We start from the raw sequence: 115,343 nt of genomic DNA on the forward strand, positions 1-115,343 counted from the left end.
AACAAAAAATACAAGTAGATCTCAAAGGTGCAGACTACAATGAAACTTTAGTTTGGAAAAATAATGAAGGTATCGATGTTAAACCTTTTTACCATGCTGATGAGATGGATCCTACTCAAGATTTTTCATCAAAAAATTCAATTCCCGAATGGAAAATAAGTCAATTCATAGTCGTTACCCAAGCTCACGAAGCTAACCTTAAAGCCCTAGATGCGATTAATCGTGGTGCTGAAAATATTATTTTTCAAGTTCATTCTGAAGATATTTCTATTACAGACCTACTTAAAGACATTGACCTAAAAAACAATAGCATTGATATAATGTGCGGCTTTCTTTCGGAAGACTTCGTAAATAAAGTACATCACTTCAGTCAAAATATTCCTGCAGCATCAAATATAACCATCCACACAGACATAATAGGTCAGTTAACCTCAACTGGCAATTGGTTTTACAATCTTAAAGAGGATCATACAACCTTTAAAGCTATCGTAACATCGACCAAGCAATTAAGTATAAACGTAGATGTATATCAAAATGCAGGTGCCACTATTGTACAACAATTGGCATATAGCTTAGCACATGCTAACGAATACTTAAATCATTTAGACTCCCTAACATCTAAAGCTTTTAAATCCTCTCTTAAGGTTACATTTTGTATCGCAACAAGCTCAAATTATTTCTTTGAAATAGCAAAACTTAGAGCCTTAAGACAATTATGGTCAACCCTTGCTTCTGAATATGGGTTTAACACCGAATGCAGAATCATAGCTTCGCCAAGCAAACGAAATAAAACCATTTACGATTACAACGTTAACCTACTTAGAACCACAACAGAATGTATGAGTGCTATTCTAGGAGGCGCGAATATTGTTTACAATCTTCCTTACGATTCGTTATTTCATAATCCCAACGAATTTGGAGATCGTATTGCCAGAAACCAACTTTTAGTTTTAAAAAACGAAAGCTATTTTGACAAAGTCAATAATGCCGCAGATGGTGCTTATTATATAGAAAATTTAACCCAACAATTTGCAGAAAAAGCACTTAAACTTTTTAAAGATATTGAAGCTCAAGGCGGATTTTTAAAACAACTAAAAGACGGAACAATTCAAAGAAAAATTAAAGAAAGTGCAGCGCAACAACAAGCTGATTTTGAGTCTGAAAAACGTGTGCTTTTAGGTACAAATAAATATCCAAATAGTGCAGAAAAAATGAAAAACGACCTAGAAATCAGTCCATTTTTAGAAATAAAAAAACGCAAAACACTTATTGAACCTATCATTAAGAAAAGATTATCTGAAAATTTGGAAATCAACAGATTAAACAACGAATAATATATGGTATTGAAAAAATCAATAGCACTAAAACTAAGCCTAATTTTGTTGCTTTTTACGTCTTGCTATGAAGTTGCAAAAGAAATTAAAGACTGGACGCAAAACAACGCATCAGACCACATCATTAGCACACAACACCTTTTAGAAAAGGACGGCATAAAAATAGGACTTCCAGATAGTTTTGAGCGTTACAATTTTGCAGATTACGAATTACTATTAGACTCATTGGTATTAGATAATAACAACTTAAAAATTGAACATGCTAGATTAAAAAACATGAGAGCCATGGAAGGCAACCATTACGTATTTTTTGACCATTCAACATATTCAACCTACACCATTAATAGCATACCTTATACACCAATCTCAAGACAGGATGCTAAATTTTTACTAGGTCTAATTAGACAAAACCAAGATTACATTGCAAGCACAACTGATCTTACCTACACAAAAATAACCGCAAAACACAACACTACTGGCAACACTCAAATCTTTAAAGCCATATACAAAATAGAAAACACCAATCTCAACCATCACGCTTTTCAACATGTTTACTTTGTTTCATCTAACAACAAAACGGTTCTCATAAATCTATCAACAAGCTTTAACGTAGATTTTGATCCTTATTTAGAAAAAATGATACTATAATGAGCCGAAAAAATCTTCAACATTTAGAACTAGGATCAACACCGAACAATCAAAATTCTAGAACAGAAAGCGATTTTTTAACAGCAGAAGACATCGTTGTAAAATCGTTATACTCAAAAGATGACATTAAAAATATCGAACACCTTGATTTCGTTGCTGGCATAGCGCCATATTTACGTGGCCCATACTCAACAATGTATGTGCGTAGACCATGGACCATTAGGCAATATGCTGGCTTTTCTACAGCAGAAGAAAGCAATGCTTTTTATAGACGTAATCTCGCTGCAGGACAAAAAGGCTTATCAGTAGCATTCGATTTAGCAACACACAGAGGCTATGACTCTGACCACGAACGCGTAGTTGGCGATGTTGGCAAGGCTGGTGTTGCGATAGATTCTGTGGAAGACATGAAAATTCTATTTGACCAAATTCCACTAGATAAAATGTCCGTTTCTATGACCATGAATGGTGCCGTTTTACCAATCATGGCCTTCTATATTGTAGCCGCAGAAGAACAAGGTGTAAAACCAGAACAACTCTCAGGAACCATACAAAATGACATCCTAAAGGAGTTTATGGTAAGAAACACTTACATCTATCCTCCTACACCATCGATGAAGATCATTTCGGACATCTTTGAATTCACTAGCAAAAACATGCCTAAATTTAATAGTATTAGTATTTCAGGCTACCATATGCAAGAAGCAGGAGCTACTTGCGACATTGAATTGGCATATACGTTAGCGGACGGTTTAGAATATATTAGAAAAGGTCTAGCGGCTGGTATGGATATTGACACTTTTGCACCACGACTTTCATTCTTTTGGGCCATAGGCATGAATCATTTCATGGAAATTGCCAAAATGAGAGCAGCGCGTATGCTTTGGGCCAAATTAGTAAAACAGTTTAACCCAAAAAACCAAAAATCCTTAGCACTCAGAACACATTGCCAAACCTCTGGCTGGAGCCTAACCGAACAAGACCCTTTTAACAATGTCGCCAGAACATGTATTGAAGCCTCTGCCGCAGCTTTTGGAGGCACACAAAGTTTGCACACTAACGCACTAGACGAAGCCATTGCCTTACCTACAGATTTTTCTGCACGTATCGCCAGAAACACACAAATCTATCTGCAAGAAGAAACATACATTACTAAAACCGTAGATCCTTGGGCTGGCAGTTACTACGTAGAAAAACTAACCGACGATATTGCTAATAAAGCTTGGGAACTTATTCAAGAGGTTGAAGGCTTAGGCGGAATGACAAAAGCTATTGAAGCTGGCATACCCAAATTACGTATTGAAGAGGCTGCAGCACGAAAACAAGCACGTATTGATTCCGGTCAAGACATTATTGTTGGCGTTAACAAATACCAACTAGAACAGGAAGACCCAATATCAACATTAGAAGTTGACAACCAAAGTGTGCGTTTGCAGCAAATTGAGAGGTTAAACACTATAAAAGCAACGAGAGATGCTGAAGCTGTTGCTTTAGCGCTTTCAAAATTAACTAATGCAGCAAAGACAAATGAAGAAAATTTATTAGCTTTAGCTGTAGATGCAGCAAGAAAACGTGCTACTTTAGGAGAAATTAGTGATGCTTTAGAAGCTGAATTCGGACGACATAAGGCACAAATAAAATCATTTTCAGGCGTGTATAGTAAAGAAATTAAAGACGACATTTCTTTTGCAAAAGCAAAGGAGTTAGCAGATCAATTTGCACAGCAAGACGGCAGACGCCCAAGAATAATGATTGCAAAAATGGGACAAGACGGTCATGACCGTGGCGCCAAAGTAGTTGCAACAGGCTATGCAGATGTAGGCTTTGATGTAGATATAGGACCACTGTTTCAAACACCTAAAGAAGCCGCAAAGCAAGCTGTTGAAAATGACGTTCACATATTAGGTGTATCTTCCTTAGCAGCAGGACATAAAACGCTTGTACCTCAAGTTATAGAAGAACTAAAAAAATATGGTCGCGATGACATCATGGTTATTGTTGGTGGCGTTATCCCAAAGCAAGATTATCAATATTTATTTGACGCTGGTGCTGTAGCTGTTTTTGGTCCAGGAACAAAAATTAGTGATGCCGCAATTCAGATTTTAGAGATATTGATAGATGACTAAATTCACGAGAAAGCGTAAAATCAAAATCCTTAAAAATGTCTTTTTATTTGTTTCAATATTAAGCCTTTTCCTTATTCACTTCTTTATCCCTAGATTAATTACAGAAATTAGAAATCCTATTGTTGGACTCATCAAAAGAAATAAAAATATAGATTTTAACATCGCCTCCAAAGCGAAAAATAACATTTCAAGAAAAGAATTTACAATCTCATCTTTTGATAGTGTGAAATTATCGGCAAGACTAACTTACTCAAAACTAGACGCTACCAAAGGCACTATTATTTTATTACATGGCATTAGATCCAGTAAGGACACATTTTTTGACTTAAGCACTTTCTTAGCAGAAAATGGCTACAATTCTGTTGCATTAGACGCTAGAGCACACGGAAAAAGCGAAGGTCAGTTTTGCACATTTGGTGTAAATGAAAAAGTAGACGTTAAATATGTGGTAGACTATTTAATAAATGAAGAACACCTTAACAATATTGGTATTTGGGGACAATCTCTAGGTGGAGCAATTGGCTTACAATCTATGGGTTTTGATAAGCGCATTAGCTTCGGAATCATTGAAAGTACATTTTCAGATTTTAGAACAATAGTCAATGATTATTTTAAACTTCATGTCGGCTTTAATTTTACTCCCTTTACAAATTACCTAGTTAACAGAGCAGGCCAAATTGCAGAATTCAACCCTAATGATGCCAATCCTAGTCAATTTTGTTCAAATATTACCCAGCCAATTCTTATCGTTCATGGCAATAAAGATGAACGCATTAAAATAGATTACGGCAAAGAGAATTTTAACAACATTAAAAGTTTAAACAAAACGTTTATTGAAATAGACACAGCAAACCACAGTAATGTTTGGCACGTTGGAGGCGATTCGTATTTTAACAACGTTTTACTTTTCCTAGACCAACAAAAACCCATAAATTAACACCATTACCAACCGATACACGGTCAACGGCAAAAGCAATCATTAAACCACTTCAAAACTTAACGAGTGCTGTGTAAATTATTTAAATCAATGTTAACAACTTCAATTTTATAAACCCGTAAATAATCGTAATTTTAAGCCCTTATAATAAACCAAATCATTTGATGGGTAAAATCATTGCAATAGCGAACCAAAAAGGAGGTGTTGGAAAAACAACAACTTCTGTAAATCTAGCAGCTTCGTTAGGAGTATTAGAAAAAAAAGTATTACTTATTGATGCAGATCCTCAGGCCAACGCAAGTTCTGGGCTAGGTATAGATGTTGATGCTGTAGAAATAGGCTCCTATCAATTAATTGAGCACTCTGCTAAAGCAAAGGATGCCATAGTCGCTTCAAACGCACCTAACGTCGATGTCATTCCTGCACATATTGATCTCGTTGCCATTGAAATAGAATTAGTAGATAAGGAGTCTCGAGAGTATATGCTTAAAAATGCAATAAATGACCTAAAATCTGACTATGATTACATCTTAATTGACTGCGCACCTTCATTAGGCTTGTTAACACTAAATGCATTAACGGCTGCAGATTCTGTAATTATTCCTATTCAATGTGAATATTTTGCCCTTGAAGGTTTAGGAAAACTGTTAAATACTATTAAAAGTGTACAAAAAATACACAATGAAGCGTTAGACATAGAAGGCATGCTTTTAACCATGTTTGATTCGCGTTTAAGATTATCTAACCAAGTGGTTGAAGAAGTACAGAAACACTTTAGTGATATGGTTTTTGAAACCATTATTCAAAGAAATGTGCGTTTAGGTGAAGCTCCAAGTTATGGCGAGAGTATCATAAATTACGATGTGAGTAGTAAAGGCGCAGCAAATTATCTGAGTTTAGCAAAAGAGCTCATTAAGAAAAACGATATATAATGGCGAAAGCAACTAAAAAACAAGCTTTAGGCAGAGGGCTTTCTGCTCTATTGAAGGATCCTGAAAACGAAATCAACTCGGCAGAAGACAAAAATGCAGATAAGGTTGTAGGCAATATCGTAGAACTAGAATTAGAAAGTATTGAAATGAACCCATTTCAACCTAGAACTAATTTTAATGAAGAATCTTTAAGAGAATTGGCCTCGTCTATTCGAGAACTTGGTGTTATACAACCAATTACGGTTAGAAAATTAGCCTTTAACAAATACCAATTAGTCTCTGGTGAAAGACGTTTTAGAGCTTCAAAATTAATAGGCTTAGAATCTATTCCTGCCTATATAAGAATTGCTAACGACCAGGAGTCTTTAGAAATGGCTTTGGTAGAAAATATTCAAAGACAAGATTTAGATGCCATTGAGATTGCCTTGTCTTACCAACGATTAATAGACGAAATTAATCTTACTCAAGAGCAAATGAGCGAACGCGTTGGTAAAAAACGGTCTACCATAGCTAACTATTTACGTTTACTAAAATTAGACCCAATTATACAAACAGGCATAAGAGATGGCTTTATTAGTATGGGTCACGGAAGAGCTATGGTAAACATAGAAAACCAAATAGACCAATTAGAGGTTTATGAAAAAATAATTAGTAATAAATTATCCGTAAGAGCAACAGAGCAACTTATTAAAAACTTAGGTTCTCAACCGACTGACCTAGAAACCAAAACACCTAAAATTGAAGTACCAAAACATATCAAAAAAGGCGTAAAAGAATTTTCTGAATATTTTGGTCATAAAATAGACGTTAAGGTTGCAAAAAACGGCAGTGGCAAAATCACAATTCCTTTTCATTCTGAAGAAGACTTTAATCGCATTAAAAAACTAGTAAAACGTGATAACAAATAAAGTTTTATTTACCGTTCTATTAGGCCTATTTTCAATGCTATCTTCTTTTTCACAGATAGCAATTGACAGTACTAGTATTGCCACTGAAGACAAACTAATTATCACTAATGACTCTTTGGTAAAAAAAGAGATTGATCCCTTACGACCAGCAAAAGCGGCATTTTTATCTGCAGTATTACCAGGATTAGGACAAGCATACAATAAAAAATATTGGAAAATACCGATCGTTTGGGGCGCAATAACTGGAGGCATTTTAGTCTATGACTTTAACAGCACACAACTAGATCGCTATAGAAATGCTTACAAGAGACGTTTAGCAGGCTTTAAAGATGATGAATTTTATGGTGATGGCGATACACCCAACATTTCTTCGGATGCCTTAGTGCGTGCGCAAACACAAGCAAGACGAAATAAAGACCTTTCTCTATTGGTTACAATAGGGTTTTATGCGTTAAATATATTAGATGCTAATATAGACGCACACCTATTACAGTTTAATGTTGATGACAACCTTAGCTTAAGTCCACATTACCAATACAACAAACTCGAAAACACTGCGGATTTAGGCTTAACACTTAATTTTAATTTTTAGTATGAAAATAGCACTACTCGGTTATGGTAGAATGGGCAAAAGCATTGAAGCTATTGCTGTAAATCGCGGTCATAGCATTGCTTTAAAGATTTCTGATAAAGACGATGATTATGATTTTAAAAATGCAGATGTCGCTATAGACTTTAGCATTCCTTCCGTTGCTGTGTTTAATATTAAGAAAGCTCTAGATGCAGGAATTCCTGTAATTTCGGGAACAACAGGTTGGCTAGAACACTATGATGACGTTATAGCATATTGTAACGACAAGGATGGCACATTTCTTTATGCATCTAACTTTAGTTTAGGCGTCAATATCTTTTTTGAAATAAACAGAAGATTAAGTGAATTAATGTCTGGCTTTGATGAGTATTCAACAGAAATGGTAGAAATTCATCATACTCAAAAACTCGATGCGCCAAGTGGTACAGCCATTACATTAGCAGAGGACGTCATACAACATACTAAGTATACCAACTGGACTATTGACCAACCAAAGTCTAACGAAATATTCATCGACGCTAAAAGAATAAAAGACGTTCCAGGCACGCATGAAGTTACCTATAATTCTCAAATCGATTCTATAAGTATTAAACATACAGCTCATAGCAGACAAGGTTTTGCCATGGGAGCCGTAATTGCTGCAGAATGGATTAAAGACAAAAAAGGCGTCTACACCATGAAAGATGTGTTAAACATTGGTTAATTTGCCAAAGTTTTGAAACAAATTGAAATAATTTTCAACCTATATAGATTAAATATTGCATTATGAGCTGGACACAGTGGTTTATCTTTTTACTCGTTATACAAATCATTCATGGATTAGGCACATGGAAATTATATATTAAAGCTGGCCGTAAAGCTTGGGAAGCCTTTGTCCCTATTTACAATGCTGTGATATTATTAAAAATAATTTCGCGTCCTTGGTGGTGGGTTATATTAATGTTTTTACCAATTGTAAACTTAATTATGATACCTGCTGTTTGGGTAGAAACTGCACGTGCTTTTGGTAAAGACACCAAAATAGATGCGCTTTTGTGTATTGTAACATTAGGGTTCTATCTCTATTATTTAAATTATGCGACAGATGTCAACTATATTGAAAACAGAAAATTAACACCAAAAACATCTGCTGGTGAATGGATAACATCTATTTTATTTGCCATTGTAGCGGCAACAATAGTGCATACCTATTTCTTTCAACCCTTTGTAATCCCATCATCGTCTTTAGAAAAATCATTACTAGTTGGCGATTTTCTTATTGTAAGTAAATTGCATTATGGCCCAAGAGTACCAATGACAACTGTAGGTGCTCCAATGGTACATGATACCATTCCAAAATTAAATACAAAATCGTATTTGTTTGATGATAATTTTGAAGACCGAAACACATCGTGGAAAAACAAACTACAGTTACCGTACTTTAGACTACCTGGTTTTGAAAGCATAGAACGTAATGATATTGTAGTATTTAACCAACCGGCTGACACATTATTGAGAATGGATAAATTTGATCCAGACCGTAACTATTACAAACCAATCGATAAAAAAACCAATTTAGTAAAACGTTGTGTTGGTGTTGCTGGTGATACATTAGAAATAAGAGATGGTTATGTTTTTATCAATGGCGAACAAAATAAATTACCACCTAGAGCACATATTCAGTTTTCTTATGATATTGTTTTTAAAAGACAGTTACAGCCCTTTAGAATAATAGAAATATTAAAAAAATACGATATTACAGATGGTCTAGGTTATGGAACCGTTGAAGGCTCTTACAGAATTCCTGCTGCTACAGCAGAGGCTATCTCTAAACTAAAATCGCATCCTGAAGTTGCTTCTATAACGGCCATTAAAACACCTGCTGGTGTAGATGGCGAAATTTTCCCAAGAGATCCTAATTACAAATGGAATGTAGATAACTTTGGGCCAATGTGGATTCCTAAAGCTGGAGCTACAGTTCAACTTCATACGGACAACATAGCTATTTATAAACGTGCCATTTCAGAATATGAAGGCCATAGTGTTGTTACTAGAGGGAATCAAATTTTTATTGACGATCAACCAGCAACCTCTTATACTTTTAAACAAGATTATTATTGGATGATGGGTGACAACAGACACAATTCTATTGATAGTAGATATTGGGGATTTGTGCCTTATAACCATGTATTTGGAAAGCCTGTATTTATCTGGATGAGTATTGACGGCATCAATGAAGGCATTAAGAATTGGAGACCACGTTGGGATCGTATATTCACTACCGTAAGTGGCAGTGGTGAACGCACCTCTTACCTCATACCTTTTATCGTTTTAGTTCTAGGTATTACGTTTTTCAATAAATGGCGTAAAAAGAAAAAGGAAAAGGAAAGCTAAATTTTGAATCGTTTAATACATCCAACCTATTTCCCAAATATTGCGCACGCTTCGGCAATTGTAAATTCAGACCTTATTTATTTTGAAGTCTGTGACAATTACCAAAAGCAATCCTACAGAAATCGTATGGAAATTTATGGCGCTAACGGTAAATTAGCGTTAACAGTACCAGTGCGCTATTCTCAAAAGAATAGAAAATTATATAAAGATGTAAAAATTGCAAACGAAGAGCAATGGCAAGTGCTTCATTTAAAATCCTTACAATCCGCTTACCGCATGTCTCCTTTTTTTGAATTTTATATTGATGACTTAAGGCCTCTTTTTGAGAAGAAATTTGATTTCATTTTAGATTTTAATTTAGAATGTTTTGCATTGCTTCAAAATTGTTTTCAAACAAATATTAGACCAATACATACCACAACTTTTAATAAGGCACCAGAAGAAATTTGTGATTTTAGACACTTGGTTAAACGGAATATTGAGATTAAAAACCTACAACCCTATACGCAAGTATTTACAGAAAAACATGGGTATATTTCTAATCTCAGTGTTTTAGATCTCTTATTTAATGAAGGGCCAAACGCAGAGATGTATCTCAAAAAACAAAATATAGTCATTAACAACTAAAATATGCTTCAACCCATAATTCATTATGGTATACATTTCGGCTTACCATTAGTCATAGCACTATTATTTTTCAAAGCATTTTGGCTAAAAGCCTATTGCATCATGATTTTAGGCATATTAATAGATTTAGATCATTTATTGGCCGACCCTATTTTTGCTCCAAACCGTTGTAGTATCAATTTTCATCCACTCCACTCCTATTATGCTATAGTAGTTTATTTAATATTGCTAATCCCTAAAAAAACACGACTTTTAGGCTTAGGATTAACTATTCATATTATTGCAGATATTACCGATTGCTGCCTAATGTAGTTTTAATGTTGCTTTGATTGGATAATGATCCGAAAGCTTTACGTCAAAGGTTTTAAAACCATTAACCGTGAAATCTTCTTCACACAATATAAAATCAATTCGCATAGGGAAAAATTTAAAATCATAAGTTCTACCAAAACCATTACCCGCTTCTTCAAACGTATCTTTTAAATCATCTCCTTTTATCTTTCTATAAATATAAGAATAAGCTGTATTATTAAAATCCCCTGTTACAATAGTTTTATAATGTGATTTGGCCTTATGCGCTAAAAACAAATCTACTTGATCTTGTTGCGCCTTAAATGTAGAACCTACTTGCTTAAATAAATGCCCTGAGGTTTCATTTTTTAAATGCTCAACATCTGTAGCAATACCTGAAGATTGTAAATGTAAGGTATACACTCTAATGGTATCTTTTTGCTTTACTATATCAACAAAAATCGCATTATTATACGTATCAGGAAACTCTAAAGAACCCGAATTAATTATAGGGTATTTTGAAAAAATTGATTGTCCTCCTTTTATACCCGAAGTATACGTAGCATTAAAACTATAGTAACCATCTAATTTTATAGCATTTCCTCTTCGGTATTCTTGAAAACACATAATATCTGGATCCTCTTTAGTGACCAATTTAATGACCTCTTCTTTTATTGTTTTACTCGGCAACCAACCGTACTTATTTAATAATCTTACATTAAAGGACATCACAGTAAAGTTGTCGGGATCTGAAACTGCTGCTGATGCCGAAAACTTATACATTGAACTAATATAATTCCAACCTAACAGTAAGATAACTAGCGATAACAACATTTGTTTTTTTACGCGTAACAGCCAAAATATAAAGAATAGCACATTAAGAATAATCAGTAAAGGCACACCTAAACTTAAAACGGAAAGCGTAGCAAAGCGCTTTGGAGGTATATAGGGTAAAACGTATGAGATAAGCAATAGAAATGCCACCAATGAATTGATGAGAAACAAAATCTTACTACCAAATTTTAATCCTTTCACTATTGTTTTATTTACCAGCTTTAAACAAAAACGCCTTCTCTTCCTTCGTTAAACTTTCGTAACCACTTTTACTAATTTTATCTAGTATTAAATCTATTTTCTTTTGATTATTAAACGAATTAAACTCTTCTTTAGTCTTGCCAGCGTATTCCTTTTTATTCGTTTTACGATGTACCGTTTTTAGATTAGATTTTGGTTTAAACAAACTCATAAAACTATCCATAGAGCGTTCAAAACCTAAGCCAATATCTGTACCTTTCAGTAATTTAGTAGCATAGATATATCCTAACAAATAGCCACCAAAATGTGCTACATAACCACCTTGATTAAGACCAGACAGCATTCTGAATAAATCCAATCCTACAATAACCATTGCAATATGTTTCCATTTTACATTGAAAGCATTAAATAATCTTATTTCAGTATTGGGTATGTACACTGCTACAAATAGTAACAACGCACTAACACCTGCAGATGCACCAACTAAGACATCATTTTTACCTATAAAATTTAATGGAATAAGGTTGGCAACAGCCAAATAGGCCAAACCACCACAAATAATTCCTAAAAAGTAAATATTAAGAATCATTTTTGATCGAAAAAGATTGGTAGTCACTCTACTTAAATAAAAAAGAAATAACATATTAAATACCAAATGGAAAGGGCCACTATGCAAAAAACCATATGTAATTAAAGACCATGGCTGAAATACATAATCCATGATACCAGATGGTAATTCAAAATAATTGAATAGGTCTATGCGCAACACAGATTGAAGCACCAAACCAACTAAAAACACGATAACATTAATGGCAATAATTTTACCAAAAACATCTAAGTTTTTATATCTATATTTTAAATTTTCAACTGTACTCATCTTAATTCCAACGGTATGTATCTTTTTCCTTTTTTTTCCAATACCACATAACTATAAAACCTAAAACCGCACCTCCAACATGAGCCATATAGGCTGTATTACTAGGACTAAAGAAGGATTGCCCTGTAAATGCAGAAATGATATCTAAAATAATTATTCCAGGTATAAAATACTTTGCCTTTATGGGTATTGGTAAAAAAATCATCATTAATTCTGCATTAGGATTCATCATACCAAAGGCAACCATTATACCCATAATACAGCCAGATGCACCAACCATAGCACTTAAGTTGAGCACATTTAAATCAAATAATGCACTAAATTGAGGTCCAGAAATTGACGTATTGAAATGGGCTTCATTTAATAGAGGAATCATTTTTTCTTGCAAGATTTCTCCTTTAATCATATCGCCATCAATGGCATTAATGTTCATTATATTATGCAACAATTCATTACTTATATTTAAATCTGCTAAGGGTTGCATTGCAGTATAAAAATCGAAATAATAATAGCCTAGCTGAAACATCAACGCTCCAAAACCTGCCGAAAAGTATAAAAACAAAAACTTTGTAGTACCTAAGCGTTGCTCCACAGGTGTTCCAAACATCCATAATGCAAACATATTAAAAAGTAAATGCGCAGGACTTCCATGCATAAACATGTGTGTCACCACTTGCCAAGGCTTAAACAAATCGTTGGTTGGGAAATACATCGTAAACAATTCATCAAACAAATGACCATCGCCAAGCGTTAGTTTACCAACAAACATCACGACGTTTATAATAATTAAATGCTTTACTGCATCTGTAATATTAAATCTCATACCTTACATAAATTTTTTCTCTATATCATCTACAGCCATTGTAATAAACGTTGGTCTATTGGTTGGTGATACATTGGGTTCCTTACAGGCAAATAAACTATTTACCATATGTTCTTGCTCTGTGCTATTTAACGACTGACCATTTTTTATTGCCAAACTCTTAGCCATTGATTTTGCTAATAAATCTGAAGTGCTAAAATTTGTATCTGGCACATCGTTTTCCACATCACTTATTAACTGTTCTAAAATAATAGAAACCTCACTTTCAGGTACACCTACAGGCACACCTGTTATTTTTACTTCTTTTTTATTTAACTCCGAAAACACAAAACCAGTATGCTCCAAATTTGCTTTTAAGTCTTCAATTATTTTAACTTCATTTGGTGTAAAATGTAATTGTAATGGAAATAACAATTGTTGACTTGTTGCTTCTTGAATCGTAATGTGCTTTAAGAAATTTTCATACAAGATACGTTGATGTGCTCTATTCTGGTCTATAATTAACATTCCAGATTTTATAGTGCTTACAATATATTTTTGTTGAAGTTGAAATGTAGTCTTAGTCGTTTCTATGGTTGAATCACTAAAAATAGACTCATTTTTAGAGTCACTCTCAAAAGTCACTTCACTAAAATCAGAGTGCGTATTATTCCCTTTAGACTCTAAACCTACATATAAGCTTTCCCACGATGCTGCTGGTGCCGATTTAAATCCTTCAGCATTATATGATCGTTTCACTGGGTGTTCTGGAGAATCATCAGAAAACGGATTAAAGCTTCTATCAACTTCTATTGAAGGCGCAGCAGCCGACTTATTTTTAAAATCATAAGGTGTATCAAAACCATTTTGTTGTTCAAAATCTAAGATTGGCGCAATGTTAAATTGCCCTAAACTATGTTTCACTGCAGAACGTAAAATAGCGTACAGCGTGTGTTCATCATCAAACTTAATCTCTGTTTTTGTAGGATGAATATTAATATCAATAGATTTAGGATCTACAGTGAGATTCAAAAAATAACTAGGATGATAACCATCTTTTAACAATCCTTCAAATGCCGATTTAATGGCATGATTAAGATATGGGCTCTTAATAAAGCGTTGATTCACAAAAAAATACTGCTCAGACTTCGTTTTCTTAGAATATTCTGGTTTGCCCACAAATCCTGAAATTTTTAGCACTTCTGTTTCTTCTTCAACAGGCACCAATTTTTCATTTGTTTTTGTGCCAAAGATATGAACGACGCGCTGTCTATAATTTCCTTGCGGCACATTAAACAAATCGCTTCCGTTGTGGTAAAAAGAAAATGCAATATTTGGATGCGCCAAAGCCACACGATGAAATTCATCTGTAATATGACGTAATTCCACAGTATCTGATTTTAAAAAATTCCGTCTTGCCGGAATATTAAAAAATAAATGTTTTACAGCTACCGAAGTTCCTGTAGGTGTCACAGAAACGTCTTGGGATTTTACTTCACTACCTTCTATAACGAGCACAGTGCCTAAATCATTATCTTCTTGCTTTGTTTTTAATTCTACATGAGCAATGGCAGCAATACTCGCAAGCGCTTCTCCTCTAAAGCCTTTGGTACTGAGTTGAAATAAATCTTCAGCAGCTCTAATTTTAGATGTGGCATGGCGCTCAAAGCTTAATCGCGCATCTGTAACACTCATGCCTTTTCCATTATCTATAACTTGTACCAAGGTTTTACCAGCATCCTTAACAATGAGTTTTATTTCTGTTGCGTTGGCATCAATTGCGTTTTCTAATAGTTCTTTAACTACTGAAGCAGGACGTTGCACCACTTCACCAGCTGCAATTTGATTCGCAACATGGTCTGGTAAAAGTTGAATAATATCTGACATTAGCTATTTGGGCGGAATATAGATAAATCAAAACCGATTATAAATAAAAACAACAACACTAAAACGGCAATAATGATAAGAACACGTTTATTAACACTTGTATCTTGATTATGCTTATAATCATCAATAGCTGCATTAAGTTTACCTTTTATTCCTTTTGCAGGATTTACCGTTGTTCTCTGATCATCAAATTTGTGTTTAAGCTCAAATGGACTGCCTTCACCTTTATAATAACGTGGCTTATAATTATACTTACGGTTTTTTTTCAATTTCAATAATCCCATAATTCTCTTATTTTATATATCCTTCTAGAATATAAAGTAATATAAAAACTAGTATTAAGATTGAAACTAAAACTGGCAACGACGCAAACACATTTCTTTTGCGTTTACTCTTGCCATTAGCTTCACTCCACTTAGTTTCAAAGTCGACTTTCGACTGATCAATATTGGAATCCTGAAGTCGAGATTTATAAGTAAATCGTTTATTTTTTCTTTGATTAAACAAATGACTTGTAAATTAAACTTGATTAATCTCAAAAGTACTGAAAATACAAGGAAAAATGCCTTAAGGATTCTTTAAAATTATTAACAAAAAGAATGCCAGAGTTGGGAAGCGTTTGCAGTTTGCGGTTTGCGGTTTGCGGTTTGCGGTTTGCGGTTTGCGGTTTGCTAAAAACTATTGAAACAAGATTGGAGCGAAATAACTTTAATCTTCTTTGTTATAAAACATATTTCAACAAATACTATACTGTGAACTAATTACAAGTCTTGTTTAACGTTTCACTACTGACTGAGACTGTAGACTGTAGACTGAAAACTGAGACTGAAAACTGAAGACTGAAGACTACAAAGATTGCTTACGTAAATCTGCCATTTTTATCGCAGCTATAGCAGCTTCGGTACCTTTGTTACCATGTTTTCCGCCAGAGCGATCTATAGATTGTTGCATAGTATTATCTGTAAGTACACAGAAAATAACAGGTATATCACCTTTAAGATTTAAGTCTTTTATACCTTGAGTAACACCTTCACAAACAAAATCAAAATGTTTGGTTTCGCCTTGTATAACGCAACCAATGACAATAATAGCATCTAACATTCCTGAATCTGCATAAATACTTTTGCTCATTCTTGCCGCACCATAAGTGAGCTCAAAAGTTCCAGGTACATTCCAACGCACAATATTTTCCTTTAATGCGCCACAATCTATTAAGGCATCAAAAGCGCCTTGCCAAAGACCTTCCGTAATGTTATCATTCCATTCTGAAACAACAATCCCAAACCGAAAATCTTTCGCGTTTGGGATTGTAGCTTTATCGTAATTCGATAAATTATGATTTGCAGTTGCCATAAACTATAAGCTTGCTTCTACTTTTCCTATTAATATATCTGCATCTTTTACTTCATTAGACGTAGAAAACTCAGTTTGGATACGTGTTAAATAGCCTAAAGCCTTACTATTATCGCCTAATTCTATTGCAACCTTAGCCGCTTTTAGTAAATATAAAGGTGTTGTAAAATCATTAACATTAGCTTTAAAAGCATTTTCGTAATATTCTAAAGCCTTATCTGATTGATTTAATTGCACAAAGGCATCACCAATTCCACCCTTAGCAATTGGGTTTAACATTTTGTCATTACCAGAAAAATTATCTAAATGCGTGATTGCATTTTGGTAATCTTTTAAATTTAAATACGCCATACCAGCGTAATAGTTCGCTAAATTAGCCGCAGGTGTTCCGCTATAATTGCTAATAATATCTAGCATTCCATATTTACCTTCACCACCATCTAAAGCCATTCTATATAAAGAATCTGAAGAAACACCATTAACAGCGTCGTTAAAATATTTCTTCGCAGTGTACATTTCGTTCATTGCTTCTTTTTGCTTAGGCTCAGCAACAAAATTATTGTATGCCATATAACCTAAAACAATTAATGCTATCGCAGCGACGATACCAATAATATACTTTTGGTTTTTTACAGCCCATTCTTCTGCTTTGGAAGCTCCTTCATCTAAAGAATTAAATACCTCAGCTGTTGTTGATTCTTCTTCAACAATTTCTACCTGTTCTTTTTTAGTTTTTGGTTTGTAGCCTCTTTTATTATACGTTGCCATAAATTGTCATTTTGTGCGTGCGCAAAAATAAAATTTTTATTGGGATTTAAAAGCCTATTTATTTGTTATTTTTGAATAATTAATTTTAAGACCTAAAAGCTTTTCTACATCAGTAAAATCAAGGAAATCGTTCGTTTTTCATGAATCTAAACACACTTACGTTAACTAATTATAAAAATTTTGAATTTCAGGTTTTCGATTTTGACGTCAAAATCAACTGTTTTGTTGGTGCAAATGGCATCGGAAAAACAAATGCCTTAGACGCTATTTACCATTTAGCTTTTGGTAAAAGTTACTTTAATCCTATTGCGATTCAGAATATAAATCATAATGCCGATTATTTTGTAGTCGATGGACGATTAACAAAAAACGAACGTGATGAAAAAATAATTGTGTCTCTTAAGCGCGGACAAAAAAAGATAATAAAACGAAATAATAAAGCTTACGATAAATTTAGTGAGCATATCGGTTTTATACCATTGGTTATAATTTCTCCAGCAGATCGCGATTTAATTATAGAGGGCAGCGATACCAGACGCAAATTTATAGATAGTGTTATTTCCCAAAGTGATAAAAGCTATTTAGCCCAACTAATTAATTATAACAAAGTATTGTCTCAGCGTAATGCGCTTTTAAAATATTTTGCCCTAAACAACACATTTAATGCAGATACGCTAGCCGTATATAATGACCAATTAAGTGCGTATGGTAGTGAAATTTTTAAAAAACGAGATGCCTTTTTACAAACCTTTATACCAATTTTTAAATCGCGCTACGAAGTCATTAGTCAAAGTAAGGAAGCTATAGATCTTAAGTATAAAAGTGATTTGTTTAATGCAGATCTTATAGATTTACTTAAACAAAACATCAATAAAGACAAAGCTTTACAATACACAAGTGTTGGTACACACAAGGATGATTTAGTATTTTTAATTGATGATTTTCCGATTAAAAAATTTGGAAGTCAAGGGCAACAAAAATCGTTTTTAATTGCTTTAAAACTCGCCCAATTTGATTTTATAAAACAACAAAGTGGTGTAGCGCCTATTTTACTTTTAGATGATATTTTTGATAAACTCGATGAAAACAGAGTCGCCCAAATTATTAGATTAGTAGATGATGAACATTTTGGACAAATCTTTATAAGTGATACACATGCAGAACGTACTGAAGAGGTTATAAAACAAACCCATCAATCTTATAAAATGTTTAAGTTATGATAGAAAAAAACAGATTTAAAAGTACAATTGCTGATTGTTTTGGTACGTTAAACCTTCTAATGAATTTCAAATCTATTTTTTTTACCCTTCTAAGTGTATTCGTGTTGAGTTGCTCTAAAAACCCTGAACGTTTTATAGAACACATTGAAGGCTATTGGGAAATCCAAGAAGTTACCTTAGCAGATGGCAGCAAAAAAGAATACAAATTCAATGAAACCATTGATTATCTATCTATCAATGACAGCTTAAAAGGGTTTAGAAAAAAACTAAAACCAGGAATTAACGATACTTATTTTACCTCAAGTGATGCCGAACAAATAGCTTTAAAGATTGAAGACAATAAGGTAATCATTCACTATTCTACACCTTACGCCAATTGGAGTGAAACCGTTTTAAACGCAGACAACAAACAATTACGCATCCTCAATGAAGACGACAATATCTATTTATATAAACGCTATGAATCCATAAAATTAGAGCTACAAGACTAGAGGCTCTCTACAACTTAAACATTTTATTTTCAAAGTATTAGAACCAGTTCATTCATTTACTTAATAATTAAGTAACTTTACACTATGGCAAAACGAAATAACGATAACCAACCAATACAAGATATTCTAAAAGAATTTGTACAGACTAACAACTTACAGTCTGGCTTAGATAAAGTAGATGTGCGTGAAGCTTGGGCAAATCTTATGGGTAATGGCGTAAACAACTACACAACCGCAATAGAACTTAAGCATGAAACGCTTTACGTACAATTAAGTTCTAGTGTGTTGCGCGAAGAATTAAGCTATGGCACTGACAAAATTATAAAAATGCTCAATGAGTCACTTAATAAAGAGATTGTTAAAAAATTAGTGCTTCGCTAAATTTAACTTTTATAAACTCTAAGCCTTAAATCATTATGCTGAGAATAGGGTTAAAAATTATTATTCTACTACTAGCTTCCTTATAGCTTTAGAATTAACACCTTCAAATTCTAATACATATATCCCTGTTTTTAAATTGAGATGCATTTCTGTAGAACCAAATTGAAGCGCCTTTGTTGTAATTAACTTGCCTTCAATACTATAAACACGCATGAATTGATAACTCGTATTATTTTCTAAATTTAAATTACCATTGCTAGGATTAGGATAAAGTTTCAACATATCGAAAGCAAAATCATCTACACTTAAAAACGCACAATTAACGGGATCAAACGTCACTAATCCAAGAGACACATCATCGTTAGCATGCACAATTACAGCTTCGGCATCTGCAAGGGTGTTTGGCGCATTAGTTTCATCCCAGCAGTTATGCATAGCCATTATCGGATGACTTGTATTGTTATAAAGCGCATATGTTACACCTCCATTTCCGTTATTATCAAATACATTTTGCCCAGTATTATCTACATTGTCACCTAAATTAATAGACGCCTCTCCTATTACTGTAATGCCCCATAAATTTCTTCGGATTTCATTGCCACTTGCTATAACTTCTAATCCAGCCGACGATGTATTTAACGAAATGCCACTTCCTCCTTGCAAAGGAATGCCTTGCGTATCATTATCTTCAATAACATTATTTCTAATATAAGCCAAGGCATTATTACCAAGAATGGTTAGGCCATAACGATTATCTGTTATAGTATTATCATCTATAATGGCATTGATAGCGCCTCCTACAAAATTAGAAACGGCAATACCTCCTACCATATTTAAATTTCGATCACCTATTATAGTATTCTGAATTATTTGCAGCGGCTCTGTAGCTAAGGTCGTACCAATATTAATTTGTGGTCTATTAGAATTTTCTTGATTATTACCTTCAATATAATTATTAAAAATATATGCAGATACCATATTGGTAGCTCCAGAACTAATGGCTGGCGTATCATTAAAGGTTATTGAATTATTCGTTATTTGAGCCATTCCTCTAGACAGCGAAATCACAGCACCAGTAGATACACCAGAAACATTATTCCTTATTATACAATTATTTATAGTAAAGGTTTCAGTAAGAACACGTAATCCGCCACCATATTCAATAGTCGCATTTTGAATATCGATCACAGAAAATTCTTCAAATCTAAAGCCTTCATAAGGTGCATTTGAATCTATAGCAGTGAATGTAAAACTCGGAGCAGTTACCGTCATGCTTCCAAAAATGGTAATTCTAACATCTGCACCGATCTCTAGAGTCGCTTCCGTATCCATACTAAAAACATCAGATGCAGAAATAGTGAGATCATCAGTTAACGTATAAGTTGTGCCAGAAACAGAAATTGTAGCCGGACTAGCCGTCACAAGGTCATCTAGAGTATACGTTAAACCTGTATCTGGAGTAATGTAAGCTTGGGCAAAAAGGCCAACAACATTACCAATTACGAATAATATAAAAAGTAATTTTTGTTTCATAAGTTTTGGATTGGTTAAACACCAATTTAACGTAATTATTTAAGATAAGAAAGTCAGATGCTTAATTTTCGAATTTATCTTTATTCGCCTTCACAAACCGTTTCGCTTTCTTGTTTTCCGGATAAATCTCAAGTGTTTTTTTGAAATTTATATAAGCCTCACGATCATTTCCGTTTAACATATAAGCTTCACCTAAACTATCATAAACATTAGCACTATTAGGATGAAGTGCTGCATTGATTTTTAGAATTTCAATGGCTTTAGGATACTGATGTTTTCTAATATAACCATAACCCATACTATTAAAATCCCATTCGTCAATAAAATGGCTTGTAGAATCTTTTGCTTTTATTTTTAGATACCCTTCTAGTGCTTTGTCATAATTTCCTTCTTTAAGATAAAGACTTGGTGTTTTATAACCCTTTGGCACTTTAAGATAATCGTACGTTGTATTGGCTGGGTCATCCTCAGATATAACAGATAAATACCGTGCTTTTGTTTTTGGGTGTTGTACAAACTTAAATTTCTTATACATATCTGCCACAAAAAATTCATTTTGAGATAAAACAACAGGCTCTATTTTACCACCTCGCCAATTTAGAAAAAGCTTATCATTTTCATAATATACCTTTATTAAATCATCTTCATTATAAAGGTAACCACCTGAAGTTTCACTTTTGAATGTTTCAGGATATTCTACGTTTCCAGAACAACAGATAAATAACACGGCTAAAATTGACAAAAATAAAAATGATTTCGTTTTCATAAAGATTGGTTTGGTTCATTTTTGAGCAAAAAAAAGTCTCACTATAAGTGAGACGATTTTATATAAATTTTGTTACGTTAAAACGATGGTTTTATCCTTTAACGTCCATAAGTTCTACATCAAAAACTAAAGTGGCATTTGGTGGAATTACACCTCCAGCACCTGCAGCACCATAACCTAAATCACTAGGAATTACTAAGCGCGCTTTATCGCCTACGTTTAATAAGCAAATACCTTCATCCCAACCAGGAATTACTTGACCAATACCGACTTGAAAATCTAATGGCGAATTTCTCTTGTAAGATGAATCAAAAACAGTTCCATCGGCTAATTGTCCTTTATAGTGAACAGAAACCATATTTCCTTTTTCCGCTTTTTTACCGTCTCCTTTTTGAATTACCTTGTAGCGTAAACCAGATTGAGTTTCATCAAACCCAGCTGCTAATTTATCTAACTCGGCCTTTGCTGCTTCGCGCTCTGCCGCAATACGTTTTTCACGAGAACCTTCAAAAGTTCTAAACGCTTCTATTGCATTAAATTTTTCTGCCGCAGCACCTTGCTTTACTATCTCTATACTTTCTATGGTATCACCTTGGGCTATTGTATCTACGACATCTTGCCCTTCAACAACATTACCAAAAACAGTATGTTTACCATCTAACCAATCTGTAGCGACATGTGTTATATAAAACTGACTACCATTAGTTCCAGGACCAGAGTTAGCCATGGCTAAAACACCAGGACCAGAATGTCTTAAATCTGGATGAAACTCATCATCAAATTTGTAACCAGGATTACCTGTACCAGTACCTTGAGGACATCCTCCTTGAATCATAAAATCTGGAATGACTCTATGAAATTTTAAGCCATCATAATATGGATTTCCTTGTGGTTTAGCCGAATTTTCTAAATTTCCTTCTGCTAATGCCACAAAATTTCCAACTGTTCCAGGAGTTTTCTCAAACTCTAAATTAACTAAAATTGAACCTTTTGTAGTGTTGAATTTTGCGTATAAACCGTCTTGCATTGTGTTTTCTTTTATTTGAAGTTGCAAAGATAGTCAATGATTTATGAATTCCGAATTTAGACCAAAGATTTGCGAATATGATAAAAGATGACTGAAGACTGAAGACCGAAGAGTCAAGACACTAGATAAGACTGAAGACCGAAGACTGAAGACTAGCAACTGGCAACAAGCAACTAGCAACCAACAATAAAATTTGACATTTACCGTAATAAGTTTAGTTTTGAGAAAAAATAGCACTTATGGCATTCTCGTTATCTAAAATATTTGGCAATTCATCATCACAATCTAAAACTAAAGACAGCGTTGAAGCTATAATAAGAGAAGTTGAAAACCAACCTTATGGTGTCGCAGAACATAATGTGCTTTTTGCAGGTTTAAATGAGTTAGGTGGTTACTACTTTTTTCAAACTGTAATTGTTGGTCAGCTTAATGTGAAATGTAAAACAGGTGCAAAACTTACGTTTAGTGGAGATAATTTTGAATTACAATTAGATTCTGACATGCCAGAGTTTGAATCTGATCGCTCGCGTTTAAAAGGCAGAAACATTACAAAAATAGATTTTCAAGTAGAAGAAAGTGACGTCAAAAAACTAGAAAATGCAAGCCTCAATAGTGTACAGATCGCAGTTAAAAAGCATAATTTATTATTTAAAAAAGTAGAGGTAGTAGACACAACTGATGAGGAAGAATAAAAAACAATCCGATTACTTTTAGAATACTAAATTTCTAAATTCAATCGGACTGATCTGTGTTTTATCTACAATTAAGGCTTAATTTGCTACTTCACTCATAAATTTAATTCGGTATAAACGTAATTCTTCATCATCATAATCACCATCAAATTCTTCTATAGCATCGTCTATTTTATCACTTTCCGATTCCATAAAATACTCATGAATCTCTTCTTGTTGATCTTCATCTAAAATATCATCTATCCAATAATTAATATTTAGCTTGGTACCAGAAAACACAATAGATTCCATTTCTTTTATAAACTGTGGCATCTCCATTCCTTTTGATGATGCAATATCACTTAATGGCAATTTTCTATCTACATTTTGAATAATGTATAATTTTAAAGCAGAATTTGTACCTGTTGATTTAACAACCAAATCATCTGGTCGCATGATGTCATTTTCCTCTACGTAATCTGCAATAAGTCCAATAAAATCATTTCCATATTTTTTAGCCTTGCTCTTCCCTACACCATGTACATTAGATAACTCTTCTATGGTTATAGGATATTTTAAAGCCATATCTTCTAAAGAAGGATCTTGAAAAATTACAAATGGTGGTACACCTAATTTTTTAGCATTTCGTTTACGCAAATCCTTAAGCATTTTCATAAGCTTTTCATCTGCGGTAACACCTCCTCCTTTTGCATTAGACACAATATTATCATTGGTTTCTTCATCAAAAACATGATCCTCTGCCATTAAAAAGGATTGCGGCTTAGAGATAAAAGACGCACCTGCCTCACTTAATCTTAAAACACCATACGTTTCTATATCTTTCTTTAAATATCCTGCGACTAAGACTTGACGAATTAAGGCCATCCAAAATCTTTTATCCTTGTCTTTACCAATACCAAAGAAATCTTGTGTATCCGTTTTATGCGAGGTAATTAAGGCATTGGCATTACCAACAAGAACCTGAACCAAATCTTTAGATTTATATTTTTCATTGGTTTTTTGTACGGTTTCTAAGAGTACTTTAACTTCATCTTTAGCTTCAACTTGCTTTTTTGGATGACGAACATTGTCATCCATATCACCACCTTCACCTGTTTCATTGTCAAATTCTTCGCCAAAATAATGAAGTATAAATTTCCTTCTAGACACCGACGTTTCTGCAAAAGCAACCACTTCTTGTAACAATGCATGACCAATTTCTTGCTCTGCTACGGGTTTTCCTGCCATAAATTTTTCAAGCTTTTCTATATCTTTATAAGCATAGTATGCTAAACAATGGCCTTCACCTCCATCTCTACCTGCTCTACCTGTTTCTTGGTAATAACTTTCTATACTTTTTGGAATATCATGATGAATGACAAAACGAACATCTGGTTTGTCAATTCCCATCCCAAAAGCAATTGTTGCGACCACTACGTCTGTATCTTCCATTAAGAACATATCTTGATGTTTCACACGTGTCTTTGCATCTAAACCTGCGTGATACGGAACTGCTTTTATACCATTTACCTGAAGGACTTGTGACAGTTCTTCAACGCGTTTTCTACTTAAACAATATACGATACCAGATTTACCTTCATTTTGTTTAACAAAACGAATTATATCTGCATCCACGTTTTTTGTTTTAGGCCTTACTTCGTAATATAAGTTAGGTCTATTAAAAGAGGCCTTAAAAGTTACTGCATTTGGCATTCCTAAACTTTTCAAAATATCTTCTTGAACTTTAGGTGTTGCTGTTGCTGTAAGACCAACAATAGGAATATCATCTCCTATTCGTTTTATAATAGTTTTTAAATTTCTATATTCTGGTCTAAAATCGTGTCCCCATTCACTAATACAATGGGCTTCATCTACCGCCATAAATGAAATCTTAACTGTTCTAAGAAAATCTACATATTCTTCTTTTGTTAAAGATTCTGGCGCTACATATAGCAATTTTGTGATCCCATTAGTAATATCGTCTTTAACGCGCTTTACTTCTGTTTTGTTCAATGAAGAGTTTAAAACATGAGCCACACCTTCGTGCTCAGAGACAGCTCTAATTGCATCGACCTGGTTTTTCATCAGCGCAATAAGTGGAGAAACAACAATAGCTGTTCCGTCTTTTATTAATGCTGGCAATTGGTAACATAACGATTTACCACCACCAGTTGGCATAATAACAAAAGTGTTATTGCCGGCTACGACGTTTTTAATAACTTCTTCTTGAAGACCTTTGAATCCCGAAAACCCAAAGTACTTTTTTAGTGCGGAGTGTAAGTCAATTTCTGCAATACTCATTAATCCTTATTGGTATTTTATATACATTTGCAACAACTTTAAAGATAACAAATTCTTTAGATCTAGAAAACTCTATAAAAAATAAGTTTTGAACACGAAGCAATCTATCTTAAAAACTGCAAAGGCAACGATACAATTAGAAAGTAAAGCTATAAATAATTTATCAGAATTACTAACCGACGATTTTGCCAACGCTGTAGAGTTAATCTACCACTCTAAAGGAAGAGTGATTATCACTGGTATAGGCAAAAGCGCGATTATTGCTAACAAAATTGTTGCAACTCTAAATTCTACAGGTACTCCAGCGGTTTTTATGCATGCTGCAGATGCTATACATGGCGATTTAGGTTTAATTCTAAAGGATGATGTTGTTATTTGTATCTCAAAAAGTGGCAATACTCCCGAAATAAAAGTTTTAGTGCCTTTAATTAAGAATGCAAAAAATAAAATGATTGCCATTACAGGCAATAAGGATTCCTTTTTAGGGCAACAGGCAGATTTTATTTTAAATACTTTTGTTGCTCAAGAAGCTTGCCCAAACAATCTTGCACCAACAACCAGTACTACTGCTCAGTTAGTTATAGGAGATGCCTTAGCGGTTTGCTTACTAGAGCTACGTGGCTTTTCTAGTAAAGATTTTGCCAAATATCATCCTGGTGGCGCGTTAGGGAAACGTTTGTATTTAAGAGTAAATGATTTATCCTCTCAAAATCAAAAACCTTCGGTGCACTTGGAGGCTTCATTAAAAGAAGTTATTGTAGAAATCACTGAAAAAATGCTCGGTGTTACTGCGGTTGTAGAAAACGAAAAAATTGTTGGTATTATTACTGACGGTGATTTAAGACGTATGCTCAGTAAAAGTGATGATATTTCTGGCTTAAAGGCAAAAGATATTATGAGCAACAATCCTAGATTAATAAACGATGACGCTATGGCTATTGATGCTAAAGAGGCCATGGAAGCGTTTAACATTACGCAATTATTAGTGGAGCAAAACGGTCACTATGTTGGCGTTGTTCATTTACATGATTTAATAAAAGAAGGCATTATATAATGGCGAAAAAGCAAGTAGATGAGATGTCTTTTTTAGACCATCTCGAAGAATTACGATGGCATTTGGTAAAAGCTGTAGCAAGTATTGTTATTGCAGCAACTTTAGCATTTATTTTTAAAGATTTCATTGTTGGCATTATAATGGCTCCAAAGCATATGGATTTTCCAACGTATGTTGCCCTTTGTGAAATGTCTACATATTTTGGTATGGACATGTCCTTTTGTGCTAAAGAATTACCATTTCAAATTGAAGTAAGATCTGTTGGTGGTCAGTTCTCAGCGCACATATGGACTTCTATCTATGCTGGTCTCGTCATTGCTTTTCCGTACGTGATATACCAACTATGGTCGTTTATAAGTCCTGGCCTACAAGATAATGAACGTAGAAGTTCAAGAGGATTTATTCTCATTGCCTCCATGTTATTCTTTTTAGGTGTAGCTTTTGGTTATTATGTGATTACACCATTATCTCTTAACTTTTTAACCAATTACGAATTTGCCGAGGAAGTTTCTAATGCCTTCGATTTAAGCTCTTATAACTCAATTGTAAGATCGTCTTCGTTGGCGGCAGGTTTTGTTTTTGAACTCCCAATTGTTATTTACTTCTTAACAAAAGTTGGTTTAGTTACACCGCACGTTTTAAGAAAATACAGAAAGTATGCTTTAATTGTAGTTTTAATTCTGTCAGCGATTATCACACCTCCAGATATTGCTAGCCAAGTTATTGTAGCTATTCCCATTTTAGTATTATATCAGGTAAGTATCTATATTTCTGCTATCGTTATTAGAAATCAGAAAAGAAAAACAAAAAGAGCATAATGCTTTAATGGTGCATCACGATTGTCTTTTGGTTAAACTTATTATAAATGCAACCTAAAGTCAACGCGTTACATATGAATTTATTAATTTTAACGTTCTAACACACACTATGAAGTTACGAGCAGAACATTTAATGAAGTCCTACAGCGGACGAAAAGTCGTAAAAGACGTTTCTCTAGAAGTTAACCAAGGGGAAATTGTGGGTTTACTCGGTCCAAATGGAGCCGGAAAAACAACGTCTTTCTATATGATTGTTGGTATCATTAAACCCAATGGTGGTCATATCTTTTTAGACGATACCAACATTACTAAATACCCAATGTATAAGCGTGCTCAAAACGGTATTGGCTACCTGGCTCAAGAGGCTTCTGTGTTTAGAAAACTTAGTATTGAAGATAATATTTTAAGTGTTTTACAGCTTACCAAATTAAGTAAGAAACAGCAACACGACAAAATGGAATCACTAATTGAAGAGTTTGGTTTAGGCCATATTAGAACCAATAGAGGCGATTTACTTTCTGGTGGTGAAAGACGACGAACAGAAATAGCGCGTGCTTTAGCAACAGACCCAAGTTTTATTCTTTTAGATGAACCTTTTGCTGGAGTAGATCCTGTAGCGGTAGAAGATATTCAGCGTATTATTGCCAAACTTACCAAGAAAAATATCGGTATTCTAATTACCGACCATAATGTACAAGAAACATTAGCTATCACAGATAGAACCTACTTAATGTTTGAAGGCAAAATTCTTAAAGCTGGTAAACCTGAAGAATTGGCTAGTGATGAAATGGTTAGAAAAGTTTATTTAGGACAAAATTTTGAGCTACGTAAAACCAAATTAGAGTTTTAAGTTACGTATCACTCTGTTTTATTTTTTGGATGACTAACAAAACACCATAAACAAATACAGATTGTATTACTAAGTTAATGCCCCAATAAATTAATACCATCAACAAATTTTCTGAAACAAAAAATGGTAGCTTACTATTTATTAGACTTAAAGGCAAACTACATACCGAGACAAGTATAGAAGTTATTGAGGTTAAATCGCTTTCTGCTTTGGACAATAGGATATCTACTACACCTATGACTAACTGAATAGCCATCAACGTAAAGAATATATATATAAAATACTTAAGCTTATACTTTTCCATATAACTAATTAGTTTTATTGTTTTGCTCTGTTAGCTCTTGCCCCTTCGCTTTCATTAATTTCTTTTGATATCGCCCTTGTACAACATCTACAATTACTAACACTACAATCACAAAATAAAATGTGGTTTTACTCATTGGAACTATCTCATTTCCAAAAATCTTTAAGTGAGCTAAATGACCACCTTCAGTGATTAACATTATGCCTACTATAAATAAAATAAACAACCCTAACACTTCATACATTCTATTTTTTGCTAAAAACGTAGAGATTCTATCAGCTAAAAACAACATTAATAAGCCACTCGCTACAATAGCTATAGCCATAACAATAAACGCCGTTGTAGAATTTTCAATTTCACTGGTAAGTCCAATTGCTGCTAAAATAGAATCGAATGAAAATACTAAATTCATAATTACAATACTAACAATCACAGCATTTGCCGACTTAGATCGCTTATCACTACCGCCTTCTATATCATGACTTAAATCTGATATAGAAATCATATGCCAAATTTCTTTAATAGCGGTATAAATGATAAATCCACCACCTACTAACACTATAATACTATGACCATTAAATGCATATTCTAAAACATTTTCAAAATGGCCTGTTAACCAAGAAAAAGGTTCTTGAAAAAATCCAATGACCTTAACTAAGACAAAAAGCAATACAATTCTTAACACTATGGCGATAAGTATACCTATCTTTCTAACGCGTTTTTGTTCTGAAACTGGTGCTTTTTTAGATTCTAAAGAAATGTAAAGTAAATTGTCAAAACCTAAAACTGCTTGAAGCATTACAAGCATTAAAAGTGTAAAAAGTATTTCTGCCATAAATTATAATGTATTGAAAGTAAAGGTACTTGGTTATTTGTTTTTAATAAATATTTTTTCTACTAACTAACGACAAAATTAGATACAATGCAATAATTAATGGAATTGCAGCAAATTGAACCACAATTAATAACACAACACTTAGTATTAAAAACATATAACGAACAGCATTGTCTTTAAAACTCCAATTCTTAAATTTTAAAGCAAACAATTTTATGTTAGAATTTAGTAAATAACAACTCAATAAGGTTAATGCAATTAAGAACCATTTATTTATAATAATAGCATTTATGACATCGCTATTTTGATATTCTAAAATTAATGGTAAGGACAAAATCATTAAAGTGTTCGCAGGCACAGGTAAGCCTTTAAAATAAGTTTGTTGATCTTCATCCAAATTAAATTTAGCCAATCTATAAGCCGATGCTAATGCAATTAACAAACCAAATAATGGTAAAATTGGAATCTCTAACAGCTTTAATTCAAAACCAGAAGACCAATTGTTTTCATTGCCATTAAAATTATATGCATCTGTTGTTAATGCAATAAGTTTAAACATAATAATACTTGGAACAACACCACTGGTTACCAAATCGGCAAGAGAATCTAACTGAATACCTAAAGGACTTTGCACATTTAATTTACGAGCTAAAAGTCCGTCGAAAAAATCAAAAAATATCCCCAAAAACACAAATACAGCCGCAGCAACAAAGTTTCCATAGACCGCAAATATTACCGCAATACAACCCGAAAACAAATTCAGCAAGGTTACAATATTAGGTATATGACGTTTAAGACTCATAATTTTTAATTTTTGTAAAAATATAAAAGTATTTCAGTGAAAACTTAATTTTTTTGAATTTGAATAAAAAGAAAACAATAACAATGGCTATTTACTGTTAAATAGATAGAAAAATAATATGCATCTTTGTAAAAAAATATTGCTGTTGAAAAATTACATCGTAATTATCTTAACATTTGCTACGCTTTTAGTTTCGTCTCAAACCACAAGAAAATATTCAAATGAATTTATGAATATTGGTGTGGATGCTGCGGCTTTAGGGATGAGCAATGCCGTTGTCTCGCAGACTGCAGACGTTAACTCTGGATATTGGAATCCTGCAGGATTAGTACATCTTGAAGACCACCAACTAGCCCTAATGCACTCTAGCTATTTTGCTAATATTGCCAACTACAACTACATTGGTTATGGCATGTCTTTAGATGATAAAAGCGCTATAGGTATATCGTTGATAAGATTTGGTGTCGATGATATATTAGATACAACTCAATTAATAGACGACCAAGGAAATATTAATTATGACAGAATAAGTACATTTTCTACCGCAGATTACGGCCTTACGTTCTCTTACGCCAGAAAATTACCGTTAGATGGTTTAAATTATGGTATTAATGCCAAAATTATTAGAAGAATTATTGGAGACTTTGCCTCGTCTTGGGGATTTGGTTTAGATGCTGGTATACAGTTCGAAGGTCAAAATGATTGGAAATTTGGTATCATGGCTAGAGATATTACAACCACATTTAATGCTTGGTCTATTGATGAAGAAAAATTTGAACAAATCAGTGGTGCCATTGACGGCGAAAATCAAGATTTACCAGAAACGACAGAAATCACAATTCCAAAATTAGAAATTGGTGTATCTAAAAAATGGGTATTTCATTATGATTATGCCTTATTGGCTGCGGCTAATTTAAATGTACGCTTTGAGCAAAATAATGACATATTCTCAACCTCTTTTGCGAGTATTAATCCGGCTTTAGGATTTGAATTTGGCTATACAGATTTGGTTTTTTTAAGAGGTGGTGTTGGTAATTTTCAAAATGAAATTCAAATAGATAATTCTGAACAAATTTCGTTTCAACCTAATTTTGGTGTTGGCTTTAAATACAGAGGTATTCAAATTGATTATGCATTTACTGATATTGGCGACCAAAGTGCTGCCCTATATTCTAATGTATTTTCTTTAAAAATAGATTTTGATGTCTTTAGATAGTATACGATCAATTCACATGAAATTAAAACTAGCCATAACGTTTACGTTCCTTTCTATTGCATGTTGTTTTGCCCAAATGGCTCAACTTTCATCCAATTCTGAAATATCAGTATTAACAATTGGTCCTGGTGAATCATTAAACGACGCCTTTGGTCACAATGCTTTTAGAATTAAAGACAACAACTTAGGTATAGATGCTGTATATGGTTATGGGCAATATGACTTTGACGCACCTAATTTTTATTTAAAATTTGCACAGGGCAAATTAAACTATCTTATCAGTAGACATAATTTTGCAGATATCTATTACCACTATACCAACTACAATCGCACTATAGAGGAACTTGTTTTAAATTTAACTCTAGATGAAAAACAACGTCTATTTGATGTTTTAGAACATAATTACCAACCAGAAAACAGAGGCTATTTGTATGATTTCTTTTTTGATAATTGTGCTACAAAAATTAGAGATGTGACGTTAAAAGCAACACAGAGAACAGTAGATTTTAAGACACCTACAGATTTTAAACCAAAAACTTTTAGATCTCTTATTCACGATCATGTAGGCTTAAATACTTGGGGAAGTTTTGGAATAGACATCGCTTTAGGATCAGTTATTGACCACACAGCCTCTGTTAATGAACATATGTTTTTACCCTTTTATATTAATGCGTTTTTTGAAACGGCCACACTAAATGGCACAGAAAAATTAGTTAAAACATCTAAAACGGTTTATCAGAAAAAACAGACGAGTTCCTCAATTTTAAATTTTATTTTTAGCCCTATACTAATTTTAGGTATACTAGGCTTAGGTATATTATGGCTAACGTATAGAGATTATAAAACCCAATCTAGAACGGTTTGGTTAGATGTCGCTTTGTTTAATATAACAGGTCTTGTAGGTATTGTTTTATTGCTATTATGGTTTGCAACAGACCATTCTGCTACAGCATATAATTATAATTTACTTTGGGCAATGCCGCTAAACATCTTAGTCCTAGGGCAACTATTTAGACCTGTGCTAAAAAACTGGTTTAAGCGCTATATAAAGTTCTTAATAATTATGTTAGTGCTTATGACCTTTCATTGGATTAGTGGTGTACAAGTTTTTGCAGTTGGCATCATACCGTTAATTATAGCGCTTTTTGTACGCTATATATTTCTAGTGAAGCACAGTACACACCACTAATTACTGACCTCTATAATACAGAATTGTACTCAGCGTTTTTATGGCAATACTGAAGTCTAAAAAGACACTTCTGTGTTTTATATAGTATAGATCATATTGCAATTTTGTAAGGCTTTCATCTACTGTTGCACCATATCTTGTACTGACTTGAGCCCAACCTGTTAATCCAGGTTTTATAATATGTCTTGTTTCATAAAAAGGAATAATCCTAGCAAGCTCTTGAACAAAAAAGGGACGCTCTGGCCTTGGTCCTATAACACTCATATCGCCTTTTAAGACATTAAAAAACTGCGGAATTTCATCTAATCGAGAGCGCCTTAAAAACATTCCAAAAGCCGTTATTCTTGAATCGTTTTTAATAGCCCATTTCATACCATCCTTTTCTGCATTGACCACCATCGTTCTCAATTTAATGATTTGAAAAGGTTTACCATTACGACCAACTCTTTCTTGTGTGTAAAACAATGGCCCTTTATTTCCTATTAAATTTCCTATTAAAATAATCGGTAAAATGAGGACACCAATTAACAACCCAATAGTAGAAAATACAATATCAAATCCGCGTTGAAAAAATATATATAATTTATTCTCGTTACTTCTGCTAAATGGAAAATGTTTATAAAAATCCTTACCAACAAACTGTACTGGTACTTTTTGTAGCAACTCTTCGTAAACTTGGGTGTAATCTCTAATCTTAAAACCGCGCTCTAGCAAGTGCATTAAATCGTGATAAACCTCTGCTATAATAGCATCTGAGTTAAAATTAGCGACTAAAATTTCTGAAATTTTCTCCTTTTCAATAACATTCAAAAAATCTTTTGAATCAAATTCTTTTCGGCCTTTAAATTTTACAGATTCAATTGATGAGGCTTCACTATTGATAAATCCAATTATTTTATAATTTGGATCTTTAGTATCAAGCGCATTGATGAGTCCATCTATATTTGAAATCTCTCCTACTAATAAAACACGTTTATAAAATCGTGGTGTTTCTATTAAGTTAATATATAAAAACCGCCATATCAGCAAAGAAACTATTAAAGTTAAATACAGATAAACGATTTGCATTCTTTCCATGGGTAGAAACGGAGAAAGCACTGGTGTTAACAAATAAAACAAAACAACTATTGAGGCTGTAATCACAACATTTTGAAACGTAGTCTCTATTTTACTCGCTTTTTTTAAATCGTAAAGTTCAAAAATTGTTGCAAATATTGATACGTAAACACCCAACAATATTAAAGCGACACTATTTTCTTTACTCACCTCTATGTATACAAAATCGAAATTTAAACTTAGGCAGTAGACGCCTAAATATACCATAACCAAATCAATAATTCTCAAAAGAACCTTGCGTTCGGAAACTTCGAAATGTATACCTTTTTTTTTAGACATTATGAGGGATAAATAAGCGTTAAAGATAGTAAGTTCATACGATTTCTAGAATTTATTTACGATAAAACAGCATCCCATTGTGGTTTTATAGTTTTCCATGAAAAACTTTCTACTTTTTGCCTGGCATTTAATACTAATTGTGCTCTTAACGCTGTGTCCGTTTTTATTTTTAAAATTGCATTAACAAAAGCCTCAACATCATTTGGCAAAACTAATAATCCATCGGTTTTATCTGATATTAAAAACGGAAGCCCTCCAACATTAGTAGATACAACAGGCATGCCAAGCGCCATAGCTTCAATAACACTCATAGGCGTATTGTCTACATTGGTTGTATTAATAAATATATTAAAATCTTTAGAGCGTGAAATCCATTCTTGCTTAGTGAGTTTTCCCGTAAACTCAACATTTAAATTAAGGTCAAACACACGTTGTTTAATAGCCGCTAAAGAACCATCTGCGTCTGGACCTACCATACATAATTTGGCTTCAGGCTCTGTTTTTTTTAATTCAGACAATATGCTAATGGCCAGAGTTGGATTATAAATCTCGGAAAACGAACGCACCCATAACAATTTTGGATATTCTATAGTATTGCAATTAAAAGGGTATGCCTCTATTTTAATGGCATTGGGTACATAGATAATATCATGAAAACCAAAGGCTTCAAATTCATTTTTTAAATACAATGATGGCGCAACATTATGCTTTGCATAGTTAAAAATAAGACCACTTAATTTAGGGTTTCTTTTTAAGCGCGACGGTAAATTGCCACCATGCAAAATTGGGATATATGCAATCTTTAAAACTCTACATAATTGACTAACGAGTAAAGCATAGTAAAAATTATGTGTACTATAGGTATCTATAAGTACCACATCAATTGTGTTTTTTAATTTTAATACACGAGACAGCATATCTAATAGTCGTAATATCTTATTATTTTTAGACGACGCATAGAATACTGTATAACCTTCACTTTCTAACAAAGGCCCTAATGTTTGGATACTAGAAATATTAGATTTTTTGCTCTTTAAGTTGTTTCCTATGTATAGGACGTTTTTCATTTTTCACATTTAATAAAGCCAAACCATATATAAAAGCTGGCATTGCAAGTCTCATAGACATATGGTTAATTGTTAAAAACCAAAATGCCATTAACGCATAAAAGTAATAATTCCCTCTATTTCTTCCACGCATTTCGAGCGGTTTAAAAATAAGAATTAATAAAATTATGACTCCAAAAATACCATGTTCTGCTAGCGTTCTACTAAACTCACTATGAGAGGTTACACCTTGACCTTCTAGCTCAATTCTTTCGTCTTTAGCTCTACTAGATCCTATACCAAAAAATGGGCTAGAGATAAACCCTTCGAGCTCACCTTCAAACAATTCACTTCGACCTGTTGTTAAACTTTCTTTTTCACGACCCAAATGATCTTTGTTAGCATATCGTAAACCCACAAGTCCTCCCGTTTGCGAAACACTAGCAAACCATGTTATTACAAGACTTATGCAGAGTAAACCAAAAATTGATATTATTTCATTTTTCTTGCTTATTTTAGATTGTCTATAATAATAAAAAAGATAAATGCCTATTGCTGCAATAGCTGTAATCACTCCACCACGGCTCATTGTTGTAATTGCTCTTAGAGAAATTAAACCAAGTATGGAAGCATTTAATAGTTTTAGCGGTATGGTCGGAGATTTAGTGAACAATCTAATGGTCATTAAAAACATGCCTAAGCCTAAGATTGCAGATACTTGATTTGCACCCCAACCACCTGCAGCTGCTCTATTTGAAGCTGTACTCGAAATGATTTCTTTTAGATTAGGTGTGTAAAAATAAATATAAGCTGCATGCGCTATGATGGGCAGCAACATAAACAACATTATTTGCGATATTTGGTTAAAACTAATACGCTTATCATAACAGAATAACGCGACCAAACCAAGACATACTGGTCCACTTAACACAAAGGCTATATTGGTTCTAAAATTGGCATCAAAGCTCAAGGTGGTGGATGCTACAAAAATAGACGGAATTAAAAACATCAGATAAATAAAATAAGGATAACCCTTACCTGAAATACCTTTATAAAACATACCAATAAGCACAAACAGAATGACTAAATATTTACCTGCTTCATAAGAAATAGCGCCTTTTGTTGTTCTCATCAAAACCTCAGCACCAACAAAATAGGCACAGGCCTTCAAAATCTCAAAGGTTCTTCTTTTGTCCGAAGCTGTTATTATTTTGTATAAAAAATAAAATAGGGCAATAAAAAAATAAGGTTTTGATAAACTCTCATTTAAATATAGTACGATACCTAATACAGCATGAAAAGCAATGGCACTTATATACGTAATATTAGTTTTCAAATGGAATAAATAGTATTTATAAATTTCTATGGCAAGATACCATAAAATGATAACTTTTATTTTACGAAGTTACCCTTTACGCTTCATTAAAAATAACCTTATAATCATCTAATGGAAAACGGTAATGATAGCTTTTCCTAAGCACATACACTATAAAATGAATTAAAAAAATAGGTAAAAACGGTTTTGTATATTTTAAAAACCTGTCATAGGTTTTATTTGAATAATTACATATTAAAAATGGAATAGTATCTGGATTTAAATAATTACGCTGAATACTTTTAACCTTTAACTTTTTCTTAGCGTTAAAGGTCTCATATCTAATTTCTTTATTTTCTCGAATCAATTGAAATAATTCAACAACAGACAATGGTGTGTCACTATCTGTTTTATAAAAAACCAAGCTGTTAGAAACATCAATGAGAATCCATTTATTTAATTCTTTACTAAAAATCTCGTTAAAAGAATGACCTCCAAAATCAGTATTAAAAGGGGCTCTCGTTGTGCCCCATTCTCTTACTTTAATGGAATTAATTACGCAAAAATTATTAAAAACTTGTGCCATATCACTGCAAACACCACCTTTCCCGGCAAGCATTATTTCTAATGCTTTATCAGAAGGCTCACTTAATCCAGGTCCTCCCTTTATATTGTTATGTAACCAAGTACTTAATTCTTTTACTCGGCCTAAATCGGATTGTGGTGTACTGTGTTTAAAGATGGTATTGTTAACTTCTATATAATATTTAGATATATCTTCCTTTTTATTTGTGACATTATAAGTACAGCTACTGATATCATCAACACTTACATTTTTTGAAAGTAATTTAAAACGGGTAGTATATAAAAATGGATGACGCTTTAGCATCCAAAACATTTTCTTTAATATCATTTAGAATTACTCTTTTTTAACGGTCGATAAATGTAATTAAATTTTATGTACATCTTATAAAAAAACTTATTTTAACCAAATTATTATCAACCACTTACACAACACTAATTATTTTTTTAAATTGACAAAATTTCGCTTTTTATTCTATGATTATAATAAGAATACGTAAACTTATAAATATTTGAATCGTTTGAGGCTATCATTCTCGAAAAAATTACATCGGAAAGATGTAACATTTTTTGAATTTTCACTTTTAAACCTGTTTCTGTTATTTCAGACAGTAAAAATCCATTTTTATCATCTATAACGTAATTTGATATCGAAGAAACATCTGAAACAATTGGCAAACAACCATAATTCATTGCTTCCGAAATGACTTTAGGAAAGCCCTCTGATGCCGAGGGTAAAATAATAGCATGCGATACGTTATAAATATGATGAACATCCTCTCGAGATAAATAGCCATGAAAAATAAAATTAAGCTTGCTATCTACAGTCTGTTGACGATAATACTCGTGTAATTTACCATCACCGACAATATGAATAGATCCTATTCTATTTTGATCAGATATATCTAAAGCCTTAAATGCATGTATTAAAATCCCAATGCCTTTTTCTTCTTCTAATCGACCAATAAAACAAAAATCTACGGCCTCAGAATTAAACTGTTTCTTTTTGATAACGTCGTGACCTTCGGTCAACTCATCTTGGGTTAAACAAGGGTTTTCAAACGTTAAACAATGGCTTGGTTGGTCATTCCACTTACCATTTATGGTTACCTTTTGTTTTTGTTTTTTTAATAACCAACGTTGAAAACTATAAGCCAAAGGTGCATTTTCTTGTTTCCAGTTACCTGCATATTTATACCAACCTTTATGGTTACTAAAAAGCACCAAATACGGTATCACAAAAACACCAATTCCTGTTGGTGCTCTAAATTGAAAATAATCTGATGTACGTAATGCCTTCTTTATGATTCCAATTATCTTAGGGGCCTTCCAAATAATATCTAATTTAGAACGTAAATTGGTACCACCTACAGCTGGTAATGGTACAAATGTAATTTTGTTTGACGCATAAGGCAAAGCACTTGATGGCGCAGAAACAGTATGAAGCATCCCTACATGTATAATAGCTTCAAATATTTCTAACAAATGATTTATTTCTGTGACTGTTGGTCCTAGTCCAACGATTGTACCATCAGGTTTTTTATAATGTTCGGTATGCGATATAATGGTTAACGTACTCATGACAATAATGCGATATATCGTTCAATTACAATGGCCCAATCATGTTGGTTTGCCCATGCTACAGCACCTTTTGAAAACATGTCTTTAGCATTAATTATAGCATCTGTAGCTTCTTTAAATGCCAATGAATCATCAGAATTAATTAAAACACCTGATACACCAGTTTGTACCGCATCTTCAATCCCACAATTTAAAGCTCCAATCGCTGGTACACCAATAGCATTTGCCTCTAAGATTGCTATTCCAAAACCTTCAACATCTCCTGTTTTACTTTCACTACTTAACATAACAAAAATATCGGTGTGCTTCAAAGCTTGCTTAAGCTGTTGCTCCTCTAACGCACCATGAAACGTAATATGTGACTGTACATTTAAATCTGCTGCAACAGTCCTAAAGTGATCCGCTTCAGAAGGAATACCTATACAGTGATAGTGTAACTCTGGATAATATTTTAAAAGTTCTGGCAAGTGTTTTATAACATTTAATTGCCCTTTTCTAGAACTCACTCGGCCTACTGTAGTTATCACAGGATTCCCTTTTAATTCCAACTCACTATGCCCACTATTTTGCCATTCCGAACAATTAATTCCATTAGGAATCACAACAATAGCTTTTTTTAAATGCTGTACTAAATGTTTCGTATAGTTTGAAACCGCAACAATTGTATCCATCCTTTTTAAAGCAATATTGACTGATTTTTTTAGCAATATTGGTTTAAAATTAACTTCTGTACCATGAATAACAGCTAAGGTTTTTGCTTTCTTAAATAGGCTGATAAAAGCTACATTCCATAGTGAAAACTTCCCAGTTGCGATAACATGACTAGAATTTGAAAAATTTTTATAGGTTTTAATAATTCTATTGAGATACATTTTTAATCTAAAACGGTCGCGCTGTATTCTAATAACAGAAAATGGTAAAGTTAAATCGAATTCCGTCTCCTCATTGCCTTGTAAAGAGCGTTCATCTGCTATTACCTTTACTTTAAAACCTTTTTGGTTCAAAGCCAATGCCAATTGATATGCATGATTTCCAATACCGCCTGGTTGTGGCGGAAACTCTGATGTCACTATAAGGATTTGTTTATTATCTATTGGCATAATAATGGTTCTATTATTGGACCTTCATGTATTTTTTTAGTCGCCAATCTCCAAGATTTCAATACCTGATAGAAAACAATGGGTAAGATTAATAATGTAAGACAGACACCAACAACCAACAATGGCTTGTTTTTTTTAAATTGATAAGGAAAAATTGATAAAGGAACCGTTCGTAACAAAGCTAAACGTGTGGCTTTATGACCAAAGTACTGTCTAAAAAAATAAACCACACTCGGAATTGGTCTTGGCGCAAAAAAGTGAGACGGTCTAAAAGCATCCCAACTTCCCATTTCTCTAAGTCCACCTGTCCCAGCTTTAACATCAATACAAGATGCCAACGGATTAGACACACTTTTAATACCTTCTAAGTAAACACGCATTCCAAATTCGCCATCACCCATTCGTTGTTTTTCAAATTGTCTATCAAATAAGCCAACGTCACTAAATACCTGTTTATATAACATGGCATTTCCTGTGGCAAACTGAGACGCTAACGCAAAAAATGAACGTTCTGTTGGAATCGTTTTGCCTTCAGGATAAAAAACACCTGCAGATACCTGAGCTTCAAAAAAATCTAAACATTTTAAATGCATACGTATCCAATTTGGTTGTATTCTTACATCATCTTCAGATAAGGCTATGAATTTTCCTGTTGCATTTTTAATGGCTGTATTTCTAGCTAGCCATAAGGCTTTCTCTTCTTGCCTAATAAGTTGTATATCTAATTTAAAATTGTCATAAAAAGCAGCATCAAAAGGATCGGACTGATCAACGATGACCACTTCAAAATTAGAATAATCTTGTTGTTCTAAATCTTGTAATACATCCTTTAAAAAATGATATCTATTTAAGGTTGGGATTACAACACTTACTTTTTCGTTTTGCTGAATTAATTTAGATTGAAAAGATGACCAATCTAAATACTTAATAGGCTGCTTACCTACTAATTGACGCTGAGTGCTACGGGTTTTAAACCAAGCTCTTATTTCTATAAACGGATTGTGAAATGATAACAAACGAATGATTAACACATACAAGACCCAAGCACTATTGAAATATTTACGAATAAAATGATAATTATCTTTTACTGAAATAGTTTCAAATTTGCTATAAGTCTCTGCATCACCAATGTATCCGTTTTGAATCGCTTGCCATGATAAATCATAATTTTGAGCCGCTTTAGACTGGTAATTTTGATCTACATTTAATTGGTTTAATAGTGTTTCTGACAAATATTCTACCCTAGGAAATATAGAAGTGTTTGTATTTAAAAACTTCTGAAAATAATGTGTGGGTTGTAAATATTTTAAAAAACTAAATAACATTAAATAGATTTTGGAAGTTCAGCTTTTTGCTCAACCCCTTTTAGATATTCTGGATACTCTTTTTCCTTTGGCAACAGTAATAAATGGCATTTTCCTCTGTTCTTAATTTCTTCGGCATTCTGTAACAAATCGCCTGTTTTTAAATACCAAGCTCTATAATTCATTTCATTACACCAATCAATCATTTTTTGGCCAGCCGCTTCCATTCCTAGATTTTCCACATTATGCATTTCAATAAAGAAAGTACATTTTGATGCATTCGTCATTTTCTTAGCACCTCGCATGACTAAAGTTTCTGCGCCTTCTACATCAATTTTCACTAAATCTGGTTGTGTATTATAATATTCTGACAAATAATCTAAAGTCACGGTTTTTACATCCATAAACGAATTCATAGACGCGGCCGTTTCTGCATGCGAAGCATACATACTACCAGCTGCACCAGAACCAATAGTATAAAACTGTATGGTTTGATCTACAGAATCGCTTACAAAAGCAGACATAAAGTTTGCTCTATTAGCCATTCCATTCTGGATTAAGTTTGTCGCAGCTTGCTGCAACGCTTCAGGATTTGGATCTACCAAAAGAAATTGTTTATTAGGATTCTGAATTAAACCTAATAATGCGGTATAACCTATGTTACAACCAATATCAAAAATATTAGAATGATGTTTTGTTAAATAAAACCACCATGCATCATCTTGATCTACATGTTTTCTCACTGTGCCTGGAAGTACATTTAGAGAAACATCACATATTTTTGCACTTAGAAACTTAGTTTTCGGCGGATTGATTGCGTAATACAATCTTTTAAGTGCTTTTTTTATTTGCATTTTAACGTGTTCTTTTATCAATTTATTTATAACCTATTGCTACCAAATGTGCTGTTTCTTGAGACGTGTTTTCTACGCCTTTAGACTGAAACCTATTCACTATATTAGCATATATAGATTGTAATGTGCTCAATGGTCTACTGAGTTTAAAACTTTTTAATCCCATTACTCTGTATTTCCCTGTTTTTACCGCATAATGCACATCGACAGTATCAAAATACTTTTCTAACAAAGTCTGAAGTTCTAATCTTGTATAATGCCTAACGTGATCTGGATTTTTATCTGGCCCTTCGTTTTTAATGTAATCACCATTTGGTGTTGTAAAATAAGCCCAACCGCCTTTTGCGATGACCTTCTCTATATTTTTCACAAAAATATCATCTGCTTCGACATGTTCTATAACTTCTATACAAACAACCGCATCGTATGAACCATCTGCTAATGTAGATTTCGTCATATCTTCTATAACAACATCCTTAATATTACTGCGCTTTTTCTGAATATTGGATAGAATCTCAGATGTAAATCCTAAATTTAATTCTGCTCGTGCACCTTCTTCTTGCGGTACATCTAATAAGGTTACTTCTGCTGGTAAATTAATGGTATAAGGCGATTTACGACCACCAACATCTAATAGCGATGCTTTTTTAGACTTAAATTTTGTAGATTTTAATAATCCCTTGATATCGTTGCGAACAGTTACTAAATGAGTTGTCATAATAGGAAATGTCAACCAACGCATTAATTCATAATTTGTCATTTTTAGGTCTAGGTGTTTTCTGTTTTTCAAATTATTATACAATAATAGATATTATGTATTAAATAATCATGGAGTTATAATAAAACCTGTTAACTAAGATTTAAACAATTGAAATTTTGACTCAATTTTGATAAAAACGAACAAATTCGTCTTGTTGCTTTTCTAAATTAAATTCATTTTTCACGCGCTCTATTGCAGTAGTTCTAATGTTTTTCTTAATATCTTCGGGTAGATTTATGATTTCAATTATTTTTTCGGCTAATAATATAGGTTGTCTTTTAGGAACCACCCAACCTGTAATTTTATCTAGAATATTTTCACTTAAGCCTTCTGCATTAGAAACAACACAAAGTAAACCTAGGGCTTGCGCTTCTAACACAGCATTACAAAAGCCTTCTTGTATGCTGTATTGAATATAAATTGAAGATTGCTCTAAAGTCGCTTTCACTTCCTCTTGTGGTAATTTACCAGTAAATGTTATGTTTTCTAATACACCTAACTGATATGCAGCAAAAGTGATTCTTTCTTGCTCACTTCCGGCACCAATAATTGTGTATTGAAAATCAATACCTTTTTGTTTTAAGTAGGCTAAGGCTTCTAATGTGTATATAAATCCTTTTTTCCAATGTTGTCTCGCAACAGTGACTAGTTGTAGTTGCTTAGAATTAGAAGGCGATTTTTCTGATTGAAAAAGCTTAGTATCGATAGCTGGTGTGATGACTTGTATTTGATTGCTATTAATAGCATAGGCCATGAGATCGTGTTTCATTTCATTAGACAATACATGATACCTTATCGCTTTCTTAAACAATACTTTATAACAGTTTTTATGTTTTAATGGCGATAAGTACAAATCAAACCCTCTAAAACTTACTGCCATTTTTGCATGCATTGCGTTGGCCACATTTTCTCTATTCACGGCAAGCATTCCGAATCCAAAATGCAACCAATCCACGTTTTCGGCAAGTATGAATTGATTTAATACGAGTTGTTTAATGTTGTTTGTGAAAGTAACCTTGTCTTTTTTATTTAGACGAAACAATCTTAAACTTCTGGCAGGATGTATAAAGGCAGATTTGACCAGCGCCTTAAAACTATGCCACAAACTCAAATAGCTAACACTGCTATAATTGTTGGCGGCAACAATTTTACATGAAAAATCAGCATCTCCTTTTTTAAAATAATCAACAAATAAAATAACCTCAAACCCATGCTTTTGTAAACCTTTAATTTTATTTCTAAAAAAGGTTTCGGAATATTTTGGTACTGTAGAAAGTACAAGTCCTATGGTTTTATGTTTTTTAGCCTTTTGTTTCATACTAAAGGTCTTGGTAAAATTGAAGCATACCTGAGATCATTTGCTTTTCATTATGTTGCTTTTTCACTGTATGCAAAGCACAAGTACAAATCTTTTCTATTTGATTCGTAGACAAGGTACTAATCTCTAATATTTTTTTCGCTAGATTTTTAGCATCTCTAATAGGCACAACAAACCCATTAACACCATCATCAATTACCTCTAACATGCCGCCACAATCTGTTGTTAATACCAGAGTCTTTAAATACATCGCTTCTAAAACAACATTGGCAATGCCTTCATTTAAACTTGGTAGCACTAATAAATCTGATGATTGCATAATCTCCTTTACGTCATTAAATGGTTGTTTTCCTAACAGCGCCACCTCATTCTGTAATCCTAAATCTTTTATCTGGTAGGCCAATTCAATGTTTCCGTGAGCACCAACAATTGTATATTGAAATTTAAAACCACTATCTTTCAGTAGTTTACAAGCATCTAATGCGTAGGTATATCCTTTTATCCAATGCGGTCTGCCGACAGAGATTATTTTAAAAACGTCTTCCTTATTTTTTATTGGCGTTGCAGGTTCTATTTCAAATCCGCTATAAATAACCTTAATTTTTGAGTCTTTAGCTCCATATTTTTGCGCTTCCAATGCCATCGCTTTAGAAACGGCATGAAAAGCATCTACTTTAGGAAATTCTCTTCGATACATTGCAGCTAGTGCTTTATCGGCAATTGGCGAATGGTTTATTTGAGTGCCTCTTAGACTTAAAACAACTTTAACACCAAATTCTTGCAACCATATCCAATCTTCAATTCCTTTTGCCCATTGTAGATGAAAAATATCTGGTTGACACCAAAGTACTGGGTAAAATTTAACCTTATCTAACCGTGTCTTTCGGTTTTTAGATTTAAGAATAGCATCTAATTTCTTTTTGTCCTTCCCCTTAAAAAAAAATAACAAAATGCTATATTTCACTAATTGAATAAATTTTGAAAGCTTTGAGTTTCTATAACCTACAATCTTAACATTGTTGTTATAAGGTAACTTTTGTTGTTCTGCTCCAAAAAGATAAATTTCACATTGGTTAGAAATAGACAATCCTGTGATTAACCGTTCTATAAATGTAGACGACGGAATAACACCAGAATATATTGCTATTTTAAGTTTGTGATTCATTTACTGCTGAAAAATTTAAATGTCCATTTTAGCATTTTGTATTTGGTTATAAAAAAAACGCCATAAGTTTAAATCTTCTTTCCATAAGTTACGATTACTTTTTTGAATGGCCTCAAAGGTCTCTTTGTCTAATGATTGATGAAAAGCATTGATCTTTTCATCTATTCGATTTATTTCAGACGGTTCCACCCAAACCACATGTGCTTTCCAATTGATACTATTAGATAATGGCAGTAGACCATCTGTATTTATATAAACCGGAATTCTTCCCATGGCTAAGGTTTCATAAAAACGAACAGAAAAATTACCAGCACCTCGATAACAAATTATATAGTCTGAATTCGTCATGTTTTCAAAATACTCCTCTGCAACTTTTGTGGTACCTCTACCACGTTTTACACCACCTCCATATTGGTCTCTGATAATAAAATTAGTTGTAATACCTGATTTAGCATTGAGTTTATCTAAAATTTTAAATCTATTGTAGGAGGTTGATTGTATTTTTTGCGGACTCTTTTTAGCTAATCCTAAATAGTATTTCGTGTTATTATATATAATTCTAAGGTGCTCTTTAATTCTGTTGTCAATAGATTTTATGGCTTGGCCACAAAACCCTACGGTTGGAATCTCTGTATAGGGTCTTAATGCAATATCTTTTGAATTGTAATAACGTTCTAATGGATCTCTATGAAAAACAGGCAAGCCAAAATGCGTGTTAGGCAACTTACTTTTATAACCACTGCATCTATACACACACACATTTGGAAAATCAGGGATTTTAACACCAAAATCACCTGAAATAAAGATAAAGACAATTTTTTGAACACGTTCTATAAACTCTTGTGCTATATTTTCCTTGTTTTCATTCACATAATAATCCCATGACATTGGTAAAACAGCAACATCTGCATCATTGACATCTTGAACAATAGAAACAGGTTGATGAGATAAACCAAACACCTCTAAACCTGGATTTTTTACGATTGTATCAGACTTAAGAAAAACCTTTAACAGCGGAAATAATGCAGAACGATGTTTAGGATTAGAATCGTAAAGTGGTTTTGGATAGTACAGTTTCATTTAATGCTTTGCAGTGAATTATGCTCTTTGGTATAACTGCGTTTCAAATATATCTAATATTTCATTAACCCTTGCCCTATCTACCTCAGTGATTTTAGCTTTCGTTTGATTTTGCTTTGAGATTAATTCACTTTTAGGATGTGTTTTACTTGAAGGTCTTCTGTAGTGGGATTCTAAATTGCTAATTGGTTCAATGTCAAAAGATTCACATAGGTAATAATACACATCAATATCAGACACCAAATCTTCATATTTTACAACTGCTGCTTTGTTTTTATAACCGTTGAACACTTCTAAAGGCACCACATTTTCTATACACCAACGCAAACAGAGTTTTTCTATATTGGTAAGTTTAGTATATGTGCTTATATCGTAATTAAATTTCTCTTTAATTAATTGCACTAATTTTTCTTGTGCTGTAAAGATGGACAAATCATATAACCATGGAAAATTAGAACGCTTTTGCGATAAAATCACATCATAAGGATTTCTGATAATATGAATTACAGGTACATTGAAAGCACTATTTATGTATTGTGCGGCAAGATTAGCACGTACAAATTTGATGACATACTTTTTAGGAATAAAAGGCCATAGATGTAATTTGTATTTACGATTGCTATTTTGCGCAATCCAATCACAATCGACACGGTTTTTTAAAACTTGACTTATATAGCGATGGGTTTCACTAGTATTAGTGTTTGACGTTAACCATTGATCACATAATAAATAACCTTTCTTTGTTCGGGTTTCATGCTCTGGTTCAAAAAGCATACGATATCTATGCTGTTGCGCCATGGTTTCACTCAACCAACTTGTCCCACTCCTGGCCGTACCCACTACAATGATATGTTTATTGAATTTTGGCATTAGGACTTTGTTATTAGTTTTGTATACAATTCTTCATGTGCCTCAATAAATTTATGCATCGCAAATTCCTTAACACAATACACTCTTAACTGTTTGCCTAAATTATGTCGTTCGGAAACACTTAACTTCTGATTATGACGTATTTTTTCTGCTAAAACCTTAAAATCTCCTGCCGGAAACAATAAACCTTCAAAAGCCTTTAAAACAAAATTGATGCCTGTAATATTAGATCCTAAAATTGGTATTCCCATACTCATAGCTTCCACCAAGGCCATTGGCATACCTTCTTTTCTACCTTGATCTAAAGTAGGAATGACATATAAATCTGAATTTGCTATATATGGACGTACATCTAATTGTTTTCCTAGAAAAATCACTTGATCTTCAACCTTTAATTCTTCACAAAGTGCTTTAATTGAAGCTCCATAGTCATTAGCATTATCACCTAAAACGCTCAATCGAATGCTCTGATCTTTTAAGTGTGCTATCGCTCTAATTAAAACTTCAATTCCTTTTACAGGCACAAGGTTAGCGACCGTTATGATTTCAAAAAAACGCGATTCTTTTTTTTCAAAATTTGCCGCATTATAATAATCCGTATCAATACCTAATGGAATTAATTTTTGTGATTTTTTATTGGGAAAATACTGTGTCATTTCATCGTTGATGGTGACAATAAAATTGGCTAAATAGCTTTTTATTTTCCAATGTTTATTAAATCCCATTGCCTTTTTAGTGTAAATCCATTTTTTACCTACTAAGCGTGCTGCAAGGGCTTCCGTCCAATCATTACTCCATTGCCATGAGTGAACAATATCAAAATGATGCGCTTTGTAAAATTTTGAAATAGGTCTTAACCTTTTTAAAAGTGAAACATAAGGTCTATAATTTGTTTTTGTATCGAAAATATAAATAGGATGTCCTAGAGCTTCTACTGTTTTAAAAAAACCTCCTCTATTATGTGTGCATGCAATAGCAACATCAAACTTTGACGTATCTAAGCCTTTAACTAAATCATACACCACCTTTCCACTACCAGCTGTATCAAAGTTAGGAATGGTATATAATATTTTTATTTTTGATGTCGTACTCATATCATTTTGTGCGCGCCACACATTTTAAAACTATTCATTATTGAAATGCTTGTCCCATAAGCTCAAGGTTAAGAACATACTCACTGCATGTGCATGGTAAACCTTATCTTTCGTCTTAAAATCATTAAAAACTTCAGAAATTATATCTTTTGGAATAAAACTATTTTTAAAAAGATAATCTCTTAGCATCGCCTCATTAGATTCACCGATAAACTGTAATTCCCAATTACGTTGTACCAATGGTTTACCTATGAAATCCTTAGACATTCTATTAAGTTTAGAATACACTCTATAAGGCAAATTAAATGGTGTTTTGTTATACTGATACGTATTTAAATTAAACGGTTTTTGTTGATGCCATACGATTTTAGCCAACTCTGGAGCTCTTCTTTTTATATACGCAATTTGAATCGCTCTTTGAGCCAAATAAGATTCCGGAATTTGGCAAATAAACTTACACATTTCGTCATCATAATACGGCAAAGTTATTGGTTTTACTTCGCTAAATATGTTTAAATTGATACTTGTCCAGCGTGGTGCCCAATAGGTACTTTTAAAAGCTCTAATACTAGCGTTAGCACTGCTTTCAATATGAATATTTTTATACAGCTTATAAATTCTTGCTGTAAAGTAATCTTTAAATTTACCATCTAAGTTAAAATGCTTCCATAATTTTTCAGCAAGCGCTATACCTGAAGGTTTAACTATCTTTTTTAGAAGTATGTCTACTTGGTCATTACGTCCTAAATTATCAGAAACACCCATATCATCAAACAATACGTCGCCCCAATGCCCTAAACTAAAAACGTCTCCCATAGTTTTATAGGCATCAATAATAGCCATTTGCCTTGGGTGCGAAAACTCAGAATAACATTCACTTATTTTCGCTAAATCATCAATCTTAGACCAAAGATAATTGGGTTGAATGGTAAATGCTTTAAAGTCGAAATTACAAGTTTTGGCTATAGATTTTCCTATTTTCGCTTCAGGATAGCCACCTTTAAATGCATAACAATAAGACGATACATTTTTATTTAGCTTATGAAGTGTAACAGCTTGTGTTCTGCTATCTAAACCACCAGATAATGGTAAAATCACTCGCTGATCGCCTACTTGTCTATCTATAATTTTCTCAAATAATGCTCCGAAATTTTCTACAGCGTCAGAAAAAGATAACGATTCATCGGGCTTGTAGTGCCATTTAAAATGCTGGCTACTAGACACTAAATTACCATCGCTATCTAATATATTTTTTGTTCCTGGCCTAAGTACTTTTTTATGCTTCCAAAAGGTATCATCATCTAAAAAAAAACCTGTAGCCACGTACACACAAATAGCCTCTAGATCTATGACCTTAGGTTCATTTTTTAGCGTCGCAAACTTTTGCTTTACAGGAATAATAGATGTATTAATTTCTGGCATAATTTACAATGACTGTTTTACAGATTTAAGAATTGTTTGTGGGTACGTAACCTCTGTAATAGCCTTAACCTTTCTTTTGATGAAAGAGAAGTAACGTAAATGTTGTAATGTCTTCAGCTTGGCTTCTGTAATTAAAATATTATCCTCAAAATACCTTTGTAAAAATAAATCATCAAATTGAGGATCGTTAACCATATCTCGCCAAAGTGTCTTTAATGATCCTATTTTATTTCCACTCAAAAATGTATTTGGATGTGCTTTAAAATTCTGATATTTCTTTATAAAATCTTGATAATCATACAAATGATAATGAAGCAAATAACCGCCTTTTTCGCTTTTTAAAGCTGTTTTATCTATCGTTTGGTAGCGATGCACATTTTTAGGGATTGTATTAGAGTCAACTCTAATCGCCAATTTTCCCATATCATGACCTAACCAATGTGGATGAGAAAGGGACTGCTTATTATAAGGATTATAAAATTTAAAATAAATACGATTAAAATGACTTTTAAAATTCTTTTGAATTTTGAACTTTACTTCTTCTAACATCACCTTATTATAAGCCATTTTTCTGGCTAACACTTCTATTGTCTTAAACTGAATTACATCATAAGCCTTATAAGCTTCAAAAAAATGAGATAAGTTAATGGGTTTTATATAATCCGTTAAAAACAATTCATCAGCATCTAATGAAATTAACCAATCGATTCCTAAAGCTTGGCACTTCATTTGTGCATCGTAAGTATTTAAACATTGCCTTGCGGTGTGAATGACATCTCTATTATCACAAAGATGCTTTAAGTAACCTAAATGACTATATTTCTCCGCAGAAATAGACGCATTCGTCTCTACGCCTTCGATGTCTTTAATCCGTTGTTGACCATTATCTGTTGTGCCATCAAAATACACATACACTTTCTCTATACCAATGGCCAAATGGTAAAGCAAGTTTTGTCGAAGCAAACGTGCTTCGTTCTTTACTGTAATAACTAAAGCAACTCTCATTTACTACGTTTTAAGTTTAGCTTATAGGTTATGTACATTTTTAAATAATTGGTATTTAATTTTTCCTTTCTAGACATTCTATATCGTGCTCTATTAAAAAAACGCGTAACATAAGTATTGTATAATTCATTACTAAGATCGCTCGTTTGTTTAACGTGTTTTATGAATTTTAGATGCTCTAAAAAGTAATTTTTATAATACGTTTTACTTCTATTACTCAATGTTGAAACACTATCTCCAGATTTTCTAAAATACGAAATTGTTGAATCATTTTTAGTTATAGAATAATTTAAAAATGCTTCATGATAAAACACTCTGTCTCCTATAATATTATAGCCGGTAAACGTTTTTGCAAATTTACACAAATGCGATTTAAAAATTACGGCACTGACATTTAATATTGGACAATAGAGCACTTCCTGAAGATTCAATATTTCATTTTGGTTATTCCTAAAGACTGGATGGTTGACCTCATCAAAAACACCTTTCTCGTTAAAGTTTAACGTTTTTGCAACCACAACATCGCTTGAATATAATTGTATAGCTTCTAGCTGTTTTTCAATAAAATTTAGCTCTGCTTTATCGTCGCTTTCAGCAATCCAAATGAAATCGCCTTTTGCTAAGTTAAATCCCTTTTGCCATTGCTTAAACGGCGATCCTGTATTTTTAGAATTAACTATAAAATGTGATACTCTGGGATGATTTTTATAAGCTTCTAAAAGCTCTAAACTGTTATCTGTAGAGCAATCATCTAATATAATCACTTCTATATTCGAATACGTTTGATTAAATATACTGTCTAAACGCTCTTGCAAAAATGATGCATGATTGTAATTGGGAAGTATGATTGATACTAAGGGATTCACTTTATCAGAGTTTTCTATAGCTATACAATATTTAGTTGTGGCTAATTATTTTATAAATTTAAGTTTTATCTTTTTCAGAGCCGTTTTTAATGGGAAATGATAAAATAAAAAGAGCATATTCTTCCTATAACTATAACGGTATTTTTGTTTGTACTTATATGATAAATTTGTAATATCTTCCTTAAAATACTTTTCAATAAGTTGTAATCTTCTTCTATTATAAAACAAAGAGTAATGCTTAAATTTCTTTTTGGCTACCTTTTTTTTGGCTTCAAAAAAACCGTCTTCCAAATTTAAATCTCTTTCTAATTCCTTAAATTCAAATAATAAATTTTCAAAATGAAGAATTTTATCATATTCTATCAATTTTCCATTTAATTTCAGATAGTCTGTTTGTGAATTAAGATGATCTCCTCTGTAATATCTATCCTTTAGAGTCAATCGCTTTTTAAATCCGCCTTCCCGTTTTATAAATTGAAAAAAACTCCCATAACCTTTAATTTGCTTTAGCATCCAAAGGTAATCAGAATACAATCTGTCCCAAGGATTTCTAATTATTATAAACTTATAATAACTATTCCATATCTCATCATTTAAATATCCTAAATCAAATAATTGCTGAGGTGTTGCATGCTGAAGAAAGAGCTTATCTTTATCACTCCAACCATACAAATGCTCATAATCTGCAACATTAACGCGCTGATTTAGTAATCCAAATGCATTCTCTACACTTGTGCCAGCACATTTAGATATATGAATATAGATTATCTTATGTTCATGGTTAATCATTAAAGGTCAATATTTTAATTTTTTATTTTAAATACTGTTTTTAATTTCAAAACTATTCTCTTCTTATAGGATTGAAAGTAATATTTTATTATCCTCAATCTATTATCTATATAGAAAAACATTGCGTTTTTATAAAACAACTTATTAAAGAAGTACAATATGGCTCCAAAATTATGTGCTTTTAAAGTTGCCTTTCTACTTGGACCAGTGAAATGAATAAAATCTACATTGGTGTTTACTTTGTCTTTTACTGTGTTAAGGGTTAACATTTGGTGTTGTGCTTCCTTTGCCTTGCCATAAATTCCACTATTTACACCTACTACATTTAATTTATTTTCAATACACAACAGGTTTACAACAAAATTAAAAAATCCTTGATCTCCAAATTTAAAGCGTGTTTGCTTAGAAAACCCTGTATTTAGCTCAGACCTATATGTTTTTAAATTATGTTTTAACTGTTCTATAAAATAGGAATTCATAATAAAATGTCCTGAAGAAAAGTACCACATATGGTCCAAATGAAACGTTAAGTTTTCAAAAGTACTTGGATTATAGGCGAAGTTGTTAAATAGCTTTGCTAGCTTTTCATCTTTATAGTTGATTGCTTTGCCTTGTAGAATATAAAAATCTCCTGTTAAGTCATTTAGTTTTAATTTAAAGTCACTACTCGTAATAATAGAATCTGCATCCATGTGCAAATAATAATCATACTTATGACCCATTTTAGACAAAAAGCATATGTTTATTTTAGTGAGTAAACCTGTTAACTTAAAATCATGGAACTGATTTATTTCTTTGGTAGAGATAACGGTTACTTGCTTCTTATTTTGAATAGATGTTATATTAAAATCGCCATCTTTTATGACTATGACATCGTTTTCAATGCCGTAATGCTCTATACTAGCAATTAAAGCCTTACAATAATGAATATGACTTTTTGCTAATGAAATTACTATTGCTAACGATTTTTTTTCCATGACCATTACTTATACACGTGTTTAACAGCCCATTTTTGCCAAGCATAAATATGCCAAATTCCCCAAGCCGAAAACAATCCCTTTTCATAATAATCTTTAACGGCTCCTTTGATTCGATTTTCATCTAAAAATTCTGCGCCATAAAAAGGTATCTCAAACACATGATATAGGACATCTTCCTTTAATTGGTTTTTTAACCAATCATCTAAAGGTACCATAAAACCCATTTTGGTTTTATTTATCAATGTTTTTGGCACATACTGACCTAAACAATCTTTGAGTGTTTTTTTAAGAATTTTATGTTTTGGTAAACTTGATGCTGTTTTCCACGAAAAGTCAATACTCTCTTTGTCTAAAAAAGGAACACGCACTTCTAAGCTATTTGCCATACTAGAGCGATCCACTTTTATGAGTACACGTTGTAAATGAGCATAAAACTCGTTGTGTTTTAAACTATGAAGTAACGTTTGTTTATTCGTAACCTCTTTAAAATTGTACAACGCTTTAATTTCTGTAGAATAATCAACACCAGGAAACATTTCATCTAAAATATTAGGAAATATATGTAAATGCTTTGCCATTTGCCAATCACCTATAGTTTGGTAATAAAAAGGTGCAGACACTTTACTTATTTTGGTTTTATTCAATAAACGCACCAATGGTTTCCTAAGTCCGAATGGTAGTTTATACAAATAGTAATGGGCCATAAATTGTCTAAATCTTGGATAACCCATAAATAATTCGTCTCCTCCATCACCAGACAACATTACTTTATAATTTTTGGCGGCATGCTGCGTGAGGAGAAAAGTGGGTAAGGACGAATAATCTCCAAAAGGCTCTGAACATTTCTCAAAATAGGCATCAATACTTTCTAATATTTCCGATGCTTTTATCTCAAAAATATCTTGCTTTAGGTCTAGTGCTTCTGCATAAGATGTCGCTATTTCGCTTTCGTTTAAAGTTTCATCATCTACCTTTAACGTTATTGCTTCAACATCATTTTTATTGGATTTAGCATGTGCTGAAATTAATGGGCTATCTACACCTCCACTTAAAAATGTGGCAATTGGCACATCACTTATTAATTGACGTTTTACAACGTTTCCTAATAATTCATTATATGATGTTGCAGTTTGATTATCTTCAATCTTCTGATTACCAGCAACATTATCAAAACTTATAAGCTGCTGTTTTTTGATGGTTTTATCTTTTTTAATTACAATCCATTCTCCAGGATTTACCTGAAATATGGATTGATAAACCGTATTTGGTGCTTGCATATAACCAAACCCAAAATACTCCTTCATAATGGAAGGCCTTAGTTGTAAATTAGACTTTAACCAAGGGTGTTTATAAACTTGATCAAACTGAGAAGCTACAGCAACACCTTTATCAGTTACACCATAAAACAAAGGTTTTATTCCTGAAAAATCTCGAGTGAGATTAAATGTATTTTTTTCAGTATCTACAATGGCAATAGCAAACATACCGTTTAATAGGGTTATGGTTTTTTTAATACCAATTACATCTAATAAATGTATAATCACTTCTGTATCCGAAGAAGACTGTAAATTTTTTAGTTGATACGTTTCCGCTAACGATTTATAATTATAAATTTCTCCATTAAAAACAACATGATAACGACCAGATGGACTTTGTTTGGGTTGATTGCCATTTGGAGAAAGATCTAAAATAGATAAGCGATTAAACCCTAATTGAAAATTTTGACCACGCTTAATCTCAGTGGCATCTGGTCCACGATGTTTAGATAAAGCTAAAATATCTGAGAATGCAGAAGTTGATAATAAATCACTTTCTTGAAAACTAAATTCACCTATAAATCCACACATTGTTATTTGCTCATTAAGGATTGATATAAATGACTTAATTTTTCGACCTCATTTTGTATGGAGAACGTAACCTGACTGTGTTTTACCGCAGCAGAAGAAAACGATCTATAAAGATCTGAATCATTCCATAAAGTCTCTATATAATCTGCTGCTTTTTCAATGGCATAGGGTTTAACACAGTAACCCGTTTTATTATGAATAACAACTTCTGGAAGTCCATCACTATCTGAAACTATGGCAGGCAAACCATAGGTCTGTGCTTCAATGATTGACATGCCTAAAGATTCTGAATGGCTGAGCTGTACATAAAAATCTGCCTCATTTAATTTTTGTTTTAAAGCTTTATTTTCAATACTTCCGTAATACTGTACGGCTTCTGATAATTGATATTTATCTATTAAATAAGGTACTTGGTAAGCATCTGGACCATTACCGTAAATACTGTAATTTACCCTAAGCCCTTTGTCTTTTAGTAACTTCACAACGCGTAAATTACCTTCTATATTTTTCTCCCAACACATTCTAAACGCTGAAATGAGTTGAATGCTTTCTGTATTTGGTAGTCGTTCTGAGGTCTTAAAAGCATTGCCATAAGAAATAGGAATAACATGAATCTTATCTAGAGGTATTCCCCATTTTTGCATATAGTTCTTTTGATGCTCAGACATGGTAATAAAAGCATCTACATACTGACCATATGTTTCATAAAAATTTACCCAGTTTTTATCAATCCATGGCTTCATGTAGGTATCTGCGCCTCTAAGGGTAATAACTATTTTGGGTCTTTGAGCTTTTGGTATGGCGAGTAATCGTTTAACTTTTTTGTGCAAATACGAGTGCTGTAAGTGCACTATATCAACTTTGTTTTTAAGATATTTATTCTCGATATAATTTAGTTTAACCGCACCTTTATTAGACAAAGACAACGCTTTTTCTTTAATCTTTCTCTTATAATATCCAGGAATAACATTTACATCATCTGCCTTTGCATGCTCCTTAAAAACATCTATTTGCATATCAAAATCGTCTTTCTTTTTTAAAGATTCCATCACAGGCGGAATGTACGGCTGATATATATCGCCATAGGCTTCAAAAAGTTGAATGATTTTAATTTTTTTCATGCTTTATTTTACAGTTATGAAAGCCAGTTATATAATTTTAATTTAAATGGGATTACGATATCTTTTACTTCCCATAAGCACATGGTCTTATCTGCATATTTCTGTCCTTTCATTGTATATTTTTCATCAATAACGTAGATTGGTTTTTTAAAATAAAACGGAAACAATTCAAAGTTTAATTTTCGCCATTGCCCTGTAATGATATCTCTATTACTATCACAATTATAAAATGATGTGGTTAACAGATACTTACTTTCACTTTTTTTAATATTAACCAATGCCTTATAAATTTCTTTAAATGATAAATGCACTAGACAATCTCTACAAAAAATAACGTCAACTTTTGGTAAAGAATCTTTTGTTAAATCTAATACTGAAAAATTAATTGATGCATTGCCATGATTAAAATTATTCTCAGCAATTAAATTCTCTACAATATCGCCTCCTATATATTTAATGTTTTGCAAATTAGTGTGTTGCATCCAATTAAAATCGCCACAAGGTATATCTAGCATCGATTTAATATTCTGCTTTGCTAAAAAAAGCTGTAATTCACTAATTAACGGTTGGGTTACTGCTAATTCTGAACCATCTCCAGAAACACTTTCTTCACTTCTCCAATAGTTACTCTCATTAATTAAGGTAAACGTTTCCTTAATAGGCTTGTTCTTAAAGGCATTTTTCTGTCTTTTTAATTTAATAAATTCAACAAACCGATTTGGTAGTATTTCTTTTAAAGCTTTTTTCATTAAAGTTTAATTATAATCTTTTTTTGAATCTAATTTACTTCTTAAAATAAACTAATGATTTTGTTAACAGTTTAATTTCATTGTAAAAAGATAATTTAAAATTAAAACGTCTCTTAACTTTTAAATAATTTAAAAAAATAATTGGTTTAAAATTTTCTCTATAAGAGAAGTAGTCATTAATAATAATATGTTCTAGATAGTTTAAATACTTATTAAAACCAACAGAATTAAAAAATCTTATACTGTTTGCTTTGATTAATTTCTGCTTTGTTTTCGTTACAAAGGTATTAATCTCATTAAACTCCAAAATCTCTTTTTCTAACTTAATAGAAAGAAGTATTTTCTCTAACAAATGTTGTTCTTTTTCGTCTAAATTAGGTTTTAAATAATTTAACAGCAAAAATTTTGTTTTAACACCTCCTATTTGCTGCGATACTTTCCTTTTTTTTGAAATTTGATCTTCATGTATTCTGTATTCTAATAAGACCTCTGTTAAATTATGTAATTCACCATACTGCAATAACCTTACCCATAAATTATAGTCTTGAGCAGTCTCTAATGTAGTGTTATACGCTATTTTATTATCATGAAATACGCTTCTTCGCATCATTACTGTTGGATGACCAAAACAGCTACCATATAATAATTCTACCTTTATATCATCATGCGAACTTGGCAAATTTTTAATAATATCTGTATCTAAAATTTTATAATTAGTGCCACAGACTATAACATTTGGGTTAGCATCCAAATACGTTATTTGCTTTTCAAAACGTTTTGGCAAACTAATATCATCACCATCCATTCTAGCGATATATTTGCCTTGAGCTATTGTTAAACCGTAATTTAAATTATGAGTAATCCCATAGTTATTTTGTTGTTTAATTACCTTAATTCTGGCGTCTGAATACGTATTGATAATCTTTAGCGTATCATCTGTAGAGGCATCATCTATAATAATAAATTCAAAATCTTTAAAGGTTTGCATTAAAACGCTATCAATTGCAGCACTAACATATTTAGCACAATTGTATACAGGTAACAATACCGTTAATTTTGGACTTTGTTTTATATCTGAATCCATTCTTTTGGTATTAAATCAGTAGTGTTTCTACTTTGGTCTGCAAACCATTGTTTTGGGGCAACAACCTTTTTTTCTGAATTTGAATTTAACCAAGCTGCCCACCAACTAAAGGAACTATTTGCTATAATATTATGATTACACTTACTCATTAGCAGCATATCTTTCCAACTATGACTACCTGTATTATGATTAACAAAAATTTTAGGGTTTGATAAATGAGAAAAAGTCTTTTTTACCCAATCGCTATCGTCAGAAAAGAAAACTAATGTGGAATTAGCGTTATCTTTTGTTAATACATTGATAGATGCCATGTAGTATTCTATATCACAAAGTCCATGTGTGTTATTAATATTTAAATCCGTCACATAATCTCCACGTCTTACATGAATAGAAATAGTATTAGCCTCCTCTATACTTGATAGTAAACTAGTGTTTTTCGCATCTAAATCATCTGTAGAAAAGTGAAATAATTTTTTTACAAATTCTTCATAACCTAGGAAATATTTATAACTCTGAAAATACCCATTTACATAAACAGGTGCTTTTAATTTATAATCCTCATCCTGATACAACCTTGAACCTTCATTGTGTTTCTTCGGATAGTTAAAACCTAGTTTTCTTTTTATTTTATTATAAAAAGACAATTCGGTAAATGAATTTATCTCATTTAAAGTCGCAATTTGATATCTGTTTTTGAATACTGTCAGTTCAAATTCTCGCTGAGTTACACCAACCATATCCTTACTTAAGCTAAAAAATTGAGTATCTATTTTTAAGGGTAAATTACACTTTTTGGCAAGTATACTTGCATATGCATACTGAAACATTTGATTCCCTAAACCTCCTTTTAATCTAATTAAAATCATATTTTTCTTGCCAACACATGAAATCCAAAACACAATAATTCTGCGGAATTTTCATCTTTTTCAGACAGCTCTTGCAACGTTTTTTTTAAATTGTTGATGGTTTTTAATTGGCTAGAGTTAAGCGTCACGTTACTAAACCTCTTTGAGACATAAGATAATCTATTTACCTCTTGAGCAAGAAACTCAAAATAATTTCCATTTGCTTCCATCTCTACGATTTCAAAACCATGTGCTTTCAATTCTGTTTCATAAAAAAAACGATTAAATCCAGAATAGAAATGATAAGGAGCAAAATGAGTTAGACTACAAAATGGCGCTGTAAGTATAAGAAAACCATCTTTTTTTAAAAGTCTTGAAAATTCTTTAACGGCTTCTCTTGGGTTAATAATATGCTCAAAAACCTCTGTACACATTATAGCGTCAAACGAATTATTCTCTCTAGGAATTGATGCAATGTCTGAAATAATATCTAATTTCCCGTAATCCCACTTTTCTCTATGTAGTCCATCTTCTAATGTTTCAGGTTTATATTCTGCAAAATCTTGACACACATAGTCTAAATGAGAGCAAAATCCTCGGTATTGTTGTTCTCCTGCACCTGCATCTAATATTTTTCCACCTTCAGGAATTTTTTTTAGAACACCCTCAAGCCATTCTTTTCTATTTCTTACATTGTGCTTACCTACAGTCAATTTTGAATGCGACTTGTTCTGGAAAATACTTCGTATTTTATTTTTTATATTCATTTCAGAATTTAATAATTTCACTTATTTCTCCATAATTCTTCTCTAACAAAAATGGTATTGATATATGTATCTGCATAAACCATATAGCCTTTACTAACAATATATTCGATCAATGCCGAGTTTTTTATGCCATTTCCATTTGTAGAAAAAGAGATACTTTCAACACAAATAACTATAGGAAAGTTGCTTTCATAGTCAATAGATTTAATTATTAAATCATCTATACCTTCCGCATCTAAATTTAAAAATTGAGGAAATTTTCCGTTGACGTATTCTACTAAGACACTATTAACAGTTTTAACCTGAATTTTTTTTACTTCTTTTATTGAATAATTTCCTTCCGTTTGATAGCTTTCTGCTTCTTTTTTAGAAAATGTATTCAACGTTGGTGACGATATTACGTAAAAATCTAATTCTGCATTGGTATCGCCAATTCCTAAGTTAACATTAATATCCTCTTTTCTATATTCTAAAAAAGATTTAAATAAATCTGGATCTGGTTCAATATTTACACCTCTACTCCCTGTTTTATATAGCAAAGCTGTATTACTTAATTTAAAGGGATGATGCGCGCCAATATCTATATACGTTGGTGCTTTTATTCCCAATCTATCAAATATAAATTTCACTATAACATCCTCTCCTGTCTGTGAATAAGACTCTTGCTTAAAATCAGTAAAAGTTGAATCAGTAAACACTTTTTTCAACTTTCTTTTTATTTTCAATAACAACATATTTATTTTTAGATTCTATACTTAAGTTTTATAAACATTCATTTTCATCTGATTTGAAAACACACCATTGCCATTTGTTAAAACAGTTTTATCTTGCTTATACACAACTTCAGATATTGTAATATAAACATTCTCATCTAGATATTGTATGGAATGAAATCCTTTAGAAATGCCGATTTTCAATTTATACTGACCATGATTAAACACCACAGAATCCTCTACAAATTCAGCAATATATTCACCAGGTGTTAAATTATTTGATGGCGTCCATGATGTTCTAATAGGTGCGTTCAACATATCTGTCATACCCAAGCCAATAATCAAATTATTAATTTCTTGACAAACCGTAAAATGAATTTTAACTTTCCATGGTTTACCAATAGGAATTTCATTCATTAAATTATCATTTAGATCTACAATAGTTAATTTTGTAGCATAGGCTTGAATGTTATTGTTTTTCGGAATATCAAAATTAAAAACGGCATCATTACCTATATTTTGCTTTAAATAGGTATTAATAACATGCTCCGTTTTCCCCTTCTCTACAAACCTTCCATTATGTAATAAAATTGTTTCATCACATAGACTCTGTATAACTCCCATATTGTGACTCACAAAAAGTACAGTACGACCGTCTCCTTTACTAATGTCTTGCATTTTGCCAATAGCCTTTTTCTGAAATTCTGCATCTCCAACAGCAAGCACCTCATCTATAACTAAAATATCTGGCTCCAAAAAAGCCGCAACAGCAAAGGCTAAACGTACACGCATCCCAGAACTATAGCGTTTTACAGGCGTATCTACATAGCGCTCACAGCCCGAAAATTCAATAATCTCGGCCTCTTTTGTTCTAATTTCGGCTTTGGTCATTCCCAAAATAGCACCATTCAAATAAATATTTTCACGGCCAGTTAATTCTGGATGAAACCCTGTACCAACTTCTAAAAGTGATGCTATTCGGCCTTTTGTTTTTATTACTCCAGTCGTAGGAATCGTAACCTTTGATAAAATTTTAAGTAAAGTACTTTTACCTGCTCCATTTTTACCAATGATGCCAAGAACTTCGCCTTTTCTTACTTCAAAGTTAATATCTTGTAAGGCCCAGACATAATCACTATCGGCTTTTGTACTTCGGTCATTTTCTGAACCCACCTTTAAATAAGGATCTTCTTTACCTCTAATTCCTGCCCACCATCGATTAATGTCATGACTTATTGTACCAGTACCAACCACACCAAGTCTATATTGTTTGCTTATATTTTCAGCTTTAAGAATGATACTCATATGGCTTTTTAATCAAATTTAAATAACAAGAATTTATACTGTATCGATAAATGTTTTTTCGGTTCGGTTAAAGATAATGATTCCTAATAAAAACACGATTATAGTTACGATTACCGTGTAAATAATCCCAAACCAACTAAACGTGCCTGTACCAAGAAGCATATATCTTGCTGTTTCAATTATATACGCCAAAGGGTTATACTCCACTATCCATGAAACTTTAGGCATTTCCTCTTTTATAAGAGCCAATGGATACATTACGGCAGAAACGTACATTAGTAATTGCACTCCAAAACTTACTAAAAATTTTAAATCACGATATTTCGTAACAAGACTAGAAATAATCATTCCTAATCCAAGACCCATCATACCCATTAAGACAACTAATACTGGAAAAAATATCACAGTACTATCAAGGTTTATCGCTGCTCCACTAAATTTATAAAACACATAAAATGTTATAAAAATGAATAACTGAATACCAAATTTTAGTAAATTAGAAATAATAATAGATAAGGGAACAATAACACGAGGGAAATATACTTTTCCGAAAATAGCCGAATTAGTTGTAAAAGTATCACTCGTAGACGTTAAACAGGTATTAAAATAATTCCAAATTGAAACACCTGCTAAATTAAATAGAAACGGTGGCACTGTACCTGTTTCTATATTGGCCACTTTATTAAATATTAAAGTAAATGTAAGTGCGGTGAATAAGGGTTGAATTAAATACCAAAGTGGTCCTAATATGGTTTGTTTATAAACGGTAACGACATCTCTTTTTACAAAGAGCACCAACAGATCTCTGTAATTCCAAATTTCTTGAAAATTAAAGTCAATTAATTTTCGTTTAGATGAAATTGTATACAACCAATCGTCATCTTCTAGCTTACTCAATTTGCATCATATTTTTAGTTAGGTAAAGATAATAATTCTAAAGAAATACGGAAAAATTATGACAACCGATGCTAGCTAAAACGTAGGATTAATTTTTTACCAAAATTATCAGAGAGGATTAGCAATCCTATACCACAAAAAAAAGGGATCATTGAGCACTATTGACAAGTGTACAATCATCCCATTATAAAATTTATTTAGAATAGACTAAGAATCGAAACTATCCCAAGTTATCTTAAGTCCTTCTCTTACTGTATATTTTGGTTTATATCCTAAAAGGTTTTCTGCTTTTGAGATATTTGCTAAGGAATCCCTAACATCACCTTGTCTAGTAGGTCCGTAAATTGCTTTTAAATCTGAGTCTGCAGCAATCCTTAACGATTCCCACAAATAGTTAATAGTAATACGTTCACCACAAGCCACATTAAACACTTCGTTCTTAGCGTCTTTTGATGCAAAAAATCCTTTTACATTGGCTTGTACTACATTATCAATAAATGTAAAATCTCTTGTTTGCTCACCATCGCCATTGATCTTTGAAGGCACATTGTCCTTTAGAGCTTGCATAAACAAAGGGATTACAGCTGCATATGCACCACTTGGACTCTGTTTTGGCCCAAACACATTGAAATATCTTAAACCAATAACATCAGTATCATACGTCGTCCCAAAAACATCTGCATATAATTCATTTACATACTTTGTTACAGCGTAAGGCGACAAAGGCTTACCAATAGTATCTTCCACTTTTGGTAAAGATTTACTATCTCCATAAGTAGAACTTGATGCCGCATAAACCATGCGTTTTACCGTTGGACTATCTTTTAAAGCAATCATCATGTTTAAAAATCCTGAAATATTAACTTCGTTCGTCGTTGCAGGATCGTTTATAGAACGTGGTACAGAGCCTAATGCTGCTTGATGAGAGACATAATCAATGCCTTCCATGGCTTTTTTACAGGTTTCTAAATCTCTAATATCGCCTTCCATTAACTCAAATGAAGGATTATCCATAAATTCTGCTAAATTTTCGCGATGACCATTAGAAAAGTTATCTAATACTCTTACTTTTTTAGCATTGTATTTTAATAAGTATTCTGTTAGGTTTGAGCCTATGAAGCCTCCACCTCCAGTTATTAAAAAACTTAATTGAGATAGGTCTGTTGTGTGATGTGGATTTGAGTACATTTTTTTATAATCTTGCGTCTACAGTGTCTATTGGAAGTAACGATTTTACATCAAAAATAACACCTGTATCTGATTTTAATTTATCTAATTTTAATTCTAAAAACTCTTTATGAGACACGGCTAATATGATTGAATCATACGCAGTACCTAATTTATCAAAGTCGGTAATTAAGTCTAAGTTATATTCATGTTTTACTTCTTCTGCTGAAGCCCAAGGATCATAAACATCAACATTAACGTGATACGTTTGAAGTTCTTCAATAATATCAATAACTCTAGAGTTTCTTATATCTGGACAGTTTTCTTTAAACGTGATGCCTAAAACAAGTGCTTTTGACCCTTTAATGGTTGCTCCTTTTTTAATCATCATTTTTACAGTTTCTGTAGCAACGTAGCCACCCATACTGTCATTCATTTTACGACCAGCTAATATAATTTCAGGATTATATCCTGTTTCAATTGCTTTTTGAGCTAAGTAATATGGATCTACACCTATACAATGTCCACCAACTAATCCTGGTGAAAACTTTAAAAAGTTCCATTTTGTACCTGCCGCTTCTAAAACTGCCTTAGTATCTATATCTAATAACCTGAAGATCTTAGACAATTCATTTACAAAGGCAATATTGATATCTCTTTGAGAATTCTCAATAACTTTTGCAGCTTCTGCAACTTTAATACTTGGCGCTAAATGCGTTCCTGCAACGATAACTTTTTTATAAAGCTCATCAACTTTAACGGCAACTTCTGGTGTAGAACCAGAGGTTACTTTTAATATCTTGGTTACGGTATGTTCTTTATCACCTGGATTGATTCTTTCTGGAGAATAGCCAGCATAAAAATCTTTATTATATACTAATCCAGACGTTTTCTCTAATACCGGAATACAAATATCTTCTGTTGCACCAGGATACACTGTAGATTCATAAACTACTATATCACCTTCATTCAACACTTTACCCACGGTTTCACTCGCTTTTATTAACGGTGTAAACACAGGTTTATTCAATGCATCAGTTGGTGTTGGCACCGTAATAATATAATAGTTTGTAATCCCTAATGCGTCTAAGTCATCAGTTATATATAAGCCTTTATCAGCATTCAAATCTGTTGTTAAAACAGATTTTAAGTTATCGTTTTCAACTTCTAAAGTTTTATCGATACCATTATTTAATTCGCTGATTCGCTGTTTATTAATATCGAAACCAACTACAAAGAATTTTTTGGCAAACTCTACGGCAAGGGGTAAACCGACGTAACCTAATCCAATGATTGCAATTTTGTCTTCTGAATGTGTCATTTGTTTAAAGTAGATTTTAAAATGAGTGTCAAATCTAAGTAAAAACTGTAATTCTCAACATACTTTTTATTGATTTTCACTTTATCTACCCAAATAATCGTTCTATTGTACTGATTAGGATTGTTTTGACGTTCTAATACGCGTTCTTCATTTTTATATTTAAGTGTTGCGGGTCCAGTAATTCCTGGTTTAACTATTAAAATTTTTCGGTCATCGCCTTTTAATTGATCTGCAAATCCCTCTAAATCAGGTCGTGGCCCAACCAAACTCATATCACCTATTAACACATTATACAGTTGAGGAAGTTCATTTAATTTAGACGCACGTAAAAATTTTCCAAACGCTGTCGCATAATCATTTAGGTGTCCCAATTGGTGATCGCCATCCTTTAGAGTTCTTATTTTATATATTTTAAATGGCTTGCCATGTTGACCTATACGATACTGACTATAAATTCCGTAGCGCTTCGTATCTATTGTAGCTATACAAACAAGAATAACTATAGGCACCAATACTATAGGTAAGAACAGCAACACAACCAAAACATCAAATCCGCGTTTGATTTTAAGTTGTTTTTTTGTGATCAAAATTTAAATGGAATTGAATTATATTTTTTTAAGAAAATTCTTAATTCTTTTAAAGATCGAATACTTATCTTTTTCATGATATGCATTGCCATATACACCGTAACCATAACCGTAACCGTAACCATAGCCATAACCATAGTTATAATTGCTCTTATGCTTATAAAAGTTCAATACAAAACTAACATTTTTAAGTTCGCCAGTTCTATATTTGGCATTAACTAACTGCAACATGCCTTTCTTAGTATAATCTAAACGCACCATAAAAATGGAGGCATCTGCATATTGCACTAATTCTAATGCATCTGTTACTAATCCTAAAGGCGGTGTGTCTAACACAATCATATCATACTCTTGCTTGAGCTGATTTATTAGGTCCTTCAACTTATTACTCATTAACAATTCTGAAGGGTTTGGAGGAATAGGACCAGACGGAATTAAATCTAAATTCTCTATATGTGTATGTGTAATGACCTGCTCTAACTCATCATCACCAATTAAATAATTTACAATACCTTTTTCATTGGTAATATTAAAATCACCAAATATTTTGGGCTTTCTTAAATCTAATCCCAACAAAATGGTCTTTTTTCCTGAAAGCGCATAGACCGTAGCAATATTAATTGACGTAAAAGTTTTCCCTTCACCACTAACAGAAGAGGTAATCATTAAGGTATTCGCTTTGCCTTCTGTGTCCTTATTATTTTTAAAAATAAATTGTAAGCTCGATCTTATCGCTCTAAAGGATTCTGCAACTGCAGATTTTGGTTTCTCGTAAGCTATTAAGTTATTTTTGTATCTGTATTTCCCTATTAAACCTAAGATTGGGATTTTAGACATTCTTGTAACTTCATCAGATCCATGTATGGTATTATCTAATAAATAAACAACAAATATCAGTAGCATAGGAAAAAAGAAACCAAGCATTAAACCCATCATATAGTTCAATGACTTATTTGGACCTATTAATCCGCCTCCAATATCTTTAGCTTCATCGATAACTGATAAATCAGAAATGTTTGCTGCCTTTACAATTGCTGCCTCACTGCGTTTTACCATATAGATATTATACGCTTCCTGGCTTATGTCTAACTTTCTTTGAATTTTTAGAAATTGCTGCTCATCTTCTGGTAAGCCACTCAACTTAGACTCTAAATTTGCAATATTTTTATTTAGGGTAGAAATCTGAATTGATGTAATTTTCTTTGTAGCATCAACCGTTTCTAATAGTACATTTTTTTCTGAATTAATACGCCTATCTATTTCTTTAAAAAGCCCTGAACCTTCTTTAGTTGTGTATTCTAAATTTTGGCGTTCCGCAGCTAAAGCCACTATTTTTGAAACGCTATTCAGTATATTTCCTTCATCGATCCCAACACTTGTTGGCGCTGCAATATTGGTATAATCCGTCTTTGTATTTAAATACACCTCAAGGTTATTTAAATAATTTAGTTTAGATTCTTCCTCTTGTTTCGTTAATTCTAACTCTCGTAATTGATCTGAAATTTGGGTTATTTCTTCGCTTATATTAAAAACTTTATTTTCATTCCTAAAGGTATTCATCTCATCGGTAATATCTTTGAGATTCATATTAACTGCAGCCAAACTACTATCAATGAATTTTATAGTATTGGTTGCATATAAGTTCTTTCGCTCTAGTTCGGTTTTACTCAAAATCGCAGAGGTAGCATTAAGATAATCTACAATCTTATCCTTATTATTACCAGATAATTGCAATCTTAAAATTGAAGGTGATGTTGCCGAAAATGTTCCGATAATTATCTTTGATTTGTATGAATTTACAACACCATCAAAACTGCTAAACTTTATAAAATATTCCGATCCTGGCGCAATATCATAACCCGATTTAAAGACGAGTTGCCCATTTAAAAAAGGTAAGGCTACAGTATCACCATTTTTAAAGGATTTTGTAAAGATACCTTCAGGCATTTTTACGCGAGTTACTTTTTTGGTGTTATATTGTTGCGCGTTAGCACTTGTTCCTTCATACTCGGTAAAAACTTCATATTCATTTTTATTTAAAAAACGAATTCCTATAGGATAGCCTAATACTTGGTTTTTAGTCTTATCTAATTTAAAATCAAATGGTGCATTTTTGTATATATCAATTTTACGATACTTCCCTTCCACCAAAAAATCCATGTAATACTCTAGAGAATCTACGACTTTCTCATTATGACTTCTGGTTTTTATAGCAGTCATTATTTTCCCTACTTTACCAGACACTCCGCCCCAATTAAATGAAATACTTGTGTTTGCTGTAAAAAAGGGATTCTGATCGTTATCGACAGAAATTAGTGAATCTAATTTATAAACGTTTTGTTTTCTTACATTTATAAAATAGGCTATTAACAAGGCTGCACCTACACATAGCAATACAAATTTCCAGAGATTTAATACTTTAAATAAATAACCTCTAAAGTCAAAACTTATACTATGTGATTCTACATCGTCTATATCGTCGTAATTTCTCATAACATTTTAAAGTCTTGAATATAGTAAAATCCCAGTTGTAAGAAGTGAAAGAATAGATGCTATTGCAGAAATACTGGATATTGCTGTCTCGCCTGTTCCTATTGACTTTTGTTTTAATGGCTTCACGTAAATGATATCATTGGGCTGAATATAATAATACGGAGACTGCATTACCTTTAAGTCCGTTAAATCTAAATGATGAATTTGTTGGCCTTGCGGATACTGCCTTATGATCAATACATCTTTTTTGTTTCCGGTAATAGGGATTTCTCCAACATTCGCAATGGCCTCAAAAATATTAACACGCTCTGTAAATAACACTTTACTACCTGGTGCGCCTACTTCGCCATTTGCTGTATATCTTAAGCCTGCCAATTTAACCGTAACAAATATGTTAGCGGTTTCTTTAAATTGCTCTTCTAATAATTGTTGCTCAATTTTTTTTTCAATTTCTTCCGTTGTAAACCCTAAAACATTAATATAACCTAAGGTAGGCACTCTTATATTTCCATGAACATCTACAGTAAATCCATCAAAATAAGCACGTTCTGCACTTCCTGCATTTAAATTGTCCTCGCCTGTTGGATTTAGAATTGACACCGTTTCTTGGTCTAATGCTTTAACACGTATATTTAATATATCATTAACCTGAATACGATACGGCTTTTGAATTTCACTTAAATTATATGGAATAGAATCGTTTGTTGAATCCGCTTTGTTTTGTAAGTAAATTGTGTCCTTGTGCGGAATACAAGAGGAAACAAGAATACAACTCAGTATAATAATTAAAAGCTTAATACGCTTCATAAGTACAATGGATCTTTAAAGACAAATATAATGTATCAATAGTAATAACAAAACAATTACTTTTGTTTTTGGTTTTATTCCTTTTAAAAACAATAAACTTGAATTATCTTAACGTAGAAAACATATCAAAGTCCTTTGGAGAGCTAGTACTCTTTAAGGATTTATCTTTTAGTATTCATAAAGATCAAAAAATTGCATTTGTCGCTAAAAACGGAAGCGGAAAAACTTCCATACTTAATATTTTAGCCGGCAAAGATGCACCAGACAATGGGCAAATTGTAGTTAGAAAAGGGCTTAGATTGGCCTTCCTAGACCAAGAACCCGATTTAGACCCAAATCTTACACTAGACGAAACCATATTTGCTTCAGACATTCCTATTCTTAAAGTTATTGAAGCTTATGAACATGCCCTTAAAAATCCAGAAGACACAGATGCTTATCAAAAAGCATTTGAAGCCATGGATAGAAACAATGCATGGGAATTTGAAACCCAATACCAACAAACGCTCTCTCAACTTAAACTAGATGATTTAACGCTTAAGGTTAAAACCCTCTCTGGTGGCCAAAAAAAACGATTAGCATTAGCCCAAGCGCTTTTAAGCAAACCTGATATTTTAATATTAGATGAGCCAACCAATCATCTCGATTTAGAAATGATAGAATGGTTAGAGGATTACTTCGCTAAAACGCAACAAACCCTTTTTATGGTAACGCACGATCGTTATTTTTTAGAACGCGTTTGTAACGAAATTATAGAATTAGACCAAGGTCAACTATACACCTATAAAGGCAATTACTCCTATTATTTAGAAAAGAGAGAAGCCCGAATTGAAAATGAAGCCACCGAAGTTGGTAAAGCCAAACAACTCTTTAAAAAAGAGCTCGAATGGATGCGTCGCCAACCTAAAGCACGTACCACAAAATCTAAAAGTAGAATAGACGATTTTTCTGAAATTAAGTCTAAAGCACACCAACGTCGTAACGACCACCAAGTGCAATTAGAAATACATATGGAACGTCTAGGAAGTAAAATTATAGAGTTCCATAAGGTATCTAAATCATTTAAAGACAAAACCATTTTAGATGGTTTTGAATACACCTTTAAAAAAGGCGAACGCATTGGTATCATAGGTAAAAATGGCACCGGAAAATCTACGTTCTTAAATCTCCTTACGCAAAGCATGCAGCCAGATAGTGGCAAGGTGGTTATTGGAGAAACGGTTAAGATTGGCTACTATACACAAGGCGGCATTACAGCTAAACCCAACCAAAAAGTCATAGACGTTATTAAAGAATTTGGCGATTTTATTCCACTAGCAAAAGGCAGACAAATTAGCGCTCAGCAATTGTTAGAACGTTTTTTATTCGATAGAAAAAAGCAATGGGACTTTGTAGAAAAACTAAGTGGTGGCGAACAAAAACGTTTGTATTTATGTACTGTTTTAATTCAGAATCCTAATGTTTTAATCTTAGATGAACCTACTAATGATTTAGATATTGTAACCTTAAATGTTCTCGAAGATTTCTTAATGGATTTTCCTGGTGTACTTTTAGTTGTGTCTCACGACCGTTACTTTATGGACAAAATTGTAGACCATATGTTTGTCTTTAGAGGTCAAGGTGTTGTTGATGATTTCCCTGGCAATTATTCAGATTTTAGAGCTTATGATAGTAGTCAACCAAAGCAAATAGAAAACGTAGAAAAAACAGATAACACCAAAGCTTTAAAGAAAAACGAAGCCAATAAACTAGATTATAACGAACAAAAGGAATACAAAAATTTAGAATCTAAAATTAGGTCGTTAGAATTAGATAAAACAGCATTAGAAGCTAAATTCAATAATCCAGATTTATCTCAAGACGACATAAAAAAGCTATCAGATCAATTACAAGTAATTATAGATACCATTGAAGAAAAAGAAATGCGTTGGTTTGAATTGTCTGAAAAATTAGAAGGATAAAAAAAGACGCTCGCAAAAGCGCTATTTCGCAAAGAAAAAACTAATCTTATACTTTCACTTTGCGCCTTTGCGTCTCGCGAGAACATAAATATGTACCAAATAAAATCCTACATAAAATTCTTAACTAAGGCCACCAACCAACATGGTGTCCACTCCCCTTTTATCTATAATTTTGTTACCAAATGTCTTTATGACAACACAAAACATCCTGAATACAACGCGTTAACAACTTATCGTGAGGCTTTAAAAGCATCAAAAGTCGAATTAGAAATAACCGATTTAGGTGCTGGTTCAAAAGTACTCGATTCAAAAAAACGAAAAGTGAGTGCTATGGTTAAGGCTTCAAGTAGCTCAAAAAAGGAGTCTCAATTAATGTTCAGAATAGCGAAATATTTCAAGTTTAAAACTATTTTAGAATTAGGCACGTCTTTGGGTATGGGAACATATTCCATGTCGTTAGCCAACAAAACCGCTCAAATTACTACTATTGAAGGCTGCACCAACACATCAGCTTTTGCACAATCTGAAATCAAAAAACAAAACATTAAAAATGTTGAATTTATAACAGGAAGTTTTACCGATACCATTCCAAACTTAACAACAGAAAAGTTTGACTGCATCTTCTTTGATGGCCATCACAACAAAGACGCAACCATTCAGTATTTCGAAGCCTTATTACCCAAAATTCACAACGATACCGTATTTATTTTTGATGATATTTATTGGTCTAAAGGCATGACAGAAGCTTGGTCATTTATTAAGCATCATAACACCGTTAAAGTGACTATAGATTGCTTCCATATAGGCTTTGTATTTTTTAGAAGAGAACAAGTTAAAGAACATTTTAAAATTAGATTGTAACATACGTTATACTTTAACGTCTTATAATAAAATTGATGCAAAACTAGTATCTTGCAACAACAGCTAAGCAACTAAGACCTTAATTATGAGTGACAACGTCATTGAAATTAGAAATATCATAAGAGATTTTAAATTAGGACAAGAAATTGTTCATGTATTAAAAGGTATAGATTTAGATATAAAACGTGGCGAATATGTGGCTATTATGGGACCATCTGGTTCTGGTAAATCTACATTAATGAACTTATTAGGTTGCTTAGACACACCTACAGCTGGTTCTTACAAGTTAAATGGAAACGATGTGAGCCAAATGTCTGATGACGAACTTGCAGATATTAGAAACACAGAAATAGGTTTTGTGTTTCAAACCTTTAACCTTTTACCTAGAACCACAGCATTAGACAACGTTGCATTGCCTATGGTTTACGCCGGAAAATCTAAAAAAGACCGAGAACAACGCGCTACAGAAGTCTTAACAGATGTTGGTTTGGCAGACCGAATGGATCACAAACCCAATCAACTTTCTGGTGGACAACGACAACGTGTTGCTGTTGGTAGAGCTTTGGTAAATAAACCTTCCATTATTTTAGCAGATGAGCCAACAGGAAACTTAGATTCTAAAACCGGAACAGAAATTATGGCTTTATTTGACCAAATTCACGCGTCTGGTAACACCGTAATTATGGTAACACACGAAGAAGATATTGCAGCACATGCCAAACGTGTTATTCGTTTACGTGATGGTATTATAGAGAGTGATACATTTAATAGCTAGTGATATAAAAATGTGTTTAGATATTATAGATAACAATTATTTCAGAAACCACAAATACGCGTCAATTTACACTGGTTTTGTTATCATAAATGCATCTATTTATTTTTTAAAACTATTTGATTTAATCACTCTAACTAAACCATATAGTATAATATTTGAAGTATCGTATGGCATACTTTTATTAACTTTTCTCCTCAATTATTTTTTATTTACAAGAATTGGAAAATTAGAATTAGTAGCTAACAAATTTATAATTCTTCAAAATGATATTCCTGAAACGCTATTAACAGAATCGGTAAAAACAATTAAAATAAAGCACTCTAGTGGTCATCATTATTACTTAAAATTTAACACCGGATTTAATGTCTTAGTAGACATGAAAAATGATCAACTTAACCAGTTTAAATTGTTTTGTAAAAATCATAATATTGAGGTTGAAGCATCAAATTTTTCAAGGCGTCTAAGAACTATTTTCAAGCAAAATCAATCATAACTATACCTCCTGTTATAGTAAAATAATTTTTCTATTTGAAAAAATAATTTCCCTACCAAGCTTTAAAACGTTCAACTTTATAACTTTCAACATTAAAAACTTAACTTTGAAAACATGAAAGTATACACAAAAACAGGAGATAAAGGTACCACTGCATTATTTGGTGGTACACGTGTTCCTAAACATCATATTAGAATTGAAAGTTACGGAACCATAGATGAGCTCAATTCTCACATAGGTTTAATAAGAGACCAAGAGATTAATCAATTGTATAAAAACACGTTGATGCATATTCAAGATCGTTTATTTACCGTTGGTGCTATTTTAGCCACAGACCCAGAAAAAGCGCAGTTAAAAAACGGTAAAGCCCGTTTAAATATTCCTAAAATATCCAATGAAGATATTGAGAAATTAGAAAAGGAAATGGACCTTATGGAAGACAGCCTTCCTCCTATGACGCATTTTGTTTTACCAGGCGGTCACCAAACCGTGTCATTCTGTCATATTGCACGCACAGTTTGCCGTAGAGCTGAGCGTTTGGCGTCGCATCTTAATGATTTAGAACCCTTCCAACCCGAAACTTTAATGTATATAAATAGACTATCTGACTACCTTTTTGTATTGGCACGGAAGTTGTCTTATGATTTACACGCTGAGGAAGTAAAATGGATTCCTGAAAAAAATTCATAATTCTAAAGCCTTTAAATTATGGATAATGCAATATTCTGGTTTAAACTTGTTGAATAATGTACGCTCTTTTTATTAATGATTAATTAATTTAATTTTTTCTTGAATTGTTCAACTAAAAAATTATTTTTGCAAAAATTAAATTATACACGCAATTATGTATTGGACATTAGAATTAGCATCTTATTTAAGTGATGCACCTTGGCCAGCAACCAAAGATGAGCTTATTGATTACGCAATTAGAACAGGAGCTCCTTTAGAAGTTGTAGAAAATTTACAAGCAATTGAAGATGAAGGAGATTCTTATGACTCAATTGAAGAAATTTGGCCAGATTACCCAACTGATGAAGATTACCTCTGGAATGAGGATGAATATTAACATATAAAATTATCACAATAAAGTCTCTTGCGTTATCTTAACTAAGAGACTTTTTTTATTTTCGGATGGTTTTTACCGAAAATTAACCAATGAATATGATCTAAATTAGAGTTTAGATGAACTAACTGAAATTAATTCAAAGATTGAAAATCAATTCAATCTATTACAAATTATAGAATATGACATTTTTAGATAAAGTGCTTAAAATTTTTGTGGGAGACAAATCTCAGCAAGATGTAAGTGCAATTAAGCCTATTGTTGAAAAAATTAAATCTTTTGAAAAAGCCTTAGAAGCTTTATCTCACGATGAGCTTAGAGCAAAAACAGCCGAATTTAAAGCTAAAATTGCCGAAGCCAGACAGCCTCTTAACACTAAAAAAGAAGACCTTTTAGAAAAAGCACAAGTTACAGAAGATATTGATGAGCGTGAAGATATCTACGTAGAAGTAGATAAAATTGAAGACGAAATCTATGAAGTAACCGAAGGCGTATTAAACGACATATTACCAGAAGCGTTTGCCGTCGTAAAAGAAACAGCAAAACGTTTTGTGCATAATACTCAGGTTCCTGTTACAGCAAATGCCTTTGACAGAGAAATTTCTGGAGAAAATGATTACGTAACCTTAGAAGGCGACCAAGCCATTTGGGCAAACTCTTGGGATGCTGCAGGTAAACCTATTACTTGGGACATGATTCATTATGATGTTCAACTCATTGGTGGTGTTGCTATGCACCAAGGTAAAATTGCAGAGATGCAAACTGGTGAAGGTAAAACATTGGTAGCAACGCTTCCTGTGTATTTAAATGCTTTAGCTGGCAAAGGGGTTCACTTAGTAACGGTAAATGATTACTTAGCAAAACGAGATAGCGCATGGATGGCGCCATTATTTCAATTTCATGGTCTAAGTGTAGATTGTATTGATTACCATACACCTAATTCTGATGCACGTCGCAAAGCCTACAATGCAGATATTACTTACGGAACAAATAACGAATTTGGTTTCGATTATTTGCGTGATAATATGGCACATTCACCAGACGATTTAGTACAACGTCCACATCACTATGCTATTGTAGATGAGGTAGATTCTGTATTAGTAGATGATGCTCGTACACCATTAATTATTTCTGGTCCTGTACCAAGAGGTGACGAACACGAGTTTGATGCACTAAAGCCTAAAGTTCAGCAAATTGAAGAAGTACAACGAAAATATTTAGTTGGTGTCTTAGCCGAAGCTAAAAAATTAATAGCTTCTGGAGATTCTAAAGAAGGTGGTTTTCAATTATTAAGAGCCTATAGAGGTATTCCAAAAAACAAAGCATTAATTAAGTATTTATCTGAGGAAGGAATTAAACAATTACTTCAAAAAACAGAAAACTTCTACATGCAAGATAACAACAGAGAGATGCCAAAAGTAGATGCAGAACTCTTTTATGTTATCGATGAAAAAAATAATCAAGTTGAGCTAACCGATAAAGGTGTAGAATTTTTGTCTGGTAAGGATGATCCTAATTTCTTTGTAATGCCAGAAATGGGTACCGAAATTGCAAAGATTGAAAGTAAAGGTCTCTCTTCTGAAGAAGAAGCTAATCTTAAAGAAGATTTATTTAGAGACTTTGGTATAAAATCAGAGCGTATACACACCCTTAATCAATTATTAAAAGCTTACGCCCTTTTTGAAAAAGATAATCAGTACGTTGTTATGGACAACAAAGTAATGATTGTAGATGAGCAAACGGGTCGTATTATGGATGGTCGTCGTTACAGTGACGGATTACACCAAGCCATTGAAGCAAAAGAAAACGTAAAAGTTGAAGCGGCAACACAAACCTTTGCGACCGTTACACTTCAAAATTATTTTAGAATGTATCGCAAACTGTCTGGTATGACTGGTACTGCGGTTACAGAAGCTGGCGAACTTTGGGAAATCTACAAATTAGATGTTGTAGAAATACCAACCAACAGACCAATCGCTAGAGATGATAGAGACGATTTAGTTTATAAAACGAAACGCGAAAAATACAATGCCGTAATCGATGAAGTAACAGCTTTATCTCAAGCCGGAAGACCTGTATTAATCGGTACGACTAACGTTGAGATTTCAGAGCTTTTAGGTAAAATGTTGAGTATTAGAAAAATTCCTCATAATGTCTTAAACGCTAAACAACACAAAAAAGAAGCAGATATTGTAGCACAAGCAGGTAATGCTGGGCAAGTTACTATTGCCACCAACATGGCTGGTCGTGGTACAGATATTAAACTAAGTGACGAAGTAAAAGCAGCAGGTGGTTTAGCCATTGTGGGTACGGAACGTCACGATTCGCGTCGTGTAGATAGACAGTTACGTGGTAGAGCTGGTAGACAAGGAGATCCAGGAAGTTCTCAGTTTTATGTCTCTTTAGAAGATAACCTTATGCGTTTATTTGGTTCTGAGCGTATTGCGAAGATGATGGACAGAATGGGACTTAAAGAAGGTGAAGTGATACAACATGGTATGATTTCTAAATCTATTGAGCGTGCTCAGAAAAAAGTAGAGGAAAATAACTTTGGTGTACGTAAGCGTTTATTAGAATATGATGATGTGATGAATGCGCAACGTGAAGTTGTATACAAACGTCGTCGTAATGCATTGCATGGTGAACGTCTTAGAGTTGATTTAGCCAACATGATTTATGACACATCAGAAGGTATTGCCTTAACAAATAAAGATGCTAACGATTATAAAAACTTTGAGTTTGAATTAATCCGATACTTCTCAATGGAATCTCCAGTTTCTGAAGCTGAATTTAACAAACTAGGCGCGCAAGAACTCGCAGGTATTATTTATAAAGCCGCATTTAAGCATTATAGAGAAAAAATGCAACGTGCAGCAGATTTAGCATTCCCTGTAATACAAAATGTATATGATACACAACGCGATAAATTTAAACGTATCGTTGTACCATTTACAGATGGTGTTAAGAATTTACAAGTTGTAACCGACTTAGAAAAAGCATACGAAACCAAAGGAACACAGTTAATTAACGATTTTGAAAAAAATATTACGTTAGCTATTGTAGATGACGCTTGGAAAGTTCATTTACGTAAAATGGATGAATTAAAACAGTCCGTTCAGTTAGCGGTACACGAGCAAAAAGATCCATTGTTAATCTATAAATTTGAATCTTTTGAATTGTTTAAGGCGATGATAGACCAAGTAAATAAAGATGTAATTTCATTTTTATTCAAAGGGGAAATTCCGCAAGAAACAGCGAACACCATACAAGAAGCAAGAGCTCGTAAACAAGAAAAATTAGAAACTCAAAAAGAAGAGATTCAGAATTTAGACGAACGCGCATCTCAAAGCAGACAAGTTGGTGAAGGCGCTTCTCGCCAACAACAAGTGGTCGAAACGATTGTGAGAGAACAACCAAAAATTGGACGAAACGATAGAGTTACCATAAAACATGTAATGAGTGGTGAAGCAAAAGAAGTGAAATACAAGCAGGCTATTCCTTTAATTGATAAAGGAGAATGGGTCCTTGTAGAGTAATCGTCTTTTTAAATGTCATAAAATTTAAAAATCCTGAGGTTGGTTCCTTCGGATTTTTTTATTCAGACCAATAACAAGGTTATTAAAATAAAAATTGCTACATGCTTTAGTTTAATTCATTTTTCTCCATCAACCAAAATACCCCTTGTAATTTATGGTTATTTGTACCGCTAGCCATACGTCCTTCAGTAAAAATCGATAAATTAAAACCCACTACAAAACACACTAACTTGTTAATTGTTAATAAAATACAATCCAATATCCCGTAATCGTTAAAAATAATTATTAACTTTAAGCAACAATTAATAAGTGTTATTCTTAAATAAAACAATTAATTGAATTAACTATTAATCAACATAACTTAGAAACAGCTATACGCTATTATCATTAAGGGATCATTAAAAAAGGTATTGCTACGATTTCAACGCTTCTAATTACCAAATAACGTTCGTACTTCTTTGAATGTGCACTATGTAAGTTCTAAGGGTTTCAATGATTACACATTGCTTTTATAATTAATTTATTAGACCATTTGTTAATTGTTATAAAACAGGTAGTTATTAACAAAAAAACAAGAATCGATGGTAGCTGATATTCAAAACTTAAACGCTGAACGCTATTCAAATGAATTATTTGATTTATGGGCAAACAAAGAAAGTTTAAATACATCTGAAGCCTATGTACTAAAAAAATACCTTATAGACACTACAAAAAACGTATTAGAGGCTGGTACAGGTGGTGGACGGTTATCATTTCAAATTGAGAAAATGGGATTTAGCAACGGTTCTGCTTTCGATATTGTGCCAGAAATGGTTAGTCATGCAAAAAAAAGAGCTTCTAAAACCAACTCTTCAGTAAATTTTAGAGTATCAGACGCAGCTAATTTATCTGAATTTAAAAGTGATAATTTTGATTACCTCATTTATTTACAACAAGTGCTTTGTTTTATTGATAAAGAAGAATTGTTTCTAAAAGCTCTTAATGAAGCTTACCGCGTTGCTAAAAAAGATGCTATAGTTATTTTTTCATTTTTAGATTATGAATCTAAGTTTTACAACCCTATGTTAAGTACTGTAGTAAATACTTTACGTAAATTTAGACATGAAAAAATTTCAAAACACCACTTGCCATGGCTAAAAATCAATAACGATATCAATTGGAAACTTTTTAATAAAAATCAACCTAAAACATATTGGGTCACCCGAAAAAAAATTATTGCTCAATTAATGGATATTGGCTTTATTATTCTGGAATCTAAAAATGCAAATCAGTTGTTATCTGACAATAAAAAAGGGAAAGGAATTCTATATATCGTTTGTAAAAAATAATACACATCTTTTTTTCTCAGATACCAGTGCATATTTAAAGTTTATTTTAAAACCAACCCGATTGTCTGCACACATTTTTCACACCAAATCCTTAGCTTAACACAATCAAAAACATCGTTAAAACAACATAAAAAAACAAATAAAACGCACTTATTTGTAAGAATAAACTTAACATAATTTGTGTTATTCATTTATTTTCATATGTTTACGGCATAAATTAATATTTAACCCAAATTTTAACCTACTATTTATGAAATTAAATTTATTTTTAGTTTTTACCATATGTTCTATTATGGTATCAATGGCTCAAACCAAAACGGTTAGTGAAGCAAACAGTTTATCAATTGCAGTAACAGAATCTAATTTAGCTGTAGTAACCCAAAATGAAACCACAGAAAATGCAGACAAAGTAAAAGTTTACCCAACAATTACTGAAGATATTGTTTACTATGGTCTTGTTGACGAAAACATCAATTTTACTATTACAGTTTATGATGTTTATGGTAAAAAACAAGATGTAGAAGTTTACAAAGGTACTATTGACATTAATCAATTAGACGCTGGGATTTACATTATTCAGTTTAGTTCTAAACATTACACTGTAACAAAGAACGTTGTAAGAAAATAAACGTTTGTTGAAAATTTATCCTTTTAGAAAGGTTAATATTAAACTTTAAACCACTTTGTTCTGCATCGTGGTTTTTTGTTTCTAATTTGGTATAACTCAAATCCACTATGATGTCACGAAATTTAAAGGTCCTTTTTTTAATATTGCTTTACGGCGTTGTTCTTGGATGTGCGCAAGAGGAACTTAATTCTTACGAGCCAGAAGATACTAATGCTTTCACCTATAATGGTGCGACTTATCCTCTAATGGCTGCCATTGTCTTGGATGAAGAGACTAGTGCTAATACAGCAAGCGACATTAAAATTAGTTTATTTAACAAATCGAGCGCTGAGATTACCAGCAATAGTGATGTAACTGATTTATCTTATGTGTCTTTTGAAGTTGTTGATATTGATTTGAACCAAACCACATATAATCAAATAGATGATTATACAGTTTCTATTAACGGTTCTGTTACAGATAGTGAATTTCATCCAGGCACCATACTTTTGTCTAGCAGCGACGCAGATTCCCATTTGTTCGCACAATCTGGTGTGGTCACAATTACCAACTACACAGCATACAATATTGTGTTTACATTTTCTTTCACTAGAACCGATGGTACCCTTATTTCTGGTAGCTATGATGGTAATTATCTATTATCAGGTAATTAAACACCTACAATGCATCAAAATTGGTATGGTTTAAGGATTTAATATCTTCTAAACCCCATTTGTCTAATTGCCGTAACAAGCTCTCAAGAGATTCTCCGCGTTCGGTTAATTTATATTCCACTTTTGGTGGTACAACCGGAAACACTTTTCTCGAAATAAGTCCATCTTTTTCCAACTCTCTAACTGTTTGCGTAAACATCTTATTTGATATTTCGGGAACTTTTTTCTTTAAAACACCAGATCGTAATGCGCCTTCCAACAAATGAAACAGCACTAATGGCTTCCATTTTGTTCCTATTAATTGCATGGTATAATTAAGCGGACAATTATTTTTCATATATATTTTTATATAAAGCCTTAATAATCAACAATTAACTCTTTTAGTATACTATATTACTTTTTAGTAAGTTATTGCCAATTAGACAAATATAAATTAATTTTGAAGTCTTAAACAAACATTATGACCACTAATAAGAGTTACCCAAAATCGTTTTCGCATATAGGTATTACTGTACCAGATATTAAAGCCGCTGTTAAATTTTATTCAGATGTCATGGGCTGGTATATCATTATGGAACCTTCCGTAGTAAAAAAAGAAGCTGATACAGCTATTGGCATTATGTGCATTGATGTTTTTGGAAACGACTGGGAAAGCTTTGAAATAGCACATATGAGTACTTCTGATGGTATTGGGATAGAATTATTTTCGTTCCCTCAAGGTGTAAAAAAAGCGCCAGAATTTAACCCGTTTAACACAGGTTTATTTCATTTCTGCATACAAGATCCTAATATTGAAGGATTAGTAGAAAAAATTGTTGCCGCAGGTGGTAAACAACGTATGCCTATTAGAGCTTATTATCCAAAAGATAAACCTTATAAGATGTGTTATGTTGAAGATCCTTTCGGAATTGTTTTTGAAGTATACACACATAGTTACGAGCTTACCTATTCGTCTGGTGCTTATACCAAATAATGCAACGTAGGTTTAATGTTTGTAATTTTGGCTCAACCTCATCACAGTATTGTAAGAACTATTGGGTGATCTTTGGCTTTTTATGATCTTCTAAAGTCGCGTTGAATAGTACGTATCATAGGCTCCAATCCATTGATTTTAATATCAAACATTTGGCGCATCATGTTACCCAATTTGCCTTCAGGAAATCCTTTTTGCTGAAACCAAACATAGTAAGCTTCAGGGATATCAACTAAATATTGATCTTTATATTTTCCAAATGGCATTTTGTAATGTGCTAATTCTATAAGCACCAGTCCGTCTAATTCCATTTTAATACATTAACAATATTCAAAATATGCTTAAGAAAGGTATATTAGGATTTAAAAGCATCAAGTAATTTAAGTTCTTTTTCAATAAAATTAGACCATGCTCTTTGTTTTACAGCATCTATAGAGTGCTGTGTTTCTTGGTCGTATTTTGCTTGAGTAGCACTGAGCTCTACATTAATGTCCTCATGCAATTGGTTTAATTGCTTTTTAATATTTTGATTTACTTGAAGTTTAGTTATTTGTTGCCTTAATTTTCTAGAATAAAGTTCAGTAATATCAAAATGCAATTGCTCATGCCTTAATATATGAACATTACTTTCTTCCTTTTTATACCAAGATTTATTTGGATAAAAATGAGTTTCTACAGTAGACGAAAATTCAACAATCCGTTTACCCGAAGTTTTTACACCGTAACCAAATGTTATACCAGAAGCCGTTAATGCTACAGCATCAGAATCGTAATCTGGCTTGGCCTTAAAGTCTGCCCAAGTAAGTTTGTTGGCTGCGTCCCAAGTCAATGTCTCTTCATTAGTTTCACTACTAATAAATAACACAAACAAACAAATAAGAATATTTTTCAAGGGATGCAAAAATGGATTAAATAGATACCTACGAATTGACTTCATACGTACCTCTCAAAAATAACGTCCTTTTTATCAAAAAAGTATATTAATCGTTAAAGCACAAAAAAATTAAGTTGAGATTAGTTTTTTAATCTCTAAATACATTTAATTCGCCTTTACCACACGTAAATCATCGAATTTTACTACATAAACGGCTTGGTTTACATAACCACCAAAAAAGTCTGTAGTATATCTAAATTTGTTTTCTATGTATTCTGTCTCTACTGTATCTGGAGAAGCTTCGTATAAATCTTCCGCAGAAGATAAACGCATTAAGATATCTAAAGTGATATCAAAACCTCGTGCAGCATATTTACTTGGTGTTATACCATATTCTTTTCTGTAAGCCTTAACGAATCCGTTGCCTTTTTCATCATCAAAATCTTTGTATACTGAAGCATAATGAAATTTAAGGTTAGACAAATAAATGTTATCAATGTTCTTTCCTTCAAAACCTTTCCCTTTGTCTAAAGTAGCTAAAACAATCTCTGTTCTATCATTAATAAAACCATTTAGCATACTTATAATACTCGATGCAAATGAATCATTATCAGTTTCTAAAAACACTATTGTTTTGCCTGCTGTGAATACACCTTCTAATTCTGTATGATATAAAAAGTAGGCATCTTTAGTTTTATCCTTTTTATTCAATCTAGAGAAAAACAGCTTTGCACCAGGAAATTCCTTTTGCAATGCTTCACTTGTCGCTTTATTAGCTCTATCAGAAATTATAACCACTTTAGTCTTTAAACTATCAGCTTTTACAAAATCAATCATTGTTTTACTCAACAATTCCTTTTCTGGTAAGGTTTGAAAAACGTTACTATACACTTGTTTTGGTTTATTCATTGCCGCAATAACTGGCACACGATCGCCTTTTAAAGCAGAAGCTACACGATCAAAACAATCTTCTTTCATCGGACCAATAACAGCATCATAATCTGAAAAATCATTTTCGGCCAATATCCTCGAAGTTACCGCACTGTGGTACTGGGTATCAAACACTTTTAGATCTGTTGATATGCCTAATTGCTTTGCAGAATCTAATGCCATCAGCGCACCAACATGAAAATCTAAAACTATGGATAACAATCTGTTATTCTTTATTCTATCTTTTGCTTCTTCTACTGAATCTACATCAATTTTATGCAATTGATATGGCATCATTAACGCAATCTTTTTGGTCTTATAATTAACTAAGTTTCTTTTTAAATTAGTGATTTGTACATCGGTCTTAGCCTCTGATTCTGTTGTCGCTCCGGCTGGCACCTTTAAAACCATTCCTGCTTTTAATCCTGATGTTTTTAAATCAGGATTTAATTGCTCTAACTGCTCTTGCGTTAAGTTTAACTTTCCTTTTAAACTGTAGAATGTTTCTTTTGGTAAAACTTCATAATACCCAAATGCAGCTTCAATTTTCTTTTCCTCTTTATCTTTTATATTAGGAACATTTAGTATGTCTCCTGGCTGAATGACGTCATTCATATACGGATTTAACGCTTCTAATTCTGACACAGAAATTCCAAATTTATACGCAATTCGCCATTTACCTTCGGATGGTAAAACGGTATATTTTTTTACGGTATTACTATAGGTTTGCTTTGAAATTATGGTTCTGTACTGTGGAATTCTAATTTTGTCGCCTTTTTTTAGGTTTTCAGAATACAGAGAACGATTTGCTTTTTTTAACTCCTCTTCAGAAATATTATACTTTTGGGTTAAACCATATAAGGTTTCTTTTCGCTTTACTTTATGGCTCTTATATCCAAGAAGTTCGCGTTTATTTTCAACTATTGGTTCATTCTTAATTTTTGAATTTGGGATAATTAAAACCGTATTGGGTTGAAACTTTTTCTTAGCATCAGGATTTAATGCATAGATATCAAAGGGTGTTACTAAATACTGTTTTGCAATAGATTCTATTGTTTCTCCAGATTTCACAGTATGCTCTGTATAATTCTGAGCATTTAAAACCATTGTAAATACTATGAGCAAAAAGCTTAAAAAATGTTTCATAAATTCTAGTTTACTTTATTCTGAAAATTAAGGTCATTTCTGAAGAACACTACTTCTAAAACGCACTTATTCCCATTCAATTGTAGCAGGTGGTTTAGAACTGATATCATATACAACTCTGTTAACACCTTTTACTTTATTTATTATTTCGTTTGAGGTTTTTTGCAAAAACTCATATGGTAAATTTACCCAATCTGCCGTCATTCCGTCTGTACTTTCTACAGCTCTTAATGCAACACATTTTTCGTATGTACGTTCATCACCCATCACACCAACACTATTTACTGGCAATAACATAGCGCCTGCTTGCCAAACCTTATCGTACAAATTCCAAGAACGTAGGTTATTTATAAAAATAGCATCTACCTCTTGTAATATACGTACTTTCTCCTCCGTTAGATCACCAAGTATTCTAATAGCCAAACCTGGACCTGGAAAAGGATGACGACCTAACAACTGACTATCCATATTCATAGAGGCACCAACACGTCTTACTTCATCTTTAAATAAAGCGCGTAATGGCTCTACCACTTTCAATTTCATATAATCTGGCAAACCACCAACATTATGATGACTTTTTATGGTTGCACTTGGACCTCCTGTTGCAGATACACTTTCTATTACATCTGGATAAATAGTGCCTTGCGCCAACCATTTTACATCTTTTATTAAGTGCGCTTCATCATCAAATACTGCGATAAACTCTGCTCCTATGGCTTTTCTTTTCTTTTCCGGATCACTTAATCCTTTTAAGGCTTCCAAAAAGCGTGCCGAAGCATCTACACCTTTTACGTTTAATCCCATGCCTTCATACTGTTGAAGCACATCTTTAAATTCATTTTTACGCAATAAACCGTTATTCACAAAAATACAATAGAGATTTTTGCCAATAGCCTTGTGTAATAACATAGCTGCAACTGAAGAATCTACACCTCCAGATAAACCAAGGACGACTTTATCATCACCTAGCTTCGCTTTTAAATCAGCAACTGTTTCTTCTACAAATGCATTTGGTGTCCAATCTTGGTCCACCTTTGCGATTTTGATTAAGAAATTTTGAAGCAATTGATGACCATCTGTACTATGATATACTTCAGGATGAAACTGTATTGCATAGGTTTGTTCGCCTTCAATTTTATAAGCTGCATTTTTCACATCACTTGTACTCGCTAACAATACACCATTGGTTGGTAATTGTTTTATTGTATCACTATGGCTCATCCAAACTTGGCTACCTTCGTGTATGTTTTCAAAGAAATCTTCGTTGTCTTTTACAAAATCGAGATTAGCTCTACCGTATTCTCTTGTGTTAGATTCCGCAACTTCGCCACCAGAAAAATGGGCTAAATATTGCGCTCCATAACATACAGCTAGCATTGGTTTTTTTCCGCGTATGCCTTCTAATTCTGGATGAAGTACATCTTCTCCTCTCACAGAATTTGGGCTACCAGATAAAATAACAGCTTTAAAGCTATCTGAATCTGAAGGAATTTTATTGAATGGGTGAATTTCGCAGTAGATATTTAACTCTCTAACGCGACGCGCAATAAGTTGTGTGTATTGCGATCCGAAATCTAAAATTAGGACTTTGTTGTGTTGCATGCGCAAAAATAAACATAGAATTTAAATTTACGATTGACGATTTACGATTTTTTGAATAGTTTTTAACAGTTTTTTGATAACTATAAAGTCACGATGGTAAACTCGCCTTGCAATGGTTGAAGAACTTTCAGTAAACTTGGGATTAATTGGTCTCCAAATTCTAAATATAATTCCGAAAAATTAGTGTTTCGCTCTTGTAAGCTTTGATTAGGAAACAACTGCTCTTGCAACTCTGTACAACGGCTAATTTGGTCTGCTAATTTTCGTTTTTGTGCTTGTAGCAGACGTTTTTCTAGATGTTTTAAGCCTTTTAATTGTTTTACTTCTTGCGCTTTTACAGCACCAATAAATGATTTATCGGTTTGTTCTGCTAAATCAAAAAGCGATTTAAACTGTGCTTCTAAATGTGTAATTTGCTCTGAAAAATCAATATCTATATTGGATATCTTTCTCACCTTTTTATTGATAAACGCGTGTCTGTCTAAAAATAAATCTTTGTCAGAAATATTCAATTTTTCAAGCTTTTCGGCTTGTTTGCTTGTTTTTATTAAGGCTGAATTTCTTAACAACAACATAGGAAATGTGACGTTTTGCGTTTCAAAATTAGATTTTAATTGCAACCAATAAATCATTTCTCCACCGCCTCCAATGTAACACAGATTTGGCAAAATCACTTCTTGGTACAATGGTCGCATAATCACGTTAGGTGAAAAACATTCTGGTTCCTCATCTAAATGTTTTAGAAGTTCTGTTTCATTCCATTTTAATTCTGAATCTAAAACGGAATAGATACCATCACGTTCTACAATACGTTCGCGCAAGCCATCCTTTATATAGAATAGATTTATTTCTCTTGGGTTAACTTGAATCTTTAAATCTAATGCTTCTAGTTTTTTATTGGTTTCAGAGACTGTTTTAAATGCCGTTTGCTCTAGCATTTCTTTTTTCATCTGCGGAATAAACAAACGTTTTAATGCGCTATCGTCAGCATCTACAATTACTAAGCCATGTTCACCAAACAATGCGTTTGCCAAATAACGTGTGGCATCTGCTAAATTATTATGTTTTAAATAGCCTTCCTTAAACCATGTTTTTAATTGTTCTGCATGTCTTCCTTCTCCAAATTCTAAAGCAATAATATCGAAAACATCGTCTAAGCCTTCGGTATTAAAACAACCAACAGCACCTGTTTGGTTGGAATTCCACTGTATCTTTTTTCCTTTAAAGTTAAAGTAATTGATTTCTTCAAAATCGTGGTCTTCTGAAGCCATCCAATAGATAGGCAAAAAATTATACGATGGATATTCGGCTTTTAACTGCTTGGTTAAATTTATAGTTGAAACAATTTTGAATAAGAAATACAAAGGTCCAGTAAACAAATTTAATTGATGACCTGTTGTAATGGTGAAGGTATTTTCTTGCTGTAGACTTTCAATATTTGCATACGTCAAATCTGAAGTCTTTATATCTTTATATTGCTGTTTTAATGTTTCAACTAATACCGTTCTTGTTTCACGTTTAAATGAAGTCGATTTCTCTTTTATCTGAGCTTCAAAATTTTCAAGCTTAGGAAAACGATGATAGAATTCTTTTAATTCTGGTTTTTCTGCAAGATAATCGCAAATAAAATCAGAAAAATAATGGGTTTCCTTAAATGGAATACAGTCAGTTGGCATAGGTTAATCTAAATTTCGGCATAAAGATAAGACTCTTCAATTTTTTATCTGCTAATTTTTAGTTAATTCAGTTGCACTAACTATCTTTACTAGCTTACAACCTTAATTTTAAATTAAATGCAAAAATTAGTCTTCGTTTTATTGGTCGTTTTTGGCAGTCTATCCTTAACATCAGCACAAACCATTCCCTCGCCTAATGCCGTTTTAGGTTACGATATTGGTACACAATTTAGTAGAAATCATCAGGTTATTGATTATTTTAAAGCTGTTGCAACTGCTATTCCTAAGCAAGTAAAATTGGTGAACTACGGAAAAACCAATGAACGTAGAAACATGTATTTAGCTTTTGTTACAAGCGAAGCTAACATGAAAAATCTTGAAACCATTAGAGAAAACAATTTAAAAAATGCAGGTTTATTAGATGGTGAACCAACTGCAACAGATACTGCAATTGTATGGTTGAGTTATAATGTGCATGGTAACGAAGCATCGAGTTCTGAAGCTGCAATGCTTACACTTTATAAATTACTAACAGAAGAACAAGATTTATTAAAAAATACGGTTGTAATTATGGACCCAAGTGTCAATCCAGATGGTAGAGACCGTTACATTAATTGGTATAATGAAACCAAGAGTGAACCTTATGATGTAGACAAACAAGCCAGTGAACACAACGAACCTTGGCCAGGCGGACGACCAAATCATTATCTTTTTGATTTAAATAGAGATTGGGTTTGGGCAACACAAGTTGAAACGCAACAACGTTTAGAAGTTTATAATACTTGGATGCCACATGTGCATGTCGATTTTCATGAACAAGGCATTAACGAACCATATTATTTTGCGCCAGCTGCAGAACCGTTTCATGAAGTCATTACAGATTGGCAACGCGATTTCCAAACGCAAATTGGTCAGAACCATGCTAAATATTTTGATGCAGAAGGTTGGTTATTTTTCACAAGAGAACGTTTTGATTTATTATATCCAAGTTATGGTGATACTTACCCAACGTTTATGGGAGCTATGGGAATGACCTACGAGCAAGGTGGTCATGGTATGGCAGGTTTAGGGATTTTAAACGATGAAGGTCATGTTTTAACTTTGGTAGAACGCTTAACGCATCATACCACAACAGGAATTTCTACTGTAGAAATGGCTTCAAAAAATGCAAAACAATTGAATATTGAGTTTGGTAAATTCTTCAATAATTCCAATCTCAAATATAAAAGTTACGTACTTAAAGGGAATGAAGACAAAATTAATAGCTTAAAAATGCTTTTAAACAAACATGAAATTACTTTTGAAAACGCTACAAGCTCTAAAGTTTCTGGTTTCCATTATGCCACTGGAAATCAAGGTAGTTTTAATGTAGATGCTAATGCTTTGGTGGTACATTCTAACCAACCCAAAGGAAAAATGGTAAAGGTTTTGTTTGAACCCAACACATTGCTTTCCGACTCATTAACCTACGATATTACAGCGTGGTCATTACCTTATGCTTATGGATTAGATGCAATTGCTACAACGTCTAAAGTGAAGAGTAACAAAATGGCGAGTAAAAAAGCGCTTCAGGTTTTAAATGATGCTTACGGTTATGTTAGTAAATGGAATTCAATGGAAGATGCGCAGTTTTTAGCTGCATTACTGAAACATAATTTCAAAGTGCGTTTTACTGAGAAACCATTTTCTTCTAACAATAAAACCTTTGGTCGTGGATCTTTAATTATTACTAAAGGCGACAATAAACATATTGAAAAAATGGTAACTAAATTAAATACCATTGCACAAGAACATGCACAGCCTTTAACAGAAATCACATCAGGATTCTCTCAAAAAACACCAGATATTGGTTCGCCAGATATAAAGCTAGTGAACCAACAAAAAATTGCTGTACTCTCTGGTGAGGGTACCTCTTCATTAAGTTATGGCGAGATTTGGCATTTCTTTGAGCAACAATTGCATTATCCTGTAACCTCTATAAATACAGACGACTTAGGAAAAACCAACATGAATAAATACAATGTTTTGGTTATACCAAATGGTTATTATGGGAAAGTATTAACTACCGATAATATGACCAAATTAAAAGAATGGGTAAGCTCTGGCGGAAAAGTCATTGCTATTGATGGTGCACTTAGAAGCTTTGCTGGTAAAGACGGATTTAGTTTAAGCTACAAAGATGCTGACGATGATAATGACGACGACAACTTAACACCTTACGCACAGCGCGAACGCGAATACAGTAACCACTTAATTACAGGCGCCATTTTTAATACTAAAGTAGATGCTACACATCCTATGGCATTTGGTTATGATGATAATTATTTTACATTAAAATTAGGGAGTTCTGCATACAATTTATTAGACAGTGGCTATAATGTGGCTTACTTAAAAGACACTAAAGTATTTTCTGGATTTGCAGGTCAAAATGCTGTAAAAAACTTAGACCAAACTTTAGTTTTTGGCGAGGAAACTTTAGGCAATGGTAGTTTAATTTATATGGTGGATAATCCACTGTTTAGAAGTTTCTGGGAAAACGGAAAGTTATTTTTTGTAAACGCTCTATTTTTTGTAAACAACAATGCTTACGAGTTGTAAATGCCATTTAAAACGTTAATTAAAATTAAAGACTATCTTCAGTTACTAGAATATGGGTAAATTGAATTTTTATTAAAACATTTAAAAAAACTTACTCAAATTTAATACCTAATATGAAAACACTAAAAGAACAAACCGACGCTAAAATTGCAGCAGGACGAAACGCAAAACCTGAATTTATGCAAGGTGTAGATGATGTCATAGCTAAAGCAAAAGCCTTTGAAGACGGAAAAGATGCTCTAAAAGTTGGTGATAAAGCTATAGAATTTGAATTACCAAACCCAAAAGGACAACCGATTTCATTATCTGGCTTACTAGACAAAGGACCTGTTGTAGTTACTTTTTATCGTGGTAGTTGGTGTCCTTATTGCAACTTACAATTAAGAGCATTACAAGCTAAACTTAGTGAAATACAAGCTTTAGGTGCAACTCTAGTTGCTATTAGCCCAGAAGTACCAGATGATTCTTTAACTGAAAATGAAATTAGTAAAATGGAATTTACAGTGCTGTCGGACCAAGATGCTAAAGTTGCCAAACAATATGGTGTAGCTTGGGAAGTCCCTGAGTTTTTAATGGAACATATGCGTGTAGATCGTGGACTAGATTTAAAAGCCATTAATAATGGTAACGCTAATGTTTTACCAATTCCTGCGACCTTTATTTTAGATAGAAATGGCATTGTAAAATGGAATTACGTCAATGTAGATTACAGAACGCGCTCTGAACCTGATGAAATTGTTAAAGTGCTAAAAAGTATGAGTTAAGCGATAGTAAAAAGCTTGTGAGTTGCTGAATAAATGGTGTTTTGCCTTATTAACAATTGATGATAAAAAGCTATATGTTTAAGAGTTAGATACTTGTATATAAATCTTAAACAAGCTACCTTCGTTTAACGTTAACGATGGATGTAAAATATTGAAATGCTTTTATATCTGCGAGACAATAACATTAAGATCTAGATGAGAGCAACAAGCCTACAAGTGAATTATTATTCGGAATCGGAATCTTTCTCAAAAAATGGAGTAACACTTTTTGATTTAATATATTCCTGTATCATTTCTGTTTCATTAACATCAACATATTCAACCAAATGACTTTCCATTACATGTTTCCATGTTCTATGGTTTTTTGGATGGTCTTTTTTATTAGGTTCTTGTCCAACTAAAAAATATTTTCCTTTTTGGTCACGAGAATAATCAACAGCTTTAGAAAAAGAAACAAAGCTAGTTAAATCGTGTTCTAAATTATAATGACGCTTTACAAAATCAATGGTTTGTCCTGCTACTACAACCCCATTCTTTCCAATAAAATTTACATCAACAGGAGTTAAAAGCTCTTTGAAATCTGATGATTTTAATGTAACATTCAAGTTTACATTTTCTTCTATTTTCGTATATAATTGAGCTTTTACTCTAGAATAAATAGTGGCTTTTTTTACCTTAGCAATTTCATCTTCCAAATGAAACACGAATTTTTCGAATAATCGTTTGAAATTATTTATTTCTATATCCATGTCGATTTTTCTAGGTTCTGAAAACATAACCAAATTATTAGAATATCTATTCAAATAAGAAAAATAACCTTCATTTATCCAATCATTAGAATTGTTTAACTTTAAATCAAATTGACCTAATTTGTTATTTTCAATTTCATCATTAACTAAATTATTCAAATAGTTCTTTAAAATTGAAAATTTATGTGATGATATTAAACTTTTAATTACATTTAACTTAGAATTAGAAACTCTAATTATTGATTCATTACCATTAGACATAACCATTCCTATGCTAATTTTCTCTTGAAAATCAGAACCTAATGGTAAATATATTATGCTAAAAAAAGTTTTCATTAAATTTATAAGTTAGTCTGAATCAATTCTCTAAAATGTAATACACAACTATTACACCAATCATTGTTAAAAATATTTTCTCTAAGTAAAGTTTCAAATTCAACTACATTGAAGTTCCATTCTAACGGAATACTAAGCAATATATTGCTTAATTCTTGCTCACACCTTTCCACGCAAAGGTAAAAATCTTGTACAATTTTATCAACAATTTCTGTTAAATTATTCACATTACCAAATAAAATCGTCGCAAGTTCAGATGTGATAAGTGATTCATCTTCAGTAATTAATTGAATTCCATGAATTAAAGAACTTGTATTAAAGATTGCTCCATGGTCAAATACATTAAAATAATACTTCCCACTTTCACTTTGGTCTAAAATCAAATTACTGTTACCTTGATGTCTATCGTCATTTCCTATCCAGATATCAAATAATGCTATTTTTAACAAATCCTCTTTATTAAGAATCTTCCGTTTAAAAGCTGTTTTCTTGAATGAAGCTAATAGAGATTTATCAATAACTTGACCTTCTTTAAGTAATGAAGAGCCAAAGCATGGCTTATTAAAAAAAATCGGTTGTAATTGCGGAGCAAATTTACTTGGTACATGCTCTCTATCTACAGTAATTAATGCGATTTCAGGAGTTCTCAAATTCCAATTAATAGCAAATAGAGAACCTATTATTTCGTTAACTAAAGGGGAAATTGAATTACGACTATGCTTACATACCCAATCAGTCAAGTCTGTACAAGTAACCAATATGGGAATATCACCTGTGGTATACATATGCTCAGACTTAAATAAACTGTTCTTTCTTTCTATCATTTATATATTACTCACACGTAAAGATATATTATTTTTTAATAAGATTTTTAATTTTAATTGATTAAACACCAGCACCTAACACCGTATAAAATTCATTGTTAGTTAAATCCTAATTACTTAACTAACGCGTTGCACATATTATTAAAAAACATCCAATAAACCTCATAATCAAAACTTTCATTATCTTTAAGTCAAACAAATTATTAGATTATGAAACTAGGCGCATTTTCAGTAAGTCTCGCTGTAAAAGATATTAAAGCTTCTAAAACCTTTTATGAAACATTAGGATTCTCCGTTTTTGCAGGAGAGATAGAAAACAACTATCTCATTATGAAAAACGAAGCAACTCTTATTGGCTTATTTCAAGGCATGTTTGAAAACAATATTCTTACCTTTAATCCTGGTTGGGATCAGAATGCACAAACTGTAGAACAATTTGATGACGTACGCGAGATTCAAAAGCATTTAAAATCTAAAGACCTTTTGTTTGCAAGTGAAATTGAAACTACAGCATCAACAGGACCTGCGAGTTTTGTGGTTTTAGATCCTGATGGAAATGCTATTTTAATAGATCAGCACGTGTAACATGACTTGGGAAGACACCTTAAAAATATATGATGATATAACAGAAGCCTGCAACGGATTTGAGCGCAAAGGCAAAAAGATGATTTACACTTCCTCAAACGGTTATATGTTTACATTACTCAATAAAGACGCACAAATTGGCATACGTTTACCTAAAGACGAAGCCCTTAAATTTAAGACTGATTACAATTCTGACGATTACTATTCTTATGGTGCAAAAATGAGAGATTATGTCTTGGTACCAGAAGCACTTTATACTAAAAAGGAACTTTTAGTAACGTATTTTGAAAAAAGTTTCGCGTATGTCAATAGCTTACCTACAAAGTAAAAACACTTAAAACAAAAAATACCAGATCACAAAACTGACTAAGGCATAACACGACAATAAAACAATTTGCATCCTATTATGTTTAATTGACCTGTTCATTTTGATTAAATTTATATTCAATTATAAGACACACAATGACGTCTTAAGTCACTAAAAACGGAATACATGGAAAAAGCATTACAAACAATGATTAATAATATGCCTGAAAAAACAGGTAAATCATTAGACCAATGGAAAACAATTTTAAAAGCAAAAGCATTTGCAAAACATTCTGAAGGTGTAAATTTTCTTAAGAAAGAACATGGTGTAACGCATGGCTTTGCTAACACTATTGTAACATTATCTAAAGAAGAAAATAATTCTGCAGACGATTTAGTTGCTAATCAATATAAGGGTAAAGCTTCATTGTTTCCTATTTATGAAAAACTGCATGCTATACTTGAAGCCTTTGGTAGTGATGTTACTATTACACCAAAGAAAACAAGTGTAAGTTTTATAAGAAAACGACAATTTGTGCTGATAAAACCTGCGACTAAAACACGCATAGATTTAGGATTAAAATTACCTGAGAAACCAACAACGGATAGACTAGGCAATTCTGGACCTTTTGGAACCATGTGTACACATCGTGTACAGATCACAGCAATAAGTGAAATAGATGATGAATTAATTACCTGGATGAAAGAAGCGTATACTAAAGTAAATTAAGAACACCGTTTTAAGAGATTAAGCACTATAAATTGTGCATTCACAAAGAATTTACACTTTTTTCACAATTTATTTTACAATAACATTTCCATTCAATAATACATTTGAATCTATTCATCTCAAAAAACAACAACTTATGAAAAAACGTATTATTATTTTCGGAACAGCATTAGCTCTATTCAGCATCCTATTTTTTGGTTTAACAAATATGGAAACAACTAATGCTAAAGATTTAAGTGTAAAAAGCAACGACAGTATTGCTACAGATAGTACCATGAATTATGGGCCGTATTTAAAAAAACTACCAGAATTGTATTATGGTGTTGACGCTCGCTTTGAAGCCGTTAAAAAAGCAGATATACAAACAGCAACAAGTATTTATGATTTTCTAAATGAAGACGAAAAAAATCAAATAGAAGACATAAAATCCGTAAATCTTATAGTCGTCAAAGACAATCAACTATCAGGATTTCAAGAATATGGAACCACTGCGCAACTCACAAAAGCTCAGATAAAATTGTTGAGATCCTTAGATTATTTTAATCATTTTACAATTAGAACAGAATTTAAAGGAAAAAACAAAGAAACTGGTGTTATTGAGGATAAGTTCTTTGGCCCTCATATTACTATTGTACCAGAACAACAAGCCACTTATGTCGATGGCAAACAAGCCTTAATTGCCTATCTCAAAGAAAACAGTTTAGAAGCATTAAATGTTATAACGGACAACCGACTGAATGCCATAAAGTATTCATTTATAATTTCCAAAGAAGGTAAAGTTAAAGACGTTAAACATGATGCTATGGAAACAGGATATCCTTCTATTGATAAAAAATTTAAAGAACTCCTACAAAATATACCAGGTCAATGGCTACCTGCAAAAAATAGTCTTGGCGAAAAAATTGAACAAGAACTCGTTTTTACGTTTGGTCCAAGTGATGGCTGTTAATTAGTGTAATAACTACGCTATAACTTCGCCATATAAATCAAAATCTTCAGCTTCAGTTACCTTTACAGTGGTATATTCTCCAGTTTTTAGATACACTTTAGATGCATCAATAAGCACTTCGTTATCAACATCTGGAGAATCATACTCTGTTCTACCAACAAAATAATTTCCTTCTTTTCTATCAATAACAACTTTAAACTCCTGCCCTATTTTAGCTTGGTTCAATTCCCATGAAATTTGAGATTGAATTTCCATAATTTCATTTGCACGTTGCATTTTTACGTCCTCAGGCACATCATCCTCCAAATTATAAGCATGTGTATTTTCTTCATGAGAATACGTAAAACAGCCTAAACGTTCAAAACGCATGTCTGAAACCCATTGTTTAAGTTCTTCAAAATGTGCTTCTGTTTCGCCTGGATAACCAACAATAAGTGTTGTTCTAATTGTCATTTCTGGCACAATCGCTCTAAACTCCTTTATTAATTTAGTCGTCTTTTCTTTAGTAGTACCACGACGCATAGATTTTAAAAGATCATCAGAAATATGTTGTAATGGAATATCTAAATAATTACAAATCTTTGGCTCACGATTCATAACATCTAATACATCCATAGGAAAACCCGTTGGAAAAGCATAATGCAAACGGATCCATTCAATCCCTTCAACTTTTACCAAATGCTCTAATAATTCTGCGAGATTTCGTTTTTTATAAAGATCTAAACCATAATATGTTAAATCTTGTGCAATCAATATCAATTCTTTAACACCTGAAGCCGCTAATTTTTCAGCTTCCGTTACCAAATTTTCAATAGGTGTACTTTTATGCTTTCCTCTCATAATAGGAATAGCACAGAAACTACAAGGTCTATCACAACCTTCCGCTATTTTAAGATAGGCGTAGTTTTTTGGCGTTGTCGTTAAACGTTCTCCAATTAATTCGTGCTTATAATCTGCACCTAGCGCTTTTAATAAACCAGGCAACTCAGTAGTACCAAAATATTGATCTACATTTGGGATTTCTTTTTGTAAGTCTGGTTTATAACGCTCACTTAAACAACCAGTAACAAATACCTTATCGACATCGCCTTCCTCCTTTTTCTTCATGTACTCCAAAATGGTATTTACACTTTCTTCTTTGGCGTTATTGATAAATCCACAGGTGTTAATCACTACAACATTTCCTTCTTCTTCATGTACAACGTCTTTGCCACTTGCTTTTAGCTGACCCATTAAAACTTCACTGTCGTAAACATTTTTACTACAGCCTAATGTAATAACGTTGATTCTATTCTTTTTTGTAGTCTTGGTTCTCATGCTTTTTATAAATCAGTTGGCAAAGATACGGAATGATTTACGATTTATGATTGAAGTTTTACATTTCAAATATGCTGGTTATTAAACCTTTTGTATATTTTAGAGTCTTAATTAAAAACTTAACCATGAAATCTTATCAATTTACCTCAATTTTGCTCCTATTTTTAGTGTTTTTGTCATGTTCAGATGACGATAGCAGTTCTGATGATGTAGATCCTCAACTTGAGGATATTTATTTTCCTCCTAATAATTCAGATACTTGGGAAACAAAAACTATTTCAGAATTAAACTGGAATGAAGACCAACTACAGCCACTCTTAGATTTTTTAGAAGAAAAGAATACCAAAAGTTTTATAATTCTCCATAATGGCAAAATTGTAGTAGAAGAATACATGAATGGCCATAATAGCAACACTACTTGGTATTGGGCAAGTGCCGGAAAAACGTTAACAACCGCAATTTCTGGTATTGCGGAACAAGAAGGTTTTATCGATATAAATAATAAAGTATCTGATTATGTTGGTACGGGTTGGACAAGCGCTCCTGCTGAAAAGGAAGATTTAATTACATGTCAACACCTACTATCTATGACATCTGGTTTAGATGATGAAGCAGGCGATGATATATCTCCAGAAAATCTACAATATGTCGCGGACGCTGGTACACGTTGGGCTTATCACAATGTATTTGTAAAAATGCAAGACGTTGTAGAAGAAGCGACAAATGAAACTTGGGATAATTACTTTACAAATAAACTTAAAAATCCAATTGGGATGAATGGTAGTTGGACAACCCTAGGAAACATTAATGTATATTGGAGTAACACCAGAAGTATGGCAAGATTTGGCTTATTAACCTATGCCAATGGTAGCTGGGAAGACACGCAAATTTTAAATGAGAACTTTGTAGTAGAAGCAACAAACACTTCTCAAGATATTAATTTAGCCTATGGCTATTTATGGTGGTTAAACGGTAAATCTACATATCATTTACCTCAAAGCCAAGTTGAATTTCCAGGAGAACTTATTCCAGATGCACCTAGTGACACCTTTACTGCGTTAGGGTTAAACGACCAAAAAATATATATTGTTCCTAGCAAAGAATTGGTAGTAATAAGAATGGGACAAGCAGCTGATAGTGAAAACTTTGCCCTTTCTAGTTTTGACAATGATTTATGGGTAAAGATTAACACCTTAATTAATTAGCCATTCAAATTAGTTTTAGTTTAAATTTTAAGCGCATTAAACGCAAGTTATATTTAAAAACGACATCTAAATACTAAAAGCTACTCTAAACCTAGGTAGCTTTTTTTTAGTCACGTTTTAAATATTTATAATTTGTACATTAAACAGTTACTCACATTTATTTGTCTCTTATTATTCTTTTTGCAATCTCATGCCCAATTATGTGAAGGAAATTTAGGTGATCCCTTGGTAGAAATAGACTTTGGATCTGGCACTACGAGAGGTGCTGCATTAGGCAGTGACATCACGGCATTTACGTACAGTAGCGCTGGAGAATTAGATGAGGGCGAATATACCATAGCCAATACTACAAGTGGACTAAAAGGAAATGCTTGGCACGTTACCAGCGACCACACAGGTAACACCAATGGATATATGATGGTCATAAACAGTGCTGTAATTGCCAATGAAGGTGTTTTCTATACCAAAACAGTATCAGGATTATGCGCTAACACAACCTACGAATTCTCGGCATGGCTCATAAATATTATGAATCCATCTGTTGGTACTGACGAGTATCATCCTGATGTTACTTTTAGAGTGAGTGATACTTCTGGAAATATTTTAGGATCGTATAATACTGGCGATATTCCTCAAACATCTAGCGGAAGCTGGCTACAATATGGTTTCTTCTTTACCTTAGAAAATGACACTGAAGTGGTCATAACAATATTAAACTCTGCACCAAGTGCGCATCCTGGCAATGACCTTGCTCTAGATGATATTGCCTTTAGACCATGTGGTCCTACCATTACAAACTCAATAAATGACGAATTAGGAAGCACAATCACATTGTGTGAAGGTAATTCTGCCCAATATACATTTCAAGCTGATGTCTCATCTGGTTATCTAGATCCTCAATACCAATGGCAATTTTCAGATGACTTAGGCATAACTTGGGTAGATATCGAAAACGAAACCACTACTAATTATAATTTCACAGAAACTGATACACCAGGAAATTTTCAATATAGAATTACGGTTGCCAATGGTATTAATATCGCATCTACGTCATGCAGAATTGCTTCAGAAATATTTGATATAACCATTTTAGAAAAACCTGAAGCTTTAACTGGAGAATATGAACAAGTATTTTGTACAACACAACAAGCAACTGTAGCTGATCTTGAAGTAAATTCTAACGCAGTTTGGTATGACGCAGATACTAATGGCAACGTAATATCTAATGAAACACTTCTTATTGATGGTAATCTCTATTATGGTGCTCAAATAACAAATGCTGGTTGTGAAAGTGATGAGAGAATTGCTGTAGAAGTAAGTATGATAGTACCAACATTAGTTGTAAATGATTTATCTATTATTTTATGTGACACAAATAATGATGACATAGAAGTAACCGATTTAACTTTTTACGAATCTGACATAACAACATGTACAGACTGCAATTTTAGTTATTTTGAAAACTTAACTGATGCTCAAAATTACAATGAAGATGGCATTATAGAATCCATTAATTATTCAACAAATTCCGAAACGAATAGCGTTTTTGCTAGAATAGATTCTTCTGACAACTGTTATCAAATCGCTGAATTAACCATTGATTTAGAACCGACTCCCATTATATCAATTTCAGATGTTGTTGGTATTTGTGAGGATGAAGATTATATAACAATTGATGCTGGCTCAGGTTTTTACAGTTATTTATGGTCTACAGGAGCCACTACAAGTACTATTAATATTACAAATGAAATGATTGGAAATTATTCAGTTACGGTAACGGAAAATCATTCGTCATACTTATGTGAAACCACAAAAACTTTTGAAGTGCTACAGTCTAATACTGCTGTGATTGCGGATATTGATATTGAAGATTGGACAGACAACAACAATGCCATCACTATTTATCTATCAGAATTAAGTTTAGGCGACTACGAATATTCTATTGATGGTTTTTATTATCAAGATAGTCATCGCTTTGAAAATTTAAGTTCTGGTGAATACACGGTTTATGTCCGAGACAAAAATGCATGTGGTATTACAGAACAGGTTGTTTACCTTTTAAATTATCCAAAGTTTTTTACACCAAATGGTGATGGTACTAACGACACATGGTATATTAAGAATGCAGCAACAGAACCTTCTCTACTCGTCAAAATATTTAATCGATACGGAAAACTATTAAAAGTTTTAGACGCAAATGCAGTTTGGGATGGCACTTATGATGGCAACCCATTACCTACATCAGATTACTGGTTTGTGGTTACAAGAACAAATGGTTTAACCTATAGAGGTCATTTTACGTTGAAACGGTAACTGACTTCTACGAACAGGAAACTATTATTTGAAGAAAGAATCTACAAATTCATATTTATTAAAGACTTGTAAGTCTTCTATGCCTTCGCCTACTCCAATATATTTAACAGGTATTTGAAATTGATCGCTAATACCAATGACAACGCCTCCTTTAGCAGTTCCGTCTAATTTAGTCACTGCTAAAGAGGTAACTTCTGTCGCTGCTGTAAATTGTTTGGCCTGCTCAAAAGCATTCTGACCTGTAGAACCATCTAATACTAAAAGTACATCATGTGGTGCATCACCAACTACTTTTTGCATAACACGTTTTACCTTTGTTAACTCGTTCATAAGGTTAATTTTGTTATGCAAACGACCAGCTGTATCAATAATAATAACATCTGCATCTTGGTTAACACCAGACTGTAAAGCATCGAAAGCCACAGAAGCAGGATCAGAACCCATTTCTTGTCTTATCATAGGTACATCTACACGATCTGCCCAAACTTGTAATTGATCAATTGCCGCTGCTCTAAAAGTATCAGCAGCACCAAGTACTACCTTTAAACCTTTCTTTTTAAACTGATACGCCAATTTACCTATAGTCGTTGTTTTACCAACACCATTTACACCAACGACCATTAGTACATATGGTGTTTTTTGTCCATCTTCTTGTTTTGGCAATTCAGGAATGGTATACTCTGTTTCTTCTCCCGATTTTGTTTCAGAAAGTAGTGCCGCAATTTCTTCTCTTAAAATTTTATTTAATTCAGAAGTTCCTAAATACTTGTCTTTTGCTACGCGTTCTTCAATACGTGTAATGACTTTTAATGTTGTGTTTACACCAACGTCACTTGTAACTAAAATCTCTTCGAGATTATCAAGGACATCATCATCAACTTTAGATTTACCTGCTACAGCTTTATTTAATTTACTAAAAAAAGAGGTTTTAGATTTCTCTAAACCTTTATCTAGGGTTTCCTTCTTTTCAGAAGAGAATATTTTTTTAAAAAAACTCATTTTTGTTGTTAGGTTAAACATCAGCGCTAAAACTAGTCTAGCCTGATAATAATTTTATAAAAACTATTATACAACAACCTTGCCTATAGTCATTTACTGCAAAGATGTCATGTATTGGTTTTACTCATTTTAAGCAATGCCATCAGCCTCTTATAAAATAAAGCATGATCTGCTCAAATATAAACATAAAAAAACTGCTTCTAAAAGAAGCAGTTTTATAAATCTTTAAAAAAATAAAAATTATTTTTTGTTTAAAAAGTCATTGACAAATTCTGGTGCCATAACTGATTCTACAAACATGTAAGCTCCAGTTTTTGGTGATTTTACCATTTTAATCGCTTTTGTCAAACGCTTTGATCCTGTCTGTAAAGACGCTACTGATTTCTTTGCCATGTCTTAAATTATTTAATTTCTTTATGAACTGTCATACGCTTAAGGATAGGATTAAATTTCTTAATCTCCATACGATCTGGCGTATTCTTCTTATTCTTTGTTGTAATATATCTTGATGTTCCTGGCTTACCAGAAGTTTTGTGCTCTGTGCACTCTAAGATAACCTGTATTCTATTTCCTTTTTTTGCCATTGTAAATTGACTTAAGCGCTAAAAAACGCTATTATTTGTAAAATCCTTTTGCTCTAGCTTCTTTTAACATTGCTTCGATACCAATTTTATTGATAGTCTTTAATGCAGATGTAGAAACTTTTAATGTTACCCACTTATCTTCTGAAGGAATATAAAAACGCTTTTTCATTAAATTTGCATCAAATCTACGTCTCGTTTTATTCATAGCGTGAGAAACATTGTTCCCAACCATCGCTTTTTTCCCAGTAAGTTCACAAACTCTTGACATTGTTTTCTTTCTTTAGGTCTATTAATGTTTTTCTGTTAACTCTTAATTTTGTTCCAGTATTCTATGGTATTCCCTGTAAACACTAGCATTAAGAATCTAAAATCCGAATCAGGATATTTTAAACAGGGTGCAAATTTAATAAAACTTTACGTTTCAACAAACATAAAACTCTACTTTTTCAAAAAAAGTTTTTGAAGCATTTCAAAAGCTTTATTTGTAGCTCTTCCAATAACTTTCTCTCTGTTGCTACCAAAGTTAAAAACTTCAGAGTGTACGCCGTTATTTGAAGCTATAGCAATCCATACTGTGCCGACGTCTGCATCTGAGTCGCCTTTCGTTGGTCCTGCATTACCTGTAGTACTAATAGCGTAATCACTATTAAATAAGGTTCTCACATTTAATGCCATGGCTTCCGCCACTTCTCTACTCACTACAGAATGCTGCTTTATCAATGCTTCCGAAACATCTAGAACTTGTACTTTTGATGCCGTTGCATAAGTTACCACACTGCCTTTAAAATAGGCTGAAGCACCAGGAATTTCCGTAAAAGACTTCGCTATGTTTCCTCCTGTACAACTTTCTGCGATTGCCAATGTTTTTTTTGCTTTGGTAAGTTGAGAACCTATAATGGCTTCAATAGAACCATCTTCTTCATAACCTACAAAAACATCTTTAATTAAAGCTAATAGTAAATTAATTTGGTTTTGTAATTCATTTTCAAGCTCTTGCTTATCCTGAGATTTTCCAGATAATCGTAATCTTACACGTCCTAAACTTGGCAAATACGCCAACTTAATATAATGTGGTAAATTGTCTTCCCATTGCGATATGTGATCTGCTAATGCACTTTCTCCAATACCAGATGTCAAAATGGTTCTGTGTAATATGTAAGGAAATTTATACTGCTGTCTGAGTTTAGGAATAACTTGCTCTGTAATTAAAGCTTTCATTTCAAATGGCACACCTGGAAGGGACACAAACACTTTTCCGTTTTTTTCTAACCACATTCCTGGAGCTGTTCCATTATGGTTCATCAACACAGTAGATTTAGACGGTACTAACGCTTGTTGCTTATTGACCTCTAATAAAGGTGCTGTGCTATATTTTAGAAATATTTGCTCTACATGCGCTAAAACAGCTTTGTCTTCAATGAGTGTATCGTTAAAATATTCACAGATGGTATGCTTGGTAATATCATCTTTTGTTGGTCCTAATCCTCCTGTAATGATAATAATATCTGCATTTTCTTCGGCCTCTTTTAAAGCTTTAAGAATATGCGACTTTTCATCTTGTATAGAGGTTATTTGATATACAGAAACACCAACTTTATTGAGCTCTTTTCCTAAAAAGGCTGAATTTGTATCTACAACTTGGCCAATAAGAATTTCGTCGCCAATAGTAATAATTTCTGCTTGCATTTATAATCCGAAATCGGCTTTAATTTCAGTAACCGCATTATCTACAGCAGTTAATACTATAATAAGTTGCTCATCTACATTTTTATCAGTTTGCTCAAATTTTCCCCAATCTTGTACTTCAATAAGGGTATCTAAAACACCTAATTCAAACAAATCAATTGTTGGTTTCATTTTATGTGCAGCTTGATACACTTCCTTATAATCTTTTGCAGGTACTGCAGTTCTTAATCGTTCTGCATCTTCTGGTACTTCTTCTAAGAACGCGGCTGCTATAGCTGCAACGAAATCTTCATCGTTATCAGCCATTTCTCTTACTCTATCTAATTTATAATGTTGTGCCATTTATTTAATTTTTATTGAAAACATTTCCTCGTCTTCAAGATATCCTGTTAATCGATCTTCTGCAAAAACCTTTCCAACTCCTGCAGGTGTTCCGGTAAAGATAATATCTCCAATTTTTAAAGTGAAATATTTTGAAACATATTCTATAATTTCGTCAATTTTCCAGAGCATTAATTCTGTATTTCCAGCCTGAACAATCTCTTCATTCTTTTTTAAACTGAAATTTATATTATTAACATCTTTAAACTGACTTTTAGACAGCCATTTACCAACCACAGCTGCACCATCAAAAGCTTTTGCCTTTTCCCAAGGCAGTCCCTTTGCTTTTAACTGAGCTTGAAGATCTCTCGCGGTAAAGTCTATTCCTAGTCCGATGTCTTCATAATATTTATGCGCAAATTTCTTATCTATATACTTCCCTACTTTATTGATTTTTACTAAAACTTCAACTTCGTGATGAACCTCATCTGAAAAATCTGGAATAAAAAACGGCTGTTTCTTCAATAAAATAGACGTATCAGGCTTTAAAAAGATCACAGGATCTGTTGGCTTTTCGTTTTCTAATTCTTTAATGTGGTCTGTATAATTACGACCTATGCAGATAAGTTTCATGGTTTTTCTCGCTAAGGCGCTAAGGCGCAAAATTTAATTTGATATAGTTAAAGATATTGCTGGAATAATTTTTTTATCACTTTTATGTTTATTTGCTGCATAAAAACCCCATTTACCAGCGTTGTAAATAGATAGCATAAACTCACCATCATCTGCACATATACCAGAAATGGTCGGTGCATGCTTTATACCTTTTCGTTTATTTTTATTTTTTGGACCGCCAACATAAGTTACTTTCTCCTCATTATAAGCTATATATAACCATTCAAAAGCAACATAAAAACCCTCCCGTGGAAATATGACATTATATTCTGAAATATTAATATCTACAGTTTTTTGATTCTTCTTTAGACTAACAACTACACTCTCTTTTAGTAAATCTTTATCTGGAAGGCTATCTTTCCCTATAGAAAACACGCGTAATCTAAATTTCGCCTTTTTATTTCTGAAATTACCGAAATGAAATCTTATCGATTTTAAATAATCTGTAGTTTCATATGTTTCCTCAAATGGAAAATACAAGGCTAATATCCAAGGATTCTTAGCATGAGATCCATAACCTTGACATAAATCTTCTTCATTTATTACATTAACTACTTTAGTCTTTTCTTCAAACTTTTTAGAGATTACAACCTCATCTAATTTTTCCACTAAGGAATTCAGATAAACTTCTTGAGTCTCTAAAAATACAGACACTGGTATTATACTACTTTCATAGCCTAATGAAGACATTTTCACAGATTTGTTTAAATGTTTTTCTTCTACATTAAGGGTATAACTCCCATCTTCATTACTGGATGTGCCTATTTGAGAATCGAGAATAGAAATATTTACATAGGGAATAGGCTCGTTAGTAACTTTATCTAAAATAACACCTTTAGCTATTTCGCCTTGAGAAAAAGTTAAGACGGGAATTAATAAAAACAAAAGCCGGATACTATAAATTATCAGATTCATTATCTCATGTCCCTTTTAATCCAATTTATTATTAAACTGGCGTAATTTAATAGCCGTTAGAACCTTCTTAGTATATAATGGAAAGTCTGCATTAAGTAACCAGCCAAAATAACCTGGCTCTTTCTCTAAAACCTCCAATACGCGTTTTCCCTTATGCTTTCCAAAAGAGAAACATTCTTCGCCTTCTTTATTATATATCAAAAAACCTGCAAAATCCGCGAATTTTTTACGCGCACTAAATTCCGCTAAAAACTTCGTATTGTTTTCGAGTGTCTCATATCGGTCTAATTGCGCTTTTAAAACTTCGTAAGTAGCTTTGGTATCGGCTTCTGCACTGTGCGCATCATCTAAGTCTTTATTACAATAGAATTTATAAGCTGCTACTAATGTACGCTGTTCCATTTTATGAAAAATGGTTTGTACATCCACAGAATTTGTACTTTTCATATCAAAATCTACCTCAGCACGCAATAATTCTTCAGCCAATAACGGAATGTCAAAACGATTTGAATTAAACCCTCCTAAATCTGAATCCTTTATAAGGTTATAAATCTCCTTTGATAATTCTTTAAAAGTTGGCTTATCTGCAACATCTGCATCAGAAATGCCATGAATTTCTGTAACTTCTGCAGGAATAGGCATTTCAGGATTTACAACCCAAGTTTTGGCTTCTTCCTTTCCGTTAGGATACACTTTTAGGATAGAAATTTCTACAATTCTATCTTTAGATACGTTAATTCCTGTGGTTTCAAGATCGAAAAAACAGATGGGTTTGGTAAGATTAAGTTGCATTGTTTTTATTTTAAAAAACAAAGATAATTAGAATATATAAGATTGTATGGTTTGAAGACGAAAAGCTGACTTGACTATATAAATTCAATTGAGTAACTTCGTTTATCGAGCATTTCTATGTATTAAAATATATCTAGATCACATTATGATAATCTAAACACTATAGCCTTGCAAAAAACAGAGCAGCATATCATTTTAAACGATCAAAGAAGGTTATGTTTTGCTGAATTTGGTCATCCTGAAGGGTTTCCTATTATTTATTTCCATGGTTCGCAAAGTTCTAGATTAGAAATGCACTATGATATGAGTTTTGCTGTCACTCAACATTTAAGAGTTATCACTATAGATAGACCAGGACATGGTATTTCAGACTTTAATCCCGAAGGTACAATTCTAAGTTTCGCACATGATGTAAAACACTTAACTGAATTTTTAAATATCGAAAGGTTTTCGGTTATTGGTATGTCTGCTGGCTCTGCTTTCGCTTTAGGTTTTACTTATTTATTCCCTAAAAACATTTATAAAACGTCTATAGTTAGTAGCTTTGCTCCATATAATAAAGACAGCAAAAAACACCTCAATACAGCCGTAAAATCCATGCTAACTATAGCGAAGCATTTTCCCTTTTTATTAAAATTTCTGCTAAAGACGACGGCAAAACAGATAAATACGAATCCTAAAAAAGCGCTTGGAAGTTTTTTGAAAATAATGAGTGAACCAGATAAAAATGTATTAAAAAACGACGCTGTAAGCCTTGTCATTGAAACCATGTTTAAAGAAGCCTACAGAAATGGAAGCGAAGGCATTGCCCATGAAATTTCTAATATTTTAGTTAAGGATTGGGGTTTTTCACTAGAGGATATACAAACACCAGTTACGTTATGGCAAGGAAAAAAAGATAATAATGTTCCTTATAAATGGGCTGAATTAATGAAAAGTAAAATGAATAATGCCACTTTAAAACTATACAAAGACGAAGGGCATTTACTAATTTTTAATTTTGCGAATGAAATTTTCACTGCGCTAAAAGCAAATCCTTCTTAACCTTTTCTTCTTATAAATGAAAAAAGCACAGTAAAAAACTGTGCTTTATTTATGAATTGTAAGGTCTTCTATTTTTTAAATCTCGTGATCTAAATCCCAAGCTTCGAGGTAATCTTTAACTGCTTTTACAAATTGACCTCCTAGCGCTCCATTTACCACTCTGTGATCATAAGAATGGGATAAATACATTTTATATCGTATTCCTATATAATCACCTTCTGGTCCTTCTATTACAGCGGGTGTTTTTCTAATAGCTCCTAATGCCAAAATCCCGACTTGTGGCTGATTAATGATTGGTGTTCCCATGATACTACCAAATGTACCCACATTAGTAACAGTATAGGTTCCACCTTGTATATCATCTGGAGCCAATTTATTTTCTCTTGCTCTTGTCGCTAAATCGTTAACACGTTTTACCATACCGAATAAATTTAATTGGTCTGCATTTTTAATTACAGGAACAATTAAATTACCATCTGGTAATGCTGCAGCCATACCAACATTTATCGCCTTCTTTTTTATGACTTTATCGCCTTGTACAGAAATATTCATCATAGGAAATTCCTTTAAGGCTTTTGTAACCGCTTCCATAAAAATTGGTGTAAAGGTTAAATTTTCACCTTCACGCTTCATAAAGTCATCCTTTACTTTCTTTCTCCAATTCCAAATATTGGTAACATCTGCTTCAATAAAAGATTGCACATGCGCAGAAGTCTGTACAGATTCTACCATATATTTTGAAATGAGTTTCCCCATTCTGGTCATTTCAATTATTTCATCACCATTTGAAACTTCAATAGACTTTTCTTCAGTGACTTTTTCTGGTTTTTCTGGTGTTTTAATCGCCTTAGCAGATACAGGATTACTTTTAGGGACTGCTGCAGTATCAGCAACTACTGTTTCCTTTTTCTCTGCAACAGGTTCTACCTCTTGAGGTGCTACTTCTGTTACAGGCTGCGTTGCACTAGGCATAGAATTTCGAGATTCTAAATACGCTTTAATATCGTTTTTAGTAACACGATTATCTTTTCCTGATCCGGCAATGGTATCTAACTCAGCTTGAGAAATACCTTCTTGTTTGGCAATATTTTTAACTAAAGGAGAATAAAATCTATCTTCAGTTGAAACGACTGGCTCCACAGACGCCTTTGCAGCAACAATTGTTTGAGCCACATCAGCTACCTCTTTTGGCGCTTCTGGCTCCACAACAGGCGCTACCTCTACTGCTGGCGATTTTACTTCTATTGTGTCTCCGCCTTCTGTTTCTATAATAGCAATGGTTTGCCCAACTTGTACGACATCGTCAACGTTAAATAGTTTTTCTACTAAAACACCATCTACTTCACTAGGCACTTCACTATCAACTTTGTCTGTTGCTATTTCTAATACCGCTTCATCTGCTTCAATGGTATCACCAACATCTTTAAGCCATGAGGTTATTGTTGCTTCTGCAACACTTTCTCCCATTTTAGGCAACTTAAGTTCAAACTTTGACATATTTTTAATTTGAAGGTCTTTATTTTAAAATCGATTGCAAAATTAGTAAAAAAACCGATGATTTACTGATTTTAATTCAAAAAATACAATCTAGAAACTTAACACTTCACCTCTATTTGTGGCGCTATCGCTTCCGAGGATAAATTTACTGCTTTTTGGCAGAAATCTAAAAACAATATTTGGTTGTTTAGATTTCGCCTTCATATCCTTAAAAATATCAGTTGTTTTAAGAATGCTTAAATCATACAAAATGGTACTATTATCTTCGATTTGATGATGTATAGCTTTGTTTATATGCTGTGGTTCGGGCAACTGTTTACTAAGTTCTAATTCTATTGCTTTTGCATAGACATACGTTCTCTTAGTTATTGCAGGCTGTTGTCTTGTCGTTTTACTGAATAATTTTGCCATTCTTATACCTAACCATACCAAAACATTAAATACCATGTATTGCTTAAAATGATTTTTATAAAATATCTGCATCGCACCATAGAAGCGCTGTGCATATGTTGCGTCTTTTAATGTGCTTTCACCTTTAAAATGAATGACTGTAGTGTCGCCAAAATAGTAATTATCTAAGCCAGCTTTAATCACCTTATAAGATAAATCTATGTCTTCTCCATACATAAAATAGGATTCATCAAAACCACCAACAGCCTCATAAACATCTTTTTTTAACCACATAAATGCGCCTACTAAGATTTTCACTTTCCCAGTACCATTTGCAGTAACATGATTGGCATAATAGCCTTTAACATTACCCAAAACTTTTTTCAAAGCTACTGCTGGTGTAGGCACATTTCGCTTACTCTCTGGAAGAAATTTCCCTGTACCATCAATGAGCTGACAACCAACAATACCCAAATTCTCTTTTGAATCTGTAAACTCTAAAAGTTTTACAAACGTATCTTCAGCCACTATGGTATCTGGGTTAAGAATACATAAGTACTCTCCACATGCTTTTGCTACTCCAATATTATTTCCTGCAGAAAACCCCAAATTTTCATTATTCTCAATCAACTTTACAGAGGGAAACAATTCCTTTACCATTTTACAACTATCATCTGTAGACTGATTATCTACTACAATAATTTCCGCTTCAATATTAGCAATTGCAACTTCGACACTTTTTAGACAAACCTCTAAAAAATAACGTACATTATAATTTAAAATTACAACTGACAACTTCATTTTGGACTTACGATTTTAATGACGTTTCAAACGGCACACGATCAATTATGCTTCGTCCTAAGGTAACTTCATCTGTATACTCTAATTCGTTACCTGCGGCAACACCTCTTGCTATTGTTGATGTTGATACATTGTAGTCTTGAATTTGTCTGAAAATATAAAAATTGGTTGTATCGCCTTCCATTGTAGGACTCATAGCAAAAATCAATTCCTTTACCTTTCCCTCTTTTACTTTATCTACTAATGTTTTTATATTTAGATCTTGTGGACCAATACCATCCATAGGAGAAATTTTCCCACCTAATACATGATACAACCCTTTGAATGAACTCGTATTCTCAACAGCCATTACATCTCTTATATCTTCAACAACACAAATAATTTCACTATTTCGGCTAGGATTTTCACAGATGTCGCACAGTATTTTATCACTTATATTATGACAAGATTTACAGAAATTTATTTCTGCTCTCACTTTAGAAAGTGCATTGGCTAATTGAAACGTTTGACGCTCAGGTTGACGTAGAAGATGTAGCACCAAACGCAAGGCTGTACGCTTACCAATACCAGGCAATTGAGACACCTCATTAACTGCATTTTCTAAAAGTTTTGATGAAAATTCCATGGTTGCAAAGGTAACGTTTTTTAGGCATAATTTTACGACTGATTATGCCTTACGCATCGCATATTTTTGCAGGAGATTAGTTGAGCATTAGTTTTTTTGTAATCGTCCCTTTTGTAGAATTCAATTTCACAAAATAAATACCTGTTTCAAAACCAGACGTTTCAATTGTTAATGGTGTTGATAAATTTTGATTTTTTGAATAATACATCAGTTGCCCTAATGAATTAAACAACCTAACGGTTACATTCTCTGAAGTATCCCAATACAAATTAACCGTATTTGAAGCCGGATTTGGATAAACTTTTAAATCCTCTACCTCAAAATCAGCAACACTTAAGGCTTGGTCATACAAGTTAGACCTCCAAAGTCCTCTACCATAAGTTGCTGCGTATAATTTATTATCTGCTGAGTTTATTTCGAGTTCATTTATTCTAACATTAGGCAAGCCATTATTAAATAATGTCCATGAATTCCCTAAGGTTGTATCCGTGTAATACACACCATAGTTCATACCTACATATAATCCATTTGTAGTTCCAGACTGCCACACAACAGCTTGCGAAGAAAAGTTAGGTAAATCCCACTTTATAGAGGTCCAAGTTGACCCACTATCATCACTGACGTAAACTTTTTGATTATTGGTTGTAGCGATAGCTATCTTATTTGGATTTTGAGGATGAACAGCAATACTATTTATTTGACCTCCACTAAGGTTTAAGGCAGATTGAGTCCATGTAATTCCGCCATCATCTGTAGACCAAAACAATCCGTTAATCGCTAAATATATTTTGTTATTATTTGTTGGCGCTATTTTTAAATGATCTATATTATTAGAAAAATTCTGAGAAATAGACACCCAATTTAAACCACTATCAATAGATTTATAAACTTCATCGAATGCACAATATATTACATTTTGTAGTATAGGATCTTGCTCAAATGGCACTATCCAATTCCAAGTATAATCTCCACCTTTGTCATCTGGCTGTGTGAGATATGTGATGTTTGCACCACCATTAAAGCTTTTCACAAACGACCCAAATTGAGACGTTCCATATAAAATTTGGCTATTATTTTTATCTACGAATCCTTCCATGCCATCTGCGCCCCACCAATCTGTCCAATTGCCATCCGAACTTAACACTGAAGACCCATTATCTTGAGAGCCACCAGTAACAATAACGGGATTTGTTTGGCTTACACCTATTTTATAAAATTGTCTAATCCCTAATCCTGCGGTTAAATCTGTATAATATGAACTATTAACCACAGTTGGATTTTCTGCTCTATAAATACCGCCATCGGAAGCTACATAAAGCTTGACGTCTGCACCAGAACCTACAAACTCTAATAAATCGACATCGGCATGACAATACCCAATATTTTGATTATTGGCATCATAAGGTGTCCATTGTGAAGTAATGCCAAAAGTAACACCACCATCTACTGATCGCCATGTATTTATTCCTGCAATATGTACATCATCTACATTATTGGGATTTACAGCAATTGCCATATCTCTTGGTGCTTGGCCATTATCATCAACGCCTGCTGAATCATATCCAAAATAGTTTCTACCATCATGGCTTAGTTTTGTAAAACTATTTCCACTATCAGTAGACTTATATAATGCTCCAAATAAGCCACCGCTTGCTTCTAGCACATAGACTACAGATGGATCATTCGCCGAAACTCCAATCATTTTAGGTCCAAAACTAAATTGATTTGGAGCAACACCACTAATTTTATTAAAACTTGCACCATTATTCGTTGAGACATAAAAATTAGCGCCTGATGCATAAACCACACTTGGGTCATTGGGTTTAAATCTAAAATCATAACCATTAGATACACCTGCAAAATAAATTGAACTCCAGGTAACACCTCCATCTGTTGATTTATACAATCCACTTCCTTGTGAACTACAATACATAATTAAAGGATCAGTTGGATGAATTAATATTTTATTAATAGAACCACCTGGTAAGGTACTATGCAACACCCAAGTTGCACCACCATCTTCAGATTTAAAGAGTGCACCATTAGTTGAACCCCAAAAATAATTAGAACTATTATTTGGGTCTATCGTCAATGCATAGACATCAATATTCGCTAAATTATCCGTCAGAACCGTCCATGTTGTACCACCATCTATACTTTTCCACACACCACCAGTAACACTTCCAACAATGATATGATCTAAATTATTTTCGTCTATAGAAACGGATGTAATCCTGCCTACTCCTGGATTATAACCAGATGTAGCGTTCCAATAGGTAGGTCCCATTTCTTCCCAAGTACCTACAACCGTTCTTGCTGCAAAACCTTCATTATTTATACTCGCATTATAATTGTTTAATTCATTATAATAAAATGCTGGAGATTTTAACATACCGTTTTCATCCATAGCACGTTCAGCAAAATATTGCCAACGCCTAAATGGCTTATAGCCTTTCCCACGTTCTCGACCTACCGAATCGAAATGACTTTCTGCAACAGTTACAATGGCATCTACAGAATGTGATCCTTCCGCAATAAGTTGTTTAAAATCTTGTCCTGAAATATTATAGTAACACAAAGCAAAACTGACGAGAAATAGATATTTTTTCATAAAAAAATGTTTTTAGCAGCATCCAATTTTATCAAATGTACTACTTTTCAAAAATAATACTATAATTTCATAAGTCATGTCACCACTGTCTATATTATTACTAATTGCAGGTTACTTCGGGTTGCTTATTTTAATTTCATATTTTACTGGCAAAGAAGATTCTAATGCCGCTTTTTTTAAAGCTAACAAGTCGGCACCATGGTATTTAGTGGCTTTTGGGATGATTGGTGCGTCTCTATCTGGAGTTACCTTTATTTCTGTTCCAGGTCTTATTGCAGGACAAGAGTTTGCTTATATGCAAGGTGTATTGGGTTTTTTTGTTGGTTATTTAGTGGTTGCTTTAGTCTTAATTCCTTTATACTACAATCTAAATGTTACTTCTATTTATCAGTATTTAGAAGATCGCTTTGGTGTTGTTAGTTACAAAACTGGTGCATTTTTCTTTTTATTGTCGCGCGTTACTGGTGCTTCATTTAGGTTGTATTTGGTAGCATTAGCTATGCAATATATTGTTTTTAAAAATCTAGGTGTGCCATTTTGGCTAACCGTCGTGATATCCATATTACTTATTTGGCTGTATACTAACAAAGGTGGAATAAAAACTATAATTTGGACCGACACATTGCAAACCATCGCCATGTTAACCTCAGTAATTGTGGCTATAATATTAATTCTAAACAAACTTGATTGGACTTTAGCCGAAACGTTTACCAAAGACACTTTTAAAGCAAAAAGTCAAATTTTTTATTTTGATAACATCAATAGTAAAATTAATTTTTGGAAATATTTTATAGGTGGCATTTTTATTACTATCGCCATGACTGGTTTAGATCAAGACATGATGCAAAAGAACTTAACCTGCAAAAATGCCAATGAATCTAAAAAGAACATGCTTTCAATGTCGGTTTTATTGGTCATTGTAAACCTTGTATTCTTAACCCTTGGTGCTTTATTATTTATCTACGCTGATCAATTTAATGTTGCCATTCCGAAATTAAATGGCGTTACCAGAACCGATTTATTGTTCCCAGAAGTTGCGATGAATCAAGGTCTTGGCAAAGGACTAGCAATCACATTTATTATTGGACTAATTGCCGCAGCTTACAGCAGCGCAGATTCTGCTTTAACGTCTTTAACCACATCCTTTTCTGTAGATTTTTTAAATATTGAAAAAAAATCTATAGAAGCGCAAAAACCCTTACGTAAAAAAGTACACATTGCAGTGTCTTTACTTTTAATAATTGTTGTAATAATCTTCAATTCTTTAGAAGGCAGCGTAGTGAGTAATCTCTTTACATTTGCTACGTTTACCTATGGTCCGTTATTAGGTTTATTTGCTTTTGGAATCTTAACTAAAACAACTATAAAAGATAAATTTGTGTGGATTGTAGGACTCGTTTCAATACTATTAACCTATTTAATCACACTTTTACCAACCTATTACGCGTATAGCCAAAATCTATTATTAGAAGATTGCACAGCTTCGGCATGGGAATGCGCTGCTTTATATGCTCAAAATCATTTATATAATTTCAACTGGGAAATATTACCACTTAATGGTTGTATTACCTTTTTAGGATTACTCCTCATTTCTAGAAAAAGAACTAATATTGGCTAGTTGCCAACAACACCAATGTACACGCTTCTTCATATTTAATTGCATGTTGATTTAAAAGCTCATAAAATTCAGAATTTTCTGTTCCAGGATTAAAAATTACACGCTTAGGATTTATATTAATAATATAATCGTAATACGCCTTTTGACGTGTAGGATTAAGATATAATGTAATGGTGTCTATATCTGTAAACGGCTTTAATTCCGTATCTATACTTACATCCTCTACCAATCCTTGTCGTAAGCCAATAGCTTTAACCAAATGATGATGTTGTCTGAGCCTTTTAATAGCTTTATTAGAGTAACGTTCTGGCTTCAATGAAGCTCCAATAACTAAAGTTGTTTTATTCATAATGTTAAAAATGTGTTAACTTAAATAATTAAAGTAACATACTTTAAAGTTTGTCGTCTATCCTTTAATAAACTATCACAAATC

At 32.8% G+C, this 115,343-nt stretch carries 111 protein-coding genes (1 of these 111 cut by a window edge); 41 read left to right on the forward strand and 70 right to left on the reverse strand.

Annotation, left to right across the window (positions count from 1 at the left end; genetic code table 11):
- From HNV08_RS10655 to HNV08_RS10705, 11 genes are all read left to right on the forward strand, one after another.
- On the forward strand, nt 1-1,334 hold the 3' portion of the coding sequence (locus HNV08_RS10655; RefSeq protein WP_173281301.1) for a methylmalonyl-CoA mutase subunit beta. It extends 52 nt beyond the left edge of the window; only the last 1,334 of its 1,386 coding nucleotides appear in the window; its start codon lies beyond the left edge, outside the window; it ends in the stop codon at nt 1,332-1,334.
- Between the two features lie 9 nt (nt 1,335-1,343).
- On the forward strand, nt 1,344-1,982 hold the full coding sequence (locus tag HNV08_RS10660; protein ID WP_173281302.1) for a hypothetical protein: 639 nt from the start codon (nt 1,344-1,346) through the stop codon (nt 1,980-1,982).
- Nucleotides 1,982-4,108, forward strand: coding sequence for a methylmalonyl-CoA mutase (scpA, locus tag HNV08_RS10665; RefSeq protein WP_173281303.1), 2,127 nt, complete (start codon nt 1,982-1,984; stop codon nt 4,106-4,108). The genes HNV08_RS10660 and scpA overlap by 1 nt, the downstream gene beginning before the upstream one ends.
- Nucleotides 4,101-5,045 (forward strand): alpha/beta hydrolase, encoded by a 945-nt coding sequence (locus tag HNV08_RS10670; RefSeq protein WP_173281304.1) that lies wholly within the window; start codon nt 4,101-4,103, stop codon nt 5,043-5,045. The genes scpA and HNV08_RS10670 overlap by 8 nt, the downstream gene beginning before the upstream one ends.
- 164 nt (nt 5,046-5,209) lie before the next feature.
- Nucleotides 5,210-5,977, forward strand: coding sequence for a ParA family protein (locus HNV08_RS10675; RefSeq protein WP_173281305.1), 768 nt, complete (start codon nt 5,210-5,212; stop codon nt 5,975-5,977).
- Nucleotides 5,977-6,885, forward strand: a complete 909-nt coding sequence (locus tag HNV08_RS10680) for a ParB/RepB/Spo0J family partition protein (protein ID WP_173281306.1) — start codon at nt 5,977-5,979, stop codon at nt 6,883-6,885. The genes HNV08_RS10675 and HNV08_RS10680 overlap by 1 nt, the downstream gene beginning before the upstream one ends.
- Nucleotides 6,875-7,477 (forward strand): DUF5683 domain-containing protein, encoded by a 603-nt coding sequence (locus HNV08_RS10685; protein WP_173281449.1) that lies wholly within the window; start codon nt 6,875-6,877, stop codon nt 7,475-7,477. The genes HNV08_RS10680 and HNV08_RS10685 overlap by 11 nt, the downstream gene beginning before the upstream one ends.
- Before the next feature lies 1 nt (nt 7,478).
- Complete coding sequence (gene dapB / locus HNV08_RS10690; RefSeq protein WP_173281307.1) at nt 7,479-8,180, forward strand: 4-hydroxy-tetrahydrodipicolinate reductase; 702 nt, start codon at nt 7,479-7,481, stop codon at nt 8,178-8,180.
- A 62-nt stretch (nt 8,181-8,242) separates the two neighbouring features.
- Nucleotides 8,243-9,850 carry a signal peptidase I gene (gene lepB, locus HNV08_RS10695; RefSeq protein ID WP_173281308.1) on the forward strand — a complete coding sequence of 536 codons (1,608 nt, stop codon included), beginning with the start codon at nt 8,243-8,245 and terminating at the stop codon, nt 9,848-9,850.
- Nucleotides 9,851-9,853: 3 nt separating this feature from the next.
- Nucleotides 9,854-10,477 carry a WbqC family protein gene (locus HNV08_RS10700; protein ID WP_173281309.1) on the forward strand — a complete coding sequence of 208 codons (624 nt, stop codon included), beginning with the start codon at nt 9,854-9,856 and terminating at the stop codon, nt 10,475-10,477.
- 3 nt (nt 10,478-10,480) lie between these two features.
- Entirely contained in the window at nt 10,481-10,789 is a 309-nt protein-coding gene (locus tag HNV08_RS10705) for a DUF6122 family protein (RefSeq protein ID WP_173281310.1), read from the forward strand.
- On the opposite strand, the gene HNV08_RS10710 is transcribed toward HNV08_RS10705, so the two are convergent.
- The 7 genes from HNV08_RS10710 to HNV08_RS10740 form a co-directional block, all read right to left on the reverse strand.
- Nucleotides 10,781-11,803, reverse strand: a complete 1,023-nt coding sequence (locus tag HNV08_RS10710) for an endonuclease/exonuclease/phosphatase family protein (protein WP_173281311.1) — start codon at nt 11,801-11,803, stop codon at nt 10,781-10,783. The two genes, HNV08_RS10705 and HNV08_RS10710, sit on opposite strands and share 9 nt — an antisense overlap.
- A gap of 7 nt (nt 11,804-11,810) precedes the next feature.
- Nucleotides 11,811-12,680 (reverse strand): rhomboid family protein, encoded by an 870-nt coding sequence (locus HNV08_RS10715; protein ID WP_173281312.1) that lies wholly within the window; start codon nt 12,678-12,680, stop codon nt 11,811-11,813.
- A 1-nt stretch (nt 12,681) separates the two neighbouring features.
- Nucleotides 12,682-13,503, reverse strand: a complete 822-nt coding sequence (locus HNV08_RS10720; protein ID WP_173281313.1) for a rhomboid family intramembrane serine protease — start codon at nt 13,501-13,503, stop codon at nt 12,682-12,684.
- 3 nt (nt 13,504-13,506) lie between these two features.
- Nucleotides 13,507-15,369, reverse strand: coding sequence for a DNA mismatch repair endonuclease MutL (mutL, locus tag HNV08_RS10725; protein ID WP_173281314.1), 1,863 nt, complete (start codon nt 15,367-15,369; stop codon nt 13,507-13,509).
- On the reverse strand, nt 15,369-15,653 hold the full coding sequence (locus tag HNV08_RS10730) for a riboflavin synthase subunit beta (RefSeq protein ID WP_173281315.1): 285 nt from the start codon (nt 15,651-15,653) through the stop codon (nt 15,369-15,371). Before HNV08_RS10730 ends, mutL begins: the two co-directional genes overlap by 1 nt.
- Before the next feature lie 562 nt (nt 15,654-16,215).
- Complete coding sequence (ribH, locus tag HNV08_RS10735) at nt 16,216-16,722, reverse strand: 6,7-dimethyl-8-ribityllumazine synthase (protein ID WP_173281316.1); 507 nt, start codon at nt 16,720-16,722, stop codon at nt 16,216-16,218.
- Nucleotides 16,723-16,725: 3 nt separating this feature from the next.
- Nucleotides 16,726-17,490, reverse strand: coding sequence for a tetratricopeptide repeat protein (locus HNV08_RS10740; protein ID WP_173281317.1), 765 nt, complete (start codon nt 17,488-17,490; stop codon nt 16,726-16,728).
- 140 nt (nt 17,491-17,630) lie between these two features.
- Between HNV08_RS10740 and recF the strand changes: the two genes are divergently transcribed.
- The 3 genes from recF to HNV08_RS10755 all read left to right on the forward strand — a co-directional run bounded on the left by recF (nt 17,631) and on the right by HNV08_RS10755 (nt 19,582).
- Entirely contained in the window at nt 17,631-18,710 is a 1,080-nt protein-coding gene (recF, locus tag HNV08_RS10745) for a DNA replication/repair protein RecF (protein ID WP_173281318.1), read from the forward strand.
- A complete protein-coding gene (locus tag HNV08_RS10750) occupies nt 18,707-19,201 on the forward strand; it encodes a lipocalin family protein (protein ID WP_241697211.1) in 495 nt (164 codons plus the stop codon). The genes recF and HNV08_RS10750 overlap by 4 nt, the downstream gene beginning before the upstream one ends.
- An 84-nt stretch (nt 19,202-19,285) precedes the next feature.
- The gene (locus HNV08_RS10755; RefSeq protein WP_173281319.1) at nt 19,286-19,582 is read left to right on the forward strand and encodes a DUF721 domain-containing protein; all 297 of its coding nucleotides are present in this window, start codon (nt 19,286-19,288) and stop codon (nt 19,580-19,582) included.
- Between the two features lie 60 nt (nt 19,583-19,642).
- Here HNV08_RS10755 and HNV08_RS10760 read toward each other — a convergent pair whose 3' ends face one another.
- The 3 genes from HNV08_RS10760 to HNV08_RS10770 all read right to left on the reverse strand — a co-directional run bounded on the left by HNV08_RS10760 (nt 19,643) and on the right by HNV08_RS10770 (nt 22,908).
- On the reverse strand, nt 19,643-21,115 hold the full coding sequence (locus HNV08_RS10760; protein WP_173281320.1) for a T9SS type A sorting domain-containing protein: 1,473 nt from the start codon (nt 21,113-21,115) through the stop codon (nt 19,643-19,645).
- A 61-nt stretch (nt 21,116-21,176) separates the two neighbouring features.
- Nucleotides 21,177-21,881, reverse strand: a complete 705-nt coding sequence (locus HNV08_RS10765; RefSeq protein ID WP_173281321.1) for a tetratricopeptide repeat protein — start codon at nt 21,879-21,881, stop codon at nt 21,177-21,179.
- 91 nt (nt 21,882-21,972) lie between these two features.
- On the reverse strand, nt 21,973-22,908 hold the full coding sequence (locus HNV08_RS10770) for a peptidylprolyl isomerase (protein WP_173281322.1): 936 nt from the start codon (nt 22,906-22,908) through the stop codon (nt 21,973-21,975).
- 239 nt (nt 22,909-23,147) lie between these two features.
- Between HNV08_RS10770 and HNV08_RS10775 the strand changes: the two genes are divergently transcribed.
- The gene (locus HNV08_RS10775) at nt 23,148-23,600 is read left to right on the forward strand and encodes a hypothetical protein (protein ID WP_173281323.1); all 453 of its coding nucleotides are present in this window, start codon (nt 23,148-23,150) and stop codon (nt 23,598-23,600) included.
- A gap of 78 nt (nt 23,601-23,678) precedes the next feature.
- Here HNV08_RS10775 and recQ read toward each other — a convergent pair whose 3' ends face one another.
- The gene (gene recQ / locus HNV08_RS10780) at nt 23,679-25,880 is read right to left on the reverse strand and encodes a DNA helicase RecQ (protein WP_173281324.1); all 2,202 of its coding nucleotides are present in this window, start codon (nt 25,878-25,880) and stop codon (nt 23,679-23,681) included.
- Nucleotides 25,881-25,968: 88 nt separating this feature from the next.
- On the opposite strand from recQ, the gene HNV08_RS10785 reads away from it, so the two are divergent.
- The 3 genes from HNV08_RS10785 to lptB all read left to right on the forward strand — a co-directional run bounded on the left by HNV08_RS10785 (nt 25,969) and on the right by lptB (nt 28,602).
- Nucleotides 25,969-26,934 (forward strand): KpsF/GutQ family sugar-phosphate isomerase, encoded by a 966-nt coding sequence (locus tag HNV08_RS10785; protein ID WP_173281325.1) that lies wholly within the window; start codon nt 25,969-25,971, stop codon nt 26,932-26,934.
- A complete protein-coding gene (tatC, locus tag HNV08_RS10790) occupies nt 26,934-27,752 on the forward strand; it encodes a twin-arginine translocase subunit TatC (RefSeq protein ID WP_173281326.1) in 819 nt (272 codons plus the stop codon). The genes HNV08_RS10785 and tatC overlap by 1 nt, the downstream gene beginning before the upstream one ends.
- Before the next feature lie 109 nt (nt 27,753-27,861).
- Nucleotides 27,862-28,602, forward strand: a complete 741-nt coding sequence (gene lptB / locus HNV08_RS10795) for an LPS export ABC transporter ATP-binding protein (protein ID WP_173281327.1) — start codon at nt 27,862-27,864, stop codon at nt 28,600-28,602.
- Nucleotide 28,603: 1 nt separating this feature from the next.
- Here the strand turns inward: lptB and HNV08_RS10800 are convergent, their stop codons facing one another.
- From HNV08_RS10800 to HNV08_RS10810, 3 genes are read right to left on the reverse strand one after another with little or no spacing between them, the layout of a single operon-like run.
- Entirely contained in the window at nt 28,604-28,906 is a 303-nt protein-coding gene (locus HNV08_RS10800; protein ID WP_173281328.1) for a hypothetical protein, read from the reverse strand.
- 4 nt (nt 28,907-28,910) lie between these two features.
- The gene (locus tag HNV08_RS10805; protein WP_173281329.1) at nt 28,911-29,741 is read right to left on the reverse strand and encodes a TerC family protein; all 831 of its coding nucleotides are present in this window, start codon (nt 29,739-29,741) and stop codon (nt 28,911-28,913) included.
- 43 nt (nt 29,742-29,784) lie between these two features.
- Complete coding sequence (locus HNV08_RS10810) at nt 29,785-30,543, reverse strand: CDP-alcohol phosphatidyltransferase family protein (RefSeq protein ID WP_173281330.1); 759 nt, start codon at nt 30,541-30,543, stop codon at nt 29,785-29,787.
- Between the two features lie 145 nt (nt 30,544-30,688).
- Here HNV08_RS10810 and HNV08_RS10815 point away from each other — a divergent pair, with 145 nt between their 5' ends.
- Together HNV08_RS10815 and HNV08_RS10820 are read left to right on the forward strand one after the other, a co-directional pair.
- The gene (locus tag HNV08_RS10815; RefSeq protein WP_241697212.1) at nt 30,689-31,759 is read left to right on the forward strand and encodes a putative type IX sorting system protein PorV2; all 1,071 of its coding nucleotides are present in this window, start codon (nt 30,689-30,691) and stop codon (nt 31,757-31,759) included.
- 16 nt (nt 31,760-31,775) lie between these two features.
- Nucleotides 31,776-32,948 carry a lipoprotein N-acyltransferase Lnb domain-containing protein gene (locus tag HNV08_RS10820; RefSeq protein ID WP_173281332.1) on the forward strand — a complete coding sequence of 391 codons (1,173 nt, stop codon included), beginning with the start codon at nt 31,776-31,778 and terminating at the stop codon, nt 32,946-32,948.
- Here the strand turns inward: HNV08_RS10820 and HNV08_RS10825 are convergent, their stop codons facing one another.
- The 33 genes from HNV08_RS10825 to HNV08_RS10985 form a co-directional block, all read right to left on the reverse strand.
- Entirely contained in the window at nt 32,949-34,343 is a 1,395-nt protein-coding gene (locus HNV08_RS10825) for a sugar transferase (RefSeq protein ID WP_173281333.1), read from the reverse strand.
- 56 nt (nt 34,344-34,399) lie between these two features.
- Nucleotides 34,400-35,410 (reverse strand): glycosyltransferase family 4 protein, encoded by a 1,011-nt coding sequence (locus tag HNV08_RS10830; protein ID WP_173281334.1) that lies wholly within the window; start codon nt 35,408-35,410, stop codon nt 34,400-34,402.
- Entirely contained in the window at nt 35,361-36,725 is a 1,365-nt protein-coding gene (locus HNV08_RS10835; RefSeq protein WP_241697213.1) for an O-antigen ligase family protein, read from the reverse strand. Before HNV08_RS10835 ends, HNV08_RS10830 begins: the two co-directional genes overlap by 50 nt.
- A gap of 76 nt (nt 36,726-36,801) precedes the next feature.
- A complete protein-coding gene (locus HNV08_RS10840; RefSeq protein ID WP_241697214.1) occupies nt 36,802-37,617 on the reverse strand; it encodes a transglutaminase-like domain-containing protein in 816 nt (271 codons plus the stop codon).
- A 116-nt stretch (nt 37,618-37,733) separates the two neighbouring features.
- Entirely contained in the window at nt 37,734-38,867 is a 1,134-nt protein-coding gene (locus HNV08_RS10845) for a glycosyltransferase (RefSeq protein ID WP_173281335.1), read from the reverse strand.
- Nucleotides 38,864-39,967, reverse strand: a complete 1,104-nt coding sequence (locus HNV08_RS10850; RefSeq protein ID WP_173281336.1) for a glycosyltransferase family 4 protein — start codon at nt 39,965-39,967, stop codon at nt 38,864-38,866. Before HNV08_RS10850 ends, HNV08_RS10845 begins: the two co-directional genes overlap by 4 nt.
- Nucleotides 39,958-41,292: a glycosyltransferase family 2 protein gene (locus HNV08_RS10855; protein ID WP_173281337.1), complete on the reverse strand. Its 1,335-nt coding sequence runs from the start codon at nt 41,290-41,292 to the stop codon at nt 39,958-39,960. The genes HNV08_RS10850 and HNV08_RS10855 overlap by 10 nt, the downstream gene beginning before the upstream one ends.
- Entirely contained in the window at nt 41,292-42,125 is an 834-nt protein-coding gene (locus HNV08_RS10860) for an FkbM family methyltransferase (RefSeq protein WP_173281338.1), read from the reverse strand. The genes HNV08_RS10855 and HNV08_RS10860 overlap by 1 nt, the downstream gene beginning before the upstream one ends.
- A gap of 22 nt (nt 42,126-42,147) precedes the next feature.
- Nucleotides 42,148-42,885, reverse strand: a complete 738-nt coding sequence (locus HNV08_RS10865; RefSeq protein ID WP_173281339.1) for a class I SAM-dependent methyltransferase — start codon at nt 42,883-42,885, stop codon at nt 42,148-42,150.
- 121 nt (nt 42,886-43,006) lie between these two features.
- The gene (locus HNV08_RS10870; RefSeq protein WP_173281340.1) at nt 43,007-44,203 is read right to left on the reverse strand and encodes a glycosyltransferase family 4 protein; all 1,197 of its coding nucleotides are present in this window, start codon (nt 44,201-44,203) and stop codon (nt 43,007-43,009) included.
- A gap of 1 nt (nt 44,204) precedes the next feature.
- A complete protein-coding gene (locus HNV08_RS10875) occupies nt 44,205-45,368 on the reverse strand; it encodes a glycosyltransferase family 4 protein (RefSeq protein WP_173281341.1) in 1,164 nt (387 codons plus the stop codon).
- 15 nt (nt 45,369-45,383) lie between these two features.
- Nucleotides 45,384-46,448: an exostosin domain-containing protein gene (locus HNV08_RS10880; RefSeq protein ID WP_173281342.1), complete on the reverse strand. Its 1,065-nt coding sequence runs from the start codon at nt 46,446-46,448 to the stop codon at nt 45,384-45,386.
- Nucleotides 46,449-46,466: 18 nt separating this feature from the next.
- Nucleotides 46,467-47,318, reverse strand: coding sequence for a sulfotransferase domain-containing protein (locus tag HNV08_RS10885; protein ID WP_173281343.1), 852 nt, complete (start codon nt 47,316-47,318; stop codon nt 46,467-46,469).
- On the reverse strand, nt 47,318-48,412 hold the full coding sequence (locus tag HNV08_RS10890) for a glycosyltransferase (RefSeq protein ID WP_173281344.1): 1,095 nt from the start codon (nt 48,410-48,412) through the stop codon (nt 47,318-47,320). The genes HNV08_RS10885 and HNV08_RS10890 overlap by 1 nt, the downstream gene beginning before the upstream one ends.
- A 30-nt stretch (nt 48,413-48,442) precedes the next feature.
- On the reverse strand, nt 48,443-49,834 hold the full coding sequence (locus HNV08_RS10895) for an asparagine synthase-related protein (RefSeq protein ID WP_173281345.1): 1,392 nt from the start codon (nt 49,832-49,834) through the stop codon (nt 48,443-48,445).
- Between the two features lie 3 nt (nt 49,835-49,837).
- Nucleotides 49,838-50,839, reverse strand: coding sequence for a glycosyltransferase family 2 protein (locus HNV08_RS10900; RefSeq protein WP_173281346.1), 1,002 nt, complete (start codon nt 50,837-50,839; stop codon nt 49,838-49,840).
- Nucleotides 50,836-51,705, reverse strand: coding sequence for a glycosyltransferase family 2 protein (locus tag HNV08_RS10905; protein WP_173281347.1), 870 nt, complete (start codon nt 51,703-51,705; stop codon nt 50,836-50,838). The genes HNV08_RS10900 and HNV08_RS10905 overlap by 4 nt, the downstream gene beginning before the upstream one ends.
- Before the next feature lie 45 nt (nt 51,706-51,750).
- The gene (locus HNV08_RS10910; protein ID WP_173281348.1) at nt 51,751-52,494 is read right to left on the reverse strand and encodes a sulfotransferase family 2 domain-containing protein; all 744 of its coding nucleotides are present in this window, start codon (nt 52,492-52,494) and stop codon (nt 51,751-51,753) included.
- Nucleotides 52,495-52,508: 14 nt separating this feature from the next.
- On the reverse strand, nt 52,509-53,471 hold the full coding sequence (locus HNV08_RS10915) for a hypothetical protein (RefSeq protein ID WP_173281349.1): 963 nt from the start codon (nt 53,469-53,471) through the stop codon (nt 52,509-52,511).
- A 5-nt stretch (nt 53,472-53,476) separates the two neighbouring features.
- Nucleotides 53,477-55,321: an asparagine synthase (glutamine-hydrolyzing) gene (gene asnB, locus HNV08_RS10920; protein ID WP_173281350.1), complete on the reverse strand. Its 1,845-nt coding sequence runs from the start codon at nt 55,319-55,321 to the stop codon at nt 53,477-53,479.
- A gap of 2 nt (nt 55,322-55,323) precedes the next feature.
- Nucleotides 55,324-56,442, reverse strand: a complete 1,119-nt coding sequence (locus HNV08_RS10925; RefSeq protein ID WP_173281351.1) for a glycosyltransferase family 4 protein — start codon at nt 56,440-56,442, stop codon at nt 55,324-55,326.
- A 14-nt stretch (nt 56,443-56,456) separates the two neighbouring features.
- A complete protein-coding gene (locus HNV08_RS10930; RefSeq protein WP_173281352.1) occupies nt 56,457-57,191 on the reverse strand; it encodes a class I SAM-dependent methyltransferase in 735 nt (244 codons plus the stop codon).
- Between the two features lie 34 nt (nt 57,192-57,225).
- A complete protein-coding gene (locus tag HNV08_RS10935) occupies nt 57,226-58,275 on the reverse strand; it encodes a glycosyltransferase family 2 protein (protein WP_173281353.1) in 1,050 nt (349 codons plus the stop codon).
- Nucleotides 58,260-59,141, reverse strand: coding sequence for an alpha-1,2-fucosyltransferase (locus HNV08_RS10940; protein WP_173281354.1), 882 nt, complete (start codon nt 59,139-59,141; stop codon nt 58,260-58,262). The genes HNV08_RS10935 and HNV08_RS10940 overlap by 16 nt, the downstream gene beginning before the upstream one ends.
- Complete coding sequence (locus HNV08_RS10945; RefSeq protein ID WP_173281355.1) at nt 59,138-59,887, reverse strand: class I SAM-dependent methyltransferase; 750 nt, start codon at nt 59,885-59,887, stop codon at nt 59,138-59,140. The genes HNV08_RS10940 and HNV08_RS10945 overlap by 4 nt, the downstream gene beginning before the upstream one ends.
- A gap of 17 nt (nt 59,888-59,904) precedes the next feature.
- Nucleotides 59,905-60,612 carry an FkbM family methyltransferase gene (locus tag HNV08_RS10950; RefSeq protein ID WP_206677685.1) on the reverse strand — a complete coding sequence of 236 codons (708 nt, stop codon included), beginning with the start codon at nt 60,610-60,612 and terminating at the stop codon, nt 59,905-59,907.
- 30 nt (nt 60,613-60,642) lie between these two features.
- Nucleotides 60,643-61,905 (reverse strand): ABC transporter ATP-binding protein, encoded by a 1,263-nt coding sequence (locus HNV08_RS10955; protein ID WP_173281357.1) that lies wholly within the window; start codon nt 61,903-61,905, stop codon nt 60,643-60,645.
- A gap of 33 nt (nt 61,906-61,938) precedes the next feature.
- Nucleotides 61,939-62,802 (reverse strand): ABC transporter permease, encoded by an 864-nt coding sequence (locus HNV08_RS10960; protein WP_173281358.1) that lies wholly within the window; start codon nt 62,800-62,802, stop codon nt 61,939-61,941.
- 207 nt (nt 62,803-63,009) lie between these two features.
- Nucleotides 63,010-63,990, reverse strand: coding sequence for an SDR family oxidoreductase (locus HNV08_RS10965; RefSeq protein WP_173281359.1), 981 nt, complete (start codon nt 63,988-63,990; stop codon nt 63,010-63,012).
- A gap of 4 nt (nt 63,991-63,994) precedes the next feature.
- Complete coding sequence (locus HNV08_RS10970) at nt 63,995-65,290, reverse strand: nucleotide sugar dehydrogenase (protein WP_173281360.1); 1,296 nt, start codon at nt 65,288-65,290, stop codon at nt 63,995-63,997.
- Nucleotides 65,287-65,877 (reverse strand): sugar transferase, encoded by a 591-nt coding sequence (locus tag HNV08_RS10975; RefSeq protein ID WP_194242002.1) that lies wholly within the window; start codon nt 65,875-65,877, stop codon nt 65,287-65,289. The genes HNV08_RS10970 and HNV08_RS10975 overlap by 4 nt, the downstream gene beginning before the upstream one ends.
- A gap of 18 nt (nt 65,878-65,895) precedes the next feature.
- Nucleotides 65,896-68,370, reverse strand: a complete 2,475-nt coding sequence (locus HNV08_RS10980; protein ID WP_173281361.1) for a polysaccharide biosynthesis tyrosine autokinase — start codon at nt 68,368-68,370, stop codon at nt 65,896-65,898.
- Between the two features lie 6 nt (nt 68,371-68,376).
- Nucleotides 68,377-69,177, reverse strand: a complete 801-nt coding sequence (locus tag HNV08_RS10985; protein ID WP_173281362.1) for a polysaccharide biosynthesis/export family protein — start codon at nt 69,175-69,177, stop codon at nt 68,377-68,379.
- A 98-nt stretch (nt 69,178-69,275) separates the two neighbouring features.
- Here HNV08_RS10985 and HNV08_RS10990 point away from each other — a divergent pair, with 98 nt between their 5' ends.
- From HNV08_RS10990 to HNV08_RS11035, 10 genes are all read left to right on the forward strand, one after another.
- Nucleotides 69,276-71,138: an ABC-F family ATP-binding cassette domain-containing protein gene (locus HNV08_RS10990; protein WP_173281363.1), complete on the forward strand. Its 1,863-nt coding sequence runs from the start codon at nt 69,276-69,278 to the stop codon at nt 71,136-71,138.
- A gap of 90 nt (nt 71,139-71,228) precedes the next feature.
- Entirely contained in the window at nt 71,229-71,999 is a 771-nt protein-coding gene (locus tag HNV08_RS10995) for an O-methyltransferase (RefSeq protein WP_173281364.1), read from the forward strand.
- An 85-nt stretch (nt 72,000-72,084) separates the two neighbouring features.
- A complete protein-coding gene (locus HNV08_RS11000) occupies nt 72,085-72,774 on the forward strand; it encodes an ABC transporter ATP-binding protein (RefSeq protein ID WP_173281365.1) in 690 nt (229 codons plus the stop codon).
- Nucleotides 72,755-73,267, forward strand: coding sequence for a hypothetical protein (locus HNV08_RS11005; RefSeq protein WP_173281366.1), 513 nt, complete (start codon nt 72,755-72,757; stop codon nt 73,265-73,267). The genes HNV08_RS11000 and HNV08_RS11005 overlap by 20 nt, the downstream gene beginning before the upstream one ends.
- 114 nt (nt 73,268-73,381) lie before the next feature.
- Complete coding sequence (locus tag HNV08_RS11010) at nt 73,382-73,957, forward strand: cob(I)yrinic acid a,c-diamide adenosyltransferase (RefSeq protein ID WP_173281367.1); 576 nt, start codon at nt 73,382-73,384, stop codon at nt 73,955-73,957.
- 154 nt (nt 73,958-74,111) lie between these two features.
- Nucleotides 74,112-74,333, forward strand: coding sequence for a DUF2795 domain-containing protein (locus HNV08_RS11015; RefSeq protein WP_008272287.1), 222 nt, complete (start codon nt 74,112-74,114; stop codon nt 74,331-74,333).
- 179 nt (nt 74,334-74,512) lie between these two features.
- A complete protein-coding gene (gene secA, locus HNV08_RS11020) occupies nt 74,513-77,866 on the forward strand; it encodes a preprotein translocase subunit SecA (RefSeq protein WP_173281368.1) in 3,354 nt (1,117 codons plus the stop codon).
- A 581-nt stretch (nt 77,867-78,447) separates the two neighbouring features.
- Nucleotides 78,448-79,194 (forward strand): class I SAM-dependent methyltransferase, encoded by a 747-nt coding sequence (locus HNV08_RS11025; protein ID WP_173281369.1) that lies wholly within the window; start codon nt 78,448-78,450, stop codon nt 79,192-79,194.
- Nucleotides 79,195-79,444: 250 nt separating this feature from the next.
- The gene (locus HNV08_RS11030) at nt 79,445-79,822 is read left to right on the forward strand and encodes a T9SS type A sorting domain-containing protein (protein ID WP_173281370.1); all 378 of its coding nucleotides are present in this window, start codon (nt 79,445-79,447) and stop codon (nt 79,820-79,822) included.
- Nucleotides 79,823-79,929: 107 nt separating this feature from the next.
- The gene (locus tag HNV08_RS11035) at nt 79,930-80,475 is read left to right on the forward strand and encodes a hypothetical protein (RefSeq protein WP_173281371.1); all 546 of its coding nucleotides are present in this window, start codon (nt 79,930-79,932) and stop codon (nt 80,473-80,475) included.
- A gap of 4 nt (nt 80,476-80,479) precedes the next feature.
- On the opposite strand, the gene HNV08_RS11040 is transcribed toward HNV08_RS11035, so the two are convergent.
- A complete protein-coding gene (locus HNV08_RS11040; RefSeq protein WP_173281372.1) occupies nt 80,480-80,812 on the reverse strand; it encodes a winged helix-turn-helix transcriptional regulator in 333 nt (110 codons plus the stop codon).
- A gap of 123 nt (nt 80,813-80,935) precedes the next feature.
- Here HNV08_RS11040 and HNV08_RS11045 point away from each other — a divergent pair, with 123 nt between their 5' ends.
- Nucleotides 80,936-81,448 carry a lactoylglutathione lyase family protein gene (locus HNV08_RS11045; protein ID WP_173281373.1) on the forward strand — a complete coding sequence of 171 codons (513 nt, stop codon included), beginning with the start codon at nt 80,936-80,938 and terminating at the stop codon, nt 81,446-81,448.
- Between the two features lie 80 nt (nt 81,449-81,528).
- On the opposite strand, the gene HNV08_RS11050 is transcribed toward HNV08_RS11045, so the two are convergent.
- The 5 genes from HNV08_RS11050 to bshC form a co-directional block, all read right to left on the reverse strand.
- On the reverse strand, nt 81,529-81,759 hold the full coding sequence (locus HNV08_RS11050) for a DUF3820 family protein (protein WP_173281374.1): 231 nt from the start codon (nt 81,757-81,759) through the stop codon (nt 81,529-81,531).
- A 44-nt stretch (nt 81,760-81,803) separates the two neighbouring features.
- Nucleotides 81,804-82,385 carry a DUF922 domain-containing protein gene (locus HNV08_RS11055; protein WP_173281375.1) on the reverse strand — a complete coding sequence of 194 codons (582 nt, stop codon included), beginning with the start codon at nt 82,383-82,385 and terminating at the stop codon, nt 81,804-81,806.
- A gap of 102 nt (nt 82,386-82,487) precedes the next feature.
- Nucleotides 82,488-84,398, reverse strand: a complete 1,911-nt coding sequence (locus HNV08_RS11060; protein ID WP_173281376.1) for a LysM peptidoglycan-binding domain-containing protein — start codon at nt 84,396-84,398, stop codon at nt 82,488-82,490.
- A gap of 66 nt (nt 84,399-84,464) precedes the next feature.
- Nucleotides 84,465-86,000, reverse strand: a complete 1,536-nt coding sequence (gene guaA / locus HNV08_RS11065) for a glutamine-hydrolyzing GMP synthase (protein ID WP_173281377.1) — start codon at nt 85,998-86,000, stop codon at nt 84,465-84,467.
- An 80-nt stretch (nt 86,001-86,080) separates the two neighbouring features.
- Nucleotides 86,081-87,676: a bacillithiol biosynthesis cysteine-adding enzyme BshC gene (bshC, locus tag HNV08_RS11070; protein WP_173281378.1), complete on the reverse strand. Its 1,596-nt coding sequence runs from the start codon at nt 87,674-87,676 to the stop codon at nt 86,081-86,083.
- Between the two features lie 117 nt (nt 87,677-87,793).
- Here bshC and HNV08_RS11075 point away from each other — a divergent pair, with 117 nt between their 5' ends.
- Together HNV08_RS11075 and HNV08_RS11080 are read left to right on the forward strand one after the other, a co-directional pair.
- Entirely contained in the window at nt 87,794-90,274 is a 2,481-nt protein-coding gene (locus HNV08_RS11075; RefSeq protein ID WP_173281379.1) for a M14 metallopeptidase family protein, read from the forward strand.
- Between the two features lie 113 nt (nt 90,275-90,387).
- Complete coding sequence (locus tag HNV08_RS11080; protein WP_173281380.1) at nt 90,388-91,038, forward strand: peroxiredoxin-like family protein; 651 nt, start codon at nt 90,388-90,390, stop codon at nt 91,036-91,038.
- 224 nt (nt 91,039-91,262) lie between these two features.
- On the opposite strand, the gene HNV08_RS11085 is transcribed toward HNV08_RS11080, so the two are convergent.
- Both HNV08_RS11085 and HNV08_RS11090 read right to left on the reverse strand, forming a co-directional pair.
- Complete coding sequence (locus tag HNV08_RS11085; protein WP_173281381.1) at nt 91,263-92,123, reverse strand: hypothetical protein; 861 nt, start codon at nt 92,121-92,123, stop codon at nt 91,263-91,265.
- 5 nt (nt 92,124-92,128) lie between these two features.
- Nucleotides 92,129-92,947: a HipA family kinase gene (locus HNV08_RS11090; RefSeq protein WP_173281382.1), complete on the reverse strand. Its 819-nt coding sequence runs from the start codon at nt 92,945-92,947 to the stop codon at nt 92,129-92,131.
- Nucleotides 92,948-93,157: 210 nt separating this feature from the next.
- Here HNV08_RS11090 and HNV08_RS11095 point away from each other — a divergent pair, with 210 nt between their 5' ends.
- The 4 genes from HNV08_RS11095 (at nt 93,158) to HNV08_RS11110 (ending at nt 95,517) form a co-directional block, all read left to right on the forward strand.
- The gene (locus HNV08_RS11095; protein WP_173281383.1) at nt 93,158-93,532 is read left to right on the forward strand and encodes a VOC family protein; all 375 of its coding nucleotides are present in this window, start codon (nt 93,158-93,160) and stop codon (nt 93,530-93,532) included.
- Between the two features lies 1 nt (nt 93,533).
- Nucleotides 93,534-93,860: a hypothetical protein gene (locus tag HNV08_RS11100; RefSeq protein ID WP_173281384.1), complete on the forward strand. Its 327-nt coding sequence runs from the start codon at nt 93,534-93,536 to the stop codon at nt 93,858-93,860.
- A gap of 165 nt (nt 93,861-94,025) precedes the next feature.
- Entirely contained in the window at nt 94,026-94,568 is a 543-nt protein-coding gene (locus tag HNV08_RS11105; RefSeq protein ID WP_173281385.1) for a DUF4287 domain-containing protein, read from the forward strand.
- A gap of 136 nt (nt 94,569-94,704) precedes the next feature.
- Nucleotides 94,705-95,517, forward strand: coding sequence for a hypothetical protein (locus HNV08_RS11110; protein ID WP_173281386.1), 813 nt, complete (start codon nt 94,705-94,707; stop codon nt 95,515-95,517).
- 12 nt (nt 95,518-95,529) lie between these two features.
- On the opposite strand, the gene rimO is transcribed toward HNV08_RS11110, so the two are convergent.
- Nucleotides 95,530-96,834, reverse strand: a complete 1,305-nt coding sequence (gene rimO, locus HNV08_RS11115) for a 30S ribosomal protein S12 methylthiotransferase RimO (protein ID WP_173281387.1) — start codon at nt 96,832-96,834, stop codon at nt 95,530-95,532.
- A gap of 125 nt (nt 96,835-96,959) precedes the next feature.
- On the opposite strand from rimO, the gene HNV08_RS11120 reads away from it, so the two are divergent.
- Together HNV08_RS11120 and HNV08_RS11125 are read left to right on the forward strand one after the other, a co-directional pair.
- Nucleotides 96,960-98,039 carry a serine hydrolase domain-containing protein gene (locus tag HNV08_RS11120; protein ID WP_173281388.1) on the forward strand — a complete coding sequence of 360 codons (1,080 nt, stop codon included), beginning with the start codon at nt 96,960-96,962 and terminating at the stop codon, nt 98,037-98,039.
- 132 nt (nt 98,040-98,171) lie between these two features.
- Nucleotides 98,172-100,352 (forward strand): T9SS type B sorting domain-containing protein, encoded by a 2,181-nt coding sequence (locus HNV08_RS11125; protein ID WP_173281389.1) that lies wholly within the window; start codon nt 98,172-98,174, stop codon nt 100,350-100,352.
- Between the two features lie 24 nt (nt 100,353-100,376).
- Here the strand turns inward: HNV08_RS11125 and ftsY are convergent, their stop codons facing one another.
- The 9 genes from ftsY to HNV08_RS11170 all read right to left on the reverse strand — a co-directional run bounded on the left by ftsY (nt 100,377) and on the right by HNV08_RS11170 (nt 106,324).
- A complete protein-coding gene (gene ftsY / locus HNV08_RS11130) occupies nt 100,377-101,351 on the reverse strand; it encodes a signal recognition particle-docking protein FtsY (RefSeq protein WP_173281390.1) in 975 nt (324 codons plus the stop codon).
- 240 nt (nt 101,352-101,591) lie between these two features.
- A complete protein-coding gene (locus HNV08_RS11135) occupies nt 101,592-101,744 on the reverse strand; it encodes a DUF4295 domain-containing protein (RefSeq protein ID WP_008271041.1) in 153 nt (50 codons plus the stop codon).
- Nucleotides 101,745-101,752: 8 nt separating this feature from the next.
- Nucleotides 101,753-101,935 (reverse strand): 50S ribosomal protein L33, encoded by a 183-nt coding sequence (gene rpmG, locus HNV08_RS11140; protein ID WP_173281391.1) that lies wholly within the window; start codon nt 101,933-101,935, stop codon nt 101,753-101,755.
- Between the two features lie 31 nt (nt 101,936-101,966).
- On the reverse strand, nt 101,967-102,203 hold the full coding sequence (gene rpmB / locus HNV08_RS11145; RefSeq protein WP_173281392.1) for a 50S ribosomal protein L28: 237 nt from the start codon (nt 102,201-102,203) through the stop codon (nt 101,967-101,969).
- A 170-nt stretch (nt 102,204-102,373) separates the two neighbouring features.
- Nucleotides 102,374-103,621 (reverse strand): competence/damage-inducible protein A, encoded by a 1,248-nt coding sequence (locus HNV08_RS11150; RefSeq protein WP_173281393.1) that lies wholly within the window; start codon nt 103,619-103,621, stop codon nt 102,374-102,376.
- Entirely contained in the window at nt 103,622-103,963 is a 342-nt protein-coding gene (locus HNV08_RS11155) for an Hpt domain-containing protein (protein WP_173281394.1), read from the reverse strand.
- Nucleotides 103,964-104,575 (reverse strand): fumarylacetoacetate hydrolase family protein, encoded by a 612-nt coding sequence (locus HNV08_RS11160; RefSeq protein WP_173281395.1) that lies wholly within the window; start codon nt 104,573-104,575, stop codon nt 103,964-103,966.
- Nucleotides 104,576-104,608: 33 nt separating this feature from the next.
- Entirely contained in the window at nt 104,609-105,532 is a 924-nt protein-coding gene (locus HNV08_RS11165; protein WP_173281396.1) for a carboxypeptidase-like regulatory domain-containing protein, read from the reverse strand.
- Between the two features lie 15 nt (nt 105,533-105,547).
- Nucleotides 105,548-106,324: a 3'-5' exonuclease gene (locus tag HNV08_RS11170; RefSeq protein ID WP_173281397.1), complete on the reverse strand. Its 777-nt coding sequence runs from the start codon at nt 106,322-106,324 to the stop codon at nt 105,548-105,550.
- 168 nt (nt 106,325-106,492) lie between these two features.
- Here HNV08_RS11170 and HNV08_RS11175 point away from each other — a divergent pair, with 168 nt between their 5' ends.
- Nucleotides 106,493-107,368: an alpha/beta fold hydrolase gene (locus HNV08_RS11175; protein ID WP_173281398.1), complete on the forward strand. Its 876-nt coding sequence runs from the start codon at nt 106,493-106,495 to the stop codon at nt 107,366-107,368.
- Nucleotides 107,369-107,443: 75 nt separating this feature from the next.
- Here the strand turns inward: HNV08_RS11175 and HNV08_RS11180 are convergent, their stop codons facing one another.
- The 4 genes from HNV08_RS11180 to HNV08_RS11195 all read right to left on the reverse strand — a co-directional run bounded on the left by HNV08_RS11180 (nt 107,444) and on the right by HNV08_RS11195 (nt 113,292).
- Nucleotides 107,444-108,865 (reverse strand): dihydrolipoamide acetyltransferase family protein, encoded by a 1,422-nt coding sequence (locus HNV08_RS11180; RefSeq protein ID WP_173281399.1) that lies wholly within the window; start codon nt 108,863-108,865, stop codon nt 107,444-107,446.
- A 90-nt stretch (nt 108,866-108,955) separates the two neighbouring features.
- Nucleotides 108,956-110,056 carry a glycosyltransferase family 2 protein gene (locus tag HNV08_RS11185; RefSeq protein ID WP_173281400.1) on the reverse strand — a complete coding sequence of 367 codons (1,101 nt, stop codon included), beginning with the start codon at nt 110,054-110,056 and terminating at the stop codon, nt 108,956-108,958.
- 7 nt (nt 110,057-110,063) lie between these two features.
- Nucleotides 110,064-110,681, reverse strand: coding sequence for a recombination mediator RecR (gene recR / locus HNV08_RS11190; RefSeq protein ID WP_173281401.1), 618 nt, complete (start codon nt 110,679-110,681; stop codon nt 110,064-110,066).
- Nucleotides 110,682-110,757: 76 nt separating this feature from the next.
- Nucleotides 110,758-113,292 carry a T9SS type A sorting domain-containing protein gene (locus tag HNV08_RS11195; RefSeq protein WP_173281402.1) on the reverse strand — a complete coding sequence of 845 codons (2,535 nt, stop codon included), beginning with the start codon at nt 113,290-113,292 and terminating at the stop codon, nt 110,758-110,760.
- Between the two features lie 76 nt (nt 113,293-113,368).
- Here HNV08_RS11195 and HNV08_RS11200 point away from each other — a divergent pair, with 76 nt between their 5' ends.
- Nucleotides 113,369-114,910: a sodium:solute symporter gene (locus HNV08_RS11200; RefSeq protein WP_173281403.1), complete on the forward strand. Its 1,542-nt coding sequence runs from the start codon at nt 113,369-113,371 to the stop codon at nt 114,908-114,910.
- On the opposite strand, the gene HNV08_RS11205 is transcribed toward HNV08_RS11200, so the two are convergent.
- Nucleotides 114,897-115,259 (reverse strand): CoA-binding protein, encoded by a 363-nt coding sequence (locus tag HNV08_RS11205; protein WP_173281404.1) that lies wholly within the window; start codon nt 115,257-115,259, stop codon nt 114,897-114,899. The genes HNV08_RS11200 and HNV08_RS11205 overlap by 14 nt on opposite strands.
- Nucleotides 115,260-115,343 lie beyond the last annotated feature (84 nt).

It is taken from the genome of Winogradskyella eckloniae, assembly GCF_013249045.1.
GTDB classification, from domain to species: Bacteria; Bacteroidota; Bacteroidia; order Flavobacteriales; family Flavobacteriaceae; genus Winogradskyella; species Winogradskyella eckloniae.

What these genes read in the sequence shown, in the direction of transcription:
- HNV08_RS10910 (WP_173281348.1), bottom strand. Translation starts at nt 52,494, where the DNA reads ATGATTAACCATGAACATAAGATAATCTATATTCATATATCTAAATGT.
- secA (WP_173281368.1), top strand. Translation starts at nt 74,513, where the DNA reads ATGACATTTTTAGATAAAGTGCTTAAAATTTTTGTGGGAGACAAATCT.
- rpmG (WP_173281391.1), bottom strand. Translation starts at nt 101,935, where the DNA reads ATGGCAAAAAAAGGAAATAGAATACAGGTTATCTTAGAGTGCACAGAG.
- HNV08_RS10955 (WP_173281357.1), bottom strand. Translation starts at nt 61,905, where the DNA reads ATGAGTATCATTCTTAAAGCTGAAAATATAAGCAAACAATATAGACTT.
- HNV08_RS10730 (WP_173281315.1), bottom strand. Translation starts at nt 15,653, where the DNA reads ATGGGATTATTGAAATTGAAAAAAAACCGTAAGTATAATTATAAGCCA.
- HNV08_RS11195 (WP_173281402.1), bottom strand. Translation starts at nt 113,292, where the DNA reads ATGAAAAAATATCTATTTCTCGTCAGTTTTGCTTTGTGTTACTATAAT.
- HNV08_RS11055 (WP_173281375.1), bottom strand. Translation starts at nt 82,385, where the DNA reads ATGAAGTCAATTCGTAGGTATCTATTTAATCCATTTTTGCATCCCTTG.
- HNV08_RS11085 (WP_173281381.1), bottom strand. Translation starts at nt 92,123, where the DNA reads ATGAAAACTTTTTTTAGCATAATATATTTACCATTAGGTTCTGATTTT.
- HNV08_RS10755 (WP_173281319.1), top strand. Translation starts at nt 19,286, where the DNA reads ATGGCAAAACGAAATAACGATAACCAACCAATACAAGATATTCTAAAA.
- HNV08_RS10945 (WP_173281355.1), bottom strand. Translation starts at nt 59,887, where the DNA reads ATGAATATAAAAAATAAAATACGAAGTATTTTCCAGAACAAGTCGCAT.
- recQ (WP_173281324.1), bottom strand. Translation starts at nt 25,880, where the DNA reads ATGAGTATTGCAGAAATTGACTTACACTCCGCACTAAAAAAGTACTTT.
- HNV08_RS10750 (WP_241697211.1), top strand. Translation starts at nt 18,707, where the DNA reads ATGATAGAAAAAAACAGATTTAAAAGTACAATTGCTGATTGTTTTGGT.
- ribH (WP_173281316.1), bottom strand. Translation starts at nt 16,722, where the DNA reads ATGGCAACTGCAAATCATAATTTATCGAATTACGATAAAGCTACAATC.
- HNV08_RS10775 (WP_173281323.1), top strand. Translation starts at nt 23,148, where the DNA reads ATGGCATTCTCGTTATCTAAAATATTTGGCAATTCATCATCACAATCT.
- HNV08_RS11010 (WP_173281367.1), top strand. Translation starts at nt 73,382, where the DNA reads ATGAAAGTATACACAAAAACAGGAGATAAAGGTACCACTGCATTATTT.
- HNV08_RS10890 (WP_173281344.1), bottom strand. Translation starts at nt 48,412, where the DNA reads ATGAGTACGACATCAAAAATAAAAATATTATATACCATTCCTAACTTT.
- HNV08_RS11180 (WP_173281399.1), bottom strand. Translation starts at nt 108,865, where the DNA reads ATGTCAAAGTTTGAACTTAAGTTGCCTAAAATGGGAGAAAGTGTTGCA.
- HNV08_RS10760 (WP_173281320.1), bottom strand. Translation starts at nt 21,115, where the DNA reads ATGAAACAAAAATTACTTTTTATATTATTCGTAATTGGTAATGTTGTT.
- HNV08_RS10995 (WP_173281364.1), top strand. Translation starts at nt 71,229, where the DNA reads ATGTACCAAATAAAATCCTACATAAAATTCTTAACTAAGGCCACCAAC.
- HNV08_RS10840 (WP_241697214.1), bottom strand. Translation starts at nt 37,617, where the DNA reads ATGATATTAAAGAAAATGTTTTGGATGCTAAAGCGTCATCCATTTTTA.
- HNV08_RS10885 (WP_173281343.1), bottom strand. Translation starts at nt 47,318, where the DNA reads ATGCCAAAATTCAATAAACATATCATTGTAGTGGGTACGGCCAGGAGT.
- HNV08_RS11025 (WP_173281369.1), top strand. Translation starts at nt 78,448, where the DNA reads ATGGTAGCTGATATTCAAAACTTAAACGCTGAACGCTATTCAAATGAA.
- HNV08_RS10935 (WP_173281353.1), bottom strand. Translation starts at nt 58,275, where the DNA reads ATGGATTCAGATATAAAACAAAGTCCAAAATTAACGGTATTGTTACCT.
- HNV08_RS10970 (WP_173281360.1), bottom strand. Translation starts at nt 65,290, where the DNA reads ATGACACATTCAGAAGACAAAATTGCAATCATTGGATTAGGTTACGTC.
- dapB (WP_173281307.1), top strand. Translation starts at nt 7,479, where the DNA reads ATGAAAATAGCACTACTCGGTTATGGTAGAATGGGCAAAAGCATTGAA.
- rimO (WP_173281387.1), bottom strand. Translation starts at nt 96,834, where the DNA reads ATGAGAACCAAGACTACAAAAAAGAATAGAATCAACGTTATTACATTA.
- HNV08_RS10765 (WP_173281321.1), bottom strand. Translation starts at nt 21,881, where the DNA reads ATGAAAACGAAATCATTTTTATTTTTGTCAATTTTAGCCGTGTTATTT.
- ftsY (WP_173281390.1), bottom strand. Translation starts at nt 101,351, where the DNA reads ATGAGTTTTTTTAAAAAAATATTCTCTTCTGAAAAGAAGGAAACCCTA.
- HNV08_RS11155 (WP_173281394.1), bottom strand. Translation starts at nt 103,963, where the DNA reads ATGGCACAACATTATAAATTAGATAGAGTAAGAGAAATGGCTGATAAC.
- HNV08_RS10930 (WP_173281352.1), bottom strand. Translation starts at nt 57,191, where the DNA reads ATGAAAAAAGCTTTAAAAGAAATACTACCAAATCGGTTTGTTGAATTT.
- HNV08_RS10870 (WP_173281340.1), bottom strand. Translation starts at nt 44,203, where the DNA reads ATGAAACAAAAGGCTAAAAAACATAAAACCATAGGACTTGTACTTTCT.
- HNV08_RS11030 (WP_173281370.1), top strand. Translation starts at nt 79,445, where the DNA reads ATGAAATTAAATTTATTTTTAGTTTTTACCATATGTTCTATTATGGTA.
- HNV08_RS10845 (WP_173281335.1), bottom strand. Translation starts at nt 38,867, where the DNA reads ATGAGTACGTTAACCATTATATCGCATACCGAACATTATAAAAAACCT.
- HNV08_RS11100 (WP_173281384.1), top strand. Translation starts at nt 93,534, where the DNA reads ATGACTTGGGAAGACACCTTAAAAATATATGATGATATAACAGAAGCC.
- bshC (WP_173281378.1), bottom strand. Translation starts at nt 87,676, where the DNA reads ATGCCAACTGACTGTATTCCATTTAAGGAAACCCATTATTTTTCTGAT.
- HNV08_RS10900 (WP_173281346.1), bottom strand. Translation starts at nt 50,839, where the DNA reads ATGAGAGTTGCTTTAGTTATTACAGTAAAGAACGAAGCACGTTTGCTT.
- HNV08_RS10925 (WP_173281351.1), bottom strand. Translation starts at nt 56,442, where the DNA reads ATGAAAAAAATTAAAATCATTCAACTTTTTGAAGCCTATGGCGATATA.
- HNV08_RS10675 (WP_173281305.1), top strand. Translation starts at nt 5,210, where the DNA reads ATGGGTAAAATCATTGCAATAGCGAACCAAAAAGGAGGTGTTGGAAAA.
- HNV08_RS11035 (WP_173281371.1), top strand. Translation starts at nt 79,930, where the DNA reads ATGATGTCACGAAATTTAAAGGTCCTTTTTTTAATATTGCTTTACGGC.
- HNV08_RS10915 (WP_173281349.1), bottom strand. Translation starts at nt 53,471, where the DNA reads ATGGAAAAAAAATCGTTAGCAATAGTAATTTCATTAGCAAAAAGTCAT.
- recF (WP_173281318.1), top strand. Translation starts at nt 17,631, where the DNA reads ATGAATCTAAACACACTTACGTTAACTAATTATAAAAATTTTGAATTT.
- HNV08_RS10940 (WP_173281354.1), bottom strand. Translation starts at nt 59,141, where the DNA reads ATGATTTTAATTAGATTAAAAGGAGGTTTAGGGAATCAAATGTTTCAG.
- HNV08_RS10965 (WP_173281359.1), bottom strand. Translation starts at nt 63,990, where the DNA reads ATGTACTCAAATCCACATCACACAACAGACCTATCTCAATTAAGTTTT.
- lepB (WP_173281308.1), top strand. Translation starts at nt 8,243, where the DNA reads ATGAGCTGGACACAGTGGTTTATCTTTTTACTCGTTATACAAATCATT.
- HNV08_RS11120 (WP_173281388.1), top strand. Translation starts at nt 96,960, where the DNA reads ATGAAATCTTATCAATTTACCTCAATTTTGCTCCTATTTTTAGTGTTT.
- asnB (WP_173281350.1), bottom strand. Translation starts at nt 55,321, where the DNA reads ATGTGTGGATTTATAGGTGAATTTAGTTTTCAAGAAAGTGATTTATTA.
- HNV08_RS10880 (WP_173281342.1), bottom strand. Translation starts at nt 46,448, where the DNA reads ATGAAACTGTACTATCCAAAACCACTTTACGATTCTAATCCTAAACAT.
- HNV08_RS10810 (WP_173281330.1), bottom strand. Translation starts at nt 30,543, where the DNA reads ATGAGTCTTAAACGTCATATACCTAATATTGTAACCTTGCTGAATTTG.
- HNV08_RS10805 (WP_173281329.1), bottom strand. Translation starts at nt 29,741, where the DNA reads ATGGCAGAAATACTTTTTACACTTTTAATGCTTGTAATGCTTCAAGCA.
- HNV08_RS11200 (WP_173281403.1), top strand. Translation starts at nt 113,369, where the DNA reads ATGTCACCACTGTCTATATTATTACTAATTGCAGGTTACTTCGGGTTG.
- HNV08_RS11075 (WP_173281379.1), top strand. Translation starts at nt 87,794, where the DNA reads ATGCAAAAATTAGTCTTCGTTTTATTGGTCGTTTTTGGCAGTCTATCC.
- HNV08_RS10800 (WP_173281328.1), bottom strand. Translation starts at nt 28,906, where the DNA reads ATGGAAAAGTATAAGCTTAAGTATTTTATATATATATTCTTTACGTTG.
- HNV08_RS11050 (WP_173281374.1), bottom strand. Translation starts at nt 81,759, where the DNA reads ATGGAATTAGACGGACTGGTGCTTATAGAATTAGCACATTACAAAATG.
- HNV08_RS10865 (WP_173281339.1), bottom strand. Translation starts at nt 42,885, where the DNA reads ATGACAAATTATGAATTAATGCGTTGGTTGACATTTCCTATTATGACA.
- HNV08_RS11060 (WP_173281376.1), bottom strand. Translation starts at nt 84,398, where the DNA reads ATGAAACATTTTTTAAGCTTTTTGCTCATAGTATTTACAATGGTTTTA.
- HNV08_RS10670 (WP_173281304.1), top strand. Translation starts at nt 4,101, where the DNA reads ATGACTAAATTCACGAGAAAGCGTAAAATCAAAATCCTTAAAAATGTC.
- HNV08_RS10680 (WP_173281306.1), top strand. Translation starts at nt 5,977, where the DNA reads ATGGCGAAAGCAACTAAAAAACAAGCTTTAGGCAGAGGGCTTTCTGCT.
- HNV08_RS10825 (WP_173281333.1), bottom strand. Translation starts at nt 34,343, where the DNA reads ATGTCTAAAAAAAAAGGTATACATTTCGAAGTTTCCGAACGCAAGGTT.
- HNV08_RS11160 (WP_173281395.1), bottom strand. Translation starts at nt 104,575, where the DNA reads ATGAAACTTATCTGCATAGGTCGTAATTATACAGACCACATTAAAGAA.
- tatC (WP_173281326.1), top strand. Translation starts at nt 26,934, where the DNA reads ATGGCGAAAAAGCAAGTAGATGAGATGTCTTTTTTAGACCATCTCGAA.
- HNV08_RS10705 (WP_173281310.1), top strand. Translation starts at nt 10,481, where the DNA reads ATGCTTCAACCCATAATTCATTATGGTATACATTTCGGCTTACCATTA.
- HNV08_RS11040 (WP_173281372.1), bottom strand. Translation starts at nt 80,812, where the DNA reads ATGAAAAATAATTGTCCGCTTAATTATACCATGCAATTAATAGGAACA.
- rpmB (WP_173281392.1), bottom strand. Translation starts at nt 102,203, where the DNA reads ATGTCAAGAGTTTGTGAACTTACTGGGAAAAAAGCGATGGTTGGGAAC.
- HNV08_RS10860 (WP_173281338.1), bottom strand. Translation starts at nt 42,125, where the DNA reads ATGCAAATAAAAAAAGCACTTAAAAGATTGTATTACGCAATCAATCCG.
- HNV08_RS10770 (WP_173281322.1), bottom strand. Translation starts at nt 22,908, where the DNA reads ATGCAAGACGGTTTATACGCAAAATTCAACACTACAAAAGGTTCAATT.
- guaA (WP_173281377.1), bottom strand. Translation starts at nt 86,000, where the DNA reads ATGCAACACAACAAAGTCCTAATTTTAGATTTCGGATCGCAATACACA.
- HNV08_RS11170 (WP_173281397.1), bottom strand. Translation starts at nt 106,324, where the DNA reads ATGCAACTTAATCTTACCAAACCCATCTGTTTTTTCGATCTTGAAACC.
- HNV08_RS11090 (WP_173281382.1), bottom strand. Translation starts at nt 92,947, where the DNA reads ATGATAGAAAGAAAGAACAGTTTATTTAAGTCTGAGCATATGTATACC.
- HNV08_RS11165 (WP_173281396.1), bottom strand. Translation starts at nt 105,532, where the DNA reads ATGAATCTGATAATTTATAGTATCCGGCTTTTGTTTTTATTAATTCCC.
- HNV08_RS11135 (WP_008271041.1), bottom strand. Translation starts at nt 101,744, where the DNA reads ATGGCAAAGAAATCAGTAGCGTCTTTACAGACAGGATCAAAGCGTTTG.
- mutL (WP_173281314.1), bottom strand. Translation starts at nt 15,369, where the DNA reads ATGTCAGATATTATTCAACTTTTACCAGACCATGTTGCGAATCAAATT.
- scpA (WP_173281303.1), top strand. Translation starts at nt 1,982, where the DNA reads ATGAGCCGAAAAAATCTTCAACATTTAGAACTAGGATCAACACCGAAC.
- HNV08_RS11095 (WP_173281383.1), top strand. Translation starts at nt 93,158, where the DNA reads ATGAAACTAGGCGCATTTTCAGTAAGTCTCGCTGTAAAAGATATTAAA.
- HNV08_RS10895 (WP_173281345.1), bottom strand. Translation starts at nt 49,834, where the DNA reads ATGCCAGAAATTAATACATCTATTATTCCTGTAAAGCAAAAGTTTGCG.
- HNV08_RS11105 (WP_173281385.1), top strand. Translation starts at nt 94,026, where the DNA reads ATGGAAAAAGCATTACAAACAATGATTAATAATATGCCTGAAAAAACA.
- HNV08_RS11185 (WP_173281400.1), bottom strand. Translation starts at nt 110,056, where the DNA reads ATGAAGTTGTCAGTTGTAATTTTAAATTATAATGTACGTTATTTTTTA.
- HNV08_RS11045 (WP_173281373.1), top strand. Translation starts at nt 80,936, where the DNA reads ATGACCACTAATAAGAGTTACCCAAAATCGTTTTCGCATATAGGTATT.
- recR (WP_173281401.1), bottom strand. Translation starts at nt 110,681, where the DNA reads ATGGAATTTTCATCAAAACTTTTAGAAAATGCAGTTAATGAGGTGTCT.
- HNV08_RS11080 (WP_173281380.1), top strand. Translation starts at nt 90,388, where the DNA reads ATGAAAACACTAAAAGAACAAACCGACGCTAAAATTGCAGCAGGACGA.
- HNV08_RS10740 (WP_173281317.1), bottom strand. Translation starts at nt 17,490, where the DNA reads ATGGCAACGTATAATAAAAGAGGCTACAAACCAAAAACTAAAAAAGAA.
- HNV08_RS10985 (WP_173281362.1), bottom strand. Translation starts at nt 69,177, where the DNA reads ATGAAGCGTATTAAGCTTTTAATTATTATACTGAGTTGTATTCTTGTT.
- HNV08_RS10720 (WP_173281313.1), bottom strand. Translation starts at nt 13,503, where the DNA reads ATGAGATTTAATATTACAGATGCAGTAAAGCATTTAATTATTATAAAC.
- HNV08_RS10980 (WP_173281361.1), bottom strand. Translation starts at nt 68,370, where the DNA reads ATGAGAAATTACGACGATATAGACGATGTAGAATCACATAGTATAAGT.
- HNV08_RS11015 (WP_008272287.1), top strand. Translation starts at nt 74,112, where the DNA reads ATGTATTGGACATTAGAATTAGCATCTTATTTAAGTGATGCACCTTGG.
- HNV08_RS10875 (WP_173281341.1), bottom strand. Translation starts at nt 45,368, where the DNA reads ATGAATCACAAACTTAAAATAGCAATATATTCTGGTGTTATTCCGTCG.
- HNV08_RS10715 (WP_173281312.1), bottom strand. Translation starts at nt 12,680, where the DNA reads ATGAGTACAGTTGAAAATTTAAAATATAGATATAAAAACTTAGATGTT.
- HNV08_RS10830 (WP_173281334.1), bottom strand. Translation starts at nt 35,410, where the DNA reads ATGAAAAACGTCCTATACATAGGAAACAACTTAAAGAGCAAAAAATCT.
- HNV08_RS11150 (WP_173281393.1), bottom strand. Translation starts at nt 103,621, where the DNA reads ATGCAAGCAGAAATTATTACTATTGGCGACGAAATTCTTATTGGCCAA.
- HNV08_RS10820 (WP_173281332.1), top strand. Translation starts at nt 31,776, where the DNA reads ATGAAATTAAAACTAGCCATAACGTTTACGTTCCTTTCTATTGCATGT.
- HNV08_RS10855 (WP_173281337.1), bottom strand. Translation starts at nt 41,292, where the DNA reads ATGTTATTTAGTTTTTTAAAATATTTACAACCCACACATTATTTTCAG.
- HNV08_RS11110 (WP_173281386.1), top strand. Translation starts at nt 94,705, where the DNA reads ATGAAAAAACGTATTATTATTTTCGGAACAGCATTAGCTCTATTCAGC.
- HNV08_RS11000 (WP_173281365.1), top strand. Translation starts at nt 72,085, where the DNA reads ATGAGTGACAACGTCATTGAAATTAGAAATATCATAAGAGATTTTAAA.
- HNV08_RS10850 (WP_173281336.1), bottom strand. Translation starts at nt 39,967, where the DNA reads ATGCCAATAGATAATAAACAAATCCTTATAGTGACATCAGAGTTTCCG.
- lptB (WP_173281327.1), top strand. Translation starts at nt 27,862, where the DNA reads ATGAAGTTACGAGCAGAACATTTAATGAAGTCCTACAGCGGACGAAAA.
- HNV08_RS11205 (WP_173281404.1), bottom strand. Translation starts at nt 115,259, where the DNA reads ATGAATAAAACAACTTTAGTTATTGGAGCTTCATTGAAGCCAGAACGT.